Annotated in this window: 110 protein-coding genes and 1 pseudogene (2 of these 111 only partly in view); 56 read left to right on the top strand and 55 right to left on the bottom strand. The window is 63.7% G+C overall.

Annotated elements, in window-relative coordinates:
* The 4 genes from AC1DW2_RS05720 to AC1DW2_RS05705 all read left to right on the top strand — a co-directional run.
* A protein-coding gene (locus tag AC1DW2_RS05720; RefSeq protein WP_166343992.1) for an STM3941 family protein crosses the window boundary here: on the top strand, positions 1-337 show its 3' portion. It extends 326 nt beyond the left edge of the window; the window shows 337 of its 663 coding nt (coding positions 327-663); its start codon lies off the left edge, out of view; the stop codon is at positions 335-337.
* Between the two features lie 299 nt (positions 338-636).
* A complete protein-coding gene (locus AC1DW2_RS05715) occupies positions 637-2,580 on the top strand; it encodes a PrkA family serine protein kinase (RefSeq protein ID WP_063981411.1) in 1,944 nt (647 codons plus the stop codon).
* Positions 2,581-2,608: 28 nt separating this feature from the next.
* The gene (locus AC1DW2_RS05710) at positions 2,609-3,886 is read left to right on the top strand and encodes a YeaH/YhbH family protein (RefSeq protein ID WP_193560884.1); all 1,278 of its coding nucleotides are present in this window, start codon (positions 2,609-2,611) and stop codon (positions 3,884-3,886) included.
* A complete protein-coding gene (locus tag AC1DW2_RS05705) occupies positions 3,883-5,418 on the top strand; it encodes a SpoVR family protein (protein ID WP_028147051.1) in 1,536 nt (511 codons plus the stop codon). The genes AC1DW2_RS05710 and AC1DW2_RS05705 overlap by 4 nt, the downstream gene beginning before the upstream one ends.
* Positions 5,419-5,632: 214 nt before the next feature.
* Here AC1DW2_RS05705 and AC1DW2_RS05700 read toward each other — a convergent pair whose 3' ends face one another.
* The 5 genes from AC1DW2_RS05700 to AC1DW2_RS05680 form a co-directional block, all read right to left on the bottom strand.
* A complete protein-coding gene (locus AC1DW2_RS05700) occupies positions 5,633-6,073 on the bottom strand; it encodes a DUF1801 domain-containing protein (protein WP_477005398.1) in 441 nt (146 codons plus the stop codon).
* Between the two features lie 2 nt (positions 6,074-6,075).
* On the bottom strand, positions 6,076-6,294 hold the full coding sequence (locus AC1DW2_RS05695) for a hypothetical protein (protein WP_028156239.1): 219 nt from the start codon (positions 6,292-6,294) through the stop codon (positions 6,076-6,078).
* Positions 6,295-6,338: 44 nt separating this feature from the next.
* Complete coding sequence (locus tag AC1DW2_RS05690) at positions 6,339-6,770, bottom strand: SRPBCC family protein (protein WP_166343984.1); 432 nt, start codon at positions 6,768-6,770, stop codon at positions 6,339-6,341.
* Positions 6,767-7,090: an ArsR/SmtB family transcription factor gene (locus AC1DW2_RS05685; protein WP_477005397.1), complete on the bottom strand. Its 324-nt coding sequence runs from the start codon at positions 7,088-7,090 to the stop codon at positions 6,767-6,769. The genes AC1DW2_RS05690 and AC1DW2_RS05685 overlap by 4 nt, the downstream gene beginning before the upstream one ends.
* A 254-nt stretch (positions 7,091-7,344) precedes the next feature.
* Entirely contained in the window at positions 7,345-7,758 is a 414-nt protein-coding gene (locus AC1DW2_RS05680) for a DsrE family protein (RefSeq protein WP_477005396.1), read from the bottom strand.
* Positions 7,759-7,980: 222 nt separating this feature from the next.
* Here AC1DW2_RS05680 and AC1DW2_RS05675 point away from each other — a divergent pair, with 222 nt between their 5' ends.
* From AC1DW2_RS05675 to AC1DW2_RS05665, 3 genes are all read left to right on the top strand, one after another.
* Positions 7,981-8,565 (top strand): STM3941 family protein, encoded by a 585-nt coding sequence (locus AC1DW2_RS05675; protein WP_071910161.1) that lies wholly within the window; start codon positions 7,981-7,983, stop codon positions 8,563-8,565.
* Positions 8,566-8,827: 262 nt separating this feature from the next.
* The gene (locus tag AC1DW2_RS05670; RefSeq protein WP_477005395.1) at positions 8,828-10,429 is read left to right on the top strand and encodes an SUMF1/EgtB/PvdO family nonheme iron enzyme; all 1,602 of its coding nucleotides are present in this window, start codon (positions 8,828-8,830) and stop codon (positions 10,427-10,429) included.
* Between the two features lie 17 nt (positions 10,430-10,446).
* Complete coding sequence (locus tag AC1DW2_RS05665) at positions 10,447-10,893, top strand: DUF4399 domain-containing protein (protein ID WP_063981418.1); 447 nt, start codon at positions 10,447-10,449, stop codon at positions 10,891-10,893.
* Here the strand turns inward: AC1DW2_RS05665 and AC1DW2_RS05660 are convergent, their stop codons facing one another.
* From AC1DW2_RS05660 to pqqA, 10 genes are all read right to left on the bottom strand, one after another.
* Positions 10,894-11,949 (bottom strand): 2-oxoacid:ferredoxin oxidoreductase subunit beta, encoded by a 1,056-nt coding sequence (locus AC1DW2_RS05660; RefSeq protein ID WP_063981419.1) that lies wholly within the window; start codon positions 11,947-11,949, stop codon positions 10,894-10,896.
* The gene (locus AC1DW2_RS05655) at positions 11,946-13,793 is read right to left on the bottom strand and encodes a 2-oxoacid:acceptor oxidoreductase subunit alpha (RefSeq protein ID WP_071910167.1); all 1,848 of its coding nucleotides are present in this window, start codon (positions 13,791-13,793) and stop codon (positions 11,946-11,948) included. Before AC1DW2_RS05655 ends, AC1DW2_RS05660 begins: the two co-directional genes overlap by 4 nt.
* A complete protein-coding gene (locus AC1DW2_RS05650) occupies positions 13,763-15,562 on the bottom strand; it encodes an FAD-dependent oxidoreductase (protein ID WP_085405212.1) in 1,800 nt (599 codons plus the stop codon). Before AC1DW2_RS05650 ends, AC1DW2_RS05655 begins: the two co-directional genes overlap by 31 nt.
* Before the next feature lie 235 nt (positions 15,563-15,797).
* Positions 15,798-16,475 (bottom strand): hypothetical protein, encoded by a 678-nt coding sequence (locus AC1DW2_RS05645; protein ID WP_477005394.1) that lies wholly within the window; start codon positions 16,473-16,475, stop codon positions 15,798-15,800.
* Between the two features lie 143 nt (positions 16,476-16,618).
* Positions 16,619-17,605 (bottom strand): prolyl aminopeptidase, encoded by a 987-nt coding sequence (gene pip / locus AC1DW2_RS05640; RefSeq protein WP_477005393.1) that lies wholly within the window; start codon positions 17,603-17,605, stop codon positions 16,619-16,621.
* On the bottom strand, positions 17,595-18,788 hold the full coding sequence (gene pqqE / locus AC1DW2_RS05635; protein ID WP_247304325.1) for a pyrroloquinoline quinone biosynthesis protein PqqE: 1,194 nt from the start codon (positions 18,786-18,788) through the stop codon (positions 17,595-17,597). The genes pip and pqqE overlap by 11 nt, the downstream gene beginning before the upstream one ends.
* A complete protein-coding gene (pqqD, locus tag AC1DW2_RS05630) occupies positions 18,785-19,096 on the bottom strand; it encodes a pyrroloquinoline quinone biosynthesis peptide chaperone PqqD (protein WP_247304323.1) in 312 nt (103 codons plus the stop codon). The genes pqqE and pqqD overlap by 4 nt, the downstream gene beginning before the upstream one ends.
* Positions 19,097-19,108: 12 nt before the next feature.
* Positions 19,109-19,864 carry a pyrroloquinoline-quinone synthase PqqC gene (gene pqqC / locus AC1DW2_RS05625; RefSeq protein WP_175618535.1) on the bottom strand — a complete coding sequence of 252 codons (756 nt, stop codon included), beginning with the start codon at positions 19,862-19,864 and terminating at the stop codon, positions 19,109-19,111.
* A 20-nt stretch (positions 19,865-19,884) separates the two neighbouring features.
* Positions 19,885-20,814: a pyrroloquinoline quinone biosynthesis protein PqqB gene (gene pqqB, locus AC1DW2_RS05620; RefSeq protein ID WP_476075512.1), complete on the bottom strand. Its 930-nt coding sequence runs from the start codon at positions 20,812-20,814 to the stop codon at positions 19,885-19,887.
* Positions 20,815-20,938: 124 nt separating this feature from the next.
* The gene (gene pqqA / locus AC1DW2_RS05615; protein ID WP_007595659.1) at positions 20,939-21,019 is read right to left on the bottom strand and encodes a pyrroloquinoline quinone precursor peptide PqqA; all 81 of its coding nucleotides are present in this window, start codon (positions 21,017-21,019) and stop codon (positions 20,939-20,941) included.
* Positions 21,020-21,267: 248 nt separating this feature from the next.
* On the opposite strand from pqqA, the gene AC1DW2_RS05610 reads away from it, so the two are divergent.
* The 6 genes from AC1DW2_RS05610 to AC1DW2_RS05585 all read left to right on the top strand — a co-directional run bounded on the left by AC1DW2_RS05610 (position 21,268) and on the right by AC1DW2_RS05585 (position 25,680).
* Positions 21,268-21,525, top strand: a complete 258-nt coding sequence (locus tag AC1DW2_RS05610; RefSeq protein ID WP_063981427.1) for a DUF6894 family protein — start codon at positions 21,268-21,270, stop codon at positions 21,523-21,525.
* 210 nt (positions 21,526-21,735) lie between these two features.
* Positions 21,736-23,136: an amidase family protein gene (locus tag AC1DW2_RS05605; protein ID WP_085405206.1), complete on the top strand. Its 1,401-nt coding sequence runs from the start codon at positions 21,736-21,738 to the stop codon at positions 23,134-23,136.
* A 2-nt stretch (positions 23,137-23,138) separates the two neighbouring features.
* The gene (locus tag AC1DW2_RS05600; RefSeq protein ID WP_477005392.1) at positions 23,139-23,615 is read left to right on the top strand and encodes a glutathione peroxidase; all 477 of its coding nucleotides are present in this window, start codon (positions 23,139-23,141) and stop codon (positions 23,613-23,615) included.
* Positions 23,612-23,869, top strand: coding sequence for a DUF3297 family protein (locus AC1DW2_RS05595; protein ID WP_015684132.1), 258 nt, complete (start codon positions 23,612-23,614; stop codon positions 23,867-23,869). The genes AC1DW2_RS05600 and AC1DW2_RS05595 overlap by 4 nt, the downstream gene beginning before the upstream one ends.
* Positions 23,870-24,007: 138 nt before the next feature.
* Positions 24,008-25,177, top strand: a complete 1,170-nt coding sequence (gene tarD / locus AC1DW2_RS05590; RefSeq protein ID WP_071910182.1) for a D(-)-tartrate dehydratase — start codon at positions 24,008-24,010, stop codon at positions 25,175-25,177.
* Between the two features lie 215 nt (positions 25,178-25,392).
* Entirely contained in the window at positions 25,393-25,680 is a 288-nt protein-coding gene (locus AC1DW2_RS05585) for a GIY-YIG nuclease family protein (RefSeq protein WP_085405204.1), read from the top strand.
* Positions 25,681-25,827: 147 nt separating this feature from the next.
* Here AC1DW2_RS05585 and AC1DW2_RS05580 read toward each other — a convergent pair whose 3' ends face one another.
* The 4 genes from AC1DW2_RS05580 to AC1DW2_RS05565 form a co-directional block, all read right to left on the bottom strand.
* A complete protein-coding gene (locus AC1DW2_RS05580) occupies positions 25,828-26,973 on the bottom strand; it encodes a DUF418 domain-containing protein (protein WP_085405202.1) in 1,146 nt (381 codons plus the stop codon).
* Between the two features lie 189 nt (positions 26,974-27,162).
* Complete coding sequence (locus AC1DW2_RS05575; RefSeq protein ID WP_135214825.1) at positions 27,163-28,611, bottom strand: MmgE/PrpD family protein; 1,449 nt, start codon at positions 28,609-28,611, stop codon at positions 27,163-27,165.
* Positions 28,612-28,831: 220 nt separating this feature from the next.
* The gene (locus tag AC1DW2_RS05570; protein ID WP_476075514.1) at positions 28,832-30,184 is read right to left on the bottom strand and encodes a malonyl-CoA decarboxylase domain-containing protein; all 1,353 of its coding nucleotides are present in this window, start codon (positions 30,182-30,184) and stop codon (positions 28,832-28,834) included.
* 429 nt (positions 30,185-30,613) lie between these two features.
* The gene (locus AC1DW2_RS05565) at positions 30,614-31,420 is read right to left on the bottom strand and encodes an AraC family transcriptional regulator (RefSeq protein WP_477005391.1); all 807 of its coding nucleotides are present in this window, start codon (positions 31,418-31,420) and stop codon (positions 30,614-30,616) included.
* Between the two features lie 53 nt (positions 31,421-31,473).
* Here AC1DW2_RS05565 and AC1DW2_RS05560 point away from each other — a divergent pair, with 53 nt between their 5' ends.
* Entirely contained in the window at positions 31,474-32,646 is a 1,173-nt protein-coding gene (locus AC1DW2_RS05560; RefSeq protein WP_476075516.1) for an MFS transporter, read from the top strand.
* Between the two features lie 281 nt (positions 32,647-32,927).
* Here AC1DW2_RS05560 and AC1DW2_RS05555 read toward each other — a convergent pair whose 3' ends face one another.
* Complete coding sequence (locus AC1DW2_RS05555; RefSeq protein WP_477005390.1) at positions 32,928-36,086, bottom strand: efflux RND transporter permease subunit; 3,159 nt, start codon at positions 36,084-36,086, stop codon at positions 32,928-32,930.
* Between the two features lie 13 nt (positions 36,087-36,099).
* On the bottom strand, positions 36,100-37,293 hold the full coding sequence (locus AC1DW2_RS05550) for an efflux RND transporter periplasmic adaptor subunit (RefSeq protein WP_085405197.1): 1,194 nt from the start codon (positions 37,291-37,293) through the stop codon (positions 36,100-36,102).
* A 238-nt stretch (positions 37,294-37,531) separates the two neighbouring features.
* Between AC1DW2_RS05550 and AC1DW2_RS05545 the strand changes: the two genes are divergently transcribed.
* Both AC1DW2_RS05545 and AC1DW2_RS05540 read left to right on the top strand, forming a co-directional pair.
* Entirely contained in the window at positions 37,532-38,323 is a 792-nt protein-coding gene (locus tag AC1DW2_RS05545) for an ABC transporter substrate-binding protein (RefSeq protein ID WP_354131752.1), read from the top strand.
* A gap of 13 nt (positions 38,324-38,336) precedes the next feature.
* Positions 38,337-38,855: a GNAT family N-acetyltransferase gene (locus AC1DW2_RS05540; RefSeq protein ID WP_354239564.1), complete on the top strand. Its 519-nt coding sequence runs from the start codon at positions 38,337-38,339 to the stop codon at positions 38,853-38,855.
* Between the two features lie 39 nt (positions 38,856-38,894).
* Here AC1DW2_RS05540 and AC1DW2_RS05535 read toward each other — a convergent pair whose 3' ends face one another.
* Positions 38,895-40,070: a lactonase family protein gene (locus AC1DW2_RS05535; RefSeq protein WP_354239566.1), complete on the bottom strand. Its 1,176-nt coding sequence runs from the start codon at positions 40,068-40,070 to the stop codon at positions 38,895-38,897.
* A 268-nt stretch (positions 40,071-40,338) separates the two neighbouring features.
* Between AC1DW2_RS05535 and AC1DW2_RS05530 the strand changes: the two genes are divergently transcribed.
* Entirely contained in the window at positions 40,339-42,078 is a 1,740-nt protein-coding gene (locus AC1DW2_RS05530; RefSeq protein ID WP_354239568.1) for a phospholipase C, read from the top strand.
* A gap of 16 nt (positions 42,079-42,094) precedes the next feature.
* Positions 42,095-43,438 (top strand): cytochrome-c peroxidase, encoded by a 1,344-nt coding sequence (locus AC1DW2_RS05525; protein WP_354239570.1) that lies wholly within the window; start codon positions 42,095-42,097, stop codon positions 43,436-43,438.
* Between the two features lie 113 nt (positions 43,439-43,551).
* On the opposite strand, the gene AC1DW2_RS05520 is transcribed toward AC1DW2_RS05525, so the two are convergent.
* The 4 genes from AC1DW2_RS05520 to AC1DW2_RS05505 form a co-directional block, all read right to left on the bottom strand.
* The gene (locus AC1DW2_RS05520) at positions 43,552-44,334 is read right to left on the bottom strand and encodes a hypothetical protein (RefSeq protein ID WP_166343939.1); all 783 of its coding nucleotides are present in this window, start codon (positions 44,332-44,334) and stop codon (positions 43,552-43,554) included.
* A gap of 319 nt (positions 44,335-44,653) precedes the next feature.
* The gene (locus AC1DW2_RS05515) at positions 44,654-45,727 is read right to left on the bottom strand and encodes a hypothetical protein (RefSeq protein ID WP_354239572.1); all 1,074 of its coding nucleotides are present in this window, start codon (positions 45,725-45,727) and stop codon (positions 44,654-44,656) included.
* Positions 45,728-45,829: 102 nt separating this feature from the next.
* Positions 45,830-47,323: a flavin-containing monooxygenase gene (locus AC1DW2_RS05510; protein WP_354239574.1), complete on the bottom strand. Its 1,494-nt coding sequence runs from the start codon at positions 47,321-47,323 to the stop codon at positions 45,830-45,832.
* Between the two features lie 107 nt (positions 47,324-47,430).
* Positions 47,431-47,880, bottom strand: a complete 450-nt coding sequence (locus AC1DW2_RS05505) for a cupin domain-containing protein (protein ID WP_063981444.1) — start codon at positions 47,878-47,880, stop codon at positions 47,431-47,433.
* Between the two features lie 186 nt (positions 47,881-48,066).
* Between AC1DW2_RS05505 and AC1DW2_RS05500 the strand changes: the two genes are divergently transcribed.
* Positions 48,067-49,092, top strand: coding sequence for an AraC family transcriptional regulator (locus tag AC1DW2_RS05500; protein WP_477005389.1), 1,026 nt, complete (start codon positions 48,067-48,069; stop codon positions 49,090-49,092).
* An 11-nt stretch (positions 49,093-49,103) separates the two neighbouring features.
* Here the strand turns inward: AC1DW2_RS05500 and AC1DW2_RS05495 are convergent, their stop codons facing one another.
* Together AC1DW2_RS05495 and AC1DW2_RS05490 are read right to left on the bottom strand one after the other, a co-directional pair.
* A complete protein-coding gene (locus AC1DW2_RS05495) occupies positions 49,104-50,960 on the bottom strand; it encodes an ATP-binding protein (protein ID WP_354239578.1) in 1,857 nt (618 codons plus the stop codon).
* A 134-nt stretch (positions 50,961-51,094) separates the two neighbouring features.
* On the bottom strand, positions 51,095-51,727 hold the full coding sequence (locus AC1DW2_RS05490) for a cupin domain-containing protein (protein ID WP_063981448.1): 633 nt from the start codon (positions 51,725-51,727) through the stop codon (positions 51,095-51,097).
* Positions 51,728-51,930: 203 nt separating this feature from the next.
* Here AC1DW2_RS05490 and AC1DW2_RS05485 point away from each other — a divergent pair, with 203 nt between their 5' ends.
* The 9 genes from AC1DW2_RS05485 (at position 51,931) to AC1DW2_RS05445 (ending at position 65,510) form a co-directional block, all read left to right on the top strand.
* Positions 51,931-53,622 carry a peptide ABC transporter substrate-binding protein gene (locus tag AC1DW2_RS05485; RefSeq protein WP_477005388.1) on the top strand — a complete coding sequence of 564 codons (1,692 nt, stop codon included), beginning with the start codon at positions 51,931-51,933 and terminating at the stop codon, positions 53,620-53,622.
* 27 nt (positions 53,623-53,649) lie between these two features.
* Complete coding sequence (locus AC1DW2_RS05480; RefSeq protein ID WP_477005387.1) at positions 53,650-54,600, top strand: ABC transporter permease; 951 nt, start codon at positions 53,650-53,652, stop codon at positions 54,598-54,600.
* Positions 54,601-54,602: 2 nt separating this feature from the next.
* Positions 54,603-55,478 carry an ABC transporter permease gene (locus AC1DW2_RS05475; protein ID WP_477005386.1) on the top strand — a complete coding sequence of 292 codons (876 nt, stop codon included), beginning with the start codon at positions 54,603-54,605 and terminating at the stop codon, positions 55,476-55,478.
* Between the two features lie 55 nt (positions 55,479-55,533).
* Complete coding sequence (locus AC1DW2_RS05470) at positions 55,534-56,862, top strand: NAD(P)/FAD-dependent oxidoreductase (protein WP_354119440.1); 1,329 nt, start codon at positions 55,534-55,536, stop codon at positions 56,860-56,862.
* Positions 56,863-56,875: 13 nt separating this feature from the next.
* Positions 56,876-57,802, top strand: coding sequence for a 2-hydroxyacid dehydrogenase (locus AC1DW2_RS05465; protein WP_477005385.1), 927 nt, complete (start codon positions 56,876-56,878; stop codon positions 57,800-57,802).
* A 9-nt stretch (positions 57,803-57,811) separates the two neighbouring features.
* Positions 57,812-59,680, top strand: coding sequence for an ABC transporter ATP-binding protein (locus tag AC1DW2_RS05460; RefSeq protein WP_477005384.1), 1,869 nt, complete (start codon positions 57,812-57,814; stop codon positions 59,678-59,680).
* Between the two features lie 273 nt (positions 59,681-59,953).
* Positions 59,954-60,877 carry a helix-turn-helix domain-containing protein gene (locus AC1DW2_RS05455; protein WP_477005383.1) on the top strand — a complete coding sequence of 308 codons (924 nt, stop codon included), beginning with the start codon at positions 59,954-59,956 and terminating at the stop codon, positions 60,875-60,877.
* A gap of 473 nt (positions 60,878-61,350) precedes the next feature.
* Positions 61,351-61,866, top strand: a complete 516-nt coding sequence (locus AC1DW2_RS05450) for a hypothetical protein (RefSeq protein ID WP_071910227.1) — start codon at positions 61,351-61,353, stop codon at positions 61,864-61,866.
* Between the two features lie 314 nt (positions 61,867-62,180).
* Positions 62,181-65,510, top strand: a complete 3,330-nt coding sequence (locus tag AC1DW2_RS05445; protein WP_477005382.1) for an adenylate/guanylate cyclase domain-containing protein — start codon at positions 62,181-62,183, stop codon at positions 65,508-65,510.
* 42 nt (positions 65,511-65,552) lie between these two features.
* Here the strand turns inward: AC1DW2_RS05445 and AC1DW2_RS05440 are convergent, their stop codons facing one another.
* Positions 65,553-66,776 carry a polyhydroxyalkanoate depolymerase gene (locus tag AC1DW2_RS05440; RefSeq protein WP_477005381.1) on the bottom strand — a complete coding sequence of 408 codons (1,224 nt, stop codon included), beginning with the start codon at positions 66,774-66,776 and terminating at the stop codon, positions 65,553-65,555.
* A 169-nt stretch (positions 66,777-66,945) separates the two neighbouring features.
* Here AC1DW2_RS05440 and AC1DW2_RS05435 point away from each other — a divergent pair, with 169 nt between their 5' ends.
* Positions 66,946-67,602 carry a glutathione S-transferase family protein gene (locus AC1DW2_RS05435; RefSeq protein ID WP_477005380.1) on the top strand — a complete coding sequence of 219 codons (657 nt, stop codon included), beginning with the start codon at positions 66,946-66,948 and terminating at the stop codon, positions 67,600-67,602.
* Positions 67,603-67,882: 280 nt separating this feature from the next.
* Here the strand turns inward: AC1DW2_RS05435 and AC1DW2_RS05430 are convergent, their stop codons facing one another.
* Positions 67,883-68,107, bottom strand: coding sequence for a hypothetical protein (locus AC1DW2_RS05430; RefSeq protein WP_041953164.1), 225 nt, complete (start codon positions 68,105-68,107; stop codon positions 67,883-67,885).
* A 185-nt stretch (positions 68,108-68,292) separates the two neighbouring features.
* On the opposite strand from AC1DW2_RS05430, the gene AC1DW2_RS05425 reads away from it, so the two are divergent.
* Positions 68,293-68,649, top strand: a complete 357-nt coding sequence (locus AC1DW2_RS05425; RefSeq protein ID WP_247304266.1) for a hypothetical protein — start codon at positions 68,293-68,295, stop codon at positions 68,647-68,649.
* A gap of 9 nt (positions 68,650-68,658) precedes the next feature.
* On the opposite strand, the gene AC1DW2_RS05420 is transcribed toward AC1DW2_RS05425, so the two are convergent.
* Positions 68,659-69,762 carry a mandelate racemase/muconate lactonizing enzyme family protein gene (locus tag AC1DW2_RS05420; RefSeq protein ID WP_477005379.1) on the bottom strand — a complete coding sequence of 368 codons (1,104 nt, stop codon included), beginning with the start codon at positions 69,760-69,762 and terminating at the stop codon, positions 68,659-68,661.
* Between the two features lie 170 nt (positions 69,763-69,932).
* Between AC1DW2_RS05420 and AC1DW2_RS05415 the strand changes: the two genes are divergently transcribed.
* From AC1DW2_RS05415 to AC1DW2_RS05385, 7 genes are all read left to right on the top strand, one after another.
* Positions 69,933-70,778, top strand: coding sequence for a GyrI-like domain-containing protein (locus AC1DW2_RS05415; RefSeq protein ID WP_477005378.1), 846 nt, complete (start codon positions 69,933-69,935; stop codon positions 70,776-70,778).
* Positions 70,779-71,018: 240 nt separating this feature from the next.
* Positions 71,019-71,945, top strand: coding sequence for an SMP-30/gluconolactonase/LRE family protein (locus AC1DW2_RS05410; protein ID WP_477005377.1), 927 nt, complete (start codon positions 71,019-71,021; stop codon positions 71,943-71,945).
* Between the two features lie 202 nt (positions 71,946-72,147).
* Positions 72,148-72,741 carry a GNAT family N-acetyltransferase gene (locus AC1DW2_RS05405; RefSeq protein WP_071910241.1) on the top strand — a complete coding sequence of 198 codons (594 nt, stop codon included), beginning with the start codon at positions 72,148-72,150 and terminating at the stop codon, positions 72,739-72,741.
* 14 nt (positions 72,742-72,755) lie between these two features.
* Positions 72,756-74,402, top strand: a complete 1,647-nt coding sequence (locus tag AC1DW2_RS05400; RefSeq protein WP_477005376.1) for a GMC family oxidoreductase — start codon at positions 72,756-72,758, stop codon at positions 74,400-74,402.
* Positions 74,403-74,513: 111 nt separating this feature from the next.
* Positions 74,514-74,819: a hypothetical protein gene (locus AC1DW2_RS05395; RefSeq protein WP_354119451.1), complete on the top strand. Its 306-nt coding sequence runs from the start codon at positions 74,514-74,516 to the stop codon at positions 74,817-74,819.
* A gap of 84 nt (positions 74,820-74,903) precedes the next feature.
* Entirely contained in the window at positions 74,904-75,383 is a 480-nt protein-coding gene (locus tag AC1DW2_RS05390) for a hypothetical protein (protein WP_477005375.1), read from the top strand.
* A gap of 1,145 nt (positions 75,384-76,528) precedes the next feature.
* Positions 76,529-78,619, top strand: coding sequence for a hypothetical protein (locus AC1DW2_RS05385; RefSeq protein WP_477005374.1), 2,091 nt, complete (start codon positions 76,529-76,531; stop codon positions 78,617-78,619).
* A 66-nt stretch (positions 78,620-78,685) separates the two neighbouring features.
* Here the strand turns inward: AC1DW2_RS05385 and AC1DW2_RS05380 are convergent, their stop codons facing one another.
* Both AC1DW2_RS05380 and AC1DW2_RS05375 read right to left on the bottom strand, forming a co-directional pair.
* The gene (locus AC1DW2_RS05380) at positions 78,686-79,528 is read right to left on the bottom strand and encodes an AAA family ATPase (protein WP_063981465.1); all 843 of its coding nucleotides are present in this window, start codon (positions 79,526-79,528) and stop codon (positions 78,686-78,688) included.
* A gap of 92 nt (positions 79,529-79,620) precedes the next feature.
* Positions 79,621-79,866, bottom strand: coding sequence for a GlsB/YeaQ/YmgE family stress response membrane protein (locus tag AC1DW2_RS05375; RefSeq protein ID WP_028152331.1), 246 nt, complete (start codon positions 79,864-79,866; stop codon positions 79,621-79,623).
* A gap of 123 nt (positions 79,867-79,989) precedes the next feature.
* Here AC1DW2_RS05375 and AC1DW2_RS05370 point away from each other — a divergent pair, with 123 nt between their 5' ends.
* The 3 genes from AC1DW2_RS05370 to sseA all read left to right on the top strand — a co-directional run bounded on the left by AC1DW2_RS05370 (position 79,990) and on the right by sseA (position 82,673).
* Positions 79,990-81,165, top strand: a complete 1,176-nt coding sequence (locus AC1DW2_RS05370; protein ID WP_477005373.1) for a vWA domain-containing protein — start codon at positions 79,990-79,992, stop codon at positions 81,163-81,165.
* 56 nt (positions 81,166-81,221) lie between these two features.
* Positions 81,222-81,632 carry a rhodanese-like domain-containing protein gene (locus tag AC1DW2_RS05365; RefSeq protein ID WP_477005372.1) on the top strand — a complete coding sequence of 137 codons (411 nt, stop codon included), beginning with the start codon at positions 81,222-81,224 and terminating at the stop codon, positions 81,630-81,632.
* 186 nt (positions 81,633-81,818) lie between these two features.
* Positions 81,819-82,673 carry a 3-mercaptopyruvate sulfurtransferase gene (gene sseA / locus AC1DW2_RS05360; RefSeq protein ID WP_477005371.1) on the top strand — a complete coding sequence of 285 codons (855 nt, stop codon included), beginning with the start codon at positions 81,819-81,821 and terminating at the stop codon, positions 82,671-82,673.
* A 2-nt stretch (positions 82,674-82,675) separates the two neighbouring features.
* Here sseA and AC1DW2_RS05355 read toward each other — a convergent pair whose 3' ends face one another.
* Positions 82,676-83,458 carry a hypothetical protein gene (locus AC1DW2_RS05355; protein ID WP_477005370.1) on the bottom strand — a complete coding sequence of 261 codons (783 nt, stop codon included), beginning with the start codon at positions 83,456-83,458 and terminating at the stop codon, positions 82,676-82,678.
* Positions 83,459-83,824: 366 nt separating this feature from the next.
* Here AC1DW2_RS05355 and AC1DW2_RS05350 point away from each other — a divergent pair, with 366 nt between their 5' ends.
* On the top strand, positions 83,825-85,021 hold the full coding sequence (locus tag AC1DW2_RS05350) for a L,D-transpeptidase family protein (RefSeq protein ID WP_071917197.1): 1,197 nt from the start codon (positions 83,825-83,827) through the stop codon (positions 85,019-85,021).
* Between the two features lie 57 nt (positions 85,022-85,078).
* On the opposite strand, the gene AC1DW2_RS05345 is transcribed toward AC1DW2_RS05350, so the two are convergent.
* Together AC1DW2_RS05345 and AC1DW2_RS05340 are read right to left on the bottom strand one after the other, a co-directional pair.
* On the bottom strand, positions 85,079-86,041 hold the full coding sequence (locus AC1DW2_RS05345) for a D-2-hydroxyacid dehydrogenase family protein (protein WP_477005369.1): 963 nt from the start codon (positions 86,039-86,041) through the stop codon (positions 85,079-85,081).
* Between the two features lie 146 nt (positions 86,042-86,187).
* Positions 86,188-86,403 (bottom strand): hypothetical protein, encoded by a 216-nt coding sequence (locus tag AC1DW2_RS05340; RefSeq protein ID WP_028152324.1) that lies wholly within the window; start codon positions 86,401-86,403, stop codon positions 86,188-86,190.
* 236 nt (positions 86,404-86,639) lie between these two features.
* Here AC1DW2_RS05340 and ettA point away from each other — a divergent pair, with 236 nt between their 5' ends.
* Both ettA and AC1DW2_RS05330 read left to right on the top strand, forming a co-directional pair.
* Complete coding sequence (gene ettA / locus AC1DW2_RS05335; RefSeq protein WP_477005368.1) at positions 86,640-88,289, top strand: energy-dependent translational throttle protein EttA; 1,650 nt, start codon at positions 86,640-86,642, stop codon at positions 88,287-88,289.
* Positions 88,290-88,296: 7 nt separating this feature from the next.
* Positions 88,297-89,523, top strand: a complete 1,227-nt coding sequence (locus tag AC1DW2_RS05330) for a lytic murein transglycosylase (RefSeq protein ID WP_477005367.1) — start codon at positions 88,297-88,299, stop codon at positions 89,521-89,523.
* A 100-nt stretch (positions 89,524-89,623) separates the two neighbouring features.
* Here AC1DW2_RS05330 and AC1DW2_RS05325 read toward each other — a convergent pair whose 3' ends face one another.
* Positions 89,624-89,905, bottom strand: a complete 282-nt coding sequence (locus tag AC1DW2_RS05325; RefSeq protein ID WP_477005366.1) for a hypothetical protein — start codon at positions 89,903-89,905, stop codon at positions 89,624-89,626.
* A 211-nt stretch (positions 89,906-90,116) separates the two neighbouring features.
* Positions 90,117-90,443 carry a hypothetical protein gene (locus AC1DW2_RS05320; RefSeq protein WP_354102325.1) on the bottom strand — a complete coding sequence of 109 codons (327 nt, stop codon included), beginning with the start codon at positions 90,441-90,443 and terminating at the stop codon, positions 90,117-90,119.
* A gap of 134 nt (positions 90,444-90,577) precedes the next feature.
* Between AC1DW2_RS05320 and AC1DW2_RS05315 the strand changes: the two are divergent.
* From AC1DW2_RS05315 to bfr, 3 genes and pseudogenes are all read left to right on the top strand, one after another.
* Positions 90,578-90,873 (top strand): annotated as a pseudogene (locus AC1DW2_RS05315) (hypothetical protein).
* A gap of 161 nt (positions 90,874-91,034) precedes the next feature.
* Entirely contained in the window at positions 91,035-91,307 is a 273-nt protein-coding gene (locus AC1DW2_RS05310) for a (2Fe-2S)-binding protein (protein ID WP_166102202.1), read from the top strand.
* 131 nt (positions 91,308-91,438) lie between these two features.
* Positions 91,439-91,927, top strand: a complete 489-nt coding sequence (gene bfr, locus AC1DW2_RS05305; RefSeq protein ID WP_014492874.1) for a bacterioferritin — start codon at positions 91,439-91,441, stop codon at positions 91,925-91,927.
* Positions 91,928-92,099: 172 nt separating this feature from the next.
* Here bfr and AC1DW2_RS05300 read toward each other — a convergent pair whose 3' ends face one another.
* Complete coding sequence (locus AC1DW2_RS05300) at positions 92,100-92,702, bottom strand: pyridoxamine 5'-phosphate oxidase family protein (protein ID WP_166102198.1); 603 nt, start codon at positions 92,700-92,702, stop codon at positions 92,100-92,102.
* 171 nt (positions 92,703-92,873) lie between these two features.
* Between AC1DW2_RS05300 and AC1DW2_RS05295 the strand changes: the two genes are divergently transcribed.
* Positions 92,874-94,310 (top strand): S8 family peptidase, encoded by a 1,437-nt coding sequence (locus tag AC1DW2_RS05295; RefSeq protein WP_477005365.1) that lies wholly within the window; start codon positions 92,874-92,876, stop codon positions 94,308-94,310.
* 45 nt (positions 94,311-94,355) lie between these two features.
* The gene (locus AC1DW2_RS05290) at positions 94,356-94,598 is read left to right on the top strand and encodes a hypothetical protein (protein ID WP_085405162.1); all 243 of its coding nucleotides are present in this window, start codon (positions 94,356-94,358) and stop codon (positions 94,596-94,598) included.
* A 5-nt stretch (positions 94,599-94,603) separates the two neighbouring features.
* Here AC1DW2_RS05290 and AC1DW2_RS05285 read toward each other — a convergent pair whose 3' ends face one another.
* The 3 genes from AC1DW2_RS05285 to AC1DW2_RS05275 form a co-directional block, all read right to left on the bottom strand.
* On the bottom strand, positions 94,604-94,957 hold the full coding sequence (locus tag AC1DW2_RS05285; RefSeq protein WP_477005364.1) for a hypothetical protein: 354 nt from the start codon (positions 94,955-94,957) through the stop codon (positions 94,604-94,606).
* Between the two features lie 224 nt (positions 94,958-95,181).
* Entirely contained in the window at positions 95,182-95,496 is a 315-nt protein-coding gene (locus AC1DW2_RS05280) for an MmcQ/YjbR family DNA-binding protein (protein ID WP_477005363.1), read from the bottom strand.
* An 18-nt stretch (positions 95,497-95,514) separates the two neighbouring features.
* Positions 95,515-96,576 carry an alpha/beta fold hydrolase gene (locus AC1DW2_RS05275; protein WP_477005362.1) on the bottom strand — a complete coding sequence of 354 codons (1,062 nt, stop codon included), beginning with the start codon at positions 96,574-96,576 and terminating at the stop codon, positions 95,515-95,517.
* 242 nt (positions 96,577-96,818) lie between these two features.
* On the opposite strand from AC1DW2_RS05275, the gene AC1DW2_RS05270 reads away from it, so the two are divergent.
* Entirely contained in the window at positions 96,819-97,085 is a 267-nt protein-coding gene (locus tag AC1DW2_RS05270) for a DUF2277 domain-containing protein (protein WP_063981478.1), read from the top strand.
* Positions 97,086-97,180: 95 nt separating this feature from the next.
* A complete protein-coding gene (locus AC1DW2_RS05265; RefSeq protein WP_028152311.1) occupies positions 97,181-97,420 on the top strand; it encodes a hypothetical protein in 240 nt (79 codons plus the stop codon).
* On the opposite strand, the gene AC1DW2_RS05260 is transcribed toward AC1DW2_RS05265, so the two are convergent.
* The 3 genes from AC1DW2_RS05260 to AC1DW2_RS05250 form a co-directional block, all read right to left on the bottom strand.
* Positions 97,417-97,923 (bottom strand): collagen-like protein, encoded by a 507-nt coding sequence (locus tag AC1DW2_RS05260; RefSeq protein WP_477005361.1) that lies wholly within the window; start codon positions 97,921-97,923, stop codon positions 97,417-97,419. The two genes, AC1DW2_RS05265 and AC1DW2_RS05260, sit on opposite strands and share 4 nt — an antisense overlap.
* A 108-nt stretch (positions 97,924-98,031) precedes the next feature.
* On the bottom strand, positions 98,032-98,280 hold the full coding sequence (locus tag AC1DW2_RS05255) for a helix-turn-helix domain-containing protein (RefSeq protein ID WP_071910270.1): 249 nt from the start codon (positions 98,278-98,280) through the stop codon (positions 98,032-98,034).
* 205 nt (positions 98,281-98,485) lie between these two features.
* Positions 98,486-99,253 (bottom strand): SDR family NAD(P)-dependent oxidoreductase, encoded by a 768-nt coding sequence (locus AC1DW2_RS05250; protein WP_063981481.1) that lies wholly within the window; start codon positions 99,251-99,253, stop codon positions 98,486-98,488.
* Between the two features lie 111 nt (positions 99,254-99,364).
* Between AC1DW2_RS05250 and AC1DW2_RS05245 the strand changes: the two genes are divergently transcribed.
* The gene (locus AC1DW2_RS05245) at positions 99,365-99,850 is read left to right on the top strand and encodes a J domain-containing protein (protein ID WP_477005360.1); all 486 of its coding nucleotides are present in this window, start codon (positions 99,365-99,367) and stop codon (positions 99,848-99,850) included.
* Positions 99,851-99,956: 106 nt separating this feature from the next.
* Here the strand turns inward: AC1DW2_RS05245 and AC1DW2_RS05240 are convergent, their stop codons facing one another.
* From AC1DW2_RS05240 to AC1DW2_RS05230, 3 genes are all read right to left on the bottom strand, one after another.
* On the bottom strand, positions 99,957-100,208 hold the full coding sequence (locus AC1DW2_RS05240) for a hypothetical protein (protein ID WP_085405155.1): 252 nt from the start codon (positions 100,206-100,208) through the stop codon (positions 99,957-99,959).
* A gap of 241 nt (positions 100,209-100,449) precedes the next feature.
* The gene (locus AC1DW2_RS05235) at positions 100,450-100,710 is read right to left on the bottom strand and encodes a hypothetical protein (protein ID WP_071910278.1); all 261 of its coding nucleotides are present in this window, start codon (positions 100,708-100,710) and stop codon (positions 100,450-100,452) included.
* Between the two features lie 169 nt (positions 100,711-100,879).
* Entirely contained in the window at positions 100,880-101,263 is a 384-nt protein-coding gene (locus tag AC1DW2_RS05230) for a RidA family protein (protein ID WP_477005359.1), read from the bottom strand.
* Positions 101,264-101,769: 506 nt separating this feature from the next.
* On the opposite strand from AC1DW2_RS05230, the gene AC1DW2_RS05225 reads away from it, so the two are divergent.
* Complete coding sequence (locus AC1DW2_RS05225; protein WP_477005358.1) at positions 101,770-102,204, top strand: hypothetical protein; 435 nt, start codon at positions 101,770-101,772, stop codon at positions 102,202-102,204.
* 126 nt (positions 102,205-102,330) lie between these two features.
* Here AC1DW2_RS05225 and AC1DW2_RS05220 read toward each other — a convergent pair whose 3' ends face one another.
* The 3 genes from AC1DW2_RS05220 to AC1DW2_RS05210 form a co-directional block, all read right to left on the bottom strand.
* On the bottom strand, positions 102,331-103,032 hold the full coding sequence (locus tag AC1DW2_RS05220; protein ID WP_477005357.1) for a glutathione S-transferase family protein: 702 nt from the start codon (positions 103,030-103,032) through the stop codon (positions 102,331-102,333).
* An 11-nt stretch (positions 103,033-103,043) separates the two neighbouring features.
* Positions 103,044-103,436: a hypothetical protein gene (locus AC1DW2_RS05215; protein ID WP_477005356.1), complete on the bottom strand. Its 393-nt coding sequence runs from the start codon at positions 103,434-103,436 to the stop codon at positions 103,044-103,046.
* A gap of 191 nt (positions 103,437-103,627) precedes the next feature.
* On the bottom strand, positions 103,628-104,278 hold the full coding sequence (locus tag AC1DW2_RS05210) for a glutathione S-transferase family protein (RefSeq protein WP_477005355.1): 651 nt from the start codon (positions 104,276-104,278) through the stop codon (positions 103,628-103,630).
* Between the two features lie 166 nt (positions 104,279-104,444).
* Between AC1DW2_RS05210 and AC1DW2_RS05205 the strand changes: the two genes are divergently transcribed.
* On the top strand, positions 104,445-104,882 hold the full coding sequence (locus tag AC1DW2_RS05205) for a VOC family protein (RefSeq protein ID WP_477005354.1): 438 nt from the start codon (positions 104,445-104,447) through the stop codon (positions 104,880-104,882).
* Positions 104,883-105,072: 190 nt separating this feature from the next.
* Positions 105,073-105,801 carry an SDR family oxidoreductase gene (locus AC1DW2_RS05200; protein WP_477005353.1) on the top strand — a complete coding sequence of 243 codons (729 nt, stop codon included), beginning with the start codon at positions 105,073-105,075 and terminating at the stop codon, positions 105,799-105,801.
* A gap of 104 nt (positions 105,802-105,905) precedes the next feature.
* Here the strand turns inward: AC1DW2_RS05200 and AC1DW2_RS05195 are convergent, their stop codons facing one another.
* The gene (locus AC1DW2_RS05195) at positions 105,906-106,418 is read right to left on the bottom strand and encodes a mismatch-specific DNA-glycosylase (RefSeq protein ID WP_477005352.1); all 513 of its coding nucleotides are present in this window, start codon (positions 106,416-106,418) and stop codon (positions 105,906-105,908) included.
* Between the two features lie 156 nt (positions 106,419-106,574).
* Here AC1DW2_RS05195 and AC1DW2_RS05190 point away from each other — a divergent pair, with 156 nt between their 5' ends.
* Positions 106,575-107,396, top strand: a complete 822-nt coding sequence (locus AC1DW2_RS05190) for a hypothetical protein (RefSeq protein ID WP_477005351.1) — start codon at positions 106,575-106,577, stop codon at positions 107,394-107,396.
* A 26-nt stretch (positions 107,397-107,422) separates the two neighbouring features.
* Entirely contained in the window at positions 107,423-108,097 is a 675-nt protein-coding gene (locus AC1DW2_RS05185; RefSeq protein ID WP_477005350.1) for a hypothetical protein, read from the top strand.
* 56 nt (positions 108,098-108,153) lie between these two features.
* Here the strand turns inward: AC1DW2_RS05185 and thiC are convergent, their stop codons facing one another.
* The 3 genes in view from thiC to AC1DW2_RS05170 are tightly spaced (at most 24 nt apart) and all read right to left on the bottom strand, a layout consistent with a single transcriptional unit that may run on beyond the window.
* A complete protein-coding gene (gene thiC, locus AC1DW2_RS05180; protein WP_477005349.1) occupies positions 108,154-110,052 on the bottom strand; it encodes a phosphomethylpyrimidine synthase ThiC in 1,899 nt (632 codons plus the stop codon).
* Between the two features lie 24 nt (positions 110,053-110,076).
* Positions 110,077-110,685 carry a thiamine phosphate synthase gene (locus AC1DW2_RS05175; protein WP_071910298.1) on the bottom strand — a complete coding sequence of 203 codons (609 nt, stop codon included), beginning with the start codon at positions 110,683-110,685 and terminating at the stop codon, positions 110,077-110,079.
* A protein-coding gene (locus AC1DW2_RS05170) for a thiazole synthase (RefSeq protein ID WP_041953196.1) crosses the window boundary here: on the bottom strand, positions 110,672-110,760 show its final stretch. Its footprint extends 694 nt past the window's final position; 89 of the gene's 783 nt are visible here — the last part of the coding sequence; its start codon lies beyond the right edge, outside the window; its stop codon occupies positions 110,672-110,674. The genes AC1DW2_RS05175 and AC1DW2_RS05170 overlap by 14 nt, the downstream gene beginning before the upstream one ends.

Genomic DNA, 110,760 nt, shown 5'->3' with positions numbered 1-110,760 from the left:
CCCCTATGGCATCCGCGACCTCCGCATCGGCAACGAATTTCTGCTGTGGGACTCGATTGCGGAGGTTTCGACTGAGGAAGGCCGCGGCCACAAGGCGATCGTGCTGACGCTGACGCCGGCCTTGCAGCGGCAGCTCTGCACCATGAGCACCTTGGCGCACCGTGCGGAGAACGAACGGCAGAATGAACGGATTGTCATCCGCTCCGAGGGTTTGGCGACCGATTTTGATACACTGCTGCGCGCTTGCCGCGATTGTCATGCTGCGAGCGCTGCGCGCACCGCATTGCAGCAGGAAGATGAACGCGGCACGCAAGGCTTCGCCGTACAAGCGTCATAAGATTGCCGCTCGCAGATCGCTCCATGTTGCAGTGCCGGATGGGCTCATCCCCGGTAATGCCCGGATGTTGCGACCAAGTGACATTTTCTGGAAATGAGCGAAGATAGATACAGATTCGCACAAATTACAGGCATGTGCCTGTTCGTAACTCAATGAGTGCCTACGTTGTGCGTTGCGTCGTGTCGGCACCCGGGTGTCCAATGATCGTCATGTGCTCACGCTGATTCGAAATGGCCTGAGGAACGGTCCGGTAACTGCTTTCGTTTCAGCTTGTGGCGGAACTCACGCGGAGAGGGATCATGTATAACGATTCTCTATTCAACGCTTTCGCTAAGTCGTTCGAGGCGAGAAGCCAACACGACATGTCGATGGCGGAATATCTGGAATCGTGTCGAAGCGATCCCATGAAATACGCGAACGCGGCCGAGCGACTGCTAGCAGCGATCGGTGAGCCTCAGACGATTGACACGGCCAAGGACCCACGCCTTGGCCGTATTTTTTTGAACCGCACCATCCGGACCTATCCGGCCTTCGCCGGCTTCTACGGCATGGAAGAAACCATCGAGCGCATCGTCGGTTTCTTCCGCCACGCGGCGCAGGGGCTCGAAGAGCGCAAGCAGATCCTCTATCTGCTCGGCCCGGTCGGCGGCGGCAAATCCTCGCTCGCCGAGCGGCTCAAGTCGCTGATGGAAGTGCAGCCGATCTACGTGCTCAAAGCCGGCGATGAATTGAGCCCGGTGTTTGAAAGCCCGCTCAGCCTGTTCGATCCCGATCATCTCGGACCGATGCTGGAAGAGAAGTACGGCATTCCGCGCCGTCGCCTCACCGGCCTGATGAGCCCGTGGTGCTACAAGCGGCTGGAAGCCTTCGGCGGTGACATTTCTCAGTTCAGAGTCGCAAAAATCCAGCCGTCGCGGCTGCGCCAGATCGCGGTCTCCAAGACCGAGCCTGGTGACGAGAACAACCAGGACATCTCGTCGCTGGTCGGCAAGGTCGATATCCGCAAGCTCGAGACCTACGCGCAGAACGATCCCGACGCCTACAGCTATTCGGGCGGCCTCAATCGCGCCAACCAGGGCATCCTTGAATTCGTCGAGATGTTCAAGGCGCCGATCAAGATGCTGCACCCGCTGCTCACCGCAACGCAGGAGGGCAACTACATCGGCACCGAGAATATCGGCGCGATCCCCTTCACCGGCGTGATCCTCGCGCACTCGAACGAAGCCGAGTGGTCGAGCTTCAAGGCCAACAAGAACAACGAGGCCTTCATCGACCGCATCTGCGTGATCAAGGTGCCGTACTGCCTCCGGGCCACCGAAGAGCAGAAGATCTACGAAAAGCTGATCCAGGGCTCGGAGCTGGCGGCCGCGCCGTGCGCACCCTCGACCCTGGAGACGTTGGCGCGGTTCTCGGTGATGTCGCGCCTGCGCAAGCACGAGAACTCCACGCTGTTCGGCAAGATGCGGGTCTATGACGGCGAGAGCCTGAAGGAATCCGATCCGAAGGCACGGAGCGTCCAGGAATATCGCGATGCCGCCGGCGTCGACGAGGGCATGGACGGCGTCTCCACCCGTTTCGCCTTCAAGATACTGGCTGCGACCTTCAACCACGATCCGCAGGAAGTCGCCGCCGACGCCGTGCATCTGATGTACGCGCTGGAGCAGTCGATCCGCCGCGAGCAGCTCCCGGAGGAAGTCGAGAAGCGCTATCTCGAATTCATCAAGGCGGACCTGGCGCCGCGCTACGCCGAGTTCATCGGCAACGAGATCCAGAAGGCCTATCTCGAATCCTACTCGGATTACGGCCAGAATCTGTTCGACCGCTACGTCGACTACGCCGATGCCTGGATCGAGGATCAGGACTTCAAGGATGCCGACACCGGCCAGCTGCTCGATCGCGAGCTTTTGAACCAGGAACTGACCAAAATTGAGAAGCCGGCGGGCATCGCCAACCCGAAGGACTTCCGCAACGAGGTGGTCAAATTCTCGTTACGGTCGCGGGCCCAGAACGGAGGCAAGAATCCGACCTGGATTTCCTACGAGAAGATTCGCGACGTGATCGAAAAGCGGATATTCTCGCAGGTCGAGGACCTGCTTCCGGTCATCTCCTTCGGGTCGAAGAAGGACGGCGAGACGGAGAAGAAGCACGGCGAGTTCGTCGCACGCATGGTGGAGCGCGGCTACACCGAGCGTCAGGTTCGCCGGCTCGTCGAATGGTACATGCGTGTGAAGCAGGCCGGTTGAGGCGGATGGAGCGGATGGAAAAGTGCCCATTCACATTATTGACAGGCGCCTGAATCCAGGCGGCAAGAGTCTTGAGAACCGGCAGCGGTTCTTGCGTCGGGCCAAATCCCTGGTGCAGGGCGCCGTCAAGAAGACCTCGCAGGAACGCGACATCAAGGACGTCCTGGAGGGTGGTGAGGTCACGATACCGCTCGACGGCATGCACGAGCCGCGTTTCCGCCGTGAAGGCGGAACGCGCGACATGGTGTTGCCCGGGAACAAGAAGTTCATCGAGGGCGATTACCTCCAGCGATCCGGCCAGGGCAGCGCCAAGGATTCCGGTCCCGGCGAAGGCGACAGCGAGGACGCGTTCCGCTTCGTCCTCTCCCGCGACGAGTTCGTGGATCTGTTCCTCGACGACCTCGAGCTGCCGGATCTTGCCAAGCGCAAGATCGCGCAGACCGAGAGCGAGGGCATCCAGCGCGCCGGCTACACCACGTCCGGCTCGCCCGCCAACATCTCGGTCAGCCGGACGGTGAAGCTCGCGCTGGCGCGCCGCATCGCGCTCAAGCGTCCCCGCAAGGAGGAGATTGAGGAGCTGGAAGCCGCGATCGCGGCATGCACCGACGAGGACGAGCGCGTGGTGCTGCTCGCCGAGCTCGAAAGGCTGAAGGCGAGGACCAAGCGCATTCCCTTCGTCGATCCGCTCGATATCCGCTACCGCCGCTACGAGAAGGTGCCGCGGCCGGTGGCGCAGGCGGTGATGTTCTGCCTGATGGACGTCTCCGGCTCGATGTCCGAGCACATGAAGGATCTCGCCAAGCGCTTCTACATGCTGCTCTACGTGTTCCTGAAGCGGCGCTACAAGCATGTCGAGATCGTCTTCATCCGCCACACCGACCGCGCCGAGGAGGTGGACGAGCAGACCTTCTTCTACGGTCCGGCCTCGGGCGGCACGCTGGTCTCCAGCGCGCTGCACGCCATGCACGAGATCGTGCGCGAGCGTTTCAATCCGGCGGACTGGAACATCTACGCCGCGCAAGCCTCCGACGGCGACAATTCCTATTCCGACGGCGAGCTCACGGGCATGCTGCTGACCGACAAGATCCTGCCGGTCTGCCAGTTCTTTGCCTATCTCGAGGTCGGGGAGTCCGGCGGCAGCGCCTTCGATCTCTCCGACTCCTCACTCTGGACCCTCTACGACCGCCTGCGCAACAGCGGCGCACCGCTCTCGATGCGCAAGGTCAGCGAGCGCAGCGAGATCTTCCCGGTGTTCCACGATCTGTTCCAGCGCCGCGAAAACTCCCAGGAGAAAGCCGCTCCATGACGGAACGCTTGTTCGAAGGCGCCGATTGGGATTTCCACACCTTGCAGCGCATCACGGATGCCTGCGAGGAGGTGGCGACGAAGGATCTCGGGCTCGACGTCTATCCGAACCAGATCGAAGTCATCACCGCCGAGCAGATGCTGGATGCCTACTCGTCCGTCGGCATGCCGCTGTTCTACAAGCACTGGTCGTTCGGCAAGCACTTCGCGTTCCACGAGGCCTCGTATCGCAAGGGCCTGATGGGGCTTGCCTATGAGATCGTGATCAACTCCTCGCCCTGCATCTCCTATCTGATGGAGGAGAACACGGCGACGATGCAGACGCTGGTGATCGCCCACGCCGCCTTCGGCCACAACCACTTCTTCAAGAACAACTATCTGTTCAAGCAGTGGACCGACGCCGACGGCATTCTGGACTATCTCGACTTTGCCAAGAACTACGTCATGACCTGCGAGGAGCGCTACGGCCGCGTCGAGGTCGAGCGCACCCTGGATGCCGCGCATGCGCTGATGTCGCACGGCATCGACCGCTATCCCGGCAAGAAGAAGCTGGATCTGCGCGCCGAGGAAAAGCGGGCGGGGCGCCGCCGTCAGCACGAGGAGGAGGTCTTCAACGACCTCTGGCGCACCGTGCCGAAGGGGGCGTCGAAGACCCGCTCCGCGCTCAGCATCGAACGCCGCCGCAAGCTGCTCGGCCTGCCGCAGGAAAACCTGCTCTACTTCCTGGAGAAGAGCGCGCCGCGGCTGGCGCCCTGGCAACGCGAGCTTTTGCGCATCGTCCGCCACATCGCGCAATATTTCTATCCGCAGAGCCAGACCAAGGTGATGAACGAGGGGACGGCGACCTACGTCCACTATCGCATCATGACCAAGCTGCATCAGCAAGGCCGCATCTCCGACGGCAACTTCCTCGAATTCCTCCAATCGCACACCAACGTGGTGTTCCAGCCCGAATTCGACGATCCGCGCTTCTCCGGCTTCAATCCCTATGCGCTCGGCTTTGCCGTGATGCAGGACATCGAGCGCATCGTCACCAGGCCGGAAGACGAGGACCGCGAGTGGTTCCCCGACATTGCCGGCAAGAACGACGTGATGGGCGTGCTGCGCGACGTCTGGGCCAACTACCGCGATGAAAGCTTCATCGCGCAGTTCCTGAGCCCGAAGCTGATGCGGCACTTCCGCATGTTCCACCTGCACGACGATCCCGAGGAGCGCGCCGGCATCCGGGTCGATGCCATCCACGACGATCGCGGCTTCCGCCGGGTGCGGCGCGAACTGGCGCGGCAGCACGATGTCGGCTTCATCGATGCCAACATCGAAGTGGTCGACGTCGATCTCTCCGGCGACCGCCGGCTGATCCTGCATCACCACGTCATCAAGGGCTCGCAGCTCAACGAGACCGACGCCAAGCGCGTGCTCCAGCACCTCGCTGATCTCTGGACTTACGACGTCTCGCTGATCGAGGTCGACGCCAACGACAAGGTCCTGCGCGAATATGTCGTGAGCCCGCGCCCGATCCCGGCGGCGGCCTGAGGCGGCTGGTAGAGCATCGACGTTGCGGTAGCTCGCCCGCGGCCCATCGCCCGCCTTTGGCGGGCCCTCAGGATGAGGACGGAGTGTGCGGGAGCTATGTCGACAGACAGCGCTTCTGCTTAGCCTCATCCTGAGGAGACCGCGGAGCGGTCGTCTCGAAGGACGAGGCGCTTGCTCTGGCCGTCACCAGGAATTTGCGTCGACTTGACGTGGTCTAAGTCGATCGCTTCTTCGCCGGCTTCTTCTTGGACGCATTCAACTCCACCGCTGCACGAATGAGCGCCTTCAACGCCTTCTCGTTGATTTTTTCGCCTTCGCGAATGTCGATCGCGCGGCGCACGTTTCCCTCGAGGCTCGAATTGAACAGGCCGGCCGGGTCGTCCAGCGCCGCGCCCCTGGCAAAAGTCAGCTTCACGACGGCCTTGTAGGTCTCGCCGGTGCAGATGATGCCGTCGTGCTCCCACACGGGAACGCCGCGCCATTTCCATTCCTCGACGACGTCAGGATCGGCCTCCTTGATCAGGCCGCGGATTCGCCCCAGCATCTCGCCGCGCCAGTCGCCGAGCTCCTTGATCCTGCCGTCGATCATCCTAGAGGGCGAAGCGCCGTCCGTCTTGGTCGCGCTGCTTGTCTTCGCGGTCACGGCCTTCTTCATGATCACGCCTCTTGCCGCGCGCCGCTGCGGCGGCCGACATAGGGCAGCGCGAACATGTAGAGCCCGGTCGCGAGCAACGGAATCAGCGGGACGAATGCCAGCAGCCCGATCCATGTGGCCTGGATTTGCAGCGTCAGGGCAACAATGTTCGCGATGACGGCGAGCGTGAAGGCGATGGACAGCCAGCGATGGATTTGTCGAACCCACATATTCCCGGTCAATGAAACCTCCTCTTGAGATGATCGAATGAAGGCCGGCGACGGACCTAGTCAGCCCGCGCCAGCACCTCGTCCAGCCTGGCGAAAAACTGCTTCCAGCCGGCATGCGCGCCGCCATAGGCCTGCTTCTGCGTCGGGCTGAAGCCCGCCTGCTCGACGCGCAGATGCGTGCCCGCGTTCGTCGGCGTCAGCGTGAAGGTCACCACGCTTTTCAGATCGAACGCCGCGTCCTCATGCGAGAAATTCCAGGTATAGGCGAGCGCGCGCTGCGGCTCGATGGTGAGGACCTCGCAGTCCAGCACGCCGCCCCATTCGCCGCGAAGATTGAAGCGATGACCGACGACCGGCTTGAAGTCGTTCTTCATCAGCCATTCCTCGATCAGATGCGGCTGCGTCAGCGCGCGCCAGATCCGCTCGGCCGGAAAGGCAAATTCGCGCTCGATCACCACGGAGCGCATCTCGGCGGCAGCTTCGGTCATTGGTCCATCCTCTTCAGGAGATCGTCGAGAGCATCGAGCCGGTTCTGCCAGAAGCCGGCCATCTGGCCGGTCCAGTCGATCAGCGGATTGAGCGCGCCGGGCTGCGCGCTGTAATGGGTCTGGCGTCCTGCGTGGCGGTCGCGCACCAGCCCGGCCTGCTTCAGCGAGCCGAGATGTTTTGAGACTGCCGGCTGGGAAACGCCGGATGTCGCGGTCAGTGCCCCGACCGTCTGCTCGCCCTCGCGGCACAGCCGCTCGAAGATCGCCCTCCGGGTCGGATCGGCGAGCGTCCTGAACAGAAGATCGTGCGCGGCGGACATGTGAAATCCATAACCCATAAGTTATGGATAAATTCATAACCGTAGAGTTATGGGTAAGTCAAGTGCGATGGGAGGATGTGGCGCTCGCTGGCGCAACCCTGTCCACCGTCATTGCGAGGAGCCCTTGCGACGAAGCAATCCAGTCTGCCTCCCCGGAGGGACTGGATTGCTTCGCGGAGCCTGTCATCGGGCCGCGCTCCGCGCGGACCCGGTGGCTCGCAATGACGGAGAATGTGGCGGCGCCGCGCGCAGCCCTAGGGCCGCAGGTAGAGATAGCCCTGCGACTGGAGCTCGGCCAAACGGACCACGCCGCCTTTCTCCGCGCTGACGAAGCCCGGCAGCAAGCCCGTCAGCGTGACGTTCTGCGCCTTCATCGTGTTGGCGCACGCCGCGAGCTCGACACCGTCCTTGGAGAAATCGCCGACGCGCTTGCCGACGTCGGGGTTGGCCTGTGCCCGGTGAAACGCCTTCAGCGCCGGCCCGTGAATCACCAGCGCGATTGTCACGTGTTGGGGATCGCCGACGCGGTTGCCGAGCACGAAATTGACCTTCTCGGCATCGCTGAGGTGATAGACGACCTTGAGCTTGTTGCCCGTGCCGGCTTCCGTCGCGGCCTTCGCGCTGGAGCCGCCAAGCGCCGCGCCCAGGGCCGAGACGGCGCTCCACAAGATGCTCCGGCGGTTTTCATGATCGCACCGGGCGCGTGAACCATTGACGGCCGCATCGGAGGGGGGTGAGAGCCGACTGGCGGTTAGTCGCAAGCCGAACGCTCAAGTGCCGATGCCTTGCATTCCCGTGGGCAGCCTCGCGCAAGGTTCCAGTCCTAATAACTCGGGAGAAGGGGCGTTCGTAAACCCAGGGTTGCTGCAAAAGGCTGGTGGCGGTCGAACATGTCCGTAGGTCAGAACTTGCCCAACATTACGATCGGCTATTCCCGGGGACGGCTGCTGGTGTTTTTCGGCGCCGGTCTGCTGCTGACGCTGCTCTGCGCTGCGCTCGCATTCATGTGGCAGCAAGGCAAGAACATCACCACGTTCGAGGTCGCCGCCTGCTATGTCGGTGCGGTGTTTTTCGGCCTCGCCACCTTCAGGATGCTCTGGAGGTTGATCTCGGCCAGGTCGCCGGTCGTCTTCATCAGCCGTGTCGGCATTCGCGACCTCAGGCTCGCCGACGAGACCATCGCCTGGAGCTCCGTGCGGAAGATACAGATCTGGGAGCAGCGCCTGCAGAAGTTCGTGGTGCTCAAGCTCGATCCCCTTGTCGCCGGGCGATTCTCCGGGGGCTTCCTGAGGCGTGCCTTGTCGCTGATGAACAAGACGCTTGGCGCCGACAGCGTGATCGTCAATGCGGGCGGCCTGACCATGGACGTCAAGACATTGCTCGAGACCTGCAAGCAATATTGGGGTGCCGGACGACCGGCCCCTTCGGACCACTCCGTGCCGGAGCCTGAACCGGCGCCCGAGGCTGTCAGCTGAAGCGGGCGAGGAATCGCCAGCATCGGGTAAGATGCCGCGCATCGCAGCGGCGGTCGAAGCAGGCATAGGCTGCGCTGCCGGGTGGTCGCGCGAGGCTTAGTCCGCTGTCGGTCCGAGAAGGTTCAATCCTTGCGGCGCTTCTGCCCGGGAACTCGGCGCCGCCGATTTCTACGAGATTGTCGCGGATCATCAATGTGATAGTCTTCACAGACAGCTGAAATTCGATGTCGTAAGCTCACCCGCGTTTGTGGAGTTCCCCGCAATGGGCGAGATTCGTAACTTCAGATCCGGAAATCATGACGAGCCGCCTCCACACGGCTCGATGCCGCGTCGTCTCGCCGCAATCATCGTCGGTGACATCGCTTCCTACAGCCGCTTGATGCAGGCCGACGAGGAAGGCACGCATGTTCGCGTCAAGCGGATCGAGCGGGATCTCATCGAGCCCAGCATCGTCGAACACCATGGAACGTTGGTGAAGACGACGGGAGACGGCTTCATCGCGATCTTCGACAGTCCGGTCGAGGCCGTTCGCTGCAGCATCGTCATTCAGCAGAATCTCGTCGGGCGCAACGCTTCGCTTCCGAAGGACTCCCGGATCGAATATCGGATTGGCGTCAATCTCGGTGACGTCATCGTGGAGCCGGACGACGTCTACGGCGACGGCGTCAACATCGCCACGCGCATCGAGGGGATCGCCGAGCCCGGTCAGGTCTATATCTCGGGCGCGATCTACGAGCAGATCAAGCACAAGGTGGTGTGCGGCTATGAGTCGCTCGGCGACCGCAAGGTCAAGAACATCACCGATCCGGTGCGCGTCTATCGCGTGCTGCCAGACGCAGATGCGGTCGGGAGGACGCGAGGCCGGCGCGAGAATACCCTGATCTTCCTTCTGGGCATCACGCTCCTCGTGATCGCTTCCGGTGTGTTGTGGTATCTGCTGGCGCAGCCGTCGGGCAGGGTGAACCAGCAGGCCGCCGCGCCGACTGCTGCTCCGGTCGCATCGCCGAGCCCGCAACCTGCACCGCGAGAAGCCGCGACACAAACGCCGCAGCCGTCTCCTTCATTGGCGGCATCGTCTCCATCGCCCGCTCCGGCGCCAAGTGCTCCGGCGCCAAGTGCTTCCGCGCCAAGTGCTTCGACGTCAAGTGCTTCGACGTCGAGTCCAGCACCAAGCCCATCGGCCACGTCGCTCCGCGAACCCGAGATGATCGCCATTCGCGGCGGCAGCTTCGCGATGGGAAGCAATGACGATCCGACCGAACGTCCCGTCCACCAGGTCACGGTCAAGCCGTTCTCGATCGGAAAGTATCCGGTGACCGTGCGGGAATGGAACGAATGCGCGGCTGCAAAGGCGTGCGGCTTCACCGCCATCGGCAAGGACGATGCGCCGATCACCAATGTGAGTTGGACCGACGCGCAGCAATATGCGGCCTGGCTCGCGCGGACCACGAAGAAGTCGTATCGGCTTCCGAGCGAAGCCGAATGGGAATACGCCGCGCGCGGCGGGACGCAGACGAAATATTGGTGGGGCGACAAGCTCCAGCCGGGCATGGCGGGATGCAAGGATTGCGGTGACCTCGCGGCCGAGCAGCCGGCGAAGGTCGGCAGCTTCAAGCCGAATCCGTTCGGCCTCCACGACATGGGTGGCGGTGTCGATCAGTGGGTCGAGGACTGCTGGCGCAGGACCTATCAGGGCGCACCCGGTGACGGCTCGGCATGGACCGGCGGGGACTGCTCGTCGCATGTCCTGCGCTCGGGTTCATGGAAGAACGATTCGAGATATGTGAGGCCGTCCAACCGCGATGGCTACGATACCAATGTTCGTTATCCGACGCATGGATTCCGCGTTGCTCTAAGTCCTTAAGTGGTGGAGTCATTTCGATGCAGATCATTCGTTGCGCTGCCCTGGCGGCGGCGCTCGCATTGCTCCCAGGCGTCGCCTATCCGCAGGGCAAGACCGCTCCCAAGGATGCCAAGCTTTATTTCATCACCCCGCGTGACGGGCAGAAGGTTCGCGGCGGGTTCTGGGTCCGGTTCGGCTTGCGCAACATGGGCGTGACGCACGCCGGCGACGAGTACCAGAACGCCGGCCATCATCATTTGCTGGTCGACGTCAACGATCCCATCGATCCCAAGGAGCCGATCCCGCAGGACAAGTCGCATCTGCACTTCGGGGCGGGGCAGACCGAAACCCTGCTCGAACTTCCCCCCGGGATGCACACGCTGCAACTGGTGCTGGGCGACGCGAAGCACTATCCGTTCGAGCCGCCTGTCGTATCGGAGAAGATCACCATACGTGTCAGGCAGCCGGTCGAGCGGGGGAGATGATCACCGCAGGCTGGCGTTGAACTTGTCCAGCGCAGCCGAGCCCGGGCACAGCGTGTCCGCCTCCAGCGTATTGAGCGGCGTCTCGACCGTGTTGAGATGCGTGTGCAGGTCTTCCGCATCGGGATCGACGTAGAGCAGACCGGTGACGATCTGGCCCTTGGCGGCGTGCTTCTGGAGGAAGGTCTGGGCGCCGAGGCGGTCGTGCGGGTCGTAATCCGCGTCGATCTTGCGCAGCGCGATCTTGCTGCCGTCGTGCTGCTCGACCACCTGCACCGTTCCCGGCGCATACTCGACGGCGATGGGATCGCGGCCGACCAGCACGTCGAGCCGGTTCACGGCGTCATTGTGCTCCCGCACATAGTCGAAGCTCTTGGTCGATCCGGCGTGGTTGTTGAAGGCGATGCAGGGGCTGATGACGTCGATGAAGGATGCGCCCTTGTGGCCGATCGCGGCCGCGATCAGCGGCACCAGCTGGCTCTTGTCGCCGGAGAACGAGCGCGCGACGAAGGTGGCCCCCAGCTGCAGCGCGATCGCGACGAGGTCGATCGCGTTGTCGGTGTTGGTCACGCCTTTCTTGGACTTCGAGCCACGGTCGGCGGTCGCCGAGAACTGGCCCTTGGTCAGGCCGTAGACGCCGTTGTTCTCGACGATATAGGTCATGTTGACGCCGCGCCGGATCGAATGCGCGAACTGGCCGAAGCCGATCGAGGCGGAATCGCCGTCGCCAGAGACGCCGAGATAGATCAGGTCGCGATTGGCGAGGTTAGCGCCTGTGAGCACGCTGGGCATGCGGCCGTGCACGGAGTTGAAGCCGTGCGAATTGCCCAGAAAGTAGTCTGGCGTCTTCGACGAGCAGCCGATGCCCGAGATTTTTGCCACCCGGTGCGGTTCGATCGAGAGCTCGTAACAGGCTTCGATGATCGAGGCCGTGATCGAGTCATGGCCGCAGCCGGCGCACAGCGTCGAGATCTTGCCCTCGTAGTCGCGGTGCGTGTAGCCGAGCTCGTTTTTCTTGAGGCCCGGATGATGGAACTTCGGCTTGGCAATATAGGTCATGACACGGCCTTGCGGAGCGGGGTCACCTTGAGGTGATCCTGGTGGTCGCCAATGGCTTTTGCGATGTAGCGGGCGGTGATCGGGGTGCCGTCATAATGCACGATCGGTACGAGGCGCACGGGGTCGATGCCGTTCTCGTTGACGATGAGCTGGCGGAGCTGGGCGTCGCGGTTCTGCTCGACCACGTAGACGAAGTCGTGCTCGGCGAGGAAGCTCGCCACGCTCGAGTGGAACGGGAAGGCGCGGATGCGCAGGCGGTCGAGCTGATGTCCGCGCGCTTCCAGCAGGCCGATCGCCTCGTCCATCGCGGGCGAGGTCGAGCCGAAATAGATCACGCCATACTTGGTCGGCCGTTCCGCGTTGGCCTGGAGCGGGCGCGGGACCAGGTCCTGCGCGGTCTCGAACTTGCGCACCAGACGCTGCATGTTGTCGGCATAGACCGAACCTTCCTCGGAATAGCGCGCATAGCGATCGCGCGAGGTGCCGCGGGTGAAATAGGAGCCCTTGGTCGGATGCGTGCCGGGATAGGTGCGGTAGGGAATGCCGTCGCCGTCGACGTCGAGATAGCGGCCGAAGTCGCGGCCTTCCTCCAGCATCTCCGTGGTCATCACCTTGCCGCGGTCATACTGTTTCGCGTCGTCCCACTTTAGCGGGCGGCAAAGACGGTGGTTCATCCCGATGTCGAGGTCGAGCATCAGGAAGATCGTGGTCTGGAGCCGTTCGGCAAGATCGAATGCGGCCGCCGCGAACTCGAAGGCCTCAGCCGGATCTTCCGGGAACAGCAGCACGTGCTTGGTGTCGCCATGCGAAGCATAGGCGCAGGCGATGATGTCGCATTGCTGGGTGCGGGTCGGCATGCCGGTCGAGGGACCGGCGCGCTGGATGTTCATGATCACGGCCGGGATCTCCGCGAAATAGGAGAGGCCGATGAACTCGGTCATCAAGGAGATGCCGGGCCCGGAGGTTGCGGTGAAGGCACGGGCGCCGTTCCAGGAGGCGCCAATGACGATACCGATTGAAGCCAGCTCGTCCTCGCCCTGCACGATGGCGTATTTCGCCTTGCCGGTCTCAGGATCATGCCGGTACTTCTTGCAGTGGGCGGTGAAGGCCTCCGCCACCGACGAGGACGGCGTGATCGGATACCAGGCGCACACGGTGGCGCCGCCATAGACCGCGCCGAGCGCGGCGGCGCTGTTGCCTTCGATGAAGATGCGGTCGCCGACCTTGTCGGTTTTCTTCACCCGCAGCCCGATCGGGCATTTCAAATTCTGCAGCGCCCAGTCGCGGCCGAGATGCAGCGCATGGACGTTGGAGGAGAGCAGCTTCTCCTTGCCCTTGTACTGCTCGCCGATCAGCTGCTCGATCAGCTTCGGGTCCATGTCGAGCAGCGCCGAGAGGCTGCCCAGATAGATGATGTTCTTGAACAGCTGGCGCTGGCGCGGATCGGTGTAGGTCGAGTTGGTGATCGCGGTGAGCGGCACGCCGATCACGGTGATGTCGTCGCGGAATTTGGTCGACGGCATCGGCTTGGTGGAATCGTAGAACAGATAGCCGCCGGGCTCGATGCCGGCGATGTCCTTGTCCCAGGTCTGCGGGTTCATCGCCACCATCATGTCGACGCCGCCACGGGCGCCGAGATGGCCGTCTTCCGTCACCCGCACCTCGTACCAGGTCGGCAGGCCCTGGATGTTGGAGGGGAAGATGTTGCGGGGGGAGACCGGAACGCCGTGACGCAGGATCGCGCGCGCGAACATCTCGTTGGCGCTGGCCGAGCCCGAGCCGTTGACGTTGGCGAAGCGGACGACGAAGTCGTTTACGCTGCTGAGCGGCTTTTTGTCGGACATGTCGAACCTGCGTAAGTCATCTCGATGAAATATTTCTGCATGTCCCAGGCTCCGGTGGGACAACGCTCGGCGCACAGCCCGCAATGCAGGCAGACGTCCTCGTCCTTAACCATCACGCGCCCGGTCTTGAGATCAGAGGACACGTAGAGGTCCTGGTCCGGATGCGGCGAGGGCGCCTTCAGGCGCTGGCGTAGGTCGCTTTCCTCGCCATTATCAGTGAAGGTGATGCAGTCCATCGGGCAGATGTCGACGCAGGCGTCGCACTCGATGCAGAGCGAGGTCGAGAACACGGTCTGGACGTCGCAGTTCAGGCAGCGCTCGGCTTCGCCCAGCGCCAGCTTGACGTCGTAGCCGAGCTCGACCTCGGTTCGGATGTCCTTCAGCGCAATCACCTTGTCGCGATGCGGAACCTTGAAGCGCTTGTCGTTGGAGATGTCGTTGTCATAGCTCCATTCGTGGATGCCCATCTTCTGCGAGGAGATTTGCACCTCCGGCAGCGGCCGTTCGGTGATGTCATCGCCCGAGAGCATCTTGTGGATCGACAGCGCGGCGTCGTGGCCCTGCGCCACGGCCCAGATGATGTTCTTCGGGCCGAACGCGGCGTCACCACCGAAGAACACTTTCGGATTGGTCGAGACGAAGGTCTTCGGATCGACCTTGGGCATGTGCCATTTGTCGAACTCGATGCCGCAATCCTGCTCGATCCAGGGAAAGGCGTTTTCCTGGCCGACCGCGACCAGCACGTCGTCGCAGGGAATGGTCTGATCGGGGTCGCCCGAAGGCACCAGATTGCGGCGGCCTTTGGCGTCATATTCGGCTTTGACGTGCTGGAAGGTGACGCCGATGAGCTTGCCGGCGACATGCTTGAATGCCACCGGCACCATGTAGTTGAGGATCGGGATGTCCTCGTGGATCGCGTCTTCCTTCTCCCAGGGCGAGGCCTTCATCTCCTCGAAGCCGGAGCGCACAATGACTTTCACGTCTGCGCCGCCGAGGCGGCGCGCGGTGCGGCAGCAATCCATCGCGGTGTTGCCGCCGCCGAGCACGATCACGCGCTTGCCGATCTTGTCGATGTGGCCGAACGACACCGAGGACAGCCAGTCGATGCCGATATGGATGTTGGCGGCAGCTTCTTTCCGGCCGGGAACATCGAGCTCGCGTCCGCGCGGTGCGCCGGAGCCGACGAAGATCGCGTCATATTTCTCCGCGAGCAGCGCCTTCATGCTCTCGATGCGATGACCGCCTTTGAACTCGACGCCGAGACCCAGGATGTAGCCGGTCTCCTCGTCGATGACCGAATTGGGCAGGCGGAATTTCGGGATCTGCGTGCGCATCATACCGCCGGCTTCGGGATCGCCGTCGAACACGGTGCAGTGATAGCCGAGCGGAGCAAGATCGCGCGCCACCGTCAGCGAGGCGGGGCCACCGCCGACGAACGCAACGCGCTTGCCGTTCTTCGGCGCGGGGCGCGGCAGGCGCTGCCTGATGTCGTCCTTGAAGTCGGCGGCGACGCGCTTGAGGCGGCAGATCGCCACCGGCGTTTCCTCGACGCGTCCGCGACGGCACGCCGGCTCGCATGGACGATCGCAGGTGCGTCCCAGAATTCCTGGGAACACGTTCGATTTCCAATTGATCATGTAGGCGTCGCTGTAGCGGCCTTGTGCGATCAGTCGGATGTATTCGGGAACCGGGGTGTGTGCAGGACAGGCCCACTGGCAATCGACCACTTTGTGAAAGTAGTCGGGGGCCGCGATGTCGGTCGGTTTCATTCCTACCCTGTCCGCACAGGCCCAAAGACCCGGCGGCCTTTTCTTGAGCTTGGCGAACGCTAATGCGCGTCGATCTGGTTTATGAATGACGTCATTGGGTTAGCTTATTAGAACCGTTCCGAAGTACAACGGCAAATTTACGCGATCACCTGCTTTCATAGGTGCTGCGCGCGCTCAGCATTAACGGCCGCGCGCAAGATGCGTGCGGTGCAATATGTTGCGTTGCGGATGGCCACTAGCCGGGCGCGATATCGCTCTTCGCGAGATCCCACATCAGGCTGTAAGTGCCGACGGAGACGGGAAGCGGGAAGGGCAATGCGGCGGGGCCGGTGAACCGTTCGGCAATGACGGCGGAGACCGCGCCGACATGCGTGCCGTCGATCAGCACGAACCAGTCGCGCGCGCCCTCATTGCGCACCGCTGGAATGTCGGCCGTCGCGCCCGACAATTCCGGCTCGCTTTCGAGCAGATGCATCGAGATGATGCCCTCGCGCTCCCCGGGCGTCAGCTTTTCGTGCAGTGCATCACGCCATGTCCCGGCATTGTCGGCGCTCGGCCGCAGCCGCACCAGCCCGAGTGCTGCGCCGCGACCGGTGCCCTTGCTGATGGTGATGCGCGCGACCACGCGCAGCATGTTCTTGAAATGCGTCATGGTCCGCCGCGACCATTCGGTCTGGTTGGCGAGGCGGGCCCGGTAGGCGGGACTGTCGAGCACGTCGAGCGTCGCGGTCGAGTACAGCGAGAGATATTTGGGGTTGGCGGCATGCGCGACATAGCGCCGCGCCTCCAGGAAACCCTCGATCGCGACGCGCTCTTCCAGATGCTCGCGATCGTACCAGCGGTTGAAATCGGCCTCATCTGGAACGTCGATGTTCATCGACGTCAGCAGCATGCCTTGCCCGGCGAGCGGCATTGTTCTTGTCCTTCCCATTCAGACCCTCATGGCGAGGAGCCACGAAGTGGCGTCGCGAACCATGAAGGCCCCACTGCTAGATCCGGGCCTTATCCTTCGAGACGCGCTCCTTTTGGAGCGCTCCTCAGGATGAGGAGATCGATCTAGCGCGCGGCTTTCGACGCGAGATCGGCGATCGACTTCATGACCGCGTCCCGCACGCCGGCATCATAGAGCGAATGTCCGGCTTCTTCCACGATCCGAATCTCGGAACCCGGCCAAACTTTCGCAAGCCGCTCGGATGTATCAGGAGGGCACAACAGATCGTAGCGGCCCTGCACGATGATGCCGGGAATGCCAGCGAGCTTGCCGGCGTTCCGCAGCAGCTGGTCGTCCGTCATGAAGCTGTCGTGGACGAAATAATGCGCCTCCATGAATGGCGTCGCAGGCAGCGTGCGCCACACGTTCAGCGATGCGAGGTCCAGCCGCGTCTTGGCCGCCTTGTGCTCAGACAGGACGCGCTCGGTGTCGTGCCAGGCCCGCGCGGCGGGACCATGCACGGCCGGATCGGTATCGAGGATGCGGCGCCAATAGGCGTCCACCGGGTGTGCGCGCTCATCGACCGGCAGCACGCTGAGAAAATCCTCGTAGAGCGCCGGATAGAATTGTGACAGGCGCGATGTGAAGGCGGTTTCGACCTCGGCACGGGTGCCCAGGAAGGTTGCGCGCAGCGCAATGCCGGAGACGCGCTCGGGATGGGCCTGCGCATAAGCCAATGCCAGCGTCGCGCCCCAGGAGCCGCCGACCACCATCCAGCGGTCGAAGCCGAATTTCTCGCGGATCTTCTCCATGTCCGCGATCAGATGCGCCGTCGTGTTGTGCTCGCGCGATCCCTTGGGCCGGCTGCGACCGCAGCCGCGCTGGTCGAACAGCACCGCGCAGAAGCGTTCGGGATCGAACAGCTTGCGATGGTCGGGTTGGCAGCCGCTGCCGGGCCCGCCATGCAGATAGATGGCCGGGACGCCGTCAGCACGGCCGACGCTCTCGACATAGAGCTCGTGGCCGTCGCCGACGTCGAGCATGTCGGAGGTCAGCGGCGCAAAGGGATCGGCTCGTTTGGCCGCTGCGGCCGCGTCGGCGTCAGGCATCATTCCCGGATTCCAGAGTGCCGCCGGCAAAATTGCGATAGAGGAAGCGGTTGGTCTCGCCCTCGGCCTCGCGCTCGGCCTGCTTGAAGATGGTCTCGTGCAGCGGCGACAGCGCGCAGGCGGGATCGGTGTTGGCGGCGTCGCCCGTCAACGCAAAGGCCTGGCAGCGGCAGCCGCCGAAATCGATCTCGCGGAATTCGCAGGTCTTGCACGGCTCCTTCATCCAACCGGTGCCGCGATAGCGGTTGAAGGCGTCCGAGTTCTGCCAGATCCAGGCGATCGAATGATTGGAGCGCACGGATTCGAACTCGAGCCCGGTGATGCTCTCGGCGGCGTGGCAGGGCAGCACCTTGCCGGCCGGCGAGATGTTGAAGAACTGCCGGCCCCAGCCGCCCATGCATTTCTTCGGCCGCAGCGCGTAATAATCGGGAACGACGTAGTCGATGGCGAGTGTGCCCTTCAGCCGCTCGCGCGCCTCCTCGACGAGGCGGGTGCACTCGTCGAGCTGCGCCACGGTCGGCATCAGCGCGGCGCGGTTCTTCAGCGCCCAGCCGTAATACTGGACATTGGCGACCTCGAGCCGGTCGGCATCGAGATCGATCGACATCTGGATGATGTCGGGGAGCTGGTGCAGGTTCTGCCGGTGCATCACCGCGTTCACGGTGAGCGGCAGATCGAGCTCGCGCGTCCATTTCGCCACTTCGAGCTTCTTGCGATGCCCGTTCTTGTAGCCGGCGACGCGGTCGGCGAGACCTTCTTCAACGCCCTGGAAACTGATCTGCACGTGACAGAGCCCGGCATCCGCCAACTCGCTCAGCCGCTCGCGCGTTAGCAGCACGGCCGAGGTGATCAGATTGGTGTAGAGCCCGACGTCGCTGGCATGCTTGACCAGCTCGACGAGGTCTTTCCGCGCCGTCGGCTCGCCTCCGGAGAAATGCACCTGGAGCACGCCGATCTCGGCGAGCTCGCTCAAGACCTTCTTCCACTCCTCGGTGGTCAGCTCCTTGCCGGAGCGGTCGAGCTCGACGGGATTGGAGCAATAGGGGCATTGCAGCGGGCAGCGATGGGTGATCTCGAGCAATACGGCGAGCGGAATGCCGAACGTCTCCGCTGTCGAGCGTTGCTTCTCCAGCACCGCGAGGCTGTCGCTGATGTCGGGCGGAAGATTGCCGAGCAGGTCGCTCATGACGTCTTCTCCCGGGCCTCGGTGAGGAAGCCCTTGTCGGCGAGATCCTGGAGCATGACGATGACGTCGGCCAGGATCGCTTCGCGCGGCGCGGCGTATTTCGCGGCCAGCTGGTCGGCGACGTTGCCGACATTGCGCTCGCCATCGCAGAGCTGCAAGACCTCGACCGCGATCTCGTCGGGCGCCAGCACCCGTTCCGGCGCCAGGATCACCCAGACCTTGCGCGTCTCGTCATATTTCAGCTTGGCATGCCGCGGCAGCACCGGGCGGCTTGCCTCGCTGACGCTGATGTTCCGCGGCCCGGCCATTGCGATTGTCCCTCAGCTCGCTTTGGGCACGAACGCGCCCGGCGGAATGTGGCCCTCGACATAGGCGTGCTGGAGTGCGTCGAGCTGCACCCACAGCACGTTGGTCTTGAAGATCAGCGCGTTGCAGACGGAGGCGCGCTGCTCCGGCGTCGTGGCATGCGCCTTGACGTAGTCGAGCGCGAAGCCGGCATCGCGCGGCGCCTGCGCCAGCCGCCGCTTGAAGTAGCTCATGATATCAGGATTGACGAAGTCGTAGTGCTCCAGCATGCCAGAGATGCGCTCCTCGTGCAGGTTCGGCGCGAACAATTCGGTGAGCGAAGAGGCGATCGCCTCCAGCGGGCTCTTCTCGCGGCAGTAATGGACATAGGCTTCGACCGCGAAGCGCGTCGCCGGCAGGATGCCTTCGGTCGATTCCACATAGGCCGTGTCGAGGCCGAGGCCTTCGGTCAGCTTCAGCCAGCGCTCGATGCCGCCCTCGGAGCCGACGTCGCCGTCATGGTCCTCGATGCGGTGGCGCCATTCCAGCCGCGTGGCGCGGTCGCGGAAGCGCGAGATCACGACGGCGTCCTTGATCGGGATCGTGCTCTGGTAATAGTAGCGGTTGAGCGCCCAGGCCTGCACCTGGCCCTTGTTGAGCTTGCCGCCGTGCAGCAGCTTATGGAACGGATGCAGACTGTGATAGCGCGTCGCGCCGATATGGCGCAGCGTCGCCTCAAGCTCCTCGGCCGAGTTGAGCCTGATGTCCTTGCCAACAGAGAGCGCGGTCATTCCAGTCAGTGACGCGGCATTCACAGCACGATCTCCGTTCCGTCGGCGGGTATCCGCCAGCCCGCGGCCTCGAGCGCTTTACGCTCCGGCGTATCGGGCAGCAGCGCCGGATTCGAGTTATTGATATGCAGAAAGATCTTCCTGTCGAGAGTGAGGTCGGCGAGGCGCGCGATCGCGCCATCGTGACCGGACATCGCGACATGGCCCATGCTCTTGCCGGTCTTGTGGCCGAGCCCGGCCTTGATCATCTCGTCATCCTGCCAGACCGTGCCGTCAAAGAACACCAGTGCGGCGCCGTCGATCTCGGCCTTGAGCGCGTCGGTCACCTCGGCGCAGGCGGCGATGAAGTAGAAGCACTTGCCGGTTGATTTGTCCGTGATCTTGAGCCCCAGCGTATCGCCGTCGCCGGTCTCGCCGCCGGGATGCGCCTTGCCTTCCAGATACCAGGCCGACTTGCCGGGCACGGCGAAGGGCAGCACCTCTATCCCTGAGCGCGTGCCATCGGGCAGCCGCGGCTCGAACGGCTCGTGGATGGAAATCGGCTGGCGCTGTACGTTCTTCTCGTTCAGCACGTTGAAGATGCTGTTGCTCTTCAGGATGGCCAGCACCTTCTGATGCGCATAGACCGTGAAGGGCGAGCCCTCGCGCATCGACAGCAGGCCCGCGACCGCATCCACCTCGCTGTTGGTCAGGATCACGCCTGCAACAGGCGTATGGCGCAGCGCGCCGGCCTTGGGATGCAGCTGCGGCGTGGCGTTCAATTGCTGGCGAAGATCGGGGGAGGCGTTGATCAGGAACCAGTGCTCGCCGTCGCCGCTGAACGCGACCGAGGCCTGGGTTCTCTGAAGCTCATGGCCATTTTCACGGGCCGCCCGGCAGCCCTCGCACCCGCAATTCCATTGCGGGACTCCGCCGCCGGCCCCGGCGCCCAGGACGACGACGCGAAGCATAATACGTCTCCTGGAGGGAACGTCGCGAGGTGGATCTCAGGCCGACACGGACGCCGACAAAGTTCGTGTCTTCCGGAAACCGATCGTGACCGAAAGATCCACCTGCGCAGAAACCACCAACCGCTTACTTGCGGGTGGCGCTCACATACATGTTGATTTCCATGCCACAGGGCACTTCGACGATCTTCGGGGCTTTCCAAGCCATTTTGGCTCTCCATTTTCACGAATTCGGACGTATCCGCCCAACGGTTAAAGTAATGCGAGCGGAAAACTTCGCTAGTGAAATCTTCCCGAGAAAGCCATGTTGCGCCGCGAAAATGATGGTGGAACATCACTTCCCGTGATGCTGCCTTGCGCGTGGCGCATTCGGTCGCGAACCCTGTCCTGATAAAGCAGTTGTGAGTGCAGTGCAGCTTTCAATCCGGTACAGGCCTCCCAATTTGGACCCTCGTGATGCCCAGATACTTCTTCAACACCCGCATCGGCGACGAATTGATCGTGGATCCCGACGGAGAGGACCTGCGTAACCCCGATCGCGCCTGGGAGGTCGCCCGCCAGATGATCCTGGAGGTGGTGAAGTCGGAGGGCGCCCAGCCGGCGCTCATGGAGGCCGTCATCGAGGTGACCGACGACGACGGGGAGATCGTGCTCGAATTCCCCTTCACCGAGGCCCTGCTGGACATCCCGGATCAGTCCGCGACCAGGCATTGAGGCCCCAGCTCTCCCCGGTCATTGCGAGGAGCCCTTGCGACGAAGCAATCCAGACTGTCTCCGCGGAGGGATTCTGGATTGCTTCGCTGCGCTCGCAATGACGGAGAATGAGGCGCCACCCGGCGCCAAACCCGCTCTTCCTCCCCGCGAAATCCGCATGGCTTTGCCGCGTTCCCGGCGCTAAAAGACGCCGATTAAACGGAGCAAGCCATGCAAGATCTCTGGCGCCTGTCGGCCGCCGACCTCGCCACCCTCGTCAAGGCCAAAAAGGTGTCCGCCCGGGAGGCCGCCAAGGCCGGCCTCGCCCGCCTGGACGCCGTCAATCCCCAGCTCAACGCGGTGATCGACCACCGGCCGGAGGACGTGCTCAAGCAGGCTGACGCCGTCGATGCCGCCATCGCCCGGGGAGAAGACCCCGGTGTGCTCGCCGGCGTGCCCGTCACCATCAAGGCCAATGTCGACCAGGAAGGCTTTGCCACCACCAACGGCCTGAAACTCCAGCGCGACCTGATCGCGCACGAGGATAATCCGGTGGTCGCCAATTTCCGCAAAGCGGGCGCCATTCTGCTTGGCCGCACCAATTGCCCGGCCTTCTCCTATCGCTGGTTCACCACCAATCTGGTCCATGGCGACACCAAGAACCCCCGCGATGCCTCGCTGACCCCGGGCGGCTCGTCCGGCGGCGCCGGCTCGGCGGTCGCGGCCGGCATCGGCCATATCGCCCACGGCACCGACATCGCCGGCTCGATCCGCTATCCCGCCTATGCCTGCGGCGTGCACGGCCTGCGCCCGACGCTCGGCCGCATCCCCGCCTTCAACCCGGCGCTGCCGGAGCGTCCGATCGGGCCGCAGATCATGGCCGTCTCGGGCCCGCTGGCGCGCACGGTCAACGATCTCAGGATCTCGCTCGAAGCCATGTCGGCCCGCGACATCCGCGACCCCTGGTTCGTGCCGGCGCCGCTGGAGGGCCCCGCGCGGCCGAAGCGCGCCGCGCTCTGCCTCAATCCGGACGGGCTTGCGACCAAACCGGAGGTGAAGGCGGCCGTGACTGACGCCGGCAAGCGGCTGGAGCGCGCCGGCTGGACTGTCGAGGTCATCGAGAACACGCCGCCGATGCGCGAGGCGGTCGCGTGGCAGAGGAAACTCTGGCTTGGCGACGGCTATGAGGCGCAGCTGGAGATGGCTGAGCGCGAAGGCGATCCCGGTGCGCTGGCCTGCCTGCGCGGCAATCGCGCCAAGGTCACGCCGATGGACCAGGCGGACTACGCCAAGGCGCTCACGCGCCGCGCCGCACTGACCCGCGACTGGATGCTGTTCTTCGAGAAATATGCCGTCGTGCTCACGCCGGTGTCCGGCGAGTTGCCGTTCCCGGATCATCTCGACCGCAAGGACAGTGAGTCCTTCGAGCGTGTCTGGGAGGCGCAGATGCCGCAAATCGCGACCCCGTTCATGGGACTGCCGGGCCTGGTGGTCTCCACCGGTCTGGTCGGCAAGGCGCCTGTCGGCGTGCACATCGTGTCCGGCCGCTATCGCGAGGATCTGTGTCTGCTCGCAGGCGAAGCGATCGAGGCGGGCGGCGTGCCGCCGTCGCCGATCGATCCCGTGGGTTAGTGATGTCTGTGATCTACGACTTCAAGGCCAACTCGCTTCTCGGCGAGGAGGTGCCCATGCGCCGTTTCGAGGGGCAGGTGCTGCTGATCGTCAACACCGCGAGCAAATGCGGCTTCACGCCGCAATATCGCGGGCTCGAGGATCTCTATCGCGACCTCTCGCCGCGCGGCTTCTCGGTGCTCGGCTTTCCCTGCAACCAGTTCGGCGCGCAGGAGCCGGGGCCGGCGAGCGAGATCCAAGCCTTCTGCTCCACCAACTACGACGTCACCTTTCCCCTGTTCGAGAAAATCGACGTCAACGGCGCCCATGCGCACCCTCTGTATGACTACCTGAAACGCCAGCAATCCGGCCTGCTGGGCGCCTCCATCAAATGGAATTTCACCAAGTTCCTCGCGGACCGTGCCGGCAAGGTGATCGCGCGCTACGCGCCGACCGCACGGCCGGAAGGACTGCGGAATCAAATCGAGACCCTGTTATGAGCGAGACAATCATGAGCGACGAATTTCCGGACCGCCTGTCGGTCGACCCGAACAGCCCCTATTACAACGCGGATATTCTCTCGCGCGACGTCGGCATCCGCTTCAAGGGTGTCGAGAAGACCAATGTCGAGGAGTATTGCATCAGCGAAGGCTGGGTCCGCGTCACCGCCGGCAACGCCAAGGACCGCCACGGCAATCCGCTGACGATCAAGGTGCATGGTCCGGTCGAGCCGTATTTCAGGGATAAGAAGTAAGCGCGCGTATACTCTGTCCTCGTCATTGCGAGGAGCGCAGCGACGAAGCAATCCAGGGTCTTTCCGCGGTGACAGTCTGGATTGCTTCGATCCGCTCGCAATGACGAACGTTTCTCACCGTTAGCGAAAGCCAATCCCATGTCCGTCCGCATCGTCGACGTCCGCGAGATCACGAAGCCGATCTCTTCGCCGATCCGCAACGCCTATATCGACTTCACCAAGATGACGACGAGCCTCGTCGCCGTCGTCACTGACGTCGTCCGCGACGGCAAGCGCGTCGTCGGCTACGGCTTCAATTCCAACGGTCGCTACGGGCAGGGCGGCCTGATCCGCGAGCGCTTTGCCTCGCGCATCCTGGAGGCCGATCCGAAGTCGCTGCTGAATGCGGCCGGTGACAATCTCGACCCCGACAAGGTCTGGGGCGCGATGATGACCAACGAGAAGCCGGGCGGCCATGGCGAGCGCTCGGTCGCGGTCGGCACCATCGACATGGCGGTGTGGGACGCGGTGGCGAAGATCGCAGGCAAGCCGCTGTTCCGGCTGCTCGCCGAGCGGCACGGCGTCAAAGCCAATCCGCGCGTGTTCGTCTACGCCGCCGGCGGCTACTACTATCCCGGCAAGGATCTCTCGATGCTGCGCGGCGAGATGCGCGGCTATCTCGATCGCGGTTACAACGTCGTGAAGATGAAGATCGGCGGCGCGTCGATCGAAGACGACCGCACCCGCATCGAGGCGGTGCTGAAGGAGATCGGCAAGGACGCGCAGCTCGCGGTCGATGCCAACGGCCGCTTCGATCTCGAGACCGGCATCGCCTACGCCAAGATGCTGCGGGACTATCCGCTGTTCTGGTACGAGGAGGTCGGCGATCCCCTCGACTACGCGCTGCAGGCCGCGCTCGCCGAATTCTATCCGGGCCCGATGGCCACGGGCGAAAACCTGTTCAGCCACCAGGACGCGCGCAACCTCATCCGCTACGGCGGCATGCGTCCCGACCGCGACTGGCTGCAATTCGACTGCGCGCTATCCTACGGCCTCTGCGAATACCAGCGCACGCTGGAGGTCCTGAAAACCTACGGCTGGTCGCCGAGCCGCTGCATCCCCCACGGCGGCCACCAGATGTCCCTCAACATCGCAGCCGGCCTCGGCCTCGGCGGCAACGAGAGCTATCCCGACCTGTTCCAGCCCTACGGCGGCTTCCCGGATGGCGTGCGCGTCGAGAACGGCCACATCACCATGCCCGACCTGCCGGGCATCGGCTTCGAAGGCAAGTCGGATCTCTACAAGGAAATGAAGGCGCTGGCGGAGTAGGATTGGGCTCGACGGCCGCGCCGACACTCTCCGTCATTGCGAGCGCAGCGAAGCAATCCAGAGTCTTTTCGCAGAGGCAGTCTGGATTGCTTCGTCGCTGCGCTCCTCGCAATGACGGCGGAGAGAGCTGCGTTTTGTCACGCCTATTGCAAATGCTGCTCGCGATCATCTCTTGGTTGTGATATCGTGAACGCTCTCGTTGATCGAGAATAATCATGAAGCAGCCCTGCGTGTACATGTTCGCCAATCGTCGCAATGGGACGATCTACGTCGGCGTCACCTCGAATCCGCCGCGCCGCGCGTTCGAGCATCATGAGGGCCTGGTGAAGGGCTTCTCGTCGAAATACGGCTGCAAGCTTCTCGTCTGGTACGAACTGCACGCGACAATGACCGATGCGATTGTACGTGAGAAGCAGATCAAGGGTGGCAGCAGAGCGAAGAAGCTTGCGCTGATCGAGAGCGCCAATCCGGACTGGACGGATCTCTACGAGACGCTGATCTGACTACAGGGGGAGTGGCGGTAGTAGGCGAGAGGGCGCCACTCATCCCGTCATTGCGAGCGTAGTGAAGCAATCCAGAATCTTTCCGCGGAGGCAATCCGGATTGCTTCGTCGCAAGTGCTCCTCGCAATGACGGCGGAGGGACCTTGGTCACTGCACGCCCTCCACCCGTGACAACAACATCGGCTGCAGTGCACCATACATCAGCGTGCGCCACAGCCATTCGATCGGGCCGTGTCGGTAGTGGCGCAGCCACCATGCGCTGAACAGCACCTGTCCGACGTAGACGGCGATGCCGATAGCGAGGGCCTGGGTGATGCCGAGCCGTCCGAACAGGCCAAGGCCGTAGCCGTAGAAGATCCAGCCGAAGATGAGCGATTGTGCGATGTAGTTGGTGAATGCCATCCGGCCGAGCGGCGCGGCCCAGCCGAGCAGCCTCTTGCCGCGTCCGAAACTGGCGATGAAGAGGATGGCGGCACCATAGCCCAGCGCCAGCAGGATGTTGCCGAGCGGCTCGATGCCGACGTAAAGCAAGGCCGCGCCGAGACAGATAGCCGGAAGCGCGATGACGAGCAGGCCGCGGGCATTTTGCAGAATGCCGCTCCGCCAGGCCAGCGCTCCGACGAGAAACAGCCCGATCGTGCGCAAGAAGACGAACGCGTGCAGGGACGCGATGAGAGGAATTTCGCGGAGACGAAACGCCAGCACGTCGAGGAAGCCGCCCGTCGCATAGATGCGATTTGCATCCATGACGTCCCGCCAGATCGCGGTCCTGCCGGGAAACAACCCCGCGGGCGGAAAGGCCTGCATGGCCAGATACAGCGCGAGAGACGCCAGCGCGGCGAGCGTCAGCAACCAGCGCGGGCCAAACAGGAACGGCAGCACGATGAATCCCGCCAGTGCATATTCGGTGAGGATATCGCCGTTCCAGATCAGGCACAAATGAATGACGCCGAACACCAGCAGCACAGCGAGCCGCCGCAGGAGCAGGAAAGTGCGGCGCTCGCTGTTCGCGAGCCGGTCGAATTGAATGGCAAGGCCTGCGCCGAACAGCAGCGAGAACAGCGCAAACGCCTTGAGCTCCACGGCCTGCGTCAGGATCGTTTCGACAGCGCGATCAACCGGCGAAGCAAGCGTCCTGGCACCAAGAAACTGCTCGAAGATCGAAATGCGAAATTCCATGACCACGTTGATGGCCATGACGCCGAACAGGGCAATGCCCCGCAGCACGTCGATGGCGTCGATCCGGTCCGAGGGGCTTATTGCCCGAGGAGATGCGGCACCATCGGATGTCATGGAAGAATTCCAATTGTAGCTCGACGACGCGTGGCGCGGGGCGAGATGCCTGCCACACGCTCCGTCATTGCGAGCGCAGCGAAGCAATCCAGAATCTCTCTGTGGAGGCAGTCTGGATTGTTTCTTCGCAAGAGCTCCTCGCAATGACGATGTGGCGAAAGTCTGCCATCCCTTACGAAATTTCGCTCCTCACACGCGTTGCAGCAGCGGCCGCAAGCTGCGGATGTCGGTCACAGCCTCAATCTCATACACCGACTTGATCAACCGCTCGGCCTTCTCGCCGCCGACCACTGGGGCAATCAGATCGCGTGCCTTGTCGATGACCTCGTCGCGCGTCATCGGGTTGCGCGGCGTGCCGCGCACGGCGGTGACGCGCTCGGAGAGGCGGCTTCCATCAGTGAGCTCGATCTCGACGACGGCGACGCGCACCGGCAATAGTTTGGCCAGCTCCTCGTCGCGCACCAAATTCACTTTGGCGCGCTCCTTCAAAACCGCCGCGTCCTGCATGCGCGGCTTGTCGTGGGCGGCGTGGAAGGAGGCGGTCTTGTCGAGCAGCATCACGGCGACCATGTGCTGGAGACAGATGTCGGGGATGTCGCGGTTGTCCACGACCTCGGCGACGGACGGCGCGAGGCGCACGGTCACGCGCTTGACCTGATCGGCCTCGAACGCCTGCTTGCTGCGGATGGCGTAGACCGCATCGAGCGGTCCCTGGATCGGTGAACCCACCGTCCATTTCTTGATGTCGGTGCCTGCGATCTCGTAACGCTCGCCAAGCTTCTCCACGAGTTTGCCGGTCGCAGCCTTCGGCGCATAGGCCAGGAAGTAATTGTCTGGCCCTGAGAACACGTCGTCGACGCCGTTCCAGTCCGAACGCACCAGCAGTGCTGACGTCACGCCGTTGCGGGCCGGCATGCCGGCGAACACAAACCCTTTCTCGATATGGTCGACGTCGCGCCGCCACACGATGAAGCCGGAGGATTGCTGCGCGGCATAGTCGAGCACCCAGCGCATCCGGCGCGCATCGAAGCCGGCGACACAGGCGGCAGCAGCCGAGGCGCAGAACGTGCCGGCAATGCTGTGCGTGCTCAGCACGCTCTCATAGCTGAAATCGGCCCCGCCCATTGCCATCACCACGCGCGTGCCGACGTCGTAGCCCAGCGTCACCGCACGCAGAAAATGGGCGCCGTCGATTCCGAGGTGTTCGCCGAGCGCAAGTGCCGCGGGAACAGTCGAAGAGCCGGGATGCGAGCGCGACGGGCTGTGCGAATCGTCGGTCTCGTCGGCATGCGCCATGACGCCGTTGGCAAGCGCGGCCTCGACTGGCGACGCGGTGAGCGATGTGCCGGCAATGGTCGATGTCCCCTGCGCAGCATTGGCGCGAATGTAGCGCTGCGCCGCCTGACCGGGCGGCAGCTCCGATCCTGATACCATCGACGCCAGCGTATCGAGGATGTGGTGCTTTGCTTGTTCGACGACTTCGGGTGGCAGCGCGCGGGTTTTCGCAGCGCTCATGTAGTCGCACAGCGCCGTCATTTCTGGCCCGGAGCCAGATCCCTCCGCGAAACTCCGTGCGGGCGAAAGCGAGAGGCTGGTTGCCGCCGCTGCGGTCAGGCCGAGAAAGTCGCGTCGTTTCATGGTGTCCCGTCTTTGGTGCAGGAACTGATGAAACGTCTAGCGCTTAGGACAGCCGCGTGTCTAGTAGCCGACGCTGGCGCCAGAAGCGCCCTGGGTGCCACCACATCCTCCGTCATTGCGAGCGCAGCGAAGCAATCCAGTCTCTCTCCGCGGAGACAATCTGGATTGCTTCGTCGCAAGAGCTCCTCGCAATGACGATGGGGCGCGAGCAGGGCTGCCCCTACGACAGCCGCATATCCAGCAGCCTGCGCCCCTCGCCCTTCAGCAGCTTCTTCACCGCGCTCGACGCCACGACCTCACCGTCGTTGGCGTAGGCTTCGTGGTTCTTCTCGATGTCGTCGAGGCGGTAGAGGTAGTTGACCATCACGCCGGCGGACTCGCGTGCGCCTTTCGGCGAGAGGTCGCCGAGCCAGTTGATGCGCTCGAGCCGTGCGCCGTTGCCGAGATGGAAGCGGGCGACGGAATCGATCAGCTTGCCCTTCGGCGTGCGCGCCTTCAGGAAGTAATAGGCCGCGAGCGGCTCGATCACGGTGCGGAGCAGCGTCGTCGTCTCGGGGTTCTCGAACCATTTGGGATCGTCGAGGCGCTTCAGCACCTCGCGGTCCTCGTCCGAGAGCGGCAGGTCCCTGTCCTGCTTCACCCATTGCATGAAGCCCGGCACCGGCGACAGCGTCACGAAGGTGTCGAGTTTTGGCGTCTCGCGGCGCAGCTCTTCGACCACCTGTTTGATCAGGAAGCTGCCGAAGGAGATGCCGCCAAGCCCGCGCTGGGTGTTGGAGATCGAATAGAACACCGCGGTGCGCGCACGCTCGATCGGCAGATGCTGGCGGTCGACCGCCAGCAGCGGCGCGATCGCACCGGGGATCGTCTCGGTCAGTGCGACCTCGACGAAGATCAGGGGCTCGTCGACCATGGCGGGATGGAAGAAGGCGTAGCAGCGCCGGTCGACCGGATCGATGCGGCGGCGCAGGTCGTCCCAGTCGCTGATCTCGTGCACGGCTTCGTAACGGATGATCTTTTCGAGGATGTTGGCCGGGGTCGACCAGTCAATCCGGCGCAGCACGAGAAACCCCCTGTTGAACCACGACGAGAGAAGGTGCGAGACGTCGCGATCGAGCGCGGCGAGATCGGTGTGACCGTTCATCATGCCGAGCAGATCGGCGCGCATGTTGACGAGATCGCCGGTGCCGCCCGGCGCGCGGTTGAGGCGGCGGATCAGCTCCTGCCGGCGCGGCTCGGAGGCGAAATGCAGCGAGCTTGCGTCTTCGTCACTGGGACTGGCGCGCCATTTTTCGATCGCCTTGGACAGGCGTTCGCGATCAGGGCCGAAATCGCGCACCAGGGCTTCGAAGAAGGCGCGGCGTCCTGCCGCATCCAACTCCTGGTAGATGTCAAGCACCTCACGCGCCATGGCAGTGCCCGAAGCTTCGCCACGACCGGACAGCAGCGCACCGCAGAGCTCGATCAGGCCTTCGGCATCGTGCTTGGCGTCGGCGGAATCCCCGCGGCGCAGCAGCGTGCGGCCGCGATCGGAGATGGTGGCGAGCAGGTCTGAGAAGAAGGCGTTGGCCATCTGGTCGTTTCGATTCCGGTTTGTGCGCTGCGGAAGCTTACACGGGATTTAGGCGGAAGCCGATCACAATCAAGCAGGGAATTTTGTATCTTTCGTGGTGCCATGCGCCACCAGGAAAGCTGTCATGTCATACGAAGGTCGTTGCGCTCCACAACCGCTGTCATGCCCCGGCTCGACCGGGGCATCCAGTACGCCGGGACCTATCGGTTCAATCGCTGCCGTAGGGTGGGCAAAGGCACATTTGCGCCGTGCCCACCATGTCTCTCGGCAGTTGCGTAAGACTTGGTGGGCACGCTTCGCTTTGCCCACCCTACGGCCTGTCATGCCCCGGCTTGGCCGGGGCATCCAGTACGCCGCGGCCTCTCGGCTCAATCACGGCCTTCTCTGGAATACTGGGTCGCCCGGTCAAGCCGGGCGACGACCCCGTGACTACTTCCCCGCAAACTCCGTCGGCGTCCGCCCCGTCACCTGACGGAATGCCGCCGAAAACGCCGGCACGCTGGCATAGCCGAGCTGGGTGGCGAGCTGCTTCACCGACACATTGGGGTCGGTCGACAGCCGATGGATCGCTGCCGCAACCCTTGCGCGCTGGCACCAGCTCTTGAAGCTCAATTGCGTCCCGGTCGAGAACAGCCGCGACAGCGTGCGCGCCGAGGTTCCGACTTCGCGCGCCAGCGTGTCGATGTCGTGCAGGCCGGTGGGATCGTCGAGCACGATCATCGCGGCGCGCCGGCAGCGCGGCTCATGCGGCAGCGGCACGAAGGTCGCGGAATCCTCGGCCTGGTGCAATTCCAGCATCACCAGGCGGACCAGCAACTCGGTGCGCTCCTCGGTGTTGCGTGCGTCGAACAGCGCCAGGATCGCCTGATTGAGCAGCGGCGATACCCGCACCACGAATTCCTTGGTCAGCCCCTCAAAGCGTTGCTCGCGCTTGAGCCAGGGCAGGTCGAAATACAGCGTGCGCATCTCGATGTCGGCGAGCAGGTCGATGGCATGTTCGAGCCCGGCCGGCACCCAGACGGCGCGGTCCGGCGGCACCAGCCAGCGTCCCCCGGGCGTCGTCACCTGCATCGTGCCCTTGGCGGCATAGATCAGCTGCGCCTCGCGGTGCATGTGCAGATCGATCCGCATGCCCTTGGGATAGTCGCGGGCGACGAGGTGCACGCCCGCGGGCGAGCGATGGTTGCTCCGGACCTCCCGCAGGATTGGCGTTTCCAAGACAGTCATTGGCAGCATCCCGTCATGGCTCCGACATATAACTCATTTCGGAGCAGGAGAGGATTCGGGAAATGAACAGCCCCAGCCGGGTGATCAGTTTCGTCAACGCAGGCCATTTCATCGACCATTATGCGATGCTGATTTTCGCCGCCGCCGTAATCATCATGGGGCCGGCGCTCGGCATGGCCTATTCGGAACTTCTGCCCTATGCGACGCCGGGCTTCGTCGCCTTCGGCGCCGGCTCGCTGCTCACCGGCTGGCTCGGGGACCGCTGGAGCCGCCGCCACATGATGCTGATCTTCTTCGTCGGCATCGGTGCTTCCATGATCTCGGTCGGCTTCGTGCAGACCCCGGCTCAGCTTGGCGCGGCGCTGTTCGCGATCGGCATTTTTGCCTCGATCTATCACCCCGTCGGCACCGCGATGATCGTGTCCTATGCCGACCGGCTCGGCCGCGAGATGGGGATCAACGGCGTCTGGGGCAATCTCGGCGTCGCGTCGTCCGCGCTGGTCACCGGCGTGATCGGCCAGTATCTCGGCTGGCGTTTTGCCTTCATCGTGCCCGGTGTCGTCACCATCATGATCGGCATCGCCTTTGCGATGATGGTCGTGCATGAGGATCGCAAGGGCTCGAAGCAGGCGGCAGCTCAAGCGCGCGTGGCCAAGAAAGACATGTGGCGCGTGATCCTGTCGCTGCTGATCGTCGTGATCGCGATCTCGACGACCTTCAATGCCGTGACCGTCGCGCTGCCAAAACTGTTCGCGGAACGGCTTGCCGACCTGACGAAAAGCCCGGCGCTGCTCGGCGTCATCGCGGCCTGCGTCTACGTGTTCGGCGCGATGACCCAGTACACGATCGGCCGGTTGCTCGACCGCTATTCGCTGAAGACGGTGGCATTGCCGCTGTCCTTCATGCTGGCGCCGTTTCTGTATCTCGCCGCGAGCCTGTCCAATCTGCCGCTGATCCTGGTCTCGATCGGCATCGTCATGGGCGCGTTCGGGCAGGTCACGGTGAACGATGCCATGGTCGGCAAATACACCAGCGAGGAATGGCGCTCGCGCGCCTATGCGGTGCGCTATTTCATCGGCTTCACCGCCGCGGGTGCCTCCGTCGGCCTGGTCGCCTGGCTCTACGAGCAGGGCGGCTTCGTCACCATGCTGCACGCCTTCGCCGCGCTCTGCCTGCTCGCAATCGCCGCCGCGATCATCCTGCCGCGCGAGATCAGGACGCCGCAGCCGGCGTGAGGCCGGGGCTCTCTCCGCTCGTCATTGCGAGGAGCGTAGCGACGAAGCAATCCAGACTGCCTCCGCGGAGGGACTCTGGATTGCTTCGCTGCGCTCGCAATGACGGGGGATGAGGAGGGAGGTCGCCCATACCCCCCATCATGCCATTCTGCCGGTGTTTTGCCCGACGTGTCAAAGCACCGGAACGCTCCAAAAAAGCCCAATGCCATCAACGCCGTTCTACTGTGCATGGGGTTGTTTTCGACTTTTTTGTTTGTCGGCAGCCCGCCTCCGCGGAAAAACTACGGTTTCACCTCGGCCACCGTCTTTGCCTTCGGCGCCTTCTTCGACGTGCGCCAGTTCTCGAACCGCTGCACCACCACGAAGAAGGCCGGCACGAACAGCACCGCAAGGCAGGTCGAGGCCAGCATGCCCGAGAACACGGTGATGCCGATCGACTTGCGCGCGCTGGCGCCGGCGCCGGTCGCGATCACCAGCGGCACCACGCCGAGGATGAAGGCGAACGACGTCATCAGGATCGGCCGGAAGCGGGCGCGCGCCGCCTCGATCGCAGATTCCAGCACCGGCTTGCCGTCGCGGTTATGCAGCTCGAGCCCGACCTCGACGATCAGGATCGCGTTCTTGGCCGACAGCGCGATCAGCAGGATCAGGCCGATCTGGCAATAGAGGTTGTTGTCGATCTTCAAGGCGTTGAGGACCAGCATGGGCCCGATCAGCGACAGCGGCACCGCGAGGATCACCGAGATCGGCGCGTACCAGCTCTCGTACTGGCCGGCGAGCACGAGATAGACCAGCAGCATGGCAAGGCCAAACACCCAGTAGATCTGGTTCGAGACGGCCTTCTCCTGGTAGGACATCGCGGTCCACTCATAGCCCGTGCCCGGCGGCAGAGTCTTGTCCGCGATCTCCTCCATCAGCTGCAGCGACTGGCCGGACGAGTAGCCCTGCGCCGGCAGGCCGACGATGGTCGAGGAAGGGTAGAGGTTGTAGAGGCTGATCAGCGACGGGCCGGTGGCCGGCGTGATCGTGGCGACGGTGCCGATCGGGATCATGTCGCCGTTCGAGTTGCGTACCTGCATGTTGGCGATGTCGCGCTCGGTGACGCGGAATGCCGGATCGGCCTGGGTATAGACCTGGAACACGCGTCCGAACTTGTTGAACTGATTGACGTAGGACGAGCCGAGATAGGTCGACAGCGCCGCGAACACCTGATCGGTGGTGACGTGCAGCGTCTGGGTCTTGATGCGGTCGATCTCGACGTTGAACTGCGGCACCGACGAGCGGAACGAAGACGATACGCGCTGCAGCGCGCTCTGGCTCTGGGCGTTGGAAACCATCGCGCCGGTGATGGCCTGGAGCTTTGCAAAATCGCTGTTGCCGTCGCGCAGCTCGACCTGCATCGAGAAGCCGGCCGCGTTGCCGATGCCCTGGATCGGCGGCGGCGGCAACACCAGGGTGCGTGCCTCCATGATGGTCGCGAGCTTGTCGTTCAGCCCGTAGACCAGCGAACGCAGATCTTCGCCGGGCCCTTTGCGCGCCGACCAGTCCTTCAGGATGATGTAGGCGACGCCGGCATTGGCGAGGCTGGCGCTGTTGTCGAGCGCGGAGATGCCGGCGATGGTGATGACCTGCTGGACACYAGGCGTGTCCTTGATCAGCTCGCTCGCTCTGTCGAGCACCGTCTGGGTCCGCTCCAGCGCGGCGCCGTCGGGCAGTTGCACGGCGGCGATCAGATAGCCCTGGTCCTCGATCGGCAGGAAGCCGGTCGGCACCCGCGACAGGCCGTAGCCGCCGATCCCGATCAGCACCAGTGCGAATGCGACCGAGATCGTGCTGTTCCTGCACAGCACGCCGATGAGGCGCGTGTAGCCCCGCTCGACACGGTTATAGACGGCGTTGAAGCCGCGGTAGAAGAAATTGCGCTGCTCCGGCGGCACCGTGGGCCGCAGCCAGAGCGCGCATTGCGTCGGCTTCAGCGTGGCCGCGTTGATGGCGGATAGCAGCGCGGTCGCCGCGATCACCAGCGCGAATTGCGAATAGATGCGCCCGGTGAGGCCGGCGAGGAACGAGGCCGGCAGGAACACCGAGATCAGCACCAGGGTGATGCCGACGATCGGCGCGAACAGCTGGTCCATTGCCCTGATCGCGGCGTCGTGGCCGTTCATGCCCTGCTCGATGTTGTGCGCGGCGCCTTCGACCACGACGATGGCGTCGTCGACGACAATGCCGATCGCGAGCACGATCGCGAACAGCGTCGACATGTTGATGGTGAAGCCGAGCGCCGCCATCGCCGCGAATGCGCCGATGATGGTGACGGGCACGGTGGTCGCCGGCACCAGCATTGCGCGCCAGTCCTGCAAGAACACCAGGATCACGACCAGCACCAGCAGGCCGGCCTCGATCAGCGTCATGTAGACCTCGTGCACCGAGGCTTCGACGAATTTGGTGGTGTCGAACGGCGTGTCGTACTTGATGCCTTCGGGGAATCGCTTTGCAAGCTCCGCCATCTTCTTCTCGACGGCCTGCTCGACCTGGAGCGCGTTGGCGCCCGGCGACTGGAACACGCCGATGCCGGTGGCCGGCTGATTGTTCAGCGAGAAGATCTGGCTGTAGGTCTGCGCGCCCAATTCGACCCAGCCGACGTCGCGCACACGCGTGACGTCGCCGCTGGTGCCTGTCTTGACGATGATGTTCTCGAACTGGGTGGTGTCGTCGAGCCTTCCGTTGACGTTGAGCGTGTACTGGAACGCCTGGCCCGGCGGCGTCGGCGGCGCGCCGACCTGGCCGGCCGAGACCTGCTGGCTCTGCTGCTGGATCGCCGTGACGACGTCCGACGGCATCAGTCCGCGGACCTGGAGCTTGTTCGGATCGAGCCACACCCGCATCGAATACTGGCCGGCGCCGAACACCGTGACGTTGCCGACGCCGGGCAGGCGCGAGAGCTCGTCGCGGATGTTGATGGTGGCGTAGTTGCTCAGATAAAGGCTGTCGAACGTCTTGTCCGGCGAGGTCAGCGTCACGAACAGCAGGATCGAGGTCGATTTTTTCTGGACGGTGACGCCTTGGTTCTGCACGGAGGTCGGCAACTGCGACAGCGCGCTGGAGACACGGTTCTGCACCAGCACCTGCGCGAAGTTGAGGTCGGTGCCGATCTTGAAGGTCACGGTCAGCGTATAGGTGCCGTCGGAGCCGCTGTAGGACTGCATGTAGAGCATGTCCTCGACGCCGTTGACCTGCTGCTCGATCGGCAGCGCGACGGTGTCGATCACGGTCTTGGCGCTGGCGCCGGGATAGCGCGTGGTGACCTGCACCGTCGGCGGCACCACGTCGGGATATTGCGCGACCGCGAGGTTGAACAGCGCGACGCCGCCGATCAGTATCATCAGAAGCGCGATGACGTTCGAGAGGACCGGCCGCTCGATGAAGAACTTCGAGATCATGGCTGGCGCCCCCTCACTTGGCCGACGCCTGCGGCTGGTCGATCTTCGTCGGTTGCGGATCGATCTTCTGGCCCGGGATCACGCGCAGCAGCCCCGCGATCACCACGCGGTCGTCCGGCTTCAAGCCGCTTTCGATCACGCGCAGGCCGTTGTCGACCTGACCGATCTGCACCTTGCGCTGCTCGACAATGTTGTCGCTGTTGACCACCAGGAGATAGCGGCCGCCCTGGTCGCTGCCGAGCGCGGTGTCGGGGACGAGGAGGGCGTTCTTGTCCTGGTCGAAGGGCACCCGGACCCGGACGAAATAGCCGGGCAGCAGCGCTCGCTTGCCGTTGGGCAAGACGCCGCGTACCGCGAGCGTGCCCGTTGATGTATTGAGGGTCGGCGAGACGTAGTCGAGGTGGCCTTCATGCGGATAGCCGGTCTCGGTCTGGAGGCCCACCTGGATCGGCAACTGTTTGAGGTCGGCCACGGTCAGCCCGCGACGGGCCGCTTCGGCGCGGATGCGAAGGACGTCCTGCTCACTGACCGTGAAGTTCACCCAGATCGGATCCAGCGCGACGATGGTTGCGAGCTGGGTCGGGGAGGAGACGCCGACGAGCTCGCCGATCGAGACCAGGTGCGCGCTGACGATGCCGTCGAACGGCGCGCTCACCTTGGTGTAGCCGTAATTGACCTCGGCGAGCCTCGTATTGACCTGGGCCTGCTGGAGACTGGCCTGGGCGTTGTCGCGGGTGGATGTTGAGGTGTCGAGAGTCGCCTGCGAGACAGCCTGGCGCTGCACGAGGTCGACCTGCCGCTTGAAATCGGCCTCGGCCTGCTTGAGCGTGGCCTGCGCGCCGACCTCGGCCGCCTGCGCCTGCTCGAGCTTGAGCTTGTAGGTCTCAGGCTCGATTAAGAAAAGCTGGGTGCCCTGCTTGACGAAGCTGCCGTCCTGATAGTCGATCGATTGCAGGAAGCCCTGCACGCGCGCCACCAGATCGACGCTCTTGACCGGCGCGGTGTTGCCGGTGGCTTCGACATAGCGCGTCACCGCGCGCTGCACGGGCGCCGCCACGTCCACCTTCGGCGGCGGCGGCGCCACGAACGTGTTCTTGTCCTCGCAGCCGGCGAGCGCCACCACGGCCGCTGCGGCAACGAGTGCCCGCCCGACATGTCTCCACGCTCCGTTCCGTTGTGCGAGATCAGCGGGATTCGCGCAGGTCATTCGGTGGCCCCCGATTATTGTCTGTCGGTGTGGCAGGCTACCAACAAATGCCCGGCCGTGGAACACCATAGCCATGGCGGTCACCAGCCTTGCACTGCAAATGGCGCAGTGGCCTTTGACACGTTTGTCATGGCAAACCGCTTTTCATCGTGCATGATCGACCAGAATTGTGTCAAAGGCCGAGTGACGGAAACGAAGCGGTCGAGAAGCAGAGAAGAAAAGGTGAGGAGAACATGACATGCCCACGTCCCTCCAGGCGGCCCTTGCCGGCCTCGTTTTCGCAGCGGCAGTCGCCATGCCCGCGCTAGCCGATGGCCTGAAGGACGAGATCGCGCCGACCGGCAAGCTGCGGGTCGCGATCGCGATCAGCCCGGCGGGCGGCGCGTTCTGGTCGACCAAGACCGAAGCCGGCTATGCCGGCGTGCCGGTCGACCTCGGCAAGGAGATGGCCGGCCAACTCGGCGTGCCCGTCGAATATGTCGTGCACCAGAATTCCGGGCAGATCACCGACGCGGCCGGCAAGGGGACCTGGGACGTCACTTGGCTGCCAAAAGATCCCGAGCGCGAGACCAAGATGATGTTCGGCCCGATCTACGAGGTCGCGGATGCCACCTACATCGTCAAGCCCGGCTCAGCCGTCACCAACTTCGCCAGCCTCGACCAGCCCGGCATCAAGGTCGCGGCCGTCAATGCCACCACGACCATGCGCGGCGCGATCGCGCACCTGAAGAATGCGAAAGTCACGGGCTATCAGACCTATGACGAGATCTTCGGCTTCCTGAAGAGCGGCGAGATCGACGCCTTCGCGCTGTCGCGCGACCAGCTCAACAAGATGGCGCAGAAGATCCCGGGCACGAAGGTGCTGGACGAGACCTTCAAGAAAACGATGACGGCCGTGGCCGTCCCGCTCGGTCATCCCCAGGCGCTGACGTTCGTTTCCAGGTTCATGACGGAAGCCACGACGAACGGCACCTTGCGCAAGGCCTATGACAACAACGGCCTGAAGGACACGCCGATTCGGACTGAGTAAGGGCGCCGCCTCCATGGCAAGCGAGATTCGGTTCCGCGCTTTCTTGCTGGCCGATGCGGCCGCCGTGCGCGAGCTGTTCATCCAGGTCAATCGCCTGTTGGCGCCGGTGCATTTGGCGGAGGCGTTTGAAGGATACATCACCCGCTCCCTCGCGGAGGAGATAGATCGTCTCGCCGATTATTATTCGGATCGGAGCGGCGGTTTCTGGGTCGCCGTCGATGACGATGAAATCGTCGGCATGTTTGGACTGGAGGCCTCTGGCGAACACGCGATGGAGTTACGGCGCATGTACGTTGCTCCCGGCGCGCGGCGCCGGGGTATCGCGCGAACGATGCTGGCGTTTGCTGAGGAGGAATGCCGCCGCCGCAATCGGCTGCAATTGCAGCTGAGTACGTCCGAGCTTCAGCAGGACGCGCTGGCGCTGTATCGAAACGCAGGATACGAGAATGTGCGCGAGGAGATCGCCGATGCCGCCAGCAACAAGACATTGGGCGGCGGCATTCGTCGCTACCATTTCACCAAGCGGCTCTGACGGCCATTCCAGGCTCTTCGCCTGCTGTTACGACTGGCCTCACGGCTCCGCGGTGCGAATGCCTGCGGGGCTCACCTGCAGCTTGAGTGTGGACGTCCTGGTCAGCGTCTTGCCGTCGAACGAGAACGCGATCAGCTCGTTCTCGACCATGCACTGCGCCACGACATGTTTTGAGTCCTTTGACCACACCATGCCCTGGCACCAATGGCCGATCTTGGCCTCCGCCACCGGCGTGAGGTCGGTGCCCGAGATCCTGTAAACCTTGAGCAGGCCGAAATCGTTGAAGAAGGGCGAGGCCGATGGCTTGTTCGAGCCGTTCATGACGGTGACGGCGACATGGCTGCCGTCCGGCGACATCTTCACGGCCTCAGGTGTCTGTCCAACGGTAACCGTCGTGACGACGCGGATCGGCTTGGCGGTCATGTCGATCAGACTGATCGTGTCACTGTCGCCGCTGCTGGCACCGACATTGCCGACGACGGCCACCGCGCTGCCGGTGAGGTCGATGTCGTAGGGGCGGATGCCGGCGGAGAGGTCGCGCTTGGTGTATTCGACCTTGGTCCCGTCCACGCTCAGAAGCGAGATCTTGCTGTCGCCGTCGCGGGTGACCAGCGCGGTGGCTCCGTCGCGGGAGAACACTACATGGCTGGGGCCGGACTTGGCATCGCCGAGTTGAATCTTCCCGCCTGCGGTCAGCGTATTGCCGCTGATCGCGAAGACCGAGACGGTGCCTTCGCTGCGGTTGGCAACCAGCGCCAGCGTGCCGGCACGGTTGATCGAGACGCCGGCGGCGCCTGGGCCGGCCTGCAATGTCGCGAGCACCTTTGGCGGGGTGGATTTGAGGTCGATCACCGAGAGCTTGTCGTCGGGGACCGTCTTGGTTGTATCCGCGGGATCGAGCTTCATCGCACCCGTGACCAGCGCAAGCGAGCCGTCCGGCGCAATCGCGACGCTCGGCGGCGGCCCGACTACGCTGGCGGGTGCCGGCACCTCGCCCAAAAGCTTCAGCGCGCCATCGGTGAGATCGATGACGCTGACCGTGTCCGGCAACGGCTGCTTGCGCACCACGGCATTGCCGTTCTCCAGCATCATCTTGCCGTCATTGGCGGTGACGACGATCTCGGCATGAGCGGCGAAATTTGCAAAGCCGGCAAAGGACGTTGCGACCAGGGCTGACGCGGCATGGCGCGTGCGCCTGCGAAGAGCGGCTTTCATGTTTCCCCCTGAGACTTTGTTCTTGTCCGGTCAAGCTAAATGCAACCGGGGGCATTGCGCAACAATCTGAACGCGATCATTTTTGCCTTCGCCCTTGGAATAAAACGGCAAGACGCGCTTCGGCACGGCCGAAGCGGGTGGGTGCATAAAAAATATGCCTCGACCACTGCGCAAAGTGTCTCGTGCGTCAAACTGACACGGCTCTGTCACTCGCGATGTTTAGAACATTTCTGATCGTAAACATCCACATTTCCGGGGCGTCAAAAAAATGAAATCGAGACTACTGACGACGGCTGCGATTGTCGCGGCCGCGAGCGCGCTCGCGTGCACTCTTCCCGTCCTTGCGGACGATTTCGGCCGTGACCGCGATCACGGGCATGATCAAGGTCGCGACAACGATCACGACCGTGATCATCACCGTCATCCGCATGACATCCACACCGAGACGCCGATCAAGCATCTCGTGATCATCTTCAACGAGAACCGCTCGTTCGATCATTACTTCGCGACCTATCCGAACGCGGCCAATCCGTCGGGCTCGATCCCCTTCGTGCCGAAGCCGCATACGCCGAAGGTCAACAATCTCGCCAACGCGCATTTGCTGGTGAACAATCCGAACAACGGCGCGGCCAACGGCACCGGCGCAACGGATCCGTTCCGCCTCGACCGCACCCAGGCCAACACGCGCTCGCAGAACCACTCCTACACGCCCGAGCAGCAGGCCGTGGACAACGGCAAGGAAGACCTGTTTCCGAAATTCACCGGCCGCGGCACCGCCGGCGGCGCCGGTGCGTTCGGCACCAACGGTCAGGTCATGGGCTATTTCGACGGCAACACCACCACCGCCTTCTGGAACTACGCCCAGCACTTCGCCATGAGCGACAATGCCTGGACCGACACTTTCGGTCCGTCGACGCAGGGCGCGCTCGCGGTGATTTCCGGCCAGACCAATGGCGCGCAGAACATCGTCGGCACCTCGGCGTCGATCGCCGACGGCCAGGGCGGCCTGACGCTGATCGGCGACACGGACCCGGCCTACGATTCCTGCTCGAGCACGAGCAGCACCGTGCTGATGACAGGCAAGAACATCGGCGACCTGCTCAACGACGAGCGCATCAGCTGGGGCAGCTTCATGGGCGGCTTTGACCTGACGCTCAAGAATGCCAACGGCACCACCGGCTGCGCGCGCACCACCTTCTCCAGCAACGTGAACGGCACGATCGTGGACTACAGCCCGCACCACGCCTGGTTCCAGTACTACAAGTCGACCGCCAACCCGACCCATGCGCGGCCGAGTTCGGTCGATGCGATCGGCCACACCTACGAGAAGGGCGGCAAGACCGTCGATCCGGCCAACCACGCCTACGACCTCGAGGACTTCTACGCCGCCGTGAAGGCCGGCAATTTCCCGGCCGTCTCCTACATCAAGATGTCGGCCTACCAGGACGGTCACGCCGGCAACTCCGATCCGCTCGACGAGCAGGTCGGCAACGTCGAGCTGATCAACTTCCTCCAGAGGCAGCCGGAGTGGCGCGAAACCGCGGTCATCATCACCTATGACGACTCCGACGGCTGGTACGACCACCAGTACGTTGCGCCGAAGACCGCCTCCTACGATCCGACCGCCGATCAGGTCAACGGTCCGGGCCTGTGCGGCCTCGGCCCGCAGAAGCAGCCGGCACCGAAGGGTCTGGGCGGCAAGCCGGTGAACGGCCGCTGCGGTCCGGGCACGCGCATTCCGTTCATCGTGGTCTCGCCCTACGCCAGGACCAACCACGTGAGCAGCACCTACATCTCGCAGGCGTCCGTGGTGCGGTTCATCGAGGACAATTGGCTGCGCGGCCAGCGTATCGGCGGCGGCTCGTTCGATGCCAGCTCCGGCTCGATCATGGACCTGTTCGACTTCGATCAGGATCACAGCCATGACTACCGGACCGACGCGCTGTTCCTTGATCCGACCTCCGGCACGGCGATCACCAGCCCGCCGGGCGAGCACCACCACCACTAGTCCGACGGGACGCTTGATGAACAGCCGCACCATGTGGCTCCTCGGCGCCGGCCTGCTTTGTCTGGCCGGCGCCGTCTTTGCGGCCGGGACGCAAGGACTTGCGGAGACGAGCCAGCTCGGCGCGAACCCGAATCCGGTTCGCCTCATGCGCCCGCCCGTCACGCCATTGTCCGCGATGGCGCAGCTCGGCAAGGAGATCTTCTACGACGCATCGCTGTCGTCGTCCGGCGCGCTGTCCTGCGCATCCTGCCACAGCCCGGATCACGCCTACGGCCCGCCCAACGACGGGCCGGTGATGCTCGGCGGCGCCGCCCTGTCGCGGCAAGGCGCGCGCGCGGTGCCATCGCTGACCTATCTCGATCGCCATCCCAATTTCAGCATCGGCCCCGACAAGGGCGACGACGACAACGTCATCGATCTCGCGCAGATGGCTGCAATCGGCCAGCAGGCCGCGCGGACGACGAAGACCGCCGGCGGCAGCGGCGCATCGGCGAACATCGTGCCGCAAGGCGGCCTGTTCTGGGACGGCCGCGCCGACACGCTCCAGGACCAGGCGCTGTTCCCGCTGCTCGACCCCAACGAGATGGACGGCGGCAGTGCCGAGATCGTCGCGGACAAGCTGCGCCGTGCGCCTTACGCCTATCGCTTCGTCGAGCTGTTCGGCGCCGGCGTGCTCAGAAATCAGCGGCTCCTGATCGCGGAGGCGATGTTCGCGGTGGCGCGTTACCAGGTGGAGGAGCCGAGCTTCCATCCCTACACCAGCAAGTATGACTACTGGCTCGAGGGCAGGGCGCGGCTCACCGAGACCGAACTGCGCGGCCTGCAAGCGTTCAACGATCCTGACAGGGCCAATTGCGCCGGCTGCCATACTTCGGCGCCGACCCGCGACGGCCTGCCGCCGCTGTTCACCGATCACCAATACGAGGCGCTCGGCGCGCCGCGCAATGCCGCGCTCGCCGGCAATCGCGATCCCAGCCATTTCGATCTAGGCGTCTGCGGCCCGCAGCGCACCGACATTGCCGAGCAGACGCAATATTGCGGCATGTTCCTGACGCCGACGCTGCGCAACACGGCGACGCGCCACGCCTTCTTCCATAACGGCGTCTTTAGCACCCTCGAGCAGGTCCTGGATTTCTACAATTTTCGCGACACCAATCCGGAAAAGGTTTTTCCGCGCGGCGCCGACGGCGCGGTGCGGAAATACGACGACCTGCCGCAAAAATATCATGCCAATGTCGACGTCACCGATCCGCCCTTCGATCGCCACCCCGGCGACAAGCCGGCAATGACGGAGCAGGGCGAAGCCGACATCATCGCGTTCCTGAAGACGCTGACGGACGGCTACAAGGCGGAGAATTAGAGTGCCGACGAATTAGAGTGTCGACGCATGATTCCGGGATGCGGATGCGGCGAAAAAGTCAGTCATCGCCTGCATGAACACTCCTGCCGCCGTGTCGGATCGCGTGGCCGTATTCAAAAGAACTCAAGCGAAGGAAAGTGATTGACCAGTCTGTCCCAGAGCGAGGACGGCGGCCGTGGCTGCCTTTTGGCATCCTGGAGGGACAGGCACCGCGGTGCCAGTCTCATTCCATAATAGAGGTTCGCTCCAGAGAGGCTCTGACCGCCCTGTATGCTGACAGTCGGATCGAAATTATTCCTTATCAAGTCCGTCGTTTGCTCCACGGAGCCCGCCGCTGAATTGTCATAGGCCGCGACGTATTTCGTCGACGCCTTGAGAACCCGCTGTCCCTGGCAAACGTATTCCCCGTTTTCCAGATAACGTTTCACTTCCCGATCGCAGGACTCGCGGCGGAACAGCTCCTCCGCGATGATTGATAGATCTTCAAGTGAGATTTCCAACACTTGAACGTCATCAAGCTCGAGCTTTACAGCTTCTGCCAATTTTGCATCGGTATGTGACTGAATCGAACGCACGACTTTTGAGTCGAGCGAATACTGTGTCTTTCGTAGCTCCGAAGTGACCTGGGTCGCTGAAGATGAAGTACGAGTGACGCCGACCAGCCGATCCGGCGAGACTTCGCACAGCATGTCGTAATCCTGGCCGTTCGGAGAGACATGATAGATGGAGCCTGGAGCGCGCAGGAGGACCGGTGGCGTTATCGGGTGAAAGCCGATAGCGGTGATTGCTTCGTTGAGCCGATTTGGGGGCGTGCGTAGATGTATCGCGGCCACGGATGCCAGTGGTGCGATGCTCACGATCGCGACTAATGCCCCCCACTTGACCAATGGGCGCATTGGAATTCTCCGCCGATTATCCGCAACAATAGTGTCCGCAGGGGCGCGCGCACGCGTTGGCCGAATCTGCAGGAACAGTCGTCGTGAGTGCGGCGAGAGTGAAGACAAAAAGCAGTGCTGCGAACTTCATGGCCTGTCCTCCTATGGATTGACAGATGTTCGCTCGGCTTGACGTCCGGAAACCCGCAACGCTTTGGCGCCGGGACGCGAGACATCTCCTTGCAAAACTACGCCCGGCATGGGGTCGCTGATATGAACTAGCTCACACTCTATCTATAATTGTGCTGAGTCTCGCGGGGCGTCGCCCTTCTGTATGTCCTCAGCGCCCCTTGATCTCCGAATATTTCGCCATCGCGCGCTCGAACTTGCGGTTGAACAGCCACATCGCAGCGAGGATCTCCCGGAAGCTGGCCGAGTTGCGCGCCCGGTCGGCCTGTCCGAACGCGAAGATGCTGTTGTTGCGCAGGTGCTTCATGATGGTCGGGCTGGACACCCTGTAATTCAGGACATCGCCTGATTTGAGCGCGGACCGCGTCGGGGTCGGCACGATCTGGATCAGTTCGAACAGCTTCATTTGGTCGATCGGATCGGGCAGCGTCTTCACGATTCCCGGGATCTCCCGAAACACATCCGCGTGCGCGTTCATCAGGCCGTCGCGCACGTTGGTCCAATGGTTGAAGCGATAGTCCGTGCCGCGGGCGCGCGCCTCTTCCTTGTCGTCGCGGGCGCTCAGCTCGGGGTTGGCCGCCGCGATCTCGCTCTTGATCGCCTCCCACTTCCGGCGGCCGTTGCGGTCCTCGGACGGGCCGGTCTGGAAGCTGCCCATATAGGTATTCGAGCGCCCGTTGCGGACATTCTGCTTGCCGTTGGTCTCGGCGAAGAACAGCCCGAGGCTGATCCGGCCCGCAGCTTCGGCGTGAGCCGGTGCAAGCCCCTTGGCGCGTGCGATCGCTGTGGCGAGATCGACGACGTCCTTGAACGGCGTCGCCGAGTTCTGCGCGCCGGCGGGCGGCGCCTCCATGACGTCGAACAGCTTTGAATATTCGTCGATCAGCGGCTCGATATCGGCGTCGAAATAGGCCGGTGGTATCTCGAACTTGTTGGGCTTGCCGATTCGCGACGGCATGGCGTCGGTGAGATCCTTGTAAGCACTGATGACCGCGACGCGCGCCAGATAGAGCGCCTGTCCCGGCAGGTTCGGCAGCGGCTCCTTTGCCTCGATCTGTCGGTGCCGCTCGGCAAGGATGGATTTGAAATCGCCGAGCGCGCGATCATAGGTGGCGAGCGCCTCCGATTGCTTCGCGTTAAGCGTTTGTGCCCGGCCGACTGTGAACGTCGTGAGGATCAGCCCAAGCACCGCCAGGGCTATGGCGGCGTGACATCGTCGTCCCATGGCCGGTTCCCATGTGCCGGAGATTCGTCGGTCACGGGATCGTAAACATCAAACGCGCGGACTGGCGAGTTGCAAATCACGCTCAGCCCGGGTTCTCCGACCTTATGCTGTGGCCCGGTACTCCGGCGCCGTCGCCAGGAACTTCGCATAGGCATCCGCATCCGGCGGCTGGAAGTGTCCGGCGAGCCCGCCGCGCTTCTGGTTCTTGGCGCCGATGTCCGCCATCAGCTCGTCGAAATGGCGATAGTGATAGGGCGCGACGCAGAGGCCGCCATAGACGCCGGCAGCCGGCCGTTCGACCCGCTTGAAGTGCAGCATCATCTCGACATTGTCGCGCATCGCTTGCGCCGTCGGCTGGTTCGAGAGCTGGCCGTCGGCGTAGCGCACCAGCCAGTTCGCGGCGAGATCGGCACAGAGCACGGTGCAGAACGACGAGTTGAAGCCGACGAAGCCCATCTCCGGCAGATCAGGGTTGGCGATCAGGCGGTAGAGCCGGTATTGCCCGTCCGCATCGACAAGTTTCTGCCGATAGGCCTCGGGCAGGAACGGCACGCCGAGCTTGTAGCCGATCGCGAGCACGGCGACGTCGGCCGCGACGCGCTCGCCGCCGCTCATCACGATGCTGTCGCCTTCATAGTGGTCGAAGCTGCCGAACACCGCCTTGATGCGGCCGTCGGCGACCATCGGGTAGAAGTCCGGCGTTGCGATCGGCACCGAGCAGTTGACGCCGTCCTCGATCCGCTCCTTCGGCACCATCTTGCACCGGTTCAGCTTGAGCTGCGCCTTCAGCAGGCTCTCCAGCCCGCGCCAGTTCGCCCAGATCAGCGGCGCGGCGATGCGGTGCGCGAGCCGTGCCATGGAGCTCGCGCCCCAGCCCGGAAACATCTCCTCCTGCGCGCGGATGTAAAGGATGCGCTTGAAGTTCACGAGCCCGCCGATGAAATAGGGAATGCGCCACACCGGCTCGCGCATCACGATCGTGACTTCGCGTGCACCTGATTTCACCGCGTTCACCGCGATGTCGGTCGCAGACTTCGAGCCGCCGAGCACGACGACGCGCCGCCCTTTCGCCAGCGTTGGATCGCTGTATGTCGACGAATGCAGGATCTGGCCGCCCTGCGCCAGAAAGCCGTCCTCGCCCGGGCAATGCAGCTCGCGCGGCTCGTTGAACTGCCCGGTGCAGACCGCGACGAAATCGAAGTCTTCATTCGTCGCCGCGCCGTCCTTGCCCGATAGCGCGAGCGTCCAGCCCGGTTTGCCATCGGCGCGGCGCTCCATGCCGGCGACCCCAGTGTTGAGGCGCAGCATGTGGTCGAGGCCGAAGTTTCTCGCATAGTCGCAGAGATAGGCATGGACCTGCGGCCCGGTCGGCCATTCCGGATAGGTGTCCGGCATGGCGCGATCGGTGTAGCGGTAGAGCTCCTTCGGGCTCTGGGTCTGCACATCAGGATAGGAGCGCGCCGGCTCCCAGACGCCGCCGAGATCGGCACTGCGCTCGACGATGGTGACGCGGTGGCCGTGGTTCGAGAACGCCTTTGCGGCGGCGAGGCCGGAGACGCCGGCGCCGATCACGCAGACATGCTTGGGACTGACCATGGGATTCCTCGGAATCAATGTGTTTCGGGCGCAAGCGACCACGCTCGGCCGCGATGCGCGCCCGGCGGACCTGCAGGCAGATGAAACTGGACGAGAAGGCTGGCCGCCTAATCGTTGGCCTCGGGCGGCAGGAAGTCGACCTCGTGCAGCGCCGAGATGCGCACGACTTCGGCGGGGTCCGTCAGATTGTGGAGCTGGTTGAACAGCGCCTCCAGCTTCTGCATCGGCGAGACCCAGAACAGCGCGCGGCACGGCTTGTCGGACTTGTTGAAATAGCCGTGCGGGATGCCGCGCGGCATGCGCACGAGATCCCCGGCATGGGCCTTGACCCATTGGCCGTCGAGCTTGAGGTCGAGCGTGCCTTCCTGCACCAGGATGAACTCGTCCTGGGTCGGATGGATGTGCACGGGCACGAACTGGCCGGGCTCGCTGTTGGTCTCGAACGCGAAGGTGGAATCTGTGACGGCCTTGGGAAAATAGACCTGGCCAAGGATGTTCCAGCTCTTTCCGCCATAGCCCGTGCCAACAGCGGTTATGCCCTTTTCGAGTGCAGTCATGGCTCACTCCTCATGGATTCCGGCGAGGATGGAGCTTCGGCCCGTCGACGGTCGCTGTCTATCCGCTAAACGAATCCGGATGCGGCTGTTGCCATGCAGCACGACGATTTTGCGACGCGGCTCTTTTCGCGTCCCGGGAACTATTATAGGCTTAAAGCAACTCCGTGACCCGAGGCGTGGTCGACGATGTCCGCAGCCGAGCTGGAAATGAGCACGCGGCGGTCCGAAGCCGAACGGCTTGCGGACTTCGCCCGCGTCAACACGGACGATGTCGACGAAGCGGCAGAGCAGATCGGACGCATCTTCTGCCCGCACGATCTCGAGCCGGTACGGCCGCGCGGACCGGGCTTCTCAGCCCGGCACAATTGCGCGGCGTTCGACGGCTTCTCCATCAACTATGTCGCCTATGGCGGGTCGGTGAGCATCGATCCCGGCTGCCTCGAGCGCTTCTTCCTGGTACAGGTCCCGCTCACCGGCACCGCCCGCATTCGCGCCGGCGTCAGCGAAATCGATGCCGCGCCGGGCCGGACGGCGTCGCTGCTGTCGCCGACCATCCCGACCCGGATGATGTGGAGCGATTGTGCGCAGGCGATCCTGCTGCTCGACCGTCGCATGGTCGAGCAACGCGCTGCGTCGCTGTCGGGCAGGGCGGCCGGCCCAGTCGAGTTTGATGCCGCGATCGACCTCGACGCACCGGCGGGGCAGGACTTTCGGACCAGCCTTGCCGAGCTGATGCTGCTCGCCGAGCGTCTCGGGCCGTCCGGCAGGCTTTCACCGGTCGCAATGGCCGATTGGCGCGAGGTGCTGCTCGATCATCTCCTCAATGGCCAGCGCCATGGCCTGTCGGATGCCATCAGGAGGTTCTCGGGGCAAGCCGAGCGTTTGCCGCGTGCACTGCGCGCCGCGCGGGACCATCTTGCGGAAAATGCCGGTGAGCCGCTCGACCTCGCGCAGCTCGCCTGCGCGTCCGGGATCGGCGTCCGCGCGCTCCAGCTCGGCTTCCGCCGCCACTTCGGCGTATCGATCTCGGAGATGCTGCTCGACATGCGCCTCGCTGCTCTGCACGCCCGGCTCGCGCAGGCTTCGCCGGATGTCTCCATCACCGAGATCGCCTTCGATCTCGGCTTCACCCATCTCGGCCGCATGGCGGGTGCCTACCGTGAAAAATTCGGCGAGACGCCGTCGGCAACGCTGCGGCGAAGGATGAGCTAGGCGTCAGACATCTATTTTCGCGATCGCGTCGTGCCGCTGTCTTCAGCCGCCTGCCTCCGCAAAAAGCCCTCGACATCCGCCTGCACCGAGTACGGCGTCGGGATCGGATCGCCCGCGGCGTCGACGGCGGTGTCGAGGGAGCGGCGCAGCATGCGCGCGAGCTCGGCTTTTCGGTACGGCTTTGCCAGAAGCGGCGCACCCATGGTGGCGCGTCCCTGCGCGTGCAGCGAATCGTAGGCATAACCCGACGTGAACAGCACCCGCAGCGAGGGCCGCGCAGCCACCATCTGTTCGGCGAGCTCGCGTCCGTTGACGCCGCCGGTCATCACGATGTCGGTGAAGAGCAGATCGAACGGCGTGCCGTCGGCCACGATGGCGAGCGCTTCGGTCGCGTTGGCGGCGGAGATGACCTTGTAGCCGAGGCTTTCGAGCTGGACGGTGACATATTGGCGGACGTCGCGATCGTCCTCGACGCAGAGGATTGTCTCCGTGCCGCCCACCACCTTGCGCTCGTCATAGCCAGCCGGACGGAGCGTGCTGGTCTCAGCCTTCGGCAGGTAGATCGTGAAAATCGTGCCGCGGCCTTCTTCAGAAGTGACCTTGATGCCGCCGCCGGACTGCTTGACGAAACCGAACACCATGCTGAGACCGAGCCCGGTGCCCTTGCCGACATCCTTGGTCGAGAAGAACGGATCGAAGATGCGTTCGAGAATGGCTTGCGAAATACCCGTGCCGGTATCGGCGATCTCGATCTCGACATAGTCGCCGGCATAGCCGGCGCCCACCGCCACGGCCTCGCGCACGCCGAACACCACGTTGCGCGTCGTCAGCGTGAGCTTGCCGCCATCCAGCATCGCGTCGCGGGCGTTGATCGCGAGGTTGAGCAGCGCTGCGCTCAGTTGGCCGCGGTCGGCGAAAGCCAGCCAGACGTTGCGGTCGAGCCTGGACACGATCTCGATCTTCTTGTCGAAGGTCGCCAGCAGCAGCTTTGCCACTTCTTCGAGCAGTTCGTTGACGTCGATCTCGGCCGGCTGGAGCGCCTGCTTGCGGGCAAAGGACAGCAGGCTCGATGTCAGCGCGGCGCCGCGATCGGCCGCCTCGCTGATCAGCTTGGTGATGGTCGCAAGCGGCGGGTCGTCCTTCACGGCGTCGGCGAGGATCTCGATCGTGCCCGTGATCACGGTGAGCATATTGTTGAATTCGTGCGCGATGCCGCCGGTGAGCTGGCCGACCGCCTCCATCTTCTGGGCCTGGATCAGCTGCTCCTCGGCCGCGCGCTTCTGGGTGACATCCTTGACGAAATTGTTGATGATGGTGCGCCCGCCGAGCTGGAGCGCCGTGCTCGACGCCTCGATCAGGATCTGGTCGCCGTTCCGGTGCAGCAGCGTTGCTTCGAACCGGATGCCGATCGGCGTATCCGACAGTTCCGGCAAAAGCCGCATCATGCGTTGCCTGAAGCCGTCGCGGAGCGGCTCGGCGATGAGGAGGTTGACGACGTCGGCGCCGAGCGCCTCCTTGCGTGTCCATCCGGTCAGGGCCTCGGCCTGGACACTCCACTCCAGGACGATGCCGTTCGCGTCGGTCTGAACGAAGGCGTCGAGCGCGGTCTTGATGACGGCCTGGGTCATCTGTGCGCTGGCCTGGGCCTGCTCGGCCAGTTGCGCGGCGGCGCGCTTGTCCTGCGCCGTTTCGATCGCGCGCGTGCACAGGCGTGCGAGCAGTACCGCGACGGCGCCGCTTGCCAGCAATGCGACGACCTGGGCAAAGCCGAACCCGGTCCCGGTCGCGGCATAGGAGGCGAGGAGGGCCGCGGCGGTCACGGCGACCTGCGCGGCCATCGCGAGTGTCAGAAGCGGTCTGAGTTTCATGGTCTCACACCAACGACGTCAATCGCGGGACCCTCGCGTTCGCGCTGTAGATTGCTCCGGCTTCACGTCAGCTACAGGCTCCGCGGGCCTGCGTCGAGGGGCAATTTCCGGCAGGGCGCCGGCGTTCCTCGCGCTCAACCTGCCGGCGAATCGGTCTGGCGCAGCGTCGTGACCCAGATCACACGCGCGGCCTGCTGGGTCGGGTTGTCGAACATGTGCGGCACGATGCTCGGAAAGCGGAAACTGTCGCCGGCCTCGAGCAGATGAGCCTGGTTGTCGAGCCACAGCCGCAGGCTGCCGGAGAGGATGTAGCCGGCCTTCTCGCCGGTGTGCTGCAAGAAGTCGGTGCCGGACGAGGCGCCGGGGTTGAGCGTCAGCTCGTAGAGTTCGAGCTGGCCCTCGTCTGCCGGCGTCAGCGCTTCCTTGACGACGCCGCTGGCGGTGAGCCGCAACAGGCGCCGGCTGTTCTTGCGCACGATGTAGCGCTGCACGTCGGCGGGATCGGTGGTCTCGAAGAAATAGGAGATGGGAACGTCGAGCGCGATGCTGAGCAGGCGCAGCGTCCGTATCGACGGCATGGCCCGCGCGCGTTCGAGCTGGCTGATCATGCCGTTGGAGAGCCCGGTCTTGGTGGCGACGTCCTGGATCGAGAGGCCGGCGCGCTGCCGCAGCAGCCGCACGGTCTCGCCGAGCCGCTGGTCGACCGCATCGTCAGCCTCGATCGCCGGGGCGTCCTTCGGGCTGTTGGTCTCGCCGCGACCATCCATGTCGCTCTCCCATGCATTGCCTCGCCGCCGGAATGGCCGGCGGCGTGAAAAGGTCGCGCATCCTAGCAATGTGATTGACAGCTGTATTTAGTCATGATGAACTTTTGACTGAAAAATTTAGAAGCACTAAAGCCCACTCCTGTCCCTTTGCCGGGTCTCGGGGGCGCGGGAGACGGTGCCGTGTGCGGGAACGGAGACTGGTCATGGCAGACAGCACCGGCAAGTTCGGCGTTGGCGGACTGCGTCATCTCGGCATTCCGAATCGCCGACAATTCTTCCAGCTCGGCGCAGGCGCCGCAGCGGGATGGACCCTTGCAGGCGACGCCTTTGCGCAGAGCGAACGCCCGACCAATCCGCCGGACAAGCCGCGCGGGCAGGTGATTGCGGCGCTGTCGCAAGAGCCGACCGTCTTCCATCCGCTGATGCCGGGCATCGAGGTCGATCAGGGCATCTGGTGGCAGGTGTTCTCGCCGCTCTGGTTCATCGAACCCGACGGCAAGTTCGTCCCTGATCTCGCGCGCGAAGTCCCGACCGTCGAGAATGGCGGCCTGTCGGCCGACGGCCTGACCTGGAAGATCAAGCTGCGCAGCGACGTGAAATGGCACGACGGCACGCCGTTCACGGCCGAGGACGTCAAGTTCTCGCTGGACTTGATCAACAATCCCGACTTCCGCGTCCGCAACCGCGTCGGCCACAACCTCGTCAAGGACATCAAGGTCGTCGCGCCCGACGAGATCCACTGGCGGATGGAGGCTCCCTATTCGCCCTACATGTCGATCCTGTCGCTCACCTTCATCGTGCCGAAGCACATCCTGGAGAAGCTGTCGGATCCGAACGCCTCGCCGTTCCACAATGCGCCTGTCGGCACCGGGCCGTTCCGCTGGGGCGAGCGCGTGCCCGGCGACCACATTCAATTGAATGCCCACGCCGGCTATCACGGCAAAGGACCTTACGTCGAACGCGTGGTCTTCAAATACATTCCCGATCTCACCGTCCTCTACACCCAGTTCCGCACGGGGCAGGTCGACTACACCGGCCTGCAAGGCATCTTGCCGAACTTCGTGCAGGAGGCGAAGACGCTGAAGGGCCGCAAGATCTTCGTCTCCGCGACGTCGTCGGTGGAGCACGTCGCGCCCAACCTCGAATTCGGCCCCTTCGCCGATCGCGCGGTGCGCGAGGCGCTGTACCTTGCCATCAACAAGCAGGCGATCATCGATGCGCTGAACTACGGCCTGCCGACGCAGACCGAGAGCTTCGTGCCGCAGCAGGCCTGGTCGTTCCAGCAGGGCCTGCCGCAACACAAATACGATCCGGCCAAGGCCAACGCGTTGCTCGACGCGGCCGGATGGACCCGGGGCTCCGGCGGCATCCGCGAGAAGGGTGGGGTCAAGCTCGAATTCACCAACTCGACGACGTCGGGCAACGCGGTGCGCGAGCAGACCCAGCAGCTCCTGATCCAGGACTGGCGTGCGATCGGCGCGGCGATGCGGGTCAACAACATGCCGGCCGCCGTGATCTGGGGCGATTTCTGGCAGCAGTCGAAGTTCAATTCGGTGCTGGTGTCCGTGAACTTCATGCTCGGCAGCGACCCCGACGTGACGCCGCGCTTCGGCTCCGGCGCTATCCCTGCCAAGGGCGGCCGTGGCTTCAACACCTATCAGTACAACAGCGCAGAGGCCGATCGTCTGCTCGCCGAGGGCGCCAGACAGTTCGATCTCGCCCAGCGCAAGACGACCTATGGCGATCTGCAGAAGCTGATCCGCAACGACCTCGCCATCCTGCCGCTGTTCCAGGGTTTTATCGCCGAGGGCGTGAAGGAGGGGCTGCAAGGCTTCCGTCCCAACATCAACACCTCGATCAATTGCTGGAACATCCGCGAATGGTATTGGGCCTGATGCGTCTGGCGCACTGGATCGCCTGAGATGGCCCGTTACGTCGTCAACCGCCTGGCCCAAGCGATCATGCTGCTGGTGATCGTCTCCGCCATCGGGTTTGCCATCCTGCATCTGGCCCCGGGCGGTCCGCTGTCGCAATACGCGGCGTCCGCGCAGATGACGCAGGAGGACCTCGACCGCGTCACCAAGCAGCTCGGCCTCGATCGCCCGTTGCCGATCCAGTATCTCGACTGGTTCGGCCGCATGCTGAAAGGCGATTGGGGCAAGTCTTATCGCGACGGCGAGGCGGTGCTGTCGGTGATCTCCTCCCATCTCGGCGCCACGCTGGAGCTGATGGCGACGGCGACCATCATCGCGGTTTTGCTCGGCTGCTGGATCGGCGTGCTGGGCGCGCTGCGCCGCTATTCGCTGTTCGATACGCTGGCGACCGTCGGCGCCATGATCGCGCTGTCGATCCCGACCTTCTGGTTCGGCCTCGTCACCATCTACGTGTTCTCGGTGAAGCTCGGCTGGCTGCCTGCCGGCAATCGCCAAACCGTCGGCGATGGCTCCTTCCTCGACCTGCTGCATCATCTGATTGCGCCGGCGCTGGTGCTGGCGCTGGTCGAGACCGCAATGTGGGGCCGCTTCATGCGCTCCTCCATGCTCGAGGTGATCAACCAGGATTACATCCGCACCGCGCGCGCCAAGGGCATGCCGGAATGGCGCATCCTCACCGTGCACGCGCTGCGCAACGCCCTGCTGCCGATGATCACGGTGGCCGGCCTCCAGTTTCCGACGCTGCTCGGCGGCGCGCTGGTCGCCGAGACCGTGTTCACCTGGCCCGGCATGGGCCGGCTGTTCCTGGATTCCATCGGCTACCGCGATTATCCCGTGGTGATGGGCATCCTGATGTTCTCGGCGACGATGGTGCTGATCGGCTCGCTGCTTGCCGACATCCTCTATGCCGTCGTCGATCCGCGCATCCGGGTGGGCTAGGAATGACGGCTGCCACCCTCTCGACAGCTCAGCTCGTGCCCGGCCAGGCCGCATGGCGGCGCTTTCGCCGACATCGCCTTGCGCTTGCGGGTGCTGTCATCATTCTGGTTCTCGTCCTCGGCTCGGCGTTGGGTCCTTATCTGCTGCCGTTCGACGACACCTATATCGACATCATGAAGCGGTTCGCGCCGCCTTTCTCCGGAGCGCACATCCTCGGCACGGATGAACTTGGCCGTGACGTGCTGGCGCGGCTGATGATGGGCGGACGCGTCTCGCTCTCGATCGGCATCGTCGCGATGGTGATCGCGATGGCGGTCGGAATCGCCGTCGGCGCCTTCGCCGGCTTCTATGGCGGCGTGGTCGGCGCGGTCCTGATGCGGCTGGTCGACGCCGTGCTGTGCTTTCCGACGATCTTCCTGCTGCTCGCGCTGGCGGCGCTCACCGAGCCCGGTCTCGCCACCACGACCGTGCTGATCGCTGCCACAGCGTGGATGGCCGTGGCGCGCGTCGTCGAGGCCCAGGTGCGTTCGCTGCGCGAGCGCGAATTCGCGGTCGCCGCGCTCGCCTTCGGCTCATCGAATCTGCGGATCATGTTTCGCGAGCTCGTGCCCAACGCGATTGCGCCGATCGTGGTGGCGGCCACGCTGAACGTCGCCAAGGCGATCCTGCTCGAATCCTACGTCAGCTATCTCGGCTACGGCATCCAGCCGCCGGCCGCGAGCTGGGGCAACATGCTCAACAACGCGCAGATCTATCTCACCAGCGCGCCGTGGCTTGCGATCGTGCCGGGCGTCGCCATCACTCTCGCGGTGACGAGCTTCAATTTCCTCGGCGACGGCCTGCGCGACGCGCTCGACCCGCGAATGAACATCCCATGATGAGCCTGCCCCCGAGCCGACTTGCTTCGATCGAACTGAATAGCTGGAGTGTCCCATGTCCCCGCCGCTCACCCGTATAAACAGCGACGAACGCCTGCCGGCGCAGGCGGACGTCGTCGTCATCGGCGGCGGCGTCATCGGCGTGTCCGCGGCCTATCATCTGGCGAAGAAGGGTCTCTCCGTCGCACTCGTCGAGAAAGGCCATGTCGGCGGCGAGCAGTCGAGCCGCAATTGGGGCTGGTGCCGCCAGCAGGGCCGCGCCCGTGAGGAGATCCCGCTGGCCCGCGAGGCGCTTCGGCTATGGGAGGACATGCAGAACGACGCCGGTGTCGATGCCGGCTTCCGCCGCACCGGCGTGCTGTTCCTGACCAAGAGCAAGGACGAGCTGGCCAGTTGGGAGCGATGGGCCGCAACGGCGCGCGAGATGCAGGTCCACTCGACCGTCCTGACACCGGCGGAGGTCGCCGAGCGCCTGCCCGGCAATTCCGAGAAATGGGTCGGCGGCCTGCACACGCCGAGCGATGGGCGCGCCGAGCCGTCAATGGCCGTGCCCGCGCTCGCCACCGCCGCACGCAAGCATGGCGTGACCATCCACCAGGGCTGCGCTGCACGCGGGCTGGAAACGCAGGGCGGACGGGTCAGCGCCGTCGTCACCGAGAAGGGCACCATTCGCACCCAGTCCGTGCTGCTATCGGGCGGGGCGTGGTCGTCGCTGTTCTGCCGCCGTCACGGCATCGAGCTGCCGATCGGTCTCGTCAACGCCACCGCATGCCGAACCACGCCGGGACCGGAGATCACGTCCGGCGCGCTCGGCACCGACTTCTACTGTATCCGCCGCCGTCTCGACGGCGGTTTTACACTGGCGCTACGCGGCCGCGGCACGGTCGAACTGTCGCCAGACCTGTTCCGCTACGCGCGCACCTTCTGGCCGACCTACCTGCATCGCAAGAACGGGCTGAAACTGTCGTTCGGCAAGTCGTTCTTCGACCAGATCGTGCGCGGCACGAGCTGGAGTTTTGACAAGCCGTCGCCGTTCGAGACCGAGCGTGTGCGCGATCCGGCGCCTGACATGTCGCTGGTCAACGCGGCGCTGGCTTCGCTGATCAAGTCGAATCCGGAATTGAAGGACATCGAGATCGCGGAAGCCTGGGGCGGCACGATCGACTGCACGCCGGACACGATCCCAGTGATCTCGCCGGTCGATGCCTTGCCCGGCTTCTTCCTCGCGACCGGCTTCTCCGGCCACGGCTTTGGCATCGGTCCTGCGGCCGGCAAGCTCGCCGCCGACATCGTGACCGGCGCGACGCCGCTGGTCGATCCCGCGGCCTACAGCCACAAGCGCATGATCGACGGCCGGCGTCTCGCGCCGGTCAGCCCGTTCTGAGAGTGCTGGTGGCATGACGGTTCTCTACAAGGCCAACATGGTTCGCGGCGCCGAATGGGCGCGCTTCTTCGCCGAGCGCGCGCCCGACGTGCCGTTCCGGCTCTGGCCCGACATCGGCGATCCCGCAGAGGTGCGCTACCTGGTGGCGTGGGTGCCGCCTGATAACATCGCGACGACCTTTCCCAATCTCGAGCTGGTCTTTTCGGTCGGTGCGGGCGTGGATCAGTTCGATGCCACAAAAGTTCCGGCGCACATTCCGCTCGTCCGCATGCTGGAACCCGGCATCGCCGAGACCATGGTGGAATACGTCACCATGGCCGTGCTCGCCCTGCATCGCGATCTCCTGCACTTCGTCAGCCAGCAGAAGGAACAGGTCTGGCGCGAGATCCGGATCACGCCGGCCAAACGTCGTCGTGTCGGCGTGATGGGGCTGGGCCAGCTCGGCCAGGCCGCGCTCGAGCGGCTCAAGGCGTTCGACTTCCCGCTTCGCGGCTGGAATCGTTCGCCGCGCGAGATTGAAGCCGTCACCTGTTACGCCGGTACGGACACCTTGCCAGAGTTTCTCGCGCAGGCTGACATCCTCGTCTGCCTGCTGCCGCTGACGGACGAGACTCGCGGCATCCTCAATGCCGATCTGTTCGCGCGCCTGCCGCGCGGAGCAGGGCTCGTCAATGTCGGGCGTGGCCCGCATCTCGTCCAAGCCGATTTTCTCGCGGCGCTCGACAGCGGCGCACTGTCCGGTGCGGTGCTCGACGTTGCCGATCCCGAGCCGCTGCCGGCAGGCCATCCGTTCTGGAGCCATCCGCGCATCCTGCTGACGCCGCACAATGCCAGCATGACGACGCCTGATACGGCCGTCGATTTCGTGCTCGACGTCATCGCACGCCACCGCCGCGGCGAAGATCTTCCGGGGCGCGTCGATCGCAGTCGCGGCTATTAGGGCAATCGCATGAGCACCGGCGCAAGCAGGTTTGATCCGATCGTTGCCGAAGCGCAGGCGCCCGTGTTGTCGGTCGCGGGCCTGACCACGTCCTTTCTGCGCGAGCGGCAATGGATTCCCGTCGTCCGCGACGTGTCGTTCGATATCGCGGCCAAGGAAACCGTGGCGATCGTCGGCGAGTCCGGTTCGGGCAAGAGCGTCACCGCGCTTTCCATCATGCGGCTCATTCCGAAGGAGAGCGGCCGCGTCGAGGGGCGCGTCACGCTCGCGGGCCGCGATCTGCTGACGCTGTCCGAAGCGAGCATGACGGATGTTCGTGGCAACGATGTCGCCATGATCTTCCAGGAGCCGATGACGAGCCTCAATCCGGTGCTCACCATCGGCTTCCAGATCGCCGAGGCGCTGATCCAGCATCGCGGCCTGTCGCGCGCGGCGGCGGAGGCCGAGACCATCCGTCTGCTCGATCGTGTCCGCATTCCCGCGGCGGCATCACGCTTCCACGAGCATCCGCATCGGTTCTCCGGCGGCATGCGCCAGCGTGTGATGATCGCGATGGCGCTCGCCTGCAAGCCGAAGCTGCTGATCGCGGACGAGCCGACGACGGCACTCGACGTCACCATCCAGGCCCAGATCCTGGAGCTTCTGAAGGAGCTCCAGCAGGAGGAGGGGATGTCGATCCTCTTCATCACCCACGACATGGGCGTGGTCGCCGAGATCGCGGACCGTACCGTGGTGATGTATGGCGGGCAGGCGGTCGAGACCGATGCGACCGCGCGCATCTTCGCAGCACCCTCGCACCCCTACACAAGCGCGCTGCTCGCGGCTGTGCCGCGTCTCGGTTCCATGGGCGGGCGGACGCGGCCGATGCGGTTTCCGATCGTCGACAAGGTGACGGGCACCTCGGACGAGCCGACGGAGACACCTGAGACGGTCTCAACCGCGGAGCGGCCGCTGCTCGAAGTCTCCAATCTCACCACGCGCTTTCCGATCCGCTCCGGCTTGTTCGGCAAGGTTTCGGGCCGCGTCCACGCGGTCGAGAACATCTCCTTCACCCTGCGCGCCGGCGAGACGCTGGCGCTGGTTGGCGAATCCGGTTGCGGCAAGTCGACGACAGGCCGTTCCATCCTCAAGCTGACGGAGCCGGATAGCGGCACCGTCCTGGTCGACGGCCAGGACGTCCTCGCCATGAACGCCCGGACCTTGCGCGACTTCCGCAAGCAGATGCAGATCGTCTTCCAGGATCCGTTCGCGAGTCTCAATCCGCGCATGTCGGTGGGGACGGCGATCGCAGCGCCGCTGCTCGCCAACGGGCTCGCCACGGCATCGCAGGCGCGCGACAAGGTCGCCGACCTCCTCGTGCGCGTCGGCCTGACCGCGGATATGGCCGCGCGCTTTCCGCACGAATTCTCCGGCGGCCAGCGCCAGCGCATCTGCATTGCGCGCGCGCTCGCGCTCGGGCCGAAGCTGATCGTTGCGGACGAAGCGGTCTCCGCCCTCGACGTCTCGGTCAAGGCGCAGGTCGTCAATTTGATGCTCGACCTCCAGGCCAGCATGGGCCTTGCCTATCTCTTCATTTCCCACGACATCGCGGTGGTCGAACGCATGAGCCATCGCGTCGCCGTGATGTATCTCGGCGAGATCGTCGAGACCGGCCCGCGCGCAGCCTTGTTCGGCAATCCGCAGCATCCCTACACGAAGAAGCTGATGGCCGCGGTGCCGGTGCCCGATCCATCGCGCCGCGGCACGAAGCGCGAGACCTCGAACGACGAGATCAGAAGCCCGGTGCGCGCACCGGATTATCAGCCGCCGGTCCGGCAGTATCGCGAAGTCTCGCCCGGCCACGTCGTCCAGGTCTGGGGCGAGGAATGGTCGGCCTAGCGGCGCAAAGGCGCGCAGCGGATGCTTTCCAGAACGCACGATAAAATCGTGCCCTGATCAGCCGCACACGTTAACGCTGTTGTCCTTCGCGATGCCAAGCCTGTGAAATCGTGCTGAAATCACAATGAATTCACCTCGTCGCGACGGAGTGCGACCGCCTGCCACAATCTATATGCTAATCCGGCGAAGCTGGACCGTCGGCCGTCGATCTCCGATAATGCATCGACTCGGAAAGGCTGGCGCAGACGTGCCTTTCACGGATGGAATATTGAAATGACACAAGCAGGCGTCTACGGGCAGAGGCTCGGGCGGGGCCTTCACGTGAAGGAAGCTCCGGTTCTGATCACGCGCTCGCTGCGCAGCGCGGAGCTCGCGGTCACCGAAGTCCGCAATGACAAGCCGACGTCCGAACTTTCCGGCTCGTTGCCGGCTGAAGATGCTTACCTTGTCAGCCTGAAGCTCCGCGACTATCCCGCTTGCGAATGTTGGGAGGAAGGCCGCTACGTCACCAGGGAGGATATTCGTGCGGGCGCGACCTATCTGTACGACCTCAAGCGCGACCCGCGCTATGTGATCGACAAACCGTTTCACTCGCTCTTCTTCTATTTGCCGTGCTCGGCCCTTCACGACATGGCGAGGCAACCCGGCGCGCCGCACATTGGCGAGCTCAGTTACGAGCCCGGCGTGGGCCATGACGATGGGGTCATCCGTCATATCGGCGCCAGCTTGCAGGAAGCACTGCGTCGGCCTGACGAGACCAACCAGCTTTTCGTCGATCACATGATGCTCGCGCTCACCGCCCACGTCGCCCAGACCTATGGCGGGCTGAAGCCTGTCGCAGAGCCTAACCGCGGCGGCCTCGCGCCATGGCAGGTGAAGCGCGCCTGCGACCGGCTCGACTCCGATCTCTCAGGCAAGGTCGCGCTGGAGCAGATCGCGACCGAGCTCGGCCTTTCGGTCAGCCACTTTTCACGCGCATTCCGGATCTCCACCGGCCTGCCGCCGCATCAATGGCTGCTGCGCCAGCGCGTGAAGGCGGCCACGCAGTTGATGACCGTCCGCAACCTGCCGTTGTCCGAGATTGCGATCTCGGCCGGATTTGCCAATCAAAGCCATTTCACGCGGGTGTTCACCCAGATGGTCGGCGTTAGTCCGGGCGCATGGCGCCGCGAAACCCATGGCGGGCGGGACGCGTAGAGCGTTTTCGCGTCAAAATCAGAATCCAAATCTGGGCCGCTTCGCCAGCGAGATCGCCATCTGACGTGGCGCAACGCGGGACAGCTTGCGAACTCACGGCGGCTGTCAGTTCGCGCTTCTGCGCTCCCGCGTGTGCAACGATGCAAACTTAGTCCTCCTGAGATCGTGACTGGATGGAGCGACAGGGAACAGGAGTATGTGAACAGTCTCATAGTCCATCACTCTCTTTTCGAGCTAACTCTCCCCCAAGAAATTGCTGCACCCGGAGCTGACTGACAGACACGGGTGAGATGCAATGCCTGCGAAGCCGCGAGCTCGCAGCTTTGGACTGGCTCTCGTCTTGGTTATGAGCAAGCCAGCCCCATCACTCAGCCACATCTTTTGGAAATTGGAATCAAGGGCATCGCGAAGCGCGTCCACGCAGCTTCTAATCGGGGTCGGCCGGTAGGCTGCTACTTATTGAGGAGCCCCCAATGAAGATAGGCAACGCAGTTTCCAGCGCATTTTCCCTAACGAGGTACGCCGGTAATCTTGGGATCGCCCGTTCCAGTCTTATCAAGTCGGCCCATCTCCTCGAAAGAATTGGGCTAGCAGCCGTTGGGGCCTCTTGCGGCCTCTATGTGGGTGCGACCCTGTTGCGTCAGAAAGGCGGGCTTTTTGAAAGCGGCTGGATCGTGCTGCTAACAATGCTCTACGGAGCTCTCAGCTATTATGTTGGAATTGATTTGTCCCGGTCTGTCGCTCGGAGGTCGATTTCGAGCACCTCGGAAGAATACAACGGCTCTGAGGTTGCTGAGATCATGAGTGCGGCCGGTACGTTCGGCGCGGCGATTGCAGCAACTCTGTCCGTCAGCATCCTTGTCCTTGATCAAAGCCTACCCAATGCGCTGATAGCGTTTCTCGCCGGCTGTTGGGTCGTTGGGTCTTCGCTTCAAGTTGCGGCGGGAACGATGGCGCGCAACTACGAAGTGCCCAAGGACGAGGAATGAAGACAATTGTGCTCACGGAAAAACGTCTGCTTGGCGTCGTGATGTGGGCACCAGTGCCAGTGCTGACGTCAGGTCTGAAGGCGAGTGGTTGACGGCTCATCGCAACTTCTGTCGTTCAACGCTGCGTGCAGACGATTTTTAGTAGCGCGACCGTTTGCATCGAGCAATGTCCTTGCTTGGAAGCGGCATCGGTACTGAGCAACCTAAGTTATCGCGCAACAAACAAGACGTGCCATCATGGTGGCGTTGGGATATTGTCCCCGCGCCGTGGTCCAAAATTCTGCTAACCGCCAACCGCACGATCGGTGGAGCCAATGCAGATTGCGGAGTGGCTCGAGAAGCTGGGGCTTGGACAATACGCAGAGCGTTTTGTCCAAAATGGGATCGACATGGGCGTCCTTCCCGAACTGATGGCCGAGGACTTCGATAAGCTCGGAGTCCTGCTTGGCCATCGCCGCAAAATGCTGCGTGCCATTGCCGACCTCGATCCAGCTGCGTTGATCGCATCGCCGGCTCCTCCTCACGACGCCGAGCGGCGTCACCTGACCGTTATGTTTTGCGACCTGGTCGGCTCGACTGCGCTCTCCGCGCGTCTCGACCCCGAGGATATGTGGGAAGTGATCCGGGCCTACCGCGCCGCCTGTGCGAGCGTCATCGCTGCTTATGACGGCAGGATCGCCAGGTTCGTCGGTGACGGAATACTGGTCTATTTCGGCTATCCCCGCGCCCACGAGGACGATGCGGAGCGCGCAGTGCGAGCGGGCCTCGACACCATCGCTGCGGTCGGGCGACTGAGGACGGGCGCCACCGAACGGGTTGAACTGCGGATCGCAATCGCGACCGGGCTTGTGGTGGTCGGCGACCTCATCAGCGGCGATGCGTCGGAGGAGCACGCAACGGTCGGCGATACACCAAACCTTGCTGCCAGGCTTCAGAGCCTGGCGGAACCGGGAGTGGTCGTCGTCGCCTCGTCGACGCGCCGGCTGCTTGGCGATCTCTTCACTTTTCGCAATCTCGGCCGCCGCGAGGTCAAGGGGATAGCCGAACCCATCGCGGTCTGGGCGGTCGAGGGGGCGGCCGCATCGGAAAGTCGCTTCGAGGCGGTCCGCGCAGCGCGTTCGATCGGCTTTGTCGGTCGCAAGGAGGAGATCGAATTCACGCTCTCGCGCCAGCGATTGGCATGGCAGGGGCAGGGCCAGATGGTGTTGATCTCCGGCGAAGCAGGCATCGGCAAGTCGCGCATTGTCGCAACGCTGTCCGAAAACCCCGCGTTGGGGGCGCACCGCCGGGTGCGATATCAGTGTTCGCCCTACCACACCAACAGCGCGCTTCATCCCTTTGTCGCGCAGCTGGAGCGCGCAGCCGGTATCCGCTCGCACGACACGCCGGAGCAAAAGCTCGACAAGCTTGAGGCAATGCTGGCGCTTGGAACGCAACAGGTCGCCCGGGCGACACCGCTCATTGCGGCTCTCCTTTCGATTCCAACCGGCGACCAGTATCCGCCGCTTGGTTTGAGCCCGGCGCAGCAGCGGCGACAGACATTTGCCTCGCTTCTCGATCAGCTCGAGGGGTTGGCGCGAGAGCAACCCCTGCTGGTTATCTGCGAGGATATGCATTGGGCCGATGCCACGACACTTGAACTGTTCGATCTCGGGGTCGACCGGATCAGGGGACTGCCGATACTCATGCTCATGACAACCCGGCCAGAGTTCGAGCCCTCCTGGTCGGGCCTCGCCAACGTCAGCCTGTTGCGGCTCGACCGGCTCGACCGGCAGGACACGCGTGCGCTGGTCGAGCAGGTGACCGTTGGCCGCCAGCTGCCGCGCGAGATGATGGAGCAGATCATCGACAAGACGGACGGCATCCCGCTATTCGTCGAGGAACTGACCAAGATGGTGCTGGAGTCCGGACTGCTCGTCGAGGATTCCGGACGCTACCGCCTCGATAGTCCGCTCCCGCCGCTCGCTATTCCCGCGACGCTGCAGGATTCGCTGATGGCGCGGCTCGACCGGCTGGCTCCCGTCAAGGAGGTGGCGCAGATAGGCGCCGCCATCGGCCGCGACTTTTCATACACGCTGCTAAGATATGTGACGGGACGCGATGATCTGACGTTGAGCGCTGCGCTGGGGCAACTCGAAGAGGCGGAACTGCTGGTGCGTCGCGGGACACCGCCCGACGCAAACTATAGCTTCAGGCACGCTCTCGTTCAGGAAGCGGCCTATGAAGGCCTGCTCAAGAGCAAACGGCAGGTGCTTCACAAGCGCATCGGCGATGTCCTGCGCGAGAAGTTTCCAGTCGTTGCCGAGACTGAGCCGGAAGTTCTGGCACACCACTTCACTGAGGCGGGGCTGAGCGAGATCGCCCTCGAATGGTGGCGCAAGGCGGGCCAGCAAGCGCTGAAGCGCTCGGCCTATTCCGAGGCGATCGCGCATCTCGGCAAGGCGATTGCGTCCGCCGATGAGGTGCCGGATGATCCCCGCCGGATGATGAGCAGGCTGCATCTTCAAATCGAGTATGGCCGTGCATTGCGAGGCAGCCTCGGCCACAGCGCTCCCGAAACGGTAGCCGCATGGACGCGTGCCCGACAGTTCGCTGCCGACATCAATGATCCCGTTGAACTCGCGCCGGTCCATTCGGGTCTCTTCAATGCTTGCCTGACACACGGCGAACTCGCTCCGATGCTGGAGCTGGCGGATGCCATCAGGAGCGCCGCTGATCGACGACCGGACTCACCGGTGGCCGCCGTCGTTGCACATTGGACGGGCGGGGTTACCTGCTGGTTCGGCGGTGACTACTTGAACGCGAGGATGCATCTCGAGCAGGCACTCGAGATCTATGGTGCCGAGCCGGATCCCGCGACGTTCAGGGCTTCGGCACTGGATCTCCCGTTCGTGATCATGAGGTTTCTTGCCCTGGTGCTTTGGCCGCTTGGCAAGATCGCGCGCGCACGCCGCCTCGCCGCCGAAGCGGTGAGTGCTTCGGGAGAAAAGCGGGCGCTGTCCCAGGCCAACGCGCTGGTTCATCGCGCTGTGTTCGACGGACTATGCGGAGGCATGTTGCAGCAAACGGAGACGATCCTGGCGCTCGGTCTCGCGCGCGACCACACGATGCCGTTGTACGTGGCCGCCGGCACCTACCTGGATGGCCTCGCCAGGTGGCGTGCCGGCGACCAAATGACCGGACTGACGGAAATGCGTCGCGGCTGGACCCTGCTGCACGAGAATGACTGCTATCTCTGTGAGCCGTTTTGGGGGATGCATGTCGCCTTGGCGAACGCGGCGTCGGGCCAACTCGAAACCGGGCTGGAAATCTTGAGCGAATTGATCGCATGGACCGGGCAATCCGGCCAGCATTGGCTTGATGCCGAGCTGCATCGCGCCCGCGGCGAGCTTTTGTCGCGTCTTGATCCTTCGGACGAAGCCGGTGCCGAAGCTTCCCTCAAGCGAGCGCTTGAGATCGCACGACACCAGCAGACGAAGACTTTCGAACTCCGCAGCGCCCTTGGACTTGCGCGCCTGCACAAGAGAAATGGCCGAGCAGGCGGGGTACCCGAGGTGCTCGCTCGCGTGCTGGCCGAATTCGATGTGGAGCGAAATCTTTCTGAAGTCGTGGAAGCGAAAGAGCTGCTCGAGCAAGTGCATTAGGCACGTGCCGTTTTCCCCCAGTCCGGGGACAGGGAATGACAGTCAGGAATTCACGTGCACGAAATCCCGCAGCAGCGGATAGATCTCGTTATTCCACCGCTTGCCCGAGAACACGCCGTAATGGCCGACGCCGGCCTGCATGTGGTGGACGCGGCGATAGGCGCGCACACCGGTGCAGAGGTCTTGCGCGGCGAGCGTCTGGCCGATCGAGCAGATGTCGTCCTTCTCGCCTTCGACCGTCATCAGTCCCATGCGGCTGACGGCCTTGGTGTTCACGGGACGGCCACGGTGCATCAACCTGCCTTGCGGCAACAGGTGCTCCTGGAACACGTCACGCACGGTCTCGATGTAGAACTCGGCCGGCAGGTCCATCACGGCGAAATATTCGTCGTAGAAGGTCTTGATGCTCGCGGCCTTCTCCTTCTCGCCCTTGGCGATATGGTTGGCGAGATCCATGTGCTGCTTGATGTGGCGCTCGAGATTCATCGAGACGAACGCCGTGAGCTGCACGAAGCCGGGATAGACCTTGCGGAGCGCGCCGCGGCATTGCACCGGCACGTAGTTGATCAGGTTCTGCTCGAACCAGTCGATCGGCCTGCTCTTGGCGAACTCGTTGACCCTCGTCGGCTGGATGCGCGTGTCGATCGGGCCCGCCATCAGCGTCAGCGTCGCAGGCCGCGAGGGGTGGTTGCCCTCGCACATGACCGCGGCGGCCGCGAGTGCCGAGACCGAGGGCTGGCAGATCGCGACCATATGCGGACGCGGGCCCAATTGGCCGAGGAAGTCGATGAGGTGATCGGTGTAATCGTCGAGCCCGAAGCGGCCTTCGCGGCGTGGAATGTCGCGCGGATTGTGCCAGTCGGTGATGTAGACGTCGTGATCCTGCAGCAGCGTTTTCACGGTGCCGCGCAGCAGCGTGGCGAAATGGCCCGACATCGGCGCCACCAGCAGCATGCGCGGCTGCTCCGGCACGCCGTCCTTCCTGAAGTGCAGCAGCGAGCCGAACGGCGTCGCGTAGGCGACCTCCTCGGTGACGCCGACCTCGCGGTTGCCCACCATCACGCTATCGATGCCGTAGGCCGGACGGTGATAGGTGAGGGTGGAGCGGGAGATCAGCTCCAGCGCGGCGGAGAGCCGGCCGACGACCTGATCCGATAGGCCCTGCGGCACCAGATTGAGGAATCTGAGCGCGGACGAAGCTCCCGCCCGCCACGGCGCGGTGAGGTCCATATGGTTCTGAAAGGCCTGATAATACATCGACATCATACTGAAACGCCCACCTTCCCGTGCTGTCATGCAATATCGAAGCCAAACGGGAGCCACACCGCCCTCAAAACTGGCACATCGCTTGCTCCTCCTTTTGCGGGAAGCACAGGTCATGAGCACTCCCGCGGGCCGGGCGGCGTGCAAGTCACAGGCGTAGGGAATGGGCCATATGGCGAAGGCGACACTGACGATCAGCAGCAAGAACTATTCGTCCTGGTCGCTGCGCGGCTGGCTGCTGACGAAATTTTCCGGGCTCGATTTCGAGGAGATCGTCACCGCGCCGGACGACGCGTCGGCACGCGCGGAAATCCTGCTGCTGTCGTCGTCGATCCTGGTGCCATGCCTGCGCCACGACGGCGCCGTGGTCTGGGATACGCTGGCGATCGCCGAATATCTCAACGAGGCGATGCCGGATGCCGGTCTGTTGCCTGATGACCGCGTCCAGCGGGCGCATTGCCGCTCGATCTGCGGCGAAATCCATTCCGGCTTCACGACGCTGCGCGCTTCGCTGCCGGTCAATCTGAAGGGGCACTTCCCCGGCTTCAAGATCTGGTCGCGCGCGCAGGCCGATATCGACCGCGTCTGGTCCATCTGGCGCGACTGCCTGGAGAAATCAGGCGGTCCCTTCCTGTTCGGCGCGAGGCGCACCATGGCGGATGCGATGTATGCCCCCGTGGTGACGCGCTTCGTGACCTATGACGTCAACCTCGAGCCGCTGCTGAAGGCCTATGCCGATACCATCATGGCCATGCCCGAGATGAAGGAATGGATCGCGGCGGCCAAGGATGAGCCGGCCGAGATCGAGGAGCTCGAGGTCGAATATTAGGCAGGCTTGGCGCCCGCCTGCCTGTTTTGGGAGCGAGGCCCGGGCTGCCGCACCCGGCAGCCATGTCTTTGAAGCCGTTAACTTTTAGCACCCGTGGCCGGCTCGGGCCGGCCCACCTGCTGCGCAGATATTGTATACGCGTGCGGGCTTGTTGCGACATCTAGCCGTGAACAGCCGCGTACACGGCGTTTCGGCTGATTCGGACGTGATTCGTTCGGGCCGCGTTCCGTTCGTTAAGGCAGAGCGCGGCCCCGTTGCATTTTGAGACAGACGCCGCTCGTCAGGCGAAGCCCGAGTGCTTGGCGCGCGGCACGCGCCAGCCGATGACAGTGGCCTCCACCGGGACGCCGGCCGCGTCGTTCTGCCAGCGGCCCTCGACATAACGGCAGGCGAACGGCAGTTGATACGTTCCGCTGTGGTCCTCGCACAGCACCTCCACCGGCAGGCCAGGTGGCGGTTCGCCGGCGCCATCGAATTCCGCCAGACGTCTATCGCGCGTTGCCATTCCAAAAATCTCCCCTAATCAAAGTCGCGGAAAGAGCGCCCACTTTCTTCCGCGCACGGTTCACTGCTCCCCGTCCAAGGGAACAAGCCAAGCTCAACGCGAGAATGCGGTACGAGTGTGGTAGCCTCCGGCGTCGGCGAGCAAAAAGCGCACATTGCCGTGATTGATTTGGACGAGGAACCTGCATGCTGCTTCGAAGCGCCGGCGTTTGTTTCGCGATGTTGTTGCTCGCCCCGCTGGCGATTGCGCCGGTCCGCGCGCAAGACGTGCCCGGCATCGAGATCTGCACCGTCGAGAAGACCATGGAGCGGCGCACGAGCTGCCTGCAGAGCAACGTCGACTTCCTGCAGAAGACGATCACCAAGCTGACGCTCGATCATCAGCAGAAGCTCGATGCCGCCAACCGCCAGATCGACGCGCTGAAGACGCTTGTGGCCGGCCTGCAGAAGACGCTGGGCGATCTCCAGGCCGCGCAGGTGAAGATCGCGGACGATCTGAAGAAGAAGCAGGACGCGCCGCCACCGAAGGATGCGGCGAAATAGCGGTCGCCGTCACGCCACGCGGTAGCGCTCCATCACGCCGGGATCGGGCTCATAGCCGAGCCCGGGTCCCGAGGGCACCGCGACGTGGCCGGTGGCATCGACATCGGCGCGGCCGCCCCACAGACACGCTTCGCGTTTCAGATAGAACATCTCGACCAACCCGTCGTCGCGCGTCGCCAGCAGGTGCAATGTCGCCAGGAGGCCCGGACCGAAATACGGGGAGTGCGGGACGATCTTGACGCTGAGCTGATCGGCGAGTGCGACGACCTTCAGAAATTCCGTGATGCCGCCGACCTTGGTCACCGACGGCTGGGCGTGGCTCACCGCGCCTGCATTCATCATCTGGCGGAATTGATACTCCGTGCAGGCGTTCTCGCCGGCGGCGACGCCGAGCCCGCCCTTGCGGCGGACCTCGGCGAGCGTGGCAAAATCCTCCGGCGGCCAGACCGGCTCTTCCAGAAACATCGGCTGCGCGTCCTCGCACGCCTTCGCAAATGCGATCGCCTGCTCGCCTGTGAGCGGGCAGTTCATGTCGACCATCAGCGGGATGCCGGGCCCGATCGCCTCGCGCGCGGCAAACACCGCCGGCGTCGTGGTCTCGTGCAGCTTGATGGCGCCATAGCCGAGTGCGAGCGCCTTCTTGCATTCGCCCGTGATGTTCTCAGGCGAGCCGATCCGCAGCAGGCTCGCATAGGCGGGGATGTTCGAGCGCTTGCTTGCTCCGAGCAGGCGATGCAGCGGCGCGCCCTCGATCTTCGCAGCCAGGTCCCACAGCGCGATGTCGAGCCCTGATATCGCGAACATCGTGATGCCGTAGCGGCCGAACAGATGCAGGTTGCGCTGGATCTGTTCCATCACCGCGGGAATGCCGGCGGCATCGGGAACCTTCAGCCCGCGGGCCTGCGGCGCGATCATCTCCTCGACGGCGCTTCGCGTGGTGCGCGGGGAGACATAGGCAAAGGCATCGCCCCAGCCGGTCAGTCCGGCATCGGTCGTGACCTCGACCAGCACCATGTCGAGCGCGGAGATTGCGGACGCGCCCTGGCGAAAGCTCGCGACACCGGCGTCATAGGGGATGCGGATATGGTGCGCCCGCACATCGGTGATTTCCATGACGCGGTTCCTCTTTCTGGTGAGCGGTTGCAACGAGTGTAGCTGCGAATGCCGGGGCGTTGCCAGTGGCTATTCCGGAACTATTCTCATGCGAGGACAGCAATGCCGATCAAGCGAGGCGGTGGCCGTCAGCGCATCATCGCCAGGCTTCGAACGAGGGCCCTTGACGCATGAACCCAGCCCAGCGCGCGCTCTGGTATATCGAGAGCCATCTGGCCGAGCCGATGACGCTCGACGAGATTGCTGCGATATCAGGCGTGTCGCGGTTCCACATCGTGCGGGCGTTTGCCGCAGCCACCGGACTTCCGGTGATGCGCTACGTGCGCGCGCGGCGGTTGACGGAAGCGGCGCGCAGTCTTGCGAACGGCGCGCCGGACATCCTGTCGCTGGCGCTGGAGGCGGATTACGGCTCGCACGAAGCGTTCACCCGCGCGTTCCGCGACCAGTTTGGCACCACACCCGAAGCGGTGCGGGCGGCAACGTGCCTCGACAAACTCAAGCTTCAGGAGCCGATGCTCATGGACTCCACCATGCTCGACCATCTGGTCCCGCCGCGTTTCGAAACCGCGAAGGCCTTCCTCGTCGCCGGCCCCGCTGAGCGCATCTCCTGCGACAACGGCGCCGCCATTCCGGGACTGTGGCACCGCTTCCATCAGGAGGTCGCCGACATCCCCGCGCGCATCGGCCAGGGAAAATCTCAAGTCGCCTATGGCGTCTGCTGCAACGGCGATGATTCCGGCAATTTCGACTACATCGCCGGCGCCGAGGTCGCCGATTTCTCCGACCTGCCGCGCCGCTTCGGTCGCATCCGCATTTCCGAGCAGCGCTACGCGGTGTTCACCCACACCGAGCACGTCGCCTCGATCCGCCGCACCGTCAACACGATCTGGAATCAGTGGCTGCCGGCGTCCGGCCTGAAGGCTGCGGATGCGCCGAACTTCGAGCGCTATGACGAGAAATTCGATCCCGCGACCGGCAATGGCGGCTTCGAGATTTGGATACCAGTGCGGGAGTAAGCACGATCCGGACCCGAAGGGCCGCGTTCGCGCAAAGTGCGCGGCGGTTTTCCGAAGAGATCATGCTCAAACGAGACCTAAGGCGCGATATGTCATCGCGCTTTACGTTGCAACGCTGGCATACCATCCCGCTTGCTTGGCAAGCCCCGGCGACTTTGTCATAACCGCAGGCAAATCTTGCGTGTGGGGCCCGTGCCGGACATCCCGTGCAAGCCATAACAAGCAGCCGGGAGGGTCCCCATGTCCAACGTTCGCGTTCTCGCCACCGACCTCGAATTTCCCGAAGGGCCGGTGGTGATGCCGGACGGCTCGGTCGTGCTGGTGGAAATTCGCGGCCAGCGCCTGACCCGAATCTATCCCGACGGCCGCAAGGAGGTCGTCGCCAAGGTGCCGGGCGGCCCGAACGGCGCGGCCCTCGGCCCCGACGGCAAGATCTACATCTGCAACAATGGCGGCTTCTCCTGGATTCCGACCGGCAAGATGATCATGCCCGGCCCGCAGCCGGACGGCTATCTCGGCGGCTCGATCCAGCGCGTCGATCTGCAATCGGGCAAGGTCGAGACCATCGTGACCAAATGCGGCGAGCACGATCTGCGCGGGCCGAACGACCTCGTCTTCGACAAGCACGGCGGCCTCTGGTTCTCCGATCTCGGCAAGCGCCGCGCCCGCGAGATGGATGTCGGCGGCATGTATTATCTCAAGCCCGGCATGACCGAGATCGTCGAGGTCGTGCATGGCGTGCTGCCGGCCAACGGCATCGGCCTGTCGCCGGACGAGAACACCGTCTACATCGCGGAGACGCCGACGGGGCGGCTCTGGGCCTATGAGCTGTCCGCGCCCGGCACGCTTAAGCCGCGCGAGGTGATCTACCGTGGCGAGCGCGGCAAGCCGATCTGCGGCCTCGGCGGCTACCAGATGTTCGACTCGCTCGCGGTGGAGGCGAACGGCAATGTCTGCGTCGCCACCCTGGTCTCCGGCTGCATCTCGGTGATCGCGCCTGACGGGACCCTGGTCGAGCAGGTCCCGACCGGCGATCGCGTCACCACCAACATCGCCTTCGGCGGCCCCGAGCTTAAGACCGCCTACATCACGCTCTCAGGCAAGGGCGAGCTGATCGCCATGGACTGGCCGCGCGGCGGTTTGCCGCTCAATTTCCTAAACAAGTAAACGGTGCTAGTGACCGTCATTGCAGGCGAGGCAAAGTAACCAGCAGACCCTCACCCTGAGGAGCGCGCATCTTGCGCGCGTCTCGAAGGGCGAGGCCACCAGCCGGGCCTTCATCCTTCGAGACGCGCCTTCCGCGCTCCTCAGGATGAGGATCTGGCAGCACCGGTGCCTCGCTTCACAACGACGTAAGGAGAGACTATCGATGCCCTGGCCTGATCCCGTCACCCTGCGTGGGCAGCACGCCCGTCTCGAGCCGCTGTCGAAAGAGCATCGCGAGGGGCTGGTGGAGGCCGTGAAGGACGGCGAGCTCTACACGATCTGGTACACCGCGATCCCGACGCCGGAGAACGTGGCCAAGGAGATCGACCGCCGCTTGGGCCTCCAGGCCGCAGGCTCGATGCTGCCGTTCACCGTGTTCGATGCCGGCGGCAAGATCGTCGGCCAGACCACCTATATGAACATCGATGCCGCCAACCGCCGCGTCGAGATCGGCTCGACCTGGTATGGCAAGAGCGCGCAGCGCGGGCCGCTCAACACGCAGTGCAAGATTCTGCTGCTGACCCACGCCTTCGAGACGCTGAACTGCATCGCGGTCGAATTCCGCACGCATTTCTTCAACCACCAGAGCCGCCGCGCCATCGAGCGCTTGGGCGCCAAGCAGGACGGCATTCTGCGCAGCCACCAGGTCACGCCCAACGGCACGCTGCGGGACACCGTGGTTTACAGCATCACCGCCGCTGAATGGCCAACGGTGCGGACGCATTTGAACTATCAACTCAACGACAAGCCGCGCTGAGCGGCCGAGGCACCATGGACAGATTCGATTATGTGATCGTCGGCGCGGGCTCCGCCGGCTGCGTACTGGCCAGCCGGCTCAGCGAAGATCCGAACGTGAGCGTCTGCGTGCTCGAGGCGGGCCCGAGCGACTGGCATCCCTACATCCATCTGCCGGCGGGCTTCATCAAGACGTTCCACATGAAGAGCATCAACTGGGCCTACCAGCAGGAGCCGGGGCCCTACACCGGCGGGCGCAGCATCTATGCGCCGCGCGGCAAGACGCTCGGCGGCTCGTCCTCGATCAACGGCCACATCTACAATCGCGGCCAGCGGATGGATTTCGATACCTGGGCGCAGATGGGCAATCGCGGCTGGGGTTATGCCGACGTGCTGCCTTACTTCAAGCGGCTGGAAAAGCGGGTCGGCGAGGGCGAGGACACCTATCGCGGCCGCGACGGTAACCTCACCGTCACGACCATGGAGTGGCGCGATCCGCTCTGCGAAGCCTTCATGGAAGGCGCGGTCTCGCTCGGCATTCCCCGCAACCCCGATTACAATGGCGCTAAGCAGGAAGGCGTCTCCTACTGCCAGCGCACCATCGACAAGGGCCTGCGCGTCTCCGGCTCGACCGCGTTCCTCAAGCCCGCGATGAAGCGCCCGAACGTGCATGTGCACACCCACGCGCACGCGACCGAGATCATTTTTGAAGGCAAGCGCGCCGTCGGCGTGCGCTACACCAAGGGCGGCCGCGGCGGCACGCCGGTGGAAGTGCGTGCCAACAAGGAAGTGATCCTCTCCGGCGGCACCTATAATTCGCCGCAGCTGCTCCAGCTCTCCGGAATCGGCTCACCCGATCTGCTCGGCGCGCACGGCATCGCGGTGCGCCACGCGCTGCCGGTCGGCGAAGGTCTGCAGGATCAKTACGCCCCGCGCACCGTAGCGCGCGTGAAGGACATCAAGACCATCAACGAGCTCCGCCGCGGCTTCTCGCTGTGGATCGAGGCTCTGAAATGGGCGACCGCGCGCCGCGGCCTGCTCTCGCTGTCGCCGACCATGGTCTATTGCTTCTGGCACTCCGGCGAGAGCGCGGACTCGTCCGACTTGCAACTCACCTTCACGCCGGCGAGCTACAAGGAAGGCGTGCAGGGCCAGCTCGAGGACGAGCCCGGCATGACGGTGGCCTCCTGGCAGCAGCGCCCCGAGAGCCGCGGCTATGTCCGCATCCGTTCGGCTGATCCGTTCGCGCCGCCGATCATCCAGACCAACTATCTCGACGCCGAGCTCGACCGCCGCGTCATCGTCGGCGGCATGAAGCTCGCACGCAGGCTTTTGAAGAGCGCGCCGCTGTCGCCCTATTACGCCTACGAGGATTTCCCCGGCCCCAACATCAACACCGACGACGAATTCCTCGCCGCCGCCACCGAACGCGGCACCACCACTTTCCACCCCGGCTGCACCTGCCGCATGGGCCCGGCGGACAGCACGTGGGCGGTGGTCGACGACCAGCTCCGCGTCCACGGGTTGGAGGGCCTCCGCGTCATCGACGCCTCCGTGATGCCGCGCATGATCTCGGCGAATCTCAACGCTTCCACCATGATGATCGCCGACCGTGCGTCGGATTTGATCCGCGGCAAGGCGCCGATGGAAGCCGCGCGCGTTCCGGACGCGGCGGTGGCGTGAGATACTTCGCCTCTACCCGCCTGCGGGGAGAGGCCGGATCGCATCGAAGATGCGATCCGGGTGAGGGGGACTCTCCGCGAGTCAGATTTTCGCTTTCCAAGGGACTTGCCGATGACTATTGCCGCGATCATCGAGCAGCTGGAAACCGAGTGGAATACAGATGGCTTCTTCGATCGCGTCCGCAATGGCGATTATGATGCAACTCGAGGACAAGCGGTCCTTGCCATCTTGCGCGCAATCAAGATCGGCGACGAAAAGATGGTACCAAAGCGCTTGCTATCCTTGCTCTGGTATCTGCCGTCTTTCCTGGCTTGGCAGACCGAACGGATAGCCGAGAAGGGCGGAGACCGAACCGCCTATGAGCGCTTCGTGACCGAGATCCTCAATACTCTGCAAGAGGTCCTTGGCGTGCCGTAGAGCTATCTGCGTAGGGTGGGGTAGCGTAGCGTAGGCCCCCCTTTTTGTTTCCGCGTCGAGAGAAGTGGTGGGTTACGCTGACGCATGAACGAAAACTCAAATCATCCGGATGATGAAATTCCGACCATAAGCGCGGTCGATGCCATTCGCGCCAAGCCTGATATGTATGTCGGCGAATTTCCCACCGGCGCTCTGCTTTTGGCGCGCCTTGTAGAGACTTTGATCCTGCTGGACGCCGCCCCTCTGAGAGTGGGGCGCGCAGGTGCCTGGTATTCCGTGTATGCAGGGAGGGACTGGCTGATGAGGGAATCCCGAGTCATCTGTCTGGACGCATTCCAGCGCTTGATACCGCTGCCGAGCGGCGGCCGATTTTACGACAGAGCGGAAGTTATGCTGACGGCACTGGCCGACGCTGTCGTAACATCTGACATGAGCGGAGTTACCTGGATCAGCGGTGAGCCCAATAAGTGGCCGCTACGTGCCGATGTCGACTTGGCATTGCCTCTGCAAAAAGGGCGGACCGTCGCCTTTCACTATTTCAAACCTGATCCTTTGGATGGGTAGACGCATTGTCGAAGCAATGCGCAGGCGGGAATCGATCAAATGGTGGCGTATGTCGGATTATGAGGGGCTTGGCGAACCAACCCGTTCTGAGGTTCGGGAGAAGATACGTGCCCTTGTCGGTGATGACGAGGCGCGTCAGAAAGTCTCGGATTGGGCAGCGCAGTGGGTTCGGCAGTTCGACCCCGGCATCGAAGATTCTCAGGTATGGCTAGCCATCACGAGGTTGTCCGGCGCAGACTTTCGCAGTTCTCCGACCACATATCTCCACGGAGGCGAGGATTTCGCTGCGTGGCTGAGGGATTTGGGAGAAAGCTAGATTTTATGATTGATGGAGCGGCCCAGATTGCGCCGTCGGGCAAAACATCGGCCGCCGCGAAAACCCGTCAACCCATCCCAGCAAAAATATTCCACTTTACCGAAATTCGGAATTGCGGCATAGATCGAAACAGCCCGGTCCGAGGAAGAGGGGCGGTTCGCGAGTCGTTCGAAACGCAGGCCGGGTTGCGGTGGACGCGGCAGCGTCGGGCGCGAGAGGCTAAGGGCAGGGCGGATTGCTCTCCGTGAGCCCTGAGGCTTCGTGCGGACGAGCGGCGCTGTGTGCGTACGGCAAAACCGTGTGGTCCTGGCCGTCGTTGCTACGGTCAAGCTCTTGCGGATGTGGCATTTGCGTCAACCGGCGCGGTGTCGGCGACTTTCGCAGGGGTGAGGGAGGCCAGAACGAACTCGGCTCCCGGGAGAGCACGGCATAAGCCGTCCAACCACTGCGCAGGGAAGGCCGTGTGTTTGGCTTCACCTGTATGCCGCTGTGCAGTTCTTCTGCGTGTGCTTTCGCACAGCGGACCGTGGGTGCCAGCCGGCACCCGGCCTTCCCTGCGCCCTCTTTCCTGGAGGGCGTGACGGAGACAGCGAAGCTCGGGCGAAATGCGCCGCGAGGATGCTGCGGCGTGTCTGCGCTCGCAATGACGATGTGGAGAGCGTGCGCTTTCCCTCTTTCCTCGAGCGCGGCTCCTCGGGACATTCACCCTTAAATTGCAGGATGCGCCTTGACGTAGTAGAAACAGCAGATGCGCTTCATCTCAATACTCTGCCTCTTGATTCTCACGATCTCTCCCTGCTTTGCCCAGTCTCCCCGGGTTTCCGCAGAGGTGACGACCCTGATCAGCCAGGGGCCGCTGCTCGCGGCGCTCGATCATGACAATTCATCCGCGCTTTCGCTGGTGACCCTGTTCAGGAAAATTCATGCCGCGCAAAAGCTGCCGCAGCCGTCGGTCGCCGCCGGCCCGACGCGGGCGAGCGATTTGTCTCAATTCAGTGGGACCTACGCGCAGTTCGCTGCCGTGATGTCCGCCGACATCGCGCGTATCACAGCGGGACTCGGCATCGATTGGGAAAAGGAGATCCTGAAAACCTACGACCCGAAGTCGGCCAAAACGGACGCTGGCAAGACGCTGCGGCTGAATGGCAATGTTGCGCGCGTGTTTAACGAGAAATGGCTCGGTTCCAGCGACGGATTGTTCCTCCTGTCGGGCGTCGTCAATCGGATGGACCGCCGCGATTTCGATTCCGCGCATTGCGGCGAATTGCGCTTCATCTACCGGCTCGGCTACGAAGTGAGGATGAACGGCAAGACTTACGCGTCGCGCATGCCGTTCACCGTGAACATGGTGTTCAGTTACGCGGATGACGGCAGGAATTGCCAGGACGTCGCCTCGCTCTGGCGCGTCGCCGGGATCGATGCTGACGATCCGGCAGTGGTTGCCCAACGCCTGCTTCAGGGGCCGCTGGATTTTTCGCGAATAATCTTCAAGCAGATGGAGATCAATGCGCAGGTGGTGCGCTTCCCATCAGACCTCGAAAACATGGAGAACCGCAAATTCGCCGGACAGGCGATCTACTGGATGCGGATCTTCGCGCTGAGGGATGGCAAGTTTCAGCCGGCACGGCTGGAAAATACGCCTGATGTGCAGGCAATCCTGAAGGATCCCGCCAAGCAGAAGCGGTTGCAGGACTATCTCGCCGGCCACATCGCCGAGATCGACAACGGCACCTTCAGGATACCGGAGAGCCTGGAGGCCGATATCGCGCTGAGTTTTTCCACTGCCGGCAGCGCGCGCATGGCCAATCGTCCCTTCGATCTCGCAATCGGCAGCGAGCAGGCGGCACGGATCGTCGCTGCGGCGGGTGTCCCCGGGAGGTCACAAAAATTCGTGCAATCCGGCGCGGGTCTGCTCGAACGCCTGAACACGTCGTCCTGCATGGGCTGCCATCAATCGTCCTCGACCGCCGGATTCCATCTTCTCGGCGTGGACCGGTTCGATTTCGGCCGCGACGCGGACGCGATCAGGAGCGCGCTTGACGGTAGCCAGTTGCAATTGCCGTTCTCGCCCCATGTCTACGCGGAACTTGTTCGCCGCAAGGACTATGTCGAGCGGGTTTCGCTCGGTCAGGCGCCGAACAGTTTTCGCCCGCATCCTTCGGCGCCCCCGGCGGCCTGGGAAAGCGGAAATCCGGCCTATGTTGTCGCCGGCGACAACATGCCGTGCCCTTTGAATGCGGATCTGGCGCAGGCCGCGAAATGGAGCTGCAATGCCGCGCGTAACCTCACTTGTCAGGCGTTGGTGACGAACGCTGCGACTTCCTCCAATCTCGGCCAATGCGTGGCCGCGGCACAGAATGTCGTCGCGGGTTTGAGCTGCCGCTCAAACGTCATCGAGGACTCCACAGCGAAGACCGCCGCCAACAACCCGCTCGGCTTCAACCTGCGCGCGTTCAGCGACCGCGTCAGCAAGGAAGAACTCGTCTACAAGCTGCCGGAAGGAAAATTGAGCGGCTATGGCTACAACTGCCGTCCAACCAAGATCGGCGTGCCGCTGGGCCGCGTCACGCGTCCCTGCAAGCCCGAGGAGGCGTCGCTGGCGGTGATCCGGCCGGGCAGCGTGCCCGAGGAAATCTGCGCGATCGTTGGAGGCAAGGGCTTTGAGCAGATGGCCAAGGGATATTTCGACAGCGGCATTTTCGCCGCTGGCGTCGGCCGCGGCCTCCTGAACACATGCTCGCCGTCGCGGTTTTGCCGCGAGGACTATATTTGCCAGCAGATGCCGGATTTTGTCACGAGTGCAAGGTTCAACGTCAGTGCCCCGGCGTTGAACAACTTGAGAAGCCGAAAGATCGGGTTCTGTACCCCAACCTATTTCGTCTATCAGCTCCGCCTTGACGGTCATCCGAATCCGAGATGACGCGGGGAAGCGCGGCCCAGAGTAGCGGTAGGAATTGCGGTCAGGTTGTCTCTGCGCGCTTGCAGATCAAACCTCCCTCCGGCTCAAAAACGCCAGCCGCTCGAACAGATGTACGTCCTGCTCGTTCTTGAGCAGCGCGCCGTGCAGCGGCGGGATCAGCTTGCGCGGGTCGCGTTCGCGCAGTTGCTCCACGCTCATGTCCTCGTTGAGCAGCAGCTTGAGCCAGTCGAGCAGCTCGGAGGTTGAGGGCTTCTTCTTCAGACCGGGCACCTCGCGCACTTCGAAGAAGATGCGCAGCGCTTCCTCGACCAGGCGCTTCTTGATGCCGGGGAAGTGGACGTCGACGATGCGTCCCATCGTGTCGGCGTCGGGGAACTTGATGTAGTGGAAGAAGCAGCGGCGCAGGAAGGCGTCCGGCAGCTCCTTCTCGTTGTTGGAGGTGATCATCATGATCGGGCGCTGCTTCGCCTTGATCGTCTCGCCGGTCTCGTAGACATGGAATTCCATGCGGTCGAGCTCGAGCAGCAGGTCGTTCGGGAATTCGATGTCGGCCTTGTCGATCTCGTCGATCAGGAGCACCGGGCGCTGCTCGGCGGTGAAGGCGTCCCACAGCTTGCCGCGCTTGATGTAGTTCCTGATGTCGGAGACACGGGCATCGCCGAGCTGGCTGTCGCGCAGGCGCGACACCGCGTCGTATTCGTAGAGGCCCTGCTGCGCCTTGGTGGTGGACTTGATGTGCCAGGTCAAAAGCGGCGCGTTCAGCGCCTTCGCCACTTCCTCCGCCAGCACGGTCTTGCCGGTGCCGGGCTCGCCCTTGATGAGCAGCGGGCGCTCCAGCACGATCGAGGCATTGACGGCAACCTTGAGATCGTCGGTCGCAACATAGTCCTTGGTGCCGGTAAATTTCATCGCGCGTCCTTGTTGGTCGTCGGCCGGGCATCGCCCTGGTCCAACAAACGGAACGGCCGCTCATGGCGGCCGTTCCTGGTTCGGTCAGGCTTTCAGACCCGTTTTATCAGCGAAAGGATGACGAGCACAATCACCGCGCCGATGGTGGCATCCACGATGGCGCCGATCGTGCCGGTGGCCAGCGCAATATGCAGTTGCGGCAGCACCCAGCTCGCCACCAGCGCGCCGATTATGCCGACGACCATGTTGCCGATCAGCCCAAATCCCGCCCCATGGACAATCTTGCCGGCAAGCCAGCCGGCGATCGCGCCAATGATGAGCGCTGCGAGAATTCCCATTGCAAACGTCCCCAAAACAACCCCGTGAGACGGTCAATTCTAGAGCAAAAAGCCGACCGGTCCAGCGTCCCGCGGCGGGCTCGGCCCCTTGACGTTCGCCCCCCGACGGGCAATCTGTCACCCATGTTCCTGCAATTCTTCACTTCTCTGCGCGATGCGCAGGTCCCCGTGACGCTGCGCGAATACCTCACGCTGATGGAGGCGCTCGACGCTGATCTGTCGGACTACTCGGTCGAGAATTTCTACTACCTGTCGCGCACCTCGCTGGTGAAGGACGAGCGGAACCTCGACAAGTTCGACCGCGTCTTCGGCACGGTGTTCAAGGGGCTGGAAAGCCTGCTCGACGCCATGGAGAAGGCGGAGATCCCCGAGGAGTGGCTGAAGAAGCTTGCCGAGAAATACCTCAGCGAGGAGGAGAAAAAGCAGATCGAGGCCATGGGCTGGGACAAGCTCATGGAGACGTTGAAGAAGCGCCTCGAGGAGCAGAAGGGCCGGCACCAGGGCGGCTCGAAGTGGATTGGCACTGCCGGTACCTCGCCGTTCGGCGCCCACGGCTACAATCCCGAAGGCGTTCGCATCGGCCAGGAGAAGAACCGCAACAACCGTGCCGTGAAGGTGTGGGACAAGCGCGAGTTCAAGGATCTCGACGGCAATGTCGAGCTCGGTATCCGCAACATCAAGGTGGCGCTGCGGCGCCTGCGCAAATTCGCGCGCACCGGCGCGCCTGATGAGCTCGATCTCGACACCACGATCCGCGAGACCGCCAACCACGGCTATCTCGACGTCCACATGCGGCCCGAGCGGCGCAATGCGGTGAAGCTGCTGGTGTTCTTCGACATCGGCGGCTCGATGGATTCGCATATCGAGCAGGTCGAGGAGCTGTTCTCGGCGGCGAAGAGCGAGTTCAAGCACATGGAGTATTTCTACTTCCACAACTGCCTCTATGAGGGCGTGTGGAAGCAGAACAAGCGCCGCTTCACCGACCRCACGCCGACCTGGGACGTGCTGCACAAATACCCGCACGACTACAAGGTCGTGTTCGTCGGCGACGCCTCGATGTCGCCTTACGAGATCATGGTGCCGGGCGGCTCGGTCGAGCATGTCAACGAGGAGCCGGGCTCGGTCTGGCTCGACCGCATCATCCGCACCTATCCGCATACGGTGTGGCTCAATCCGGTGCAGCAGAAGCACTGGGACTATTCGGAATCGACCACCATCATCAAACGCATCTTTGCCAATCGCATGTACCCGATCACGATCGAGGGGCTTGAGGGTGCGATGAAGGAATTGACGCACTAGCTGCACGCGCCGTCAGTCCGGACGGCCGCGCAGAGGCCGACAAGAGGGAGAACCACATGCCCCAGACCATCACCCGCGGCATCAAGGCGCTGATCGACGAGGCCAATGCCGAGATCGAGACGCTCAACGCCAAGGAGGCCATCGAGATCTCCAAGAACGGTGACGTCGTCATCGTCGACATCCGCGACCCCCGTGAGATCGAGCGCGACGGTCGCATCCCCGGCGCGTTCGCCTGCACGCGCGGCATGCTCGAATTCTGGATCGATCCGCAGAGCCCCTATGCGAAGCCGATCTTCCAGGAGGACAAGAAATTCATCTTCCATTGCGCTGGCGGCATGCGCTCCGCGCTCGCGGCGAAGACCGCCAAGGACATGGGCCTGAAGCCCGTCGCCCACATCGCCGGCGGCTATGCCGCCTGGCGCGATGCCGGCGGTCCGGTGGAGCAGTGGGAGCCGAAGAAGGGGTGAGGGGTGCTTCGCTGCCACTCCAATCTCCGCTGTCATTCCCCGCGAAAGCGGGGAATCCAGTACGCCGCAGCTTCTCGACTCAATCACAACCGCCTCTGGAATACTGGATCGCCCGGTCAAGCCGGGCGATGACAGCGGAGTTTGATGCGCATTGCTTCAACTTCGGAATGACAAGAAAGACCTCGCATGACCGCCACCGACCCCCTCGTCTCCACCGAATGGCTCGCCGCCCACATTGGCGACGCCAACGTCAAGATCCTCGACGCCAGCTTCAAGCTGCCGGGCGTGCTGCCGCTGCCGAAGGACGATTATCTCGCCGCGCATCTGCCGGGCGCCGTGTTCTTCGACGTCGACGCGGTGTCGGATCATTCCAACCCGCTGCCGCACATGTATCCGAGCGCCGAGCAGTTCGGCCGTGACGCGGGCAATCTCGGCATCTCCAATGCCGACACCGTCGTCCTCTACGATGCCGGCGGCTGGGTCGCAGCACCGCGCGCGTGGTGGATGTTCCTGGCCTTCGGCCACAGCAATGTACGCATTCTCAATGGCGGGTTGAAGAAGTGGCGCGCCGAGGGGCATCCGGTCGAGAGCGGCGAGGTAAAGCCGAAGCCCGCGACGTTTAGGGCGAGCTACGACTCAAAACGCGTGCGCAGCATGCAGCAGCTGATCGCCAACGTCGAAAGCAGCGCAGAGCAGGTGATCGACGCACGCGCCGCCGACCGCTTCGAGGGCCGCGCGCCTGAGCCGCGCGCGGGCATCCGCTCGGGCCACATCCCCGGCGCGCGCAATGTGCCCTACAATCAGCTGTTCGATGCCGCGACCGGCGAGATGAAGCCGCTCGACGATCTCCGCGCCGCCTTCGCGAACGCCGGCGTCAGGCTCGATGCGCCGATCGTGACGAGCTGCGGTTCGGGCGTGTCCGCCGGCGTGTTGACGCTCGCACTCTATCGCCTCGGCATCACCGACACCGCGCTCTATGACGGCTCGTGGTCGGAGTGGGGCCAGGCCGGCGGCCCGCCGGTCGCGACCGGGCCGGCGTAGCCTTACTGGCGCGTGCGCGTGGCCGTTGTCGCCAGCATCTGCTGCTGGCCGAACGGATCATAGCTCTGCCGCAACTGCTGGGGCGGAGGACGCTGCACCATGCGGTGCCGCTTCTTCGCCTTCGCCTGGCGCTTGGCCGCCTTGCTGTCCGGGGCGCTGCTGTCCGCCTTCGTGTCTCCCTTGGTGTCCCCCTTGGCCTTCGCCGGCGCATCCTTCAAGGCCGGCGCCGCCGGGTCGTTCAGCGCGGCCACCCTGGCCGAGGCAATGTCGGGCGCCGGGGAGGCGAGGGCCGCGCCGGGATCGGCCGGCGCCGGTTCGCTGGCGGTCACGGCAGGCGTGGGCTCGGGGATCGATGCCGTTGTGTCGGCCGGGGTGAGTGTGTCGGCAGGAGCCGGCGCGATGGCTTCCGTCGTGGCCTCGGCCTGCACCGGCTCGGCGACCGGAGGCGCGGCCTCAGGGACCTGCGGCGGCACGTCGGGCTCGGTCGTCAGGGCGGCCACCTGTTCGGGCTCGTTCGCCGGCAAGCCGATGGTCGGCACCCGGTCGCGCAGCGATGGCGTGGGCTCGGCGGCCGCCTCCGGCTCGGCGCGGAGCGCCGCGAGCGCCGGCTGGGCCGGCTCTGGGCTTTGCGCAAACACCTTTTCCTGCGGGCCGTTCCGCCAGGAGGGGTTGCTGACATACTGCTCGTGGGTGGCCCGCAGCAGCGCGGCGGCACCTAGGCCGAACACCAGGATGGAGGTTGACAGCAGGATCGCGGCAAACAGGAAGCGAAAGCCGGGAAGCATCGGACGGGTTACGAATTTCCGCCCCGGCGGGTGGCGGCCGGGACCCAAGAGCCATCTGAACGCGGTGACGGTACTGATTGCCGTTCGCCACGCCGGGACAGAAGCTCAAAGCGGAGGCGAATCAGGCTGATTCGAACATATCGCAACGCCTCCGCGCCGTTCCCTTAAATTCGGGGCCAGAGACTCCGGCAATCTACAGCTCGATGCGATTTCCGCCCCGTGATGCAACGGGGCAACTGTGTGTGCCTGCATCACAAATCGCTAACTCAGGCACAAATCAGCCTGTAATGTCTTGAATGTGCCGCTATCTTCGGTCATCTGGCCGTTAACGGTCCGGATGGGCTCGGGGACTATACAAGAGCGATGATGATCAAACATTTTCTGACGATATGCGCTGCCGCAACAGTCGCTGCGGCGGGAACCTCGCTCGCACAGGCTCAGAGCTATCCGGTCCAGCAGGCGCCGAGCTATGGCGCTCCGGCCGAATATCGCCCTGGCGACCGCACGCCGAATTTCGACTCGCTCGACGACGAAGACGACGCGATGCCGCAGGCGTCGCTGCCGCCGCCAGGTCCGGCCGACGATCCGCGCTACGGCCGCCCGGCCGGCCCTCCGCCGGTCTATTCCGCTGCCCCGCCGCAGGGGCCGGTGATGTCGCCCGATGATCCGCGCTATGGCCGTCCGGCTGGCGCTCCGCCGGTCTATTCGGCGGCGCCGCCGCAGGGTCCCGTGATGTCGCCCGACGATCCCCGCTACGGCCGCCCCGCCGGCCCGCCGGCAGTGATCTATGCCGATCGCCCGGGTCAGGCACCCGGCAGGGACGGCCTGCGTCCGCCGGAGGCCGTCGGCGGTCCCGCCGCGACCGGAACGGTTCAGTCCGGCCAGCCGCCCGTGGGCAACGATGGCCGGCCGATGGCGATCGCTTCGCTGCCGCCCGAGGAGCAGCCCGACGCTGCTCCCGCGCAGTTGTCGCCGAACCTGCGCCGCCAGGAAGTCTCGCTGGCGACCAAGGAGCCGGCTGGAACACTCATTGTCGATACCCCGAACACCTACCTCTACTACGTGCTCGGAGGCGGCCGTGCGATCCGCTACGGCGTCCGCGTCGGCCGCGATGGCTTCACCTGGACCGGCGTGCAGAAGATCACCCGCAAGGCCGAGTGGCCGGATTGGCATCCGCCGACCGAGATGATCGAGCGTCAGCCCTATCTGCCGCGCTTCATGGCCGGCGGCCCCGGCAATCCTCTCGGCGCACGCGCGATGTATCTCGGCTCGACCGTCTACCGCATCCACGGCACCAACCAGCCTTCGACCATCGGCAAGTTCGTGTCGTCGGGCTGCATCGGCATGCTGAACGAGGACGTTTCCGACCTGTTCGACCGCGTCAAGGTCGGCACCCGCGTGGTGGTGATGCCGGGTGGCCCGCCGCCGGGAACGGCGACCGCCTCCGCTGCGCCGACGTCGGGCGCTGCCGGTCCGGCTCCGATGGCTGCCCAGGCTGGCCCCGTCCCGGGCACCCAGCCGACCGTGGTGCCGCCGCTGCCCGCGCCGGTCACCGTGCGCTAAGCGCTGCGAGACAATTCAGATCAGTGAAGGGCGTGCCGTCGGCACGCCCTTTTCGTTTCAGGCCAGCTTGCGCGGCAGCTCGCGACCCCCGGTGAAGGCGTCGATCGCCTCGACCATCTGCCCGTAATGGATGCGCAAGCCGTCCTCGGTGGCGTAGCCGAGATGCGGCGTCAGCACGAGATTGTCGAGCTTGCGGAAGGGATGGTCGACCGGCAGCGGCTCGACCGAGAATACGTCGATGCCGGCGCCCGCGATCTTCCGCTGCTGCAAGGCCTCGAGCAGCGCCTGCTCGTCCACGATCGGGCCGCGCGCGGTGTTGACGAGGAAGGCCGTCGGCTTCATCCGCGCGAGATCGGCAGCTCCGACCAGTCCGCGCGAGCGATCGCTCAGCACCACATGGATGGTGATGATATCGGCCTTGGCGAACAGCTCCTCCTTGGTGGCGTAGCCGACGCCGGCCGCCGCGCATTTCTCCGGCGTGAGGTTCGGGCTCCAGGCGATCACGTTCATGCCGAATGCTTTCGCGATGCCCGCCATCTTGCTGCCGAGCTTGCCGAGCCCGACGACGCCCAGCGTCAGTCCCTCGATCTCGACACCGGCAAAGGTCTGCCAGGGCTCTCCCGCATGCATGCGCGCATTCTCGCGGCCGATGCCGCGGGTCAGTTCGAGGATCAGGCCCATCGTCAGCGGAGCGGTCGGATCGCGGGAGTATTGCGTGCCGCCGATGGCAACGCCTTGCGCCTTCGCAGCCTCCATGTCGATCGAGGCGTTGCGCATGCCGGAGGTCAAAAGCAGCTTCAGCTTCGGCAGCGACGCGAACAGGCTCTTGGGGAACGCCGTGCGCTCGCGCATCGCGCAGATGATCTCGAAATCGGCCAGCGCGCTCGCCGCGGCCTGCTCCGAGGCAAAGGGATGGCTGAACACGCTGACGTCGACGCGGTCGGACAGTTTTTGCCAGTCGGCGACGTCGAGGGCGAGGTTGAAATAGTCGTCGAGAATTGCACAGCGCAGCCGCGTCATCAGCTTTCATCCATGGCGAGAGGTGATGGCGCCAGGCGGGGAGCGCCATCGTCGGAACCTGGCCATGGTTGCGCGCAATCACGCCTGCGCGCAAGCAGCTGACGTGTTCAAAAATCCGATAGGAGATCCGATAGGGGGAGAAGGGTTCAGAGGTCGCGGGGCTTGAGGCGGAACGGCGTATCCATGCCGTGCTTGGCGCGCCAGGCGGGACCGGGACCACGCATGTAGTGCAGCTCGGGGCGGTAAGGGTTGAAAGCGGTAGCGAAGAAACGCTTCCAGAAGCCCTTGATCTCCGTGACGAGTCCGGAAGCGCTACCGGCTCGTGCCGGAACGGCTATGGAATTGGTCTCGATCAGAGCCATGATGTGGCCTCGCTGTTCTCCCCGTCGCTTCTGCCGCGGGTGGCGTCTTTTTCGGCGCCATGACGAGCTTTGGCCCACTTTATTAAAAAATGGTTTCAATTGTCCGGATCGGCGGCCGGATGGTGTCCATTCCGTATTGATCCGTGGTGAACGGAGGGAAAACATTGCCCTTTGGGGGCGGGATCGCTACATCGGCGGCAAGCAAATTTCCTCAAATCGAAGGTTTCACGGGACCGATGGCGCGCCAGTTSATCTATTTCATGCAGGGCCTGACCAAGAGCTACCCGACCCGGAAGGTGCTCGATAACATTCATCTGTCGTTCTACCCGGACGCCAAGATCGGGGTGCTCGGCGTCAACGGCTCGGGCAAGTCGACGCTGCTCAAGATCATGGCCGGCCTCGACAAGGAGTATAACGGCGAGGCCTGGGTCGCCCAGGGCGCCCGCGTCGGCTATCTCGAGCAGGAACCGCATCTCGATCCGGCGCTCTCCGCGCGCGAGAACGTCATGCTGGGTGTCGCCAAGCAGAAGGCCATCCTCGATCGCTACAACGAGCTGGCGATGAACTATTCGGAAGAAACCGCCGACGAGATGACCAAGCTGCAGGACGAGATCGAGGCCCAGGGCCTCTGGGATCTCGACAGCAAGGTCGACCAGGCGATGGACGCACTGCGCTGTCCGCCCGACGATGCCGATGTGACAAAACTCTCGGGCGGTGAGCGTCGCCGCGTCGCGTTGTGCAAACTGCTGCTCGACCAGCCGGAATTGTTGCTGCTCGACGAACCGACCAACCACCTCGACGCCGAGTCGGTGTCGTGGCTGGAAGGTCATCTGCGCAACTATCCCGGCGCGATCCTGATCGTCACCCACGACCGCTACTTCCTCGACAACGTCACGAGCTGGATTCTCGAGCTCGACCGCGGCAAGGGCATTCCCTACGAGGGCAACTACTCGTCCTGGCTGGTGCAGAAGCAGAAGCGGCTCGAGCAGGAAGGCCGCGAAGACGCTGCGCATCAGAAGACGATCGCGCGCGAGCAGGAATGGGTCGCGTCCTCGCCGAAGGCGCGCCAGGCCAAATCCAAGGCGCGCTACCAGCGCTACGAGGATCTGCTCAAGCAGGCGAGCGAGAAGCAGACCCAGACCGCGCAGATCATCATCCCCGTCGCCGAGCGGCTCGGCGCCAACGTGGTCGATTTCGAAACGCTCAGCAAAGGCTATGGCGATCGCCTGCTGATCGACGATCTTACCTTCAAGCTGCCGCCAGGCGGGATCGTCGGCGTGATCGGCGCCAACGGCGCCGGCAAGACCACGCTGTTCAAGATGATCACCAAGCAGGAAACGCCGGACAAGGGCACCATCACGGTCGGCGAGACCGTGCATCTCGGCTATGTCGACCAGTCGCGCGACGCGCTCGACGGCAACAAGAACGTGTGGGAGGAGATTTCCGGCGGCAACGAGCTGATCCTGCTCGGCAAGAAGGAAGTGAACTCGCGCGGCTATTGCTCGTCGTTCAACTTCAAGGGCGCCGACCAGCAGAAGAAGGTCGGTGCGCTCTCCGGCGGTGAGCGCAACCGCGTGCATCTCGCCAAGATGCTGAAGTCCGGCGCCAACGTGCTGCTGCTCGACGAACCGACCAACGATCTCGACGTCGACACGTTGCGCGCGCTCGAAGAGGCGCTGGAAGATTTTGCCGGCTGCGCCGTCATCATCAGCCATGACCGATGGTTCCTCGACCGCATCGCAACCCACATCCTGGCCTTCGAAGGCGACAGCCACGTCGAATGGTTCGAAGGCAACTTCCAGGACTACGAGAAGGACAAGATGCGCCGTCTCGGCCAGGACAGCATCATTCCGCACCGCGTGAAGTACAAGAAGCTGACGCGGTGATTTCGGCATGATGCGGCGGGCGCTCATAGCTGCGGTGATCGCTATCATCTGCGGCCTGTCGCCCGCCCGCGCCGCCGATGCCGCCTTCACGCAGTTCATCGCCTCGCTCTGGCCGGAGGCGCAGGCCGCCGGCGTGTCGCGCGCGACATTCGATGAGCAGACGCGCGGGCTCGAGCCTGATTACAAGCTGCCCGATTTGATCCTGCCCGGACGGCCCGCGACCGGCGCACCGTCGCAGGCCGAGTTCGTGCAGGTGCCGGCCGACTACGTCAAGGAAGCCTCGATCGCGCGGCTTGCGGGCGAGGGGCAGCGGCTGCTGCAAAAATATCGTCCGGCGCTGAGCGAGATCGAGAAGAAATCCGGCGTGCCGGCCACCATCATGCTCGCGATCTGGGGCCGCGAGACCGATTACGGCCGCTACACGCTGCCTTACGATCTCGTGCGCGTGCTGGCGACGCAGGCCTATGTCGGGCGACGCAAGGACACCTATCGGAACGAGTTCATCCTCTCGCTGAAGATCCTCGGCGAGGGCGTGGTGACGCGCAAGGACATGCGCTCGTCCTGGGCGGGTGCCACCGGGCTCACGCAATTCCTGCCGTCCGAATATTACAAGCACGGTGTCGACTTCGACGGCGACGGCCGCATCGACATCTGGCATTCGGTGCGGGATGCGCTGGCCTCGGCCGCGCAGCAGCTCGTCAACAAGGGCTGGCAGAGCGGCGTGCGCTGGGCTTACGAGGTGCAGGCGCCGGCCAAGGTCGATTGCACCAGCGGCGTGCCCGAGGTGACGAAGCCGATCGGCCAGTGGCTGCGCGAAGGTTTTGTGCCGGTGCGTGGCGAGAAGCTGAGCGCTGCCGAGCAGGCGCAGCCGGCCTCGCTACTGCAGCCGGAAGGCATTTACGGCCCGTCGTTCCTGACGACGAAGAACTACTTCGTCATCAAGGAGTACAATTTCTCCGACCTCTACGTGCTGTTCGTCGGCCATCTCGGCGACCGCATGACGCGCCCGCTGCCGTTCGCGACACAATGGGCGGCCTCCAAGCAGTTGCGCACCAAGGACGTCGAGACCATGCAGCGCGGGCTCACGCGCGTCGGGCTCTACAAGGACAAGATCGACGGCAAGGCCGGGATGCAGACGCGCGCGGCGCTCGGCGCCTACCAGAAGTCGGCAGGCCTCAAGGTCGATTGCTGGCCGAGCGAAGAGGTGCTGCGCTCGATCCAGGCGGCGCGGTAACGGGCTCAACTCTTCACCAAAGAAAAAAGCCCGGCCGAGGTGCTCGGCCGGGCTTCGATCGCGGCGCGGATGCGCCATGCGATCGGATCTTGCGATCAGATCAGTAGCAAACGCGAACCGGGCGGACGACCCAGCCGTAACCGTCCCAATAGCGCTGGCGCTGCCAGTAGCAGGGCGCGGGCGGCGGGGGCTCGGCAATGTAGACCGGTCCGCCATAGGCGGGACGGCTCGACGCGATGGCGCCGCCGACGATGGCGCCACCGATCAGGCCGGCTGCGATGCCGGCGCCGACGCCGTCATGGGCCTTCGCGGACGGAGTGGCGGTCACCACCGAACCGGCGATCGTCGCAACCGTGAGGGCGGCAACAAAAGTCTTCTTCATGCTCTTGGCTCTCCTGGGAGATGGACGTCCCTTGTTAGGAGCGCCCGGGTTTCAAAGGTTCACGCACACTCTGATGAAATCGACCGTGCAGCTAGGAAGCGCGCAATTGGTCAATCCACGGTAAACGCGCACGGAGCTGTGACGAGAAAAAGCGGTCTTTTTCAGGCCCGGAGATGAACGGCGCGTCCGTAGTGAACCGGTTCAGCGCGCCTCAGCCACAGACTCTGACGCGACGGGTGCGCCAGGCGTAGCCATCCCAGAAGCGCTGCCGCTGCCAGACGCAGCCGTCACCGTAATAGTCGTCGGCGACATAGCCGGGACCCGGCGCGTAGTAGCGGGGCGGGTAATAGCCGGGGCCATAGGAGTAGCCCGGGCCGGGTCCGTAATAATACGGAGAAGCCAGCGCGCCGCCGACAATGGCGCCACCGATGATCCCGGCGGCCACGCCGGCGGCGACACCACGCTGAGCGTGGGCCGGTGTCCCGGCCGTGAGGGCCAGGGTGGCGACGGCGGCGACCGTCAGTAAGGACTTCTTCATTGGCGTGGCCTTTCGCACGAACAGGTGGGAACTCTTTGGGGGTAAAGTTCCATACTTCGTTTGAATGATCAATGAACGGCACCTTCGCCGGGGGCGACCAATTAATGGATCGCAGGTCCGCGAGGGAGACGACGATGGGCAACGCGATGATGAATACTCTGATCGCTGCCGGGGTCATTTTCGCGATTGGCTATGGCTGGTTCACCCATCTCCAGAACCGTGGACGGCGCTCGCGCGCGGGGGCCGGCAGTGACGGAAGGAGTAGCGGCGACGGCTATTCAGGGGCCAGCGACGGCTTCTCGCTGGGGAGCTGGTTTTCCAGCGACAGCTCCGGGAGCTCGAGCGACAGCTGTTCCAGCAGCGATAGCGGTAGCAGTGGCGGGGATGCGGAGGTGGCGGCGATGGTGGTGGAGGCGGTGGCGGTGACTAGGTCCGCCAAGATCTTGATCCAGCGCAACTCCCTATTTTAGAGCCGTTCTAGGCTGTTTCCGGGCCAGTTTGGAATAGCTTCAAATACCGGTTTTTCCCTTTGCATCCGGACGGCCCCTTAAATATCGATGATGACGCATCACCGAAGGGCCTGCCGCTTCCATGATCGTTTGTTCCTGTAACGTGCTGAGCGATGACGACATCCGCGCCGCGGTCGCCGAGTCCGACGACGCCGTTCGTCATGCCAAGCAGGTCTATGGATGCCTCGGCTGTAGCGCCGAATGCGGCCGTTGCGCCCGTACCATCAAGACCATCATCGACGAAACGCTTGGCCCCTGCGCCAAGTCCTGCTGCTCGGGCTGCCCACACAGCCACACCGTGGCCGCCAATGACGAGACGGCCGAGCTCACCCGGTTCGCCCTCGCGGCCTGCTGAAAACTTCCGCAATTTCGACTGAGCTTTTCCCCGGCTGCGTCCCCGTGGCCGTTTGCTCTCGTCCTTAAACTGATTTAGAAGCGTTCTAAAGTCGGTTAGGGCCGATTTGGACGCAAGATTTGGAGTGCATCATGCAGGGCGACGCAAAAGTCATCGACTATCTCAACAAGGCGCTGCGCCACGAGCTGACTGCAATCAACCAGTACTGGCTGCACTACCGCTTCCTCGACAATTGGGGCCTGCGGGACATGGCCAAGGTCTGGCGCAAGGAGTCCATCGAGGAGATGGAGCACGCCGACAAGCTCACCGAGCGGATCCTGTTCTTCGACGGCTTCCCGAACATGCAGGTGCTCGACCCCCTGCGCATCGGCCAGAACGTCAAGGAGATTATCGAGTGCGATCTCGCCGCCGAGATGAGCGCGCGGGCGCTCTACCAGGAGGCCGCCGGCTATTGCAACGGCGCCAAGGACTACGTCACCCGTGACCTGTTCGAGAAGCTGATGAGCGACGAGGAGCACCACATCGACTTCCTCGAAACCCAGCTCGACCTGATCGGCCGCATCGGCCTCGAACTGTACACGCAGAAGCACGTCGGCGGGCTCGAGGGCGAGGGGCACTAGGCTCCGGCACCGGCTCTCTCCTTCGTCATGGCCGGGCTTGTCCCGGCCATCCACGTTTGGCCGCGCGACGAAGACGTGGATGCCCGGGCCTTCGCCTCGCCGAAGCGGCTTCGGCCGCGCAGGCGGGTCTAGCCCGGGCATGACGGTTCTTTCGAGCGGCGAACGCTCTCACCTACAACTGCGTCTTGTAGCGCTCTTCCACGATCTCCTGGCTCTCCGGCTCCCCCAGGCCCGTCTGGTCGTGAATGACCTGGCCGATGCTGGGCATCACCGAGCGCTGCACCTTCTCCGGTGACCACAGCTTCGAGCGCATCAGCGCCTTGCCGCAGTGGAAATAGACTTCGCTGACCGCGACGTTCAAGACCGCGCGCGGCGGCTTGCCGAATTCCACCATCGATGCGAGCAGATCCGGATCGGCCGAGAGCGTGCCGCGTCCGCCGACGCGCAGCGTCTCGTCGATGCCGGGGACGAAGAACAGCAGATGCACGAAGCCCGAGCCTTCGACGACGTTGCGAAAACTATCGATCCGGTTGTTGCCGGCACGGTCGGGCATCAGCACCTGGTTGGGGCCAGCGACATGGACGAAGCCAACCCCTCCGCCGCGCGGCGATGCATCGACGCTGCCGTCGACGCCTGACGTTGCAAGCACGCAGAACGGCGACATCTCGATGAATTTCTTCGCATGCGCATCGATCGCGGGACGCGCCTTTGCGACCACGCGTGGGCTCGGCTTGGCATAGATGGTGGCGAGGTCTTCGGCGCAAAGATCGGTCACGAAGGTCTCCCTGATTGAGGGCCACAAGATAGCATTCTCCGGCTCGATCGCTATCCCCGAAATAAGCAGGTGCGGCCCAGTGTAGCCACGGCATGACGCAGGTGGCGTAGACCAGAAATTTCGCTTATAACGGGTGTCGTACTTTGTTGCTTTTCAAGCGAGGAATTCGTCATGGCCCCAACGCAGGCAATGCGGGTGGCGGGCGATCGGCCACGCCGTCGCAAGCATGTCCCGGGACAATTGATCGTTCGGTTGAAGCCGGCCGCTGCCCGGCAGATCGCGGCAGCCTCGCTTCAGGCGACAACGTCACGCGCGCTGATGGCTGCAATGCCCGACGACGTCAGAGGTCCGATCGATTTCCTGCGCGACAATTTCGGGCTTCAGTCGATGAAGCCGCTGTTCGTGGTCGGCGACGATGAGGCACCCGCGCAGCCCCAGGCGATGGCTTTGGCCGCGGTTCACCGCTCGATAGCACGCTCCGCAACGGCGCCGCCGCGGGAGGCGCTGGCCGGATTTCAGATCGTGCAGTTGAAGGACGGGAAGGTCGATGCGGGCCTCCTGAAGCGCCTGCGTGCTTCCAGGGCGGTGGATCTGGTTGAGCCCGTTCCCAACCGGTGGCTCAGTGCCGCCGCCGATCCCATGAAGATCAGGCAGTGGGGGCTTCGCGCCATCAGATGGTTCGATCGACCGCGGCCAGGTGCGGGGCGGGTTCATGTCGCTGTGCTCGATAGCGGTGTCGACGCCGGACATCCCGATCTCGTGGACGCGATCGAGGAATATCGGCACGACGGCAACGGACCGCGTGATTTTCTCGGTCATGGCACCCATGTCAGCGGCACGATCGCGGCCGTGGTCAATAACTCGGTCGGTATCGCAGGCCTGGCCAATTGCCGGTTGCACTGCTGGAAGGTGTTCGACGATCCCAAGCGCGCAGGCGACGACGAGAATTTCAACTTCGATTTCTACAGCAAGGCGCTCGCGGCCGCGCTCGATTCCAACATCAAGGTCATCAACCTCAGCATTGGCGGCGAGGACCATTCAAAGACGGAAGCGACGGCCTTCGCCGAACTGATCGAAGCCGGCGTCGTCATCTCAACCGCGATGGGCAACGAGTTCGAGGACGGCAATCCGAAGGAATACCCGGCGGGCTACGTGGACACGATCGGAGTTGGCGCCGTCGACGAGTCCCATCGGCGCGCTTCGTTCTCCAATACGGGGAAGCACATCAAGCTGGTCGCGCCGGGTGTCAACATCCTGTCGACGGTGCCCCGGGTGAAGGCAAGCTTCGCCGACCATACCAGCTACGATTCCTGGCCCGGGACGTCGATGGCAACACCGCATGTGACGGGCGCTGCTGCACTCGTCTACATCAACAAGGCAAAATCCAGGGCGTCCGGACTTGCGGTCGCCAAGCGCCTGATCGCGACTGCGACCAAATTGCCGGCGATGCGAGGCAAGGATTTTACGCCGGAATACGGCGCCGGCCTGCTGGATGTTGCCGCTGCGCTTGGCCGCGCGAAACCGGCGAGGAAATCGGGCAGGAAAACTGCCAAGAAAACTGCCAAGAAAACTACAAAGGCGAAGCCGGCGAGAAAGGGACAAAAATAGATTCTGCGCCCTTGATCGGGTGCCGCGAGCGGCTAGCTTTGCATCATGTCCGTGCAATTCAAATTCCACGACCATGTCGATCAGCGCCGGCGGCGCAAGATCATCAAGACGCTCGGCGATGCCGGCTACGCCGCCGAGAGCCTGTTTCCGGGACAGAAGCGGCAAAACCTGGCCGCGATCTTCACCGTCGCCGAGGCCGACGCCAAATCCGTTCGTGCCGCGCTCGACGATTTCGGCGATGACATCGAATATGTCGAGGCCTCGCCTAGGCGAGACCTCAAGGCCTGAGCGGCCTACACCGCATCGGCCGGCACGAAGCAACTGATGATGATGGCGCCGCGGTGGTGGACGTACCACACAACGGCCTGGCCGACCGGATTGCCGCTATCGCGGATGATGGCGCGCTCGGGCACCTCTATCCACTGTCCCTCGATCGGTACCCAATAGGTGCCGCCCCGCACATCGTAGTCGGTGCGATGGCCGTCGGAGATGTCGCAGCAGGGCACGCCGTTCGGCGCGATCACGCTCTTGAACCAGGCGCGGATGTCGGGCGGCACGTGGTCGTATTGGCCGTTGTCGAACGCGAACGCGGCGCTCGTCTGCGCCATCGTCGCGGCCAGCCAAACGCACAGCGCGAGCCTGAGCATGCGAACTCCTCCCTGCGTCGCGCGCCGACTGCGCGCGATTGCGTCGCGTTCGATTCGTATCGTTGATGCGATTAAGCCCGAGCTGTCAGCGCAATGCATGCTCAAATAATATGCGGGGCGAGAGGCGCCGCATATGATGCGTTGCGGTATGAGCGGCCAGCGAGACGCACAGTGCGAACCTGCGCGTACGATCTTTCCTATCGCGTCTCGAGCGATGCAAGCAGCTATTTCGGCGCGACATTGCGCCATGCCATCGCGAGTGCGCTCCGCAACGTGACCTGATCGATCTTCGCCAGCTTCACATTCGTGTTGCCGCTCCTGCCCCAGGCGCCGGGGACCGGACGAAACATCTCCGGTTCCGCGTCGATGAGCACGGCCTGCTGGTCGGGAGTGAGCTTCACCATGCCCCATTTTTCATCGGGATAGCCCAGCGTCGCGAACACGTGCTTGCCGACGCGAAAGTCGGCATGGCCGTGATGTGCGCCCTCGATGACGCCGGGAAGCGCGAGCGCAGCCTTGCGAAAGCGAGCGTTCGACATGCGGTCTTGCTGCTCGGCTCACATCGTCCGCTGCGGCGCGGTTTGCAGCAATTGCCTGACCTGCTCGACGTAGAATTTCGCGTTGCCGGTGGTGCCGTGGCCGCGCGTCTCGGTGCTCGCGGGGATCAGATACAGCTTGCCGTTCTTGACCCGCTTCATCGCGGCGTCCGTGATGCCGGTCTCCGGCGGGTTGCGCTCGTCGTCGGCGGAGTTGATCAGCAGCAGCGTCGCCTCGATCTGCTCCAGCTTGTCGCCGGCATTGTAGTCTTGCGAGGAGCCCCACTGGTAGAGGAAGTCGTTGGCATCCGCCGTGATCGGTGTCGCCAGCCGCTCGTCGACGATCTTGTCGGCCTTGGCCGCGGTCGGCGCCTGCTGCTGATAGGCGAGCGTGCCGCCGATGCTGGCGATGCCGTAGGCGGTGATGGCGTATTTCATCAAGCGCGGCTGGCTGGTGTAGTTGCCGCCATTGTAGTCGGGATCGTTGCGGATGGTGTCGAGCATGATCCGCCGCATCATCCAGTTGCGCGAGGCCATCTCGGTCGGCTGCGAGGCCATCGGCACCAGCGCGTCCATCTCCTGCGGATATTTCTCGCCCCACAGCCAGGTCTGCATGCCGCCCATCGAATTGCCGATCACGAGCCGCAGATGCTTGACGCCGAGACCCTCCTTCACGAGACGATGCTGCGCCTCGACCATGTCGTCGTAATTGTATTTCGGGAAGCTCGTCTTCATGCCGTCGGACGGTTTTGACGATTTGCCGTGGCCGATCGCGTCGGGAATGATGATGTAATATTTGGACGCGTCGAGCGGCTGTCCCGCGCCGAACAGCTCGCCGGCGAAGGCGGGCGACAGCATGCTCGAGCCCGAGCCGCCGGTGCCGTGCAGCACCAGCACGGGCAGGCCTGAGGGCTCACCGACGGTGGTGTAATGCAGCTTCAATTCCGGCATGGTCTCGCCGGTGTGCAACTTGAAGTCCTTGGCGATCCAGTCGCCTTGCTTCGGCGCCGGATAATCGGCGGCCATAACCGGCGTTGCGATGGACAGCAGGATGGCCGCTAGCGCCGCGCAAGACGTTTTCATGTTTCTCTCCCCATGCGGCTCATGGTCGGCCGCGTTGGACGCGATCTTATCAGCTGGTCACGGAGGATCGAGACCGGACCCATCATCGCCCCCCGAAAAACATTCCCCGATGGTGCGGCGCGCAAGGGGAATAATTGCGGATCAGATATGGCTGGTCCTGCCTATGATACGGCTGCGCCCGGGATGTAGGATTTCGGCCTCGCCGATCGTCCTCAGGGGAACACCGCTACGGGAGAGCCTGCATGTGCCGCAACATCAAGACGCTGTTCAACTTCGAGCCGCCGGCGACGGAGGACGAGATCCACGCCAGCGCGCTCCAGTTCGTGCGCAAGCTTTCCGGTTTCAACAAGCCGTCTCAGGCCAATGAAGAGGCCTTCGAGCTTGCGGTCGCGGAAGTGTCGGAGGCTGCGCGAAAGCTCCTGACTTCGCTGCACACCCATGCGCCGGCGCGGGACCGTGAGATCGAGGCGGAGAAGGCCAAGGAGCGTTCGCGGCTGCGGTTCGGTTAGGCGGTCCTGCGTCCATTCCGTGATCTGGCTCACGGTGAGAGCGGCCTCAACTTGCGATGATGTCTGCCGGGGTTTTGACAGCCCGGAGCACGACCATGAGCCGCCCCCTTATTCCTCTCAGAGCAGGTGCCGTCACCTTCACCGTGCTGTGGACCGCATGGATGATGTGGTGGAGCGGCTCCTACAGCAGCGTCAACCTCGTCATCCTGACGCTGCTCGGCACGCTGGTCGGCTATCTCTGGTACCGCGCCATGCGCTGGCAGTTCGAGCGCATGGGCATGCTGCCGCGCAAGGATGAGTCCTCCGGGGCGTCGAAGCAACTTCCGCCCGGCTAGTCCTTGTGGCCGTGCTTCTTCTTTTTCTTCTTCTTCCGGTGATCGTCGCCTTCGCCTTCGCCGTCGTCGGCCTCGTCATCGACGATCGCCTCTTCAACCTCATGCACGGCGGCTTCCAGCGCCTCGCGCTCGGCGGCTTCACGCTCGCGCTGGCGGCGGCGCTCGTCCCAGGCGTCGAAGAGTTGATCGAGCCACGGCAGCACCTGCTCGATCGACGGCAGCTGGCCGGGCGGTCCGGGCTCGCCGCGTGGGCCTTGCGGCCCCGCCGGCCCCTGCGGTCCGGCAGCGCCCCGAGCACCGGCTTCGCCGGGCTTGCCCGGCAGGCCGGCCTTGCCCTGCGCTCCGGCCTTTCCGGCCGCCCCGGGCTTGCCTTGCGGTCCCGGCTTGCCGCGCTGGCCGTCCGGGCCGCGCCGGCCGGGATGCCCCTGCGGCCCCGGCCGTCCCGGTTCGCCCTGCCGTCCGCGCGGACCTTGCGGTCCCTGCCGTTTCTGTTCGTCTGCCACGCCGCTGCTCCCTTGACCGGAAGCAAGCTACTTAGCGGCGTTTGACGACAGCAGCAATTCCGCCGGAGCCTTGCGCCGGGCTTGATCAACACCAATCGTGCCCGCGTGCTAGTCGTGATACGCGGGCACGTCGATGCCGGACGCTGCATAGATCCTGATCTTGTTGCGCAACGTGCGCACCGACAGGCCGAGCACGCGCGATGCGCGCGTGCGGTTGCCGTCGCAGCGTGCGAGCGTCTGGAGCACGAGCTCGCGCTCGACCTCGTCGACGGTCGCGCCGATCAACAGCGGAACGATTTGGTTAGGGGCAAGAAATTGCGCGCCCGGATCGGACGCAGCGACATGAACAGTGGTCATCAACACACCTCCCGATCAACGCCCGCTTCCATCTTTGGAAACGATCGAGAACCAACGGCCCCCTAGCCGTAGATCTACGGTGGGCGGGTTTGGTTAACGAGTGGTTAATCGCGGACGATCGCACCAATTGACCTTGGGATTGCCGCGAAGGTGCCGCGATTGGCACGGGATGCATAGCGATGCGGGCCGATTTTGCGCGCTCCGCTCACACCGTCCGATACCCACCGTCCACCATCACGATCGTCCCCGTGACATAGGCCGACAGATCCGACGCCAGGAAGATCGCGGGGCCCACGATGTCCTCGGGCTTGCCGGTGCGCGCCAGCGGGGTGTGATCGACGAAGGCCTGCACCAGCGCCGGATTGGTCGCGCGCACGTTGGCGTTGATGTTGGTCTCGATGAAGCCCGGCCCGATCGCGTTGACGCGCACGCCTTCCTTGCCGAGCTCGGCCGCGAGCGCCTTGGTGAAGCCGAGCACGCCGTGCTTCGAGGTCGTATACGCCGCCGAGCTCGGCGTGCGCAGATGCACGAAGGACTGGATCGAGCCGATATTGACGATGCGGCCCTTGGCGGCCCGCAGCGGCGCGAGGAACGCCTGCGTCACGTTGAAGACGCCGTTGAGGTTGAGCGAGATGATGTCGTTCCAGTCCTTCGCCACCGTCTCCGTGTCCGCGGTGAAGGCGTTGCGGCGGGTGATGCCGGCATTGTTGACGAGGATCGAGACCCGCCCGACCTTGTCGGCGACCTGCCTGGCGAGCGCAAAGCAGTCGTCACGCTTCGTGACATCGAGCGCAAAGCTCTCGGCGTTGCCGCCGGCCTTGCGGATCTCCTGCGCGGCCTCCGCGACCGTGTCGGCGTTGACGTCGAGCAGCACCACTCGCGCGCCCTCGCGGGCGTAGCCGGCCGCGATCGCCCGGCCGATGCCGGATCCGGCGCCCGTGACGACGGCGACGTGGTTTGCGAGCAATGCCATGACAATTTCCTCCCGGATTCATTTCGAAGTTTCATGAAAGGCTAACTCGAAATTAAGGGGTCGGAAACGGCCGCCTTGGCATACTGATCTTCATTGCTAAACGTTGCGCGCATGATGGGACGGCTTGAATCCTGGAAACTCGCTCTCGAACGCCTGCGGTCGGCGCAGCCGGCCGACTGGGCCGAGGCGGGCCGGCTCGTCGCCGAGATCGTGCGCATGAGCACGGATGCCACGCTGCGCCAGGCGGCCGAGCAGGCGCTTCCCGTGCTGCGCCAGGCCGCGGACAATGACGATCACGACGTCACGCTGGCGGCCCAGCGCCGCGTCGGCGTGATCCTCGAGGTCGTCCATGATCTCACCGCGCCGCGCTTCGGCCGCCGCAACGCCAAGCCGAAGCAGCTCTCGAGCGAAGATCGCGCCCGCAGGATGCTCGGCCTGCCGCTTGCGGTGCAGCTCACCTGCGACGACATCAACCAGGCCTACCGCCGCGCCGCCAAGGGCAAGCATCCCGACCAGGGCGGAAGCGCGCAAGCCTTCATCGACCTCGCCGCTGCGCGCGACATCCTGATCCATCCCGGCGCGCACAAGGACGCGTGAGCGCGCGCTGTCGCCGCGCCTCGGCGGTCCGCCATGTGCAGGCCAAAAAAAGAGCGGGCAAGAACGCATCGCGCCCTTGCCCGCTTGTCGTCCGCCGATCGAAATTTTACCAGGTACAGTGACCGCTCTTCAACGCGTGATCCTTCAGCACGAGCGCGTCGACGAAGGTCGGCACCGTCGTGCTGACACGGGCGTAGTCGGAGGGCCACGGCGCGGTCGGGATGCTCTCGTCCCAGATCTGGCAGAAGCCGGTGTCCTGCCAGCGGATCAGGTGATAGCTGGCTTCGGCAGGGCTCGCGGCGACGAAGGCAGTGACGGCAAGACCGGCAGCAGCGCACAGCACGGAAATACGACGCATGATCAGCTCCTCAAATGAAAGATGTGATGCGCCTCCCGACAATGACGGGGAGGCATGGTGTGGGGCGCTTTTGGGGATGCGCCCCGGACAAGTTGTGAGTAGCTCCGCCGGCTGATCAGGTTCAAAGCGTGCGCGCAGGAAATGCGCCATTTGAGCCGGAAAAAACCAGCGCGCGCCTGCAAAGGAAAAGGGCGAGTCGCTCGCGCGGCCCGCCCTCAAAATCAAATTCGTCGCGTGACGCTCAGAGCGTGCAGCGGCGCTCCGAGCGCAGCTTGATCTGGATATCCGAAGCCGCGGTGAAGGTCGGGACCGGCTTGCTGACGACCTTGTAGGTCGACGCGCCCCACTGGAACGGCTTGTACTTCAGGTCCTCGTTCCAGACCTGGCAGATGCCGGTGTTGTCCCAGCGGATCACGTAATAGCCGACCGCCGCCGACGCCGGCACGGCAAACACGGAGGTGGCGATGCCGGCAACGGCACAGAGGGCGAGAACGCGACGCATGGAAAATCTCCTTGTGGGGATGTGTGACCCGAAAATCCGTGCGGTAAATGCAGGTCCTTGGCAAGCCGAGGGGCGGCCGTTTCACGGATATGTCAGATCGAGTCGTGCACTTGGTTCGGCCGAGTGCCCGGCAAGACACATACGCCAAGACACATACGCTAAGCGTGGCTCACTTCGCCAGCGATGCAACCGCCTCGATCTCGATCAGCATCTTCGGGTCGGGCAGGGCCTGCACCACGCAGGTGGTGCGCGCCGGGTAGGGCGGCGGGCCGAACGCGCCGGCATAAAGTGCATTCATCGCGGCGACGTCGGAGGCGCGCGTGAGCAGCACGTTGACCTTGACGAGATCGCGGACCGTCGCACCGGCTTCGTCCAGCACGCGCTTGATGTTGACGGCGACGTTGGCGAACTGCGCCTCGAAACCGTCCGGCAGCGCGCCATTGCCGTCGAAGCCGGGAATGCCGGAGACGAACAGGAGATCGCCGACACGCGTGGCAAAGGACAGCGGCGGCGCCTTGACGTGCGGCGGGKGTGCGAAATGCTGGATCGACATGGGATCACCTCGGATGGAGCGGTCGCGTCGCCCGGATGAGCGTAGCGACATGCGGGGGAGTTGCAAACGGCATTGGGGAAGGCGGGCAAAACAAAAACGCGAAAACAACCCCATGCACAGTAGAAATCGTGAGTGTTTCAAATTCGGTATAGCCGAACAATTCGCTTGCTCCGTCGGGCAAAACAGGGGCAGAATGGCATCATGGCGGTGGTGCTTGTTTGCGCGGCCTCTTCCTTCGCCTCGCCCCGCTTGCGGGGAGAGGCCGACGCGCTCGGCAGCGCACTTGCGCGCCTGAGCGCGGCGGGTGAGGGGGACTCTACGCGAGTCCAACTCCTACCGTTTATGCCGAAGCGGCCCCTCACCCCAACCCTCTCCCCGTAAGAACGGGGCGAGGGAGCGCACCGCGCAGGCCTCACGCTCCATCATGTTGCCGCCGTGATCCATCGGATACATTCGCTGCATCTGATTCGAATCCTCCCTTGAAAAATAGCCCCCGGAGACGCCCCATGAAGCTTGCTACCACCTTCCGCGCCGCGCTGGTCGCCATTGCCGCTCTGGCCGGCCTTTCGACCTCGGCGCTGGCCGATGGCGGCACCGTGGTGCTGACGATCTACAAGGCGGGCTGGATCATCGGCGGTTCGGGCGGCTCGGGCGTGCTGAACTTCCGCGGCCGCTCCTATGGGCTCTCGACCGGCGGGCTCGACTACGGCCTCGTTTTCGGCGGCTCCAAGACCGTGCTGCGTGGCCGCGTCTCCAACATCAACCGCCCTTCCGACGTCGCCGGCGTCTATGGCGCGGCCGGTGCCGGCCTTGCCATCGGCCGTGGCGCTCGCGCCATCGTGCTGACCAACCAGAAGGGCGCGGTGCTTGAGCTGTCGGGCTACCAGACCGGCCTGATGGCGAATGCGGATCTGAGCGGGCTCGCGATCACGATGCGGTAGGACGCGGTGTGTAGGCGTAGGGTGGGCAAAGCGAAGCGTGCCCACCATTCGTGCTGCAAATGCGGATGCATGGTGGGCACGGCGCGCAATGAGCGCGCCTTTGCCCACCCTACGAACTAACCCACCCTACGAATTACGCCCGCTCACCGCTGCATGAATCCGCTCGCAATGCGCGACGAGATTGGCGTGCGCATCGACGAAGGCCTTCAGCGGCGTCGGGATCGGAAAATAATAGATGTTGGCGATGAAGCCGTAGATGCCGGCATCACAGCTGGTCGGTGCCGCGCCGTGGACGAAGCCCGCGGCGGGAACGATCTCCGCCAGCACTTCCAGATCGGCCAGGCCCCGCGCGTAAGCCTGCTCGGGCGTGTAGCGGCCGATGCCCTGGAAATAGTAGCGCTGCGAATTGTACGCCTTCGCCTTCTCCAGTCCCTCGGCATCGAGTTGCGGATGTTGCGCGATGAAGGCGTCGCGGAACGCCGGATAGAACCGATCGTCTTTCCAGCGCGAATACGACATCACCCAGTAGAGATCGTCCAGCATGCGGGTGACGAGATGATTGGTCCGCCGTGCCTCCTGCGACAGCCCCGCATCGATGGTCAGGCGATATTTGGCGATCGCATGCGCAATGATGGTCTCGCTGTCGCCGATGGTCTCGCCGTCGTCGACGACGTAGGGCAGCTGCCCGCGCGGCGCGGCAGAGGCATCGAAGACATGCTTGTGCACGAACGGCACGCCTGCGAGCTTCAGGAACGCGTAGACCTTGAGGCCGTAGCCGTTGTTGTCGGCGACGCCGAACAGTTCCGGGTAGGAATAGAGCGTCAGCATGGTTGTTCCCTTCAGCGCGATGGCACCTTGGCGTGTTGCTCCGTCGTGGCCGCTTGCGCGGCCTTGCTGGCGCGGATCATCAGGAACGCGCCGGAAGAGCCCTGCAGCTGCCAGCGCCCGTCGATTTCGGTCGCCTCGGCGTTCACCGTGCCTTCGTAATGGACCGTGTCGTAGCCGTAGCCGGGCGGCTCGTAGTGTTTGACGAACGAGACCGCGTTGCCGGAGCGCTGACCCGCGATCGAGGCGTTGTGGGTTTGCAGCGGGCATCGCGGGTTCGAGCAGGGCTCGGTCACGCTTCCGCTGAGTGCGCCGCCGGTTTCGACCAGAGTTGCGGTGAAGGTGACCATTCCGGTGCCCGGTTGAATGTAGCTGCCATTCCAGACGCCGGAGAGATCGTCGCTCATGCGGTGCCTTCCCTGGGATGATGCGGGCCGGTTGATATCAGGCTCTTCCATCTCAAGTCGTATCGCCGGAGCGACGGGCTGGCAACAGTCCTGCGCATTGTGCGCAGCGTCATTCGATCGGAGGACGCCCGGCGTCGCCCGTTCGACGTATGGGATCGGAGATGTACCGGCTTCGGTGAGAGGCGCGGCCTCTATCTGCTGGTCGATGCGGCGGTGAACACCACCAGCTGCGCATCGAACGCCCGCCGGAACGCAGGCCGCGCTTCGCCGCGGGCGACATAGGCTGAGAGGTCGGGATATTCCTCCAGCAGGCGAGATGCATTCAACCGGCGCAGCACCGTCACCATCATGAGATCGCCGGCGCTGAACGCACCGTCGAGCCACTCGACCTCCCCGAGGCGACGGGACAATTCGCCGAGCCTGATCCGGACGCGATCCTTCAGGACAGGCAGCCGCTCCTCGTACCAGCCCTTGTCGCGCTCAAACAGCATCGTCATCCCGAACTCGACGATCGGCGGCTCCAGCGTGTTGAGCGCGGCGAACATCCATGCGATCGCGCGGCTCCGCGCATTCGCATCTTTTGGCAACAATCCATCATGGCGCTCGGCGATATGGAGCACGATCGCGCCCGACTCGAACAAGGCGAGATCGCCGTCCTCATAGGTCGGAATCTGCCCGAACGGATGCAGCGCAAGATGGGCGGAGTCCTTCATCGCCGCGAACGACACGAGGCGGACGTCGTAGGGCTGGCCCACTTCCTCGAGCGCCCAGCGAACGCGCATGTCGCGCGCCTGCCCCTTGCCGCGGTCGGGTGAGTTTTCGAAGGCTGTGATGGTGGGCATCTGGCGGCTCCGGGGTGATCGGCGTTGCATTCAAAGGACGAACGGCCGGCTCTGGTTCCGACAGGGGCGCCGTAAAAAGTCCGGCGCCCGTGTCGGAACACCGTTCCGCCGCTCGTCCTTGGAGCGATGGTCGCGCGTCCGGTCCAAGACGAAAGGATACAACTTCATGACGTCAATCACGCCATTCCTCTGGTTCGCCAACAACGTCCCGGAAGCCGTCGCCTTCTACAAAGCGGTATTCCCCAACGCAAAAGTCGAGACCGTTAGCGACTTCATGGCGGTGTTCGAACTCGAAGGCCAGCGCTTCCACGCACTCAACGGCGGGCCGCAATACCGCTTCACCGAGGCGGTCTCGTTCTTCATCAGCGTGGAGACGCAAGCCGAGGTCGACTACTTCTGGAGCCGCCTCACCGCCGACGGCGGCGAGGAATCCCGCTGCGGCTGGCTCAAGGACAAATTTGGACTGTCCTGGCAGGTGATCCCGTCCGCGCTCGGCCGCTACCTCGGCGATCCCGACCGCACCAGAGCGAACCGCGTCATGCAGGCGATGATGGAGATGCGGAAGATCGTCATCGCGGATCTGGACAGGGCGTATGCGGGGTGAGGGGCTGACGGTGTCGTAGGGTGGGCAAAGGCGCGCTCTTCGCGCGCCGTGCCCACCGTTCTTCCGGATTTGTTGAGAGATGGTGGGCACGGTGCAAGAGCGCCTTTGCCTATCCTACGAAGCCAGCGATCCGCATCGCCAATTCGCCCTGCATCGCTATACTGCCGACCATCAGCAGGATGGTGACCCCATGGGAAACGAATTGGAAGGCAAGGTTGCTGCCGTGACCGGGGCCGCGTCGGGCATCGGGTTGGCGAGCACTGAAGCAATGCTGGCCGCGGGCGCGCGCGTGGTGATGGTCGACCGCGACGAGGCCGCGCTGAAGGCGCTCGGCAACAAGCATGGCGACGCCGTCATCCCGCTGGTCGTCGACCTGCTGGATCCCAAAGACTGCGCATCGTTGCTGCCGCGCGTCCTGGAGCAGGCAGGCCAGCTCGACATCCTGCACGCGAATGCGGGCACCTATGTCGGTGGCGATCTGGTCGACGCCGAAACTATGGCCATCGACCGGATGCTGAACCTGAATGTCAACGTGGTGATGAAGAACGTGCACGACGTGCTGCCGCACATGATCGCGCGCCGGAGCGGCGATATCATCGTCACGAGTTCGCTGGCGGCGCATTTTCCGACGCCCTGGGAGCCGGTCTATGCGTCGTCCAAATGGGCGATCAACTGCTTCGTCCAGACGGTGCGGCGCCAGGTCTTCAAGCACGGCATCCGCGTCGGCTCGATCTCGCCCGGCCCGGTCGTCACCTCACTGCTCGCGGACTGGCCGCCGGAGAAGCTGAAGGAAGCCAGGGAAACGGGCAGCCTGCTGGAGGCCAGTGACGTGGCCGAGGTCGTGATGTTCATGCTGACCCGGCCGCGCGGCATGACTATTCGCGACGTGGTCATGCTGCCGACCAATTTCGATCTTTAGGGCGCATGCTCTCGTCGTGCCGTGGGGTGGGTTAGCGCAGCGTAACCCACCCCTTCTGTCTCCGCGGGGACAGACCTCGGTGGATTACGCTGCGCTGATCCACCCTACGATCTGATCCACGCCGCGAGTTCTCGCCACGGCTCCAGCGTCCAATGCCCGGACGCGGCGCCGGACGGCGAGGGAAGCACGAACACGTCGGGAAGCTTCTCGTCGCGTTGCTGCCGCCCCAGCGCAATCCGGCTCGATGGCCTCCCATAGAACAAGCTCGCGGCCTTCTTGCTCGTGAACGCAATCGTCCGCGGCCGATACTTCTCGATTTTGGCCCTGAAGCCGGGCACGTCGATCGTTTCAGTCGCGATCTGGTGATCCATCCCGGCGCCCGACTTGGAGAGATCGGTGAAGCCGATCCCGAGCTCGAGCAGCATGGCGAACTCGCCCGGCTGATACCGCCGCGCCGTGATCCCGGCCTCATGGATCGCGCGCCAGAAGCGGTTGCCGGGATGGGCGTAGTAGTGTCCGACCGCGGCCGAGCGCGTGCTGGCGGCGGTGCCGACGAAGACGAGGCGGAGGTTGGGAAGGAGTTGGTCGGGAAGGCGATGGATAGTGGGGTCGAGCAAGGCTCTAGTCCGAGGGATAAAAGTGGCAACCAAGCTCTTGTCGGATTTCAAAGCATCGCGGAATCCAACTAAGGTCGGAAATCAACCCAATATAATTGTGTTATGATACAAAAATTTGCGGTTGTGTCTCGTTGCCTTCGGGCTAGCTTCGAGCCCATGATTACATCTCACGAACTATTGGACCTGCTTCGGAGCCTCGGGATCGACGTCAGCGATCTTCTGCCTCTGCTTGCAAAGAAGGCTGGCGCCAAAGGGGCTGCGAGGCTCGTCGGTGCATCGAAGGCAGTCCTTTCCAATCTGGTCCGGCGTGTTCACGCCTGGCGCGAACACAATCAGTTAGAGCTAGCTCGCGACAGCAAAACTGATTCTTCCGACCGGGAAGAAGTTACTCAAGAGTTTTTCGAGCGTTGGATAACGGCGCAGCAATACGAAGCCGCGGAAACCGTCAAGCTCTTATTCCGAATAGTCTACTTGAAAGCTCTTCGCGCGCATTGCGATGATTTGCCAGTTGTGGCCAATCTTGGATTTTCTCGGCAGACGCTAGACGACATCTGGGTGGAGCAGCAGTTCCGCGTTCCTTCTACAATGGGTCGCGCCAATGCCGCCAGAGGAGAAGGGCAACGGTTGAACACGTTCTCGCTGGAGCACGCCTTATCTGAGTGGGGGCCTCGAATAATCATCGAAGGAACTGCAGGGTCGGGTAAGTCGACACAGCTCCGCAAGTTCGTTCTAGATCGAATTAACAAGCTCCTTGATCTAGACGACTTCGAGAAGTTCTTGAGCGAACCTATTCCAGTTTATCTCAATGCATCAGATATATACAATGCCCAGCAAGATTTCGCTACGAGCCTAGAATTCGCGGTTCGATCGAGCCTTGGGCTTCGTTTGCCATTTCCGATGCCATCCGGCTTCTTCGATAGGAGGCAAGCCGCATTGGTCGTGGAAGTGATGCGCGGGCTTGTTTGCGTAAGTGTCTAAATGCATCCTTGAGCGCAGAGGAGTTATTGTCCATCTCTAAAATTGGAGCCAATCTGCATGATTGGAGCTTTGTAAGGGCGAAACTCAGGGCCATCGTGGCAGATAGTCCCGTCCTACCAGCTGTTCGCATCGAACTCGCTCGTGAATTGGGTCGTGCGGGATTGCCCGAATTGGCGAGAACGGTGCTTGCGAATATAGATTTGACCGAGCCCGAGGTAGTGCATTTGTCAATCGAGGCGCTTTCTGCTTGCTGTGGGACAGACGAAGGGTTGCAGCTTTGCCGTACGCATAGCATGCGGACTGATATCGATTTGCTCGATCGAGTTGAAGTGGCTCGCCAGGCTGGGCGGTGTGGCCGCAACGATGTCGCTCGTTCACTTCTCACCGAAGCGGCTGGCCGAGACAATGCTAATGTGTCGGGATGCTCTCGCGCAGCGGAGTTGTTGGCTGATATGGGATACCAGACTGACGCTCGTACTATTCTCTTCGCGCTTCAGGAAAAAGCTCTTCGATGCGCGAATTTGGACGCGGATGAAATGCTGTGGTTGGTTGACGCAATGATGTCGTGTGATTTGCCAATTTCCGCAAGAGCAGTATTGGATCGCGTCTCTCGACGAGATGTGTCCGAACATTCGCTTGATCGGTATGATGAATTGAACGCGAGTCTTCGTGAGCCACTATATGCACTTGCAGGGCTATAGGGAATTTCAGCAGGCGTCCATCCAACGCTAACCAGACGCCTGCTGCAATCACATCATCACAGCACCCGGTTACTCTCCTTCACCTTCTCCGCATCCAGGTACACGCTGCTCCCCATCTCCTTGAACTTCGCGCTCATCTGCTTCATGCCGTCCTCGGCGGTCCCGCTCAGCGACATGCCCACGCTGTTCGGATCATTCAGCGTCGCCGCGTAGTCCCGCACGTCCTGCGTGATCTTCATCGAGCAGAATTTCGGGCCGCACATCGAGCAGAAATGGGCGACCTTGTGGGCTTCCTTCGGCAGGGTCTCGTCGTGGAAGTTTTTCGCGGTGTCGGGGTCGAGGCCGAGGTTGAACTGGTCGCTCCAGCGGAAGTCGAAACGGGCGCGGGAGAGCGCGTCGTCGCGGAGCTGGGCGGCCGGGTGGCCCTTGGCGAGGTCGGAGGCGTGGGCGGCGATCTTGTAGGTGATGACGCCCACCTTGACGTCGTTACGATCGGGCAGCCCGAGATGCTCCTTCGGCGTGACGTAGCAGAGCATGGCGCAGCCGAACCAGCCGATCATGGCGGCACCGATGCCCGAGGTGATGTGGTCGTAGCCCGGCGCAATGTCGGTGGTCAGCGGTCCAAGCGTGTAGAACGGCGCCTCGCCGCATTCCTTGAGCTGCTTGTCCATGTTGATCTTGATCTTGTGCATCGGCACGTGGCCGGGGCCTTCGATCATGACCTGGCAGCCCTTGTCCCACGCGATTTTCGTTAGCTCGCCGAGCGTTTCGAGTTCGGCAAACTGTGCGCGGTCGTTGGCGTCGGCGATCGAGCCCGGACGCAGGCCGTCGCCGAGCGAGAACGAGACGTCATACTTGCGCATGAGGTCGCAGATCTCGTCGAAATGCGTATAGAGGAAGCTCTCCTTGTGATGCGCCAGGCACCACTTCGCCATGATCGAACCGCCGCGGCTGACGATGCCGGTGACGCGATTGGCGGTGAGGTGGATGTAGGACAGGCGCACGCCGGCGTGGATGGTGAAGTAGTCGACGCCCTGCTCGCACTGCTCGATCAGCGTGTCCTTGTAGAGCTCCCAGGTCAGTTTGACGGGATCGCCTTCGCACTTCTCCAGCGCCTGGTAAATCGGCACGGTGCCGATCGGGATCGGCGCGTTGCGCAGAATCCATTCCCGGGTGGTGTGGATGTTGCGGCCGGTGGAGAGGTCCATCACGGTGTCGGCGCCCCAGCGGATCGCCCACACCATCTTGTCGACTTCCTCCTCGACCGACGAGGTCACCGCCGAGTTGCCGATATTGGCGTTGATCTTGGTGAGGAAGTTGCGGCCGATGATCATCGGCTCGAGTTCGGCATGGTTTATGTTGCAGGGGATGATGGCGCGGCCGCGCGCGATCTCGGAGCGGACGAATTCCGGGGTGATGAACGCAGGGACTTCGGCGCCAAAGCTTTCGCCATCGGCTAGCGCTGCCTCCGCGCGTTCGAGCTGTTTTTTGCGGCCGAGATTTTCGCGCTCAGCGACGTAGATCATCTCCTTCGTGATGATGCCGGCGCGGGCGAATTCGAGCTGGGTGATCTTGTGGCCGTCGAGGCCGCGTAGCGGCTTGTGGTGCGCGGTGAAGGCCTTTGCGGCATGCGAGGCGCCGACGTTGCCATTGTCCTCCGGCTTGATATCGCGGCCTTGATACTCCTCGACGCCGCCTCGCTCCTTGACCCAGGCGAGACGGTTGCGCGACAGGCCGGCGTTGACGTCGATGGTGACGGTCGGGTCGGTGTAGGGGCCCGAGGTGTCATAGACCGGCAGGTTCGGCTCGCCGGCGCCCTCGGAGAGGATGATCTCGCGCAAGGGCACGCGGATGTCGGGCGCAGCGTCCGGAGATGCGAAGATTTTTCGCGACGAGGGCAGCGGGCCGGTGGTGACGGCGGGGACGGTCTTTTCGGGGTTGGAGCGGATGTTCATGGGATCCTCCGTTGTATCTCTCGTTCAGGCGGCTTTGGCGGAATCGCCAAGCCATTGTTTGACTCGCGCGTCCGGGTCGGCGTTTTGCGTGACGTCGCTGACGACGGCGATGGAATCGGCGCCGGCGGCAAAAATCTCCGCGGCGTGCTCGAATTTGATGCCGCCGATCGCGACCAGCGGGATGCTGCCGATCCGCTTCTTCCATTCCGTGATCTTTGGAATGCCCTGCGGTTCGAAGCGCATCGACTTCAAAGTGGTGAAGAAGATCGGTCCGAGCGCGACGTAGTCGGGCTCTGCGGCGAGCGCGGTCTCAAGCTCCGCGTCGTCATGGGTGGAGATGCCGAGCGAGAGGCCGGCCTCGCGGATGGCCTTGAGGTCCGCGTCCGCCAGGTCTTCCTGACCGAGATGCAGATATTTTGCGCCGGCGACGACGGCCGCGCGCCAATAGTCGTTCACGACCAGCTTGGCCTGCGTGTCCTTCGTGATCGCCAGCGCGTCGGTGACGATCTGGAGCGCGTCGGCGTCGTTGAGGTCTTTCGCGCGCAGCTGGATGGTGCCGACGCCGAGCTTGGTCAGGCGTTCGACCCATTTGAGGCTGTCGACGACGGGATAGAAACGATCAGGATACGGCATGCCAGAATGGTGTCCCAACGACAGGGGTGGATGGGGAAGCGAAGTCGCGGGCGTTCATCAGCCCGGCTTCATAAG

This window comes from Bradyrhizobium sp. P3_C3 (genome assembly GCF_056402655.1).
This window is presented reverse-complemented; position numbering and strand designations above follow the sequence as displayed.

What these genes read in the sequence shown, in the direction of transcription:
- AC1DW2_RS05715 (WP_063981411.1), top strand. Translation starts at nt 637, where the DNA reads ATGTATAACGATTCTCTATTCAACGCTTTCGCTAAGTCGTTCGAGGCG.
- AC1DW2_RS05705 (WP_028147051.1), top strand. Translation starts at nt 3,883, where the DNA reads ATGACGGAACGCTTGTTCGAAGGCGCCGATTGGGATTTCCACACCTTG.
- AC1DW2_RS05700 (WP_477005398.1), bottom strand. Translation starts at nt 6,073, where the DNA reads ATGAAGAAGGCCGTGACCGCGAAGACAAGCAGCGCGACCAAGACGGAC.
- AC1DW2_RS05690 (WP_166343984.1), bottom strand. Translation starts at nt 6,770, where the DNA reads ATGACCGAAGCTGCCGCCGAGATGCGCTCCGTGGTGATCGAGCGCGAA.
- AC1DW2_RS05685 (WP_477005397.1), bottom strand. Translation starts at nt 7,090, where the DNA reads ATGTCCGCCGCGCACGATCTTCTGTTCAGGACGCTCGCCGATCCGACC.
- AC1DW2_RS05675 (WP_071910161.1), top strand. Translation starts at nt 7,981, where the DNA reads ATGTCCGTAGGTCAGAACTTGCCCAACATTACGATCGGCTATTCCCGG.
- AC1DW2_RS05670 (WP_477005395.1), top strand. Translation starts at nt 8,828, where the DNA reads ATGGGCGAGATTCGTAACTTCAGATCCGGAAATCATGACGAGCCGCCT.
- AC1DW2_RS05665 (WP_063981418.1), top strand. Translation starts at nt 10,447, where the DNA reads ATGCAGATCATTCGTTGCGCTGCCCTGGCGGCGGCGCTCGCATTGCTC.
- AC1DW2_RS05660 (WP_063981419.1), bottom strand. Translation starts at nt 11,949, where the DNA reads ATGACCTATATTGCCAAGCCGAAGTTCCATCATCCGGGCCTCAAGAAA.
- AC1DW2_RS05655 (WP_071910167.1), bottom strand. Translation starts at nt 13,793, where the DNA reads ATGTCCGACAAAAAGCCGCTCAGCAGCGTAAACGACTTCGTCGTCCGC.
- AC1DW2_RS05650 (WP_085405212.1), bottom strand. Translation starts at nt 15,562, where the DNA reads ATGAAACCGACCGACATCGCGGCCCCCGACTACTTTCACAAAGTGGTC.
- AC1DW2_RS05645 (WP_477005394.1), bottom strand. Translation starts at nt 16,475, where the DNA reads ATGCCGCTCGCCGGGCAAGGCATGCTGCTGACGTCGATGAACATCGAC.
- pip (WP_477005393.1), bottom strand. Translation starts at nt 17,605, where the DNA reads ATGATGCCTGACGCCGACGCGGCCGCAGCGGCCAAACGAGCCGATCCC.
- pqqE (WP_247304325.1), bottom strand. Translation starts at nt 18,788, where the DNA reads ATGAGCGACCTGCTCGGCAATCTTCCGCCCGACATCAGCGACAGCCTC.
- pqqD (WP_247304323.1), bottom strand. Translation starts at nt 19,096, where the DNA reads ATGGCCGGGCCGCGGAACATCAGCGTCAGCGAGGCAAGCCGCCCGGTG.
- pqqC (WP_175618535.1), bottom strand. Translation starts at nt 19,864, where the DNA reads ATGACCGCGCTCTCTGTTGGCAAGGACATCAGGCTCAACTCGGCCGAG.
- pqqB (WP_476075512.1), bottom strand. Translation starts at nt 20,814, where the DNA reads ATGCTTCGCGTCGTCGTCCTGGGCGCCGGGGCCGGCGGCGGAGTCCCG.
- pqqA (WP_007595659.1), bottom strand. Translation starts at nt 21,019, where the DNA reads ATGGCTTGGAAAGCCCCGAAGATCGTCGAAGTGCCCTGTGGCATGGAA.
- AC1DW2_RS05610 (WP_063981427.1), top strand. Translation starts at nt 21,268, where the DNA reads ATGCCCAGATACTTCTTCAACACCCGCATCGGCGACGAATTGATCGTG.
- AC1DW2_RS05605 (WP_085405206.1), top strand. Translation starts at nt 21,736, where the DNA reads ATGCAAGATCTCTGGCGCCTGTCGGCCGCCGACCTCGCCACCCTCGTC.
- AC1DW2_RS05600 (WP_477005392.1), top strand. Translation starts at nt 23,139, where the DNA reads ATGTCTGTGATCTACGACTTCAAGGCCAACTCGCTTCTCGGCGAGGAG.
- AC1DW2_RS05595 (WP_015684132.1), top strand. Translation starts at nt 23,612, where the DNA reads ATGAGCGAGACAATCATGAGCGACGAATTTCCGGACCGCCTGTCGGTC.
- tarD (WP_071910182.1), top strand. Translation starts at nt 24,008, where the DNA reads ATGTCCGTCCGCATCGTCGACGTCCGCGAGATCACGAAGCCGATCTCT.
- AC1DW2_RS05585 (WP_085405204.1), top strand. Translation starts at nt 25,393, where the DNA reads ATGAAGCAGCCCTGCGTGTACATGTTCGCCAATCGTCGCAATGGGACG.
- AC1DW2_RS05580 (WP_085405202.1), bottom strand. Translation starts at nt 26,973, where the DNA reads ATGACATCCGATGGTGCCGCATCTCCTCGGGCAATAAGCCCCTCGGAC.
- AC1DW2_RS05575 (WP_135214825.1), bottom strand. Translation starts at nt 28,611, where the DNA reads ATGAAACGACGCGACTTTCTCGGCCTGACCGCAGCGGCGGCAACCAGC.
- AC1DW2_RS05570 (WP_476075514.1), bottom strand. Translation starts at nt 30,184, where the DNA reads ATGGCCAACGCCTTCTTCTCAGACCTGCTCGCCACCATCTCCGATCGC.
- AC1DW2_RS05565 (WP_477005391.1), bottom strand. Translation starts at nt 31,420, where the DNA reads ATGCTGCCAATGACTGTCTTGGAAACGCCAATCCTGCGGGAGGTCCGG.
- AC1DW2_RS05560 (WP_476075516.1), top strand. Translation starts at nt 31,474, where the DNA reads ATGAACAGCCCCAGCCGGGTGATCAGTTTCGTCAACGCAGGCCATTTC.
- AC1DW2_RS05550 (WP_085405197.1), bottom strand. Translation starts at nt 37,293, where the DNA reads ATGACCTGCGCGAATCCCGCTGATCTCGCACAACGGAACGGAGCGTGG.
- AC1DW2_RS05545 (WP_354131752.1), top strand. Translation starts at nt 37,532, where the DNA reads ATGCCCACGTCCCTCCAGGCGGCCCTTGCCGGCCTCGTTTTCGCAGCG.
- AC1DW2_RS05540 (WP_354239564.1), top strand. Translation starts at nt 38,337, where the DNA reads ATGGCAAGCGAGATTCGGTTCCGCGCTTTCTTGCTGGCCGATGCGGCC.
- AC1DW2_RS05535 (WP_354239566.1), bottom strand. Translation starts at nt 40,070, where the DNA reads ATGAAAGCCGCTCTTCGCAGGCGCACGCGCCATGCCGCGTCAGCCCTG.
- AC1DW2_RS05530 (WP_354239568.1), top strand. Translation starts at nt 40,339, where the DNA reads ATGAAATCGAGACTACTGACGACGGCTGCGATTGTCGCGGCCGCGAGC.
- AC1DW2_RS05525 (WP_354239570.1), top strand. Translation starts at nt 42,095, where the DNA reads ATGAACAGCCGCACCATGTGGCTCCTCGGCGCCGGCCTGCTTTGTCTG.
- AC1DW2_RS05520 (WP_166343939.1), bottom strand. Translation starts at nt 44,334, where the DNA reads ATGCGCCCATTGGTCAAGTGGGGGGCATTAGTCGCGATCGTGAGCATC.
- AC1DW2_RS05515 (WP_354239572.1), bottom strand. Translation starts at nt 45,727, where the DNA reads ATGGGACGACGATGTCACGCCGCCATAGCCCTGGCGGTGCTTGGGCTG.
- AC1DW2_RS05510 (WP_354239574.1), bottom strand. Translation starts at nt 47,323, where the DNA reads ATGGTCAGTCCCAAGCATGTCTGCGTGATCGGCGCCGGCGTCTCCGGC.
- AC1DW2_RS05505 (WP_063981444.1), bottom strand. Translation starts at nt 47,880, where the DNA reads ATGACTGCACTCGAAAAGGGCATAACCGCTGTTGGCACGGGCTATGGC.
- AC1DW2_RS05500 (WP_477005389.1), top strand. Translation starts at nt 48,067, where the DNA reads ATGTCCGCAGCCGAGCTGGAAATGAGCACGCGGCGGTCCGAAGCCGAA.
- AC1DW2_RS05495 (WP_354239578.1), bottom strand. Translation starts at nt 50,960, where the DNA reads ATGAAACTCAGACCGCTTCTGACACTCGCGATGGCCGCGCAGGTCGCC.
- AC1DW2_RS05490 (WP_063981448.1), bottom strand. Translation starts at nt 51,727, where the DNA reads ATGGATGGTCGCGGCGAGACCAACAGCCCGAAGGACGCCCCGGCGATC.
- AC1DW2_RS05485 (WP_477005388.1), top strand. Translation starts at nt 51,931, where the DNA reads ATGGCAGACAGCACCGGCAAGTTCGGCGTTGGCGGACTGCGTCATCTC.
- AC1DW2_RS05480 (WP_477005387.1), top strand. Translation starts at nt 53,650, where the DNA reads ATGGCCCGTTACGTCGTCAACCGCCTGGCCCAAGCGATCATGCTGCTG.
- AC1DW2_RS05475 (WP_477005386.1), top strand. Translation starts at nt 54,603, where the DNA reads ATGACGGCTGCCACCCTCTCGACAGCTCAGCTCGTGCCCGGCCAGGCC.
- AC1DW2_RS05470 (WP_354119440.1), top strand. Translation starts at nt 55,534, where the DNA reads ATGTCCCCGCCGCTCACCCGTATAAACAGCGACGAACGCCTGCCGGCG.
- AC1DW2_RS05465 (WP_477005385.1), top strand. Translation starts at nt 56,876, where the DNA reads ATGACGGTTCTCTACAAGGCCAACATGGTTCGCGGCGCCGAATGGGCG.
- AC1DW2_RS05460 (WP_477005384.1), top strand. Translation starts at nt 57,812, where the DNA reads ATGAGCACCGGCGCAAGCAGGTTTGATCCGATCGTTGCCGAAGCGCAG.
- AC1DW2_RS05455 (WP_477005383.1), top strand. Translation starts at nt 59,954, where the DNA reads ATGACACAAGCAGGCGTCTACGGGCAGAGGCTCGGGCGGGGCCTTCAC.
- AC1DW2_RS05450 (WP_071910227.1), top strand. Translation starts at nt 61,351, where the DNA reads ATGAAGATAGGCAACGCAGTTTCCAGCGCATTTTCCCTAACGAGGTAC.
- AC1DW2_RS05445 (WP_477005382.1), top strand. Translation starts at nt 62,181, where the DNA reads ATGCAGATTGCGGAGTGGCTCGAGAAGCTGGGGCTTGGACAATACGCA.
- AC1DW2_RS05440 (WP_477005381.1), bottom strand. Translation starts at nt 66,776, where the DNA reads ATGATGTCGATGTATTATCAGGCCTTTCAGAACCATATGGACCTCACC.
- AC1DW2_RS05435 (WP_477005380.1), top strand. Translation starts at nt 66,946, where the DNA reads ATGGCGAAGGCGACACTGACGATCAGCAGCAAGAACTATTCGTCCTGG.
- AC1DW2_RS05430 (WP_041953164.1), bottom strand. Translation starts at nt 68,107, where the DNA reads ATGGCAACGCGCGATAGACGTCTGGCGGAATTCGATGGCGCCGGCGAA.
- AC1DW2_RS05425 (WP_247304266.1), top strand. Translation starts at nt 68,293, where the DNA reads ATGCTGCTTCGAAGCGCCGGCGTTTGTTTCGCGATGTTGTTGCTCGCC.
- AC1DW2_RS05420 (WP_477005379.1), bottom strand. Translation starts at nt 69,762, where the DNA reads ATGGAAATCACCGATGTGCGGGCGCACCATATCCGCATCCCCTATGAC.
- AC1DW2_RS05415 (WP_477005378.1), top strand. Translation starts at nt 69,933, where the DNA reads ATGAACCCAGCCCAGCGCGCGCTCTGGTATATCGAGAGCCATCTGGCC.
- AC1DW2_RS05410 (WP_477005377.1), top strand. Translation starts at nt 71,019, where the DNA reads ATGTCCAACGTTCGCGTTCTCGCCACCGACCTCGAATTTCCCGAAGGG.
- AC1DW2_RS05405 (WP_071910241.1), top strand. Translation starts at nt 72,148, where the DNA reads ATGCCCTGGCCTGATCCCGTCACCCTGCGTGGGCAGCACGCCCGTCTC.
- AC1DW2_RS05395 (WP_354119451.1), top strand. Translation starts at nt 74,514, where the DNA reads ATGACTATTGCCGCGATCATCGAGCAGCTGGAAACCGAGTGGAATACA.
- AC1DW2_RS05390 (WP_477005375.1), top strand. Translation starts at nt 74,904, where the DNA reads ATGAACGAAAACTCAAATCATCCGGATGATGAAATTCCGACCATAAGC.
- AC1DW2_RS05380 (WP_063981465.1), bottom strand. Translation starts at nt 79,528, where the DNA reads ATGAAATTTACCGGCACCAAGGACTATGTTGCGACCGACGATCTCAAG.
- AC1DW2_RS05375 (WP_028152331.1), bottom strand. Translation starts at nt 79,866, where the DNA reads ATGGGAATTCTCGCAGCGCTCATCATTGGCGCGATCGCCGGCTGGCTT.
- AC1DW2_RS05365 (WP_477005372.1), top strand. Translation starts at nt 81,222, where the DNA reads ATGCCCCAGACCATCACCCGCGGCATCAAGGCGCTGATCGACGAGGCC.
- sseA (WP_477005371.1), top strand. Translation starts at nt 81,819, where the DNA reads ATGACCGCCACCGACCCCCTCGTCTCCACCGAATGGCTCGCCGCCCAC.
- AC1DW2_RS05355 (WP_477005370.1), bottom strand. Translation starts at nt 83,458, where the DNA reads ATGCTTCCCGGCTTTCGCTTCCTGTTTGCCGCGATCCTGCTGTCAACC.
- AC1DW2_RS05350 (WP_071917197.1), top strand. Translation starts at nt 83,825, where the DNA reads ATGATCAAACATTTTCTGACGATATGCGCTGCCGCAACAGTCGCTGCG.
- AC1DW2_RS05345 (WP_477005369.1), bottom strand. Translation starts at nt 86,041, where the DNA reads ATGACGCGGCTGCGCTGTGCAATTCTCGACGACTATTTCAACCTCGCC.
- AC1DW2_RS05340 (WP_028152324.1), bottom strand. Translation starts at nt 86,403, where the DNA reads ATGGCTCTGATCGAGACCAATTCCATAGCCGTTCCGGCACGAGCCGGT.
- AC1DW2_RS05330 (WP_477005367.1), top strand. Translation starts at nt 88,297, where the DNA reads ATGATGCGGCGGGCGCTCATAGCTGCGGTGATCGCTATCATCTGCGGC.
- AC1DW2_RS05325 (WP_477005366.1), bottom strand. Translation starts at nt 89,905, where the DNA reads ATGAAGAAGACTTTTGTTGCCGCCCTCACGGTTGCGACGATCGCCGGT.
- AC1DW2_RS05320 (WP_354102325.1), bottom strand. Translation starts at nt 90,443, where the DNA reads ATGAAGAAGTCCTTACTGACGGTCGCCGCCGTCGCCACCCTGGCCCTC.
- AC1DW2_RS05310 (WP_166102202.1), top strand. Translation starts at nt 91,035, where the DNA reads ATGATCGTTTGTTCCTGTAACGTGCTGAGCGATGACGACATCCGCGCC.
- bfr (WP_014492874.1), top strand. Translation starts at nt 91,439, where the DNA reads ATGCAGGGCGACGCAAAAGTCATCGACTATCTCAACAAGGCGCTGCGC.
- AC1DW2_RS05295 (WP_477005365.1), top strand. Translation starts at nt 92,874, where the DNA reads ATGGCCCCAACGCAGGCAATGCGGGTGGCGGGCGATCGGCCACGCCGT.
- AC1DW2_RS05290 (WP_085405162.1), top strand. Translation starts at nt 94,356, where the DNA reads ATGTCCGTGCAATTCAAATTCCACGACCATGTCGATCAGCGCCGGCGG.
- AC1DW2_RS05285 (WP_477005364.1), bottom strand. Translation starts at nt 94,957, where the DNA reads ATGCTCAGGCTCGCGCTGTGCGTTTGGCTGGCCGCGACGATGGCGCAG.
- AC1DW2_RS05280 (WP_477005363.1), bottom strand. Translation starts at nt 95,496, where the DNA reads ATGTCGAACGCTCGCTTTCGCAAGGCTGCGCTCGCGCTTCCCGGCGTC.
- AC1DW2_RS05275 (WP_477005362.1), bottom strand. Translation starts at nt 96,576, where the DNA reads ATGAAAACGTCTTGCGCGGCGCTAGCGGCCATCCTGCTGTCCATCGCA.
- AC1DW2_RS05270 (WP_063981478.1), top strand. Translation starts at nt 96,819, where the DNA reads ATGTGCCGCAACATCAAGACGCTGTTCAACTTCGAGCCGCCGGCGACG.
- AC1DW2_RS05265 (WP_028152311.1), top strand. Translation starts at nt 97,181, where the DNA reads ATGAGCCGCCCCCTTATTCCTCTCAGAGCAGGTGCCGTCACCTTCACC.
- AC1DW2_RS05255 (WP_071910270.1), bottom strand. Translation starts at nt 98,280, where the DNA reads ATGACCACTGTTCATGTCGCTGCGTCCGATCCGGGCGCGCAATTTCTT.
- AC1DW2_RS05250 (WP_063981481.1), bottom strand. Translation starts at nt 99,253, where the DNA reads ATGGCATTGCTCGCAAACCACGTCGCCGTCGTCACGGGCGCCGGATCC.
- AC1DW2_RS05245 (WP_477005360.1), top strand. Translation starts at nt 99,365, where the DNA reads ATGATGGGACGGCTTGAATCCTGGAAACTCGCTCTCGAACGCCTGCGG.
- AC1DW2_RS05240 (WP_085405155.1), bottom strand. Translation starts at nt 100,208, where the DNA reads ATGCGTCGTATTTCCGTGCTGTGCGCTGCTGCCGGTCTTGCCGTCACT.
- AC1DW2_RS05235 (WP_071910278.1), bottom strand. Translation starts at nt 100,710, where the DNA reads ATGCGTCGCGTTCTCGCCCTCTGTGCCGTTGCCGGCATCGCCACCTCC.
- AC1DW2_RS05225 (WP_477005358.1), top strand. Translation starts at nt 101,770, where the DNA reads ATGAAGCTTGCTACCACCTTCCGCGCCGCGCTGGTCGCCATTGCCGCT.
- AC1DW2_RS05220 (WP_477005357.1), bottom strand. Translation starts at nt 103,032, where the DNA reads ATGCTGACGCTCTATTCCTACCCGGAACTGTTCGGCGTCGCCGACAAC.
- AC1DW2_RS05215 (WP_477005356.1), bottom strand. Translation starts at nt 103,436, where the DNA reads ATGAGCGACGATCTCTCCGGCGTCTGGAATGGCAGCTACATTCAACCG.
- AC1DW2_RS05210 (WP_477005355.1), bottom strand. Translation starts at nt 104,278, where the DNA reads ATGCCCACCATCACAGCCTTCGAAAACTCACCCGACCGCGGCAAGGGG.
- AC1DW2_RS05205 (WP_477005354.1), top strand. Translation starts at nt 104,445, where the DNA reads ATGACGTCAATCACGCCATTCCTCTGGTTCGCCAACAACGTCCCGGAA.
- AC1DW2_RS05200 (WP_477005353.1), top strand. Translation starts at nt 105,073, where the DNA reads ATGGGAAACGAATTGGAAGGCAAGGTTGCTGCCGTGACCGGGGCCGCG.
- AC1DW2_RS05190 (WP_477005351.1), top strand. Translation starts at nt 106,575, where the DNA reads ATGATTACATCTCACGAACTATTGGACCTGCTTCGGAGCCTCGGGATC.
- thiC (WP_477005349.1), bottom strand. Translation starts at nt 110,052, where the DNA reads ATGAACATCCGCTCCAACCCCGAAAAGACCGTCCCCGCCGTCACCACC.
- AC1DW2_RS05175 (WP_071910298.1), bottom strand. Translation starts at nt 110,685, where the DNA reads ATGCCGTATCCTGATCGTTTCTATCCCGTCGTCGACAGCCTCAAATGG.